Raw genomic sequence first — 115,343 nt, 5'->3', positions numbered from 1 at the left:
GTCGTCCACGAGCGCGTTCGCGAGGACCCGGGCGACGCCCGCCTTCTCGTACATCCTGGCGACCGAACCCCAGGTGACGGCACCGCACAGCGTGGTCGTTCCGTCGATGACGGGCAGCTGGGAGTAGTCCTTGGTGCGCATCAGGTGCGTGGCCTCAGAGAGCTGCGCGGTCGGCGGGAGGGACTCGATCCCGGCCCGGGCCGCCGCGATGTCCCCGATCCGCAGGGGATGCTGCGGAAGCAGACCCGGCGCCGACTCCTCCTCCGGCTCCTCGTCGCCTCCCTCGTCCACCGCCGCGACCGTCTCCAGGGCGACGACGTGGACGGAGCTTCCGTGGCCGCAGGTGGCGAAGGACGGAACGGTGGACAGGCCCACGTCTTTCAGTGCCTGCGAAATGGCCAGGACGGACTGGTCGTCGCGTCGGCGCGCACCGAAGAGCGCCAACAGGTCCCGTACCGGGATCTTCGTGTCCTTGAGTGCCATCAGGTTGTCGTGCGAGGGCATGCCGGCGCTCACCCGCCCAGCTTCTCGGCGAAGCCGCGGTGCACGGTGTGCTTGCGCATAGCGGACCGCACCAGGTCGAGGAGCTGCTTGGAACGGTCCGTGTAGAAGCGCTCGAAGTCCCCCTCGTGCAGCGTGGCCGGATCGATGAGGTGCGTCGCGACGACATCGTCGAACCACTCGGGGCGCATGCCCGATTCCAGCATCAGCGACTTGAGGTAGGCCCCGGGCGGACCGGTCATGCTCCGGCTCGCACGGTACGACAGCGGGGTCTTGTTGACGATCGAGTTGACGCGCGACGCGTAGCCGGGGTGCGACTTGGCCACCCAGGACTTGGGGAAGATCAGCCGTACGTCGACGCCGTGCGCGGCCAGTTGGCCCGGACTCAGCGGCGCCTCGGTGTAGTACCAGTCCACAGCGCCCTGCTTGACGAGCAGGGCGTAGATTCCCTTGTAGGCGGCACTGTTGCGAGTGCTCAGGGTGTCGAGCCTGTCGGAGACGAACACGGCTTCGGCCACCGTGTCCGGCTCTCCGCCCTGCCCACGGATCCACGCGACGAGTTGCTCCACGTCACGGGGGAAACGGCTCTCGATCGACCCGCCGTACATCTCGCCGAGCACGCCGTTCCAGTACCACTGGGCGATGCGCTCCTCTCCGTCCGCGGTGTCCGTCTCGTCGCCCATGACAGCGCGTACGGCGGCCAGCGGCACGAGCTGCGTGCGGTACGGGAGGTCGGCCGCGTTGACGATGCACTGCCGCTCCAGGAACGCCCCGACCCAGGCGAATGCCTCCGCCAGCCGCGGGGCCAGCCGCCTGAAGTCGACCAGCGGAAGCTCCAGCAGATCGCGGCGCTTGCAGGAGAGCGAGTTGCGAAGACCGTCCTGCTTGTGCTCCCACGTGCGGACGAGGGCGATCGCCTGAAGGAAGTCGCTGCTGCTCAGCCCGTCCTCGACTCCGGCCTCCATCCTGCCGAACACGGGATGGGCGGCGGTCAGGTCCGACTTGATCTGCAGCCACGCGTCGGGAAGCCGGTAGTACTCCCCGAACTCCGCCACATGGGTCCGGTCGCCCGCGTAGGTGGCGGTGAGCAGCTCGAAGACGTTCAGCGGGACGCCACCCGCGTTCACCCGCTCGAAGACCGCGCACACCGCGTCCATTTCGGTGGAGGCGGGCAGGTTGATCATGGGCACGTCGAACGACTGAACGTGGTTGAGTACGTGCTCCTCGAACCGCGACCAGACATCCCAGTTCGCTTCGTCCAGTTTCACGAATTCCCGGTGCCAGGCATTCATGCGCTGGGTGTCGAACACAAGATTCAGCGGGAAATAACCTGCGGCGCACTCAAGCTGTGTCGTACTCAGATCGAGGACGACCCGCCGCGCGAAGTCCGTCCTGAGGGTCCGGTCCTCGGGTACCGACACGATCGCGTCGTCCCGGTCCGAGGGCGAGCCGATCGCCTTGGCGATGTCGATGTAGTACCAGCGCTTCAGGTCCTTGTTGCGGGTGTCCACCGTGTCCACCGGCTGGTCGCGCCGCAGAGCCTGGTACAGCGAGGTCATGCGCTGCTGGCCGTCGAGGAGAAGGAGGTCGGGCACCCTGTCCTCGGAGACCTGCGCACCGCTCAGCGGCCGGGGCCTGAAGGGCGTGTTGCCGCCGGTCTGGAGCGACATGACGACGCCGAGCGGGTAGTTGAGCGTGACCGTCGCGATCAGCGCCCGGATGTGCTCGTCGTTCCATTTCCACTCACGCTGGAAATCGGGTAGTTGCAAGGCCCCTGACTCGACCTGCTTGAGCAGATCTCTGAGCTTCGGACTGTCCAGCGACACGCTGCGGTCTCCCCCGCTTTGAACCCCAATGGTGGATACCGTATTGCATCAAGCCATTCTGAGCGCCGTCAAGGAATGCGGGAACCGAGCCACCTGCGCCTCATTGCTATTCAGCCATCACGAACGTATTCGGACACCCGTGATGTCACGGTGGGGCCGGTGCCGCCGTCCCCGGCCGCCGGATGCCTGCTCCCGGCCCCGCCGCACCGTCCTCCACGGGATGGAAGACTGACGAGGTGAGTACAGATCAGCCGCCCCGGACCTCCCCCGTCAGTGCGACGCGTCGACGTGATGTGATCGACGCGCTGCGGCGAGGGGCCGTACCCGAGAGCGGTCTTGACCTGCTGGCGACCGGCCTGGACCGCTTCGAGACCGCACTGGACGCGGAGCTTTCGGCGGTGGCGTCGGGTGCGTCGGTGTTCAAGGCGGTCCGCGGTGAGTACGGCTCCGGCAAGACCTTCTTCACACGGTGGCTCGGCGAGCGGGCCAAGCGCCGGAATTTCGCCGTGGCCGAGATCCAGATCTCGGAGACCGAGACGCCGTTGCACCGGCTGGAAACCGTCTACCGGAGGCTTACGGAACGGCTGGCCACACCCGGGTTCCCACCGAGCGCGCTCCGCCCTGTCGTCGACGCGTGGTTCTACGCCCTGGAAGAGGACGCCCTTGCCGACGGGGCCACCGACGAGGGCCTCGCCGAGTCGGTCGAGAGGCTCATGGCCGCGCGCCTCGCCGAGGTGTCCCGGCATGCCCCGTCCTTCGCCGCCGCACTCCGTGGGTACCGCGTCGCGCTCACCTCCGGTGACGAGACCACCGCGGCGGCTGTCATGGCCTGGCTCGGCGGACAGCCCCACGTGGCCGCCGCCGCGCGCAGAGCCGCCGGGGTTCGGGGGGATCTCGACCACTTCGGCGCGCTGGGCTTCGTCCAGGGACTGCTCACGGTGTTGCGGGACAGCGGACACGCGGGTCTGTTCCTGGTGCTCGACGAGGTGGAAACCCTTCAACGGGTCCGTTCGGACGCCCGCGACAAAGCGCTCAACGCGCTGCGGCAGCTCATCGACGAGGTGCACTCCGGGCGTTTTCCCGGCCTCTATCTCATCATCACGGGCACACCCGCGTTCTACGACGGCCAGCAGGGCGTGCAGCGACTGGCACCCCTGGCTCAGCGACTGGCGACCGACTTCACCACCGAACCGCGCTTCGACAATCCACGCGCCGTGCAGCTGAGGCTTCCGGGCTTCACAGAATCGTCGCTGATCGCTCTCGGGCAGACCATCCGGGACCTGTACGCGGATGGGTCCGCGAGTCCGGAACGCATCGCGGCGATGGCCGACAACGCCTACGTCGCGGACCTGGCCCGTGCCGTCGGCGGCACTCTTGGGGGCAAGGTCGGAGTGGCCCCCAGGCTGTTCCTGAAGAAGCTGGTGGGTGATGTCCTCGACCGCGTCGACCAGTTCGACGACTTCGATCCCCGCACGCACTACTCGTTGACGGTGAAGACCTCCGAACTCACCGAAGTCGAGAGGAACGCCGCGGCAGCCGGGGCGGACGACGTGGAACTGGAGCTTCCGTGACAGGAGACGACCAGGACCCCGACCCGCTGGACCGGCTGCACCCGGGCCTGGTCCATCACATCGTCAACTCGCTCGGCTGGCCTGCTCTTCGGCCTCTCCAGGAGGAATCGATCACACCCCTCCTCGACGGGGCGGACGCGGTGCTGCTGGCGCCCACGGCCGGCGGAAAGACAGAGGCGGCTGCCTTTCCGTTGCTTTCAAAAATGGCTCTGGAGGGCTGGACAGGCACTTCCCTGCTCTACGTCTGCCCCCTCAAGGCTCTGCTCAACAACCTCCTGCCACGCCTGGAGACGTATACCTCGTGGCTGGGGCGCACCGCCGCGCTGTGGCACGGGGACGTGACCCACTCACACCGCAAACGCGTCCTCAGTAACCGGCCCGACGTGCTGCTCACCACCCCCGAGTCCCTCGAAGCCATGCTGGTCAGCACCAACGTCGACCACCGCGCCTTCTTCTCGGGCCTGCGGGCGATCGTGGTCGACGAGGTGCACGCGTTCGCCGGGGACGACCGGGGATGGCATCTGCTCGCCGTACTGGAGCGGCTGGAACGGGTGGCGGGGCATCCCGTGCAGCGTGTCGGGCTCTCGGCGACGGTCGGCAACCCGGAGCAACTGCTGCGCTGGCTTCAGGGTTCAGGGGCCGCAAAACGCGCGGCCCAAGTCGTCGCTCCCCACCTGCGTGACGTCTCCGCGGCGCTCCCCCCACCAGGGGAGGTCGAACTCGATTACGTCGGCTCCCTCGACAATGCGGCCCGGGTGATCGCGGCCCTCCACCACGGCGAGAAGCGGCTCGTGTTCTGCGAGTCCCGCAGGGAGGTGGAGGAACTCGGCGCCAGTCTGCGCGCGAAGGGCATCACCACGTTCCTGTCCCACGCGTCGCTCTCCGTGGACGAGCGGTCCCGAGCCGAGGAGGCGTTCGCCGAGGCCCGCGACTGCGTGATCGTCTCCACCAGCACACTGGAACTCGGCATCGACGTGGGTGACCTGGACCGGGTCCTGCAGATCGGCGCGCCGGGCACCGTGGCCTCGTTCCTCCAGCGCATCGGACGCACAGGTCGGCGGTCGGGATCCGTACGCAACTGCCTCTTCCTCGCCATCGACGAAGACGACCTGTTGTCCGCCGCCGCTCTGCTCCTGCTGTGGTCGCGTGGCTGGGTGGAGCCGATCACGCCGCCTCCCGAGCCCCGGCACATCGCCGCTCAGCAGATCCTCGCGCTGTGCCTTCAGGAACACCGGGTCGGGGACCGGCTGTGGCAGGAGTGGTGGGGCGGCATCGGTCCCTTCGGTCCTGCTGCGGAACCGGTGATGCGCCATCTGGTCGAGCAGGGTTACCTGGACCGGGACGGAGGCATGCTGTTCATCGGTCCCGAAGCCGAAAAACGCTTCGGCTTCCGGCATTTCATGGATCTGACGGCGGTGTTCACCGCGGCCCCCGAGTTCACCGTGCTGTCCGGCCGCACGGAGATCGGCACCACGGATCCGGCGCTGCTCACCGATGAGGTCGTAGGACCGCGCCGGCTGCTCCTCGCCGGACGCAGTTGGCAGGTGACCTACATCGACTGGTCACGGCGGCGCTGCTTCGTGGAGCCGGTCGAAGACGGCGGCAGGGCACGCTGGGGTGGCATGGGGTTCACCCGTTCCGCATCGTTCGAACTCGCCCGCGCCGCACGGGAGATCCTGCTCGGCTCGACGCCTCCGGTCAGGCTGACCCGGCGCGCCGAGTCCGCGCTGGCGCGGACTCGGGAACGGTACGGCGAGATGGTGCACGTTCGCAGCACCATCGTGACCCGCGGTGGACGGAACACCAACGTTCGCTGGTGGACCTGGGCAGGCAGTCGAGCCAACGCCACCCTCGCCGCGACGCTCACCTCGGTTACCGACCCGCTGCAGCGCCCGTCAGACGCGTATGTGCGGCTGCGCCAGGACATCACGGCTCAGGAGTGGAAGAAGGCCGCTGCGGAGGCTGCCGAACACCTCTGTCTGCCCGCTGTGGACCCTCGCGCGGTGGCCGGGCTGAAATTCAGCGCGGCCCTGCCGCCTCGACTGGCGGAAGCAACCGTCGCGGCACGCCTGGCAGATCTGGACGGGGCGACCGCCGTCCTGCGGGAGCCTGTCAGATTCGTACTCCGGACGGCGGTCGACGATGCCTGGGAATGACGTGCCCATTCGCCGAAGGCGCCTCACGGCTGCGAACCGGCAACACGCCCCGGGCGATGGCCATCCGGTGCAACCTCGCCATCGGCGCGCTGCGGCTGGGCCGGCGCGACCGACATCGCCGCCGCTCTGCGGCACGGTGCTCGCGGGAGCAGCCGGCTCCGGGCCGGCCGACCGTGCAGGCAAGCGGGGAGCCGGCCGCGGAGGACGAGTCCGGGCCGCCGGAGTGTTGACGCGCCGGCTGCCGAGGGCAGGGTGCTGGGCACCGAGGTCCGCCGCAGCCAGGTCCGCCGGATCTTGCCGGCCAGCAGGTACGAACCGCGCGAGGCCGGCTGTGCACCGCCACCGGGCAGCTGGGCTGCCGGTACCTCCGAGTGGTCAGAACTGCGGTGCGGAATCAGCCGTCGAAGGGTGCGTCCTTGGACTGACTGCCTGGACGCAGCGATGGGTGTCGGTGAGCATGGTTCAAGCATCCGGTACGGCAGGATGCGGTTGGCGAAAACAGGCGACATCAGCCTTCCGCTGCCAGGGCCGGGCCCTGGTCCTGGGGCGCGGGCAGGGTGCGGATCCAGGCCACGCTGGTGAAGCCCTTCGCCGCTACGTGAATCTCCGCGCGCCGGAATCCGGTGGCCGCCAGACCGCTGTAGCCGCGGGAGACGAGGTCCTGGTGGAGCCCGTCCGAGAACGCCGCGACCAGGCTGGTCGAGGGGTCGTCGGCGAGGGCACGGCGTACGGGATCGGAGTCGAGGACCCGGAAAAGGGCGACCACGGCGGACCCGGCGTATCCGCTGGCCGCCTCGTGGACGATGCCCTGGTGCAGGCCGGCCCGCATCCGGACGCGTCGCGGGGACGCGGCCGCGTCATTGGCGTCGGCCAGCGCGGAGGCCAGGCCCTCCAGAAGGCCCGGCACGACCCGGGTCTCGTCGATGCCCGGCTCGAACACGAGCAGATAGCCGTCTCCCTGCGCCTGTCGGCCGCACCTGTCCCAGACGACGCCGGCCCGCGCGCACGCGGCGTGCAGCGTCCGCAGCAGGACCCGCTGCAGCCAGATCATGTCGGTGTTGTCGCGGGCGCTGTACTTCTCGATGTCGACGGCGAGGCAGAGGCGCCGCAGTCCCGGTGGCAGTTCCTCGCCGTCCGGCTGAGGGCCGGAGTCCTCGTACGCGGCGAGTGCCCGGGCGCCGGGCGCCGCCGGGCGCCCCGGGGCGAGCGGAGCAGCGGCGGGCCAGAGCTCGGCGGCCGCGAGCCGGAAGGGTGTCTCGTGGGGCGTCTCCGCCTCCCTGCGCCGGAACGCCCCGCCGAGCACCGGCTGTACGGTGACGGTGCTCAAGCTCAGACTGCCGGACAGTCCGTCGGCGGCCACCGGGAGCCGGACGACGGCCTGGGCCCAGCGTCCGTCGGGGCGCAGCGCACCGTTGCGCCCCGGCGCCCGGAAGATCCACTTGAGCCGGTCCTTGCCGAGCCCGAATGCGGCGACGTCCGCCCCGTCGGAGGTGGTGCTGCCGGGGGTGGGGTGCAGGGTCACCGCGTGGGGTCCGCCGTCGAGCAGGACGGTGAGGGTCGCCTCTCGGTAGTCACGGCCGCCCGGCAACTCCTCCAGGTCGAAGGGAAAGCAGAGCAGGATGTCGCGTGGCGCTCCGGGTCCAGCCGGGGTGACGCCGCCGGTGACCGGGGGCAGGGCGTAGCCCAGAGGTCGCCCCAGGGAAGCGCCGGCGACCCGGCCGCCCGCGGGCTCTCCCCCTTTGGGCACGACGGTGTCGCGGGCGAACAGGTCGACCGTGGCCAGTACGTCGTCCCGCGCGCCGTCTCGTACGCCGTCATCTCCCATGTTCTGGCTCCCTTCGCCGCTCGTCACGGCAGTCGTCAGTCGTCGTCCGTTCCGATCAGCCGCGCGGCGTCCCGCAGTCCGTCCAGTGAGAGCACGGTCAGCCGGCTGTAGCCGACTCGGATGACACCCTTGTCGGCGAGTTGGCCGAGGACGCCGTGGACACTGCGTTCCCTGGCGCCGACCAGGCCGGCGATCTCCGCCTGGGTCAGCCGTGGCCCGATCAGGACGCCGCCGTCCTGGGGCCGGCCGTAGTCCTCGACGAGGTCGAGCAGAACCCGAGCCACCCGGGTGGCCACCGGGCAGCTGCCGAAGTCGCCCCTGCGCCGCACCGACCAGCGGTTCTTGCGCACCAGCATCCGGCTCACCGCCAGGGCGGCCTCTGGATACAGGTCCAGGCAGCTGAGGAAGTCCTGTTGCCCGATACGCCGGGCGGTGACCGCGCCGGCCGCGGTGACGGTGGCCGACCGCGGCCTGTTGTCGAACGCCGCGAACTCCCCCACGAGTTCTCCGCCGAACCGGACGGCAAGCAGGGCCGTGTCGCCGTTCTCCGAGAGGGCGGTGACCTTGGTGACACCGGTCACCAACAGCACTACGAACGTCTCCTGGCGGCCCTCGGCGAGCAGGATCTCGCTGGGGGCGTATGCGCGCAGAGTTCCCAAGGAAAGCAGGGTCTTGGCGGCCTCCCCGGATCGGGCAAGCTCCGCCAGGAGCGTGCCGTGCGGCCAGCGGCCATGGGGGCCTGGGCCTTTCGTATATCTTTCCGGCATCACGGAACCTTCCCGGCTTTACCGGCGCCTCATGGCAGTTGTGACTTACGGCATCATAATGTCTTGCTGGGTGCCAACGTCCTCTGTTCGCATGGGGGTTGAGGATTCCGCACTGTTGCGGAGAGGAGACCGCCCCGGCGGGCGCATGCTGGTTGCACGGGGGAATGCGGGGCCGCGACCGGGTCGTACCCGGCCGCGGCCCCGCGGCCCCGCACTCGCCGCCGACTGGCGGTCGCGCCCTCGGATCAGCGGATTCGGCCACCGGTCTCCCTGGGCTGTGGCAGGGCGTCGGCCTGCACGGTGTGGACTCGGTAGTGGAACTCCTCGGCGCCTTGCAGGCTTTGGTCCCGGAACGCCTCCCACACTTCTTGCAGCAACGGCACCAGGGCGGGGTCGGTGACGTTCGCGCTCCGACGGCGCATGCCCGACGTGAGGACGTTCAGGTCCATCGTGCGGTCACCGACGAGCAGGTGCACCGTCTCGCGCCGCGGGCCGAGGCGGGGGACGTCCCCGGGCCAGGTGATCCTGATCGGCTTCGTCGTCCGGGCGGTGCGGTGGGGTGTGCCGTGGGGTTCGAGGCGGTAGCCGCTGGGCTGGTCGTTCGTGACGAGAGCGGTCCGGCCGCTCAGTCCCACGCCGAGCACCCAGAAGTGCAGCGGCTCGTCCGAGTGGTTGGCCACGGTTACGCGGTAGCGGTCCCCTTCGTACAGCTGCTCCCCCACCCGGGCCATGGGGCGCCAGACACCGCTGTGCGCCGGTGCCTCGATCTCGAAGTGGAATTCCGCCTCGGCGGCCAGCCGGGCCGAACCCTCCGGGTCGCACAGATCGCGCACCCGGTCGCCCCGCCCGAGTTCCTCCAGCAGCTCGGTGATCCGGGAGACCTGCGACGGCGTGGCCTCCAGTGGCTCCCGGAAGGGCAGGGCGCCGCGGTCAAACACGGTAGCGGTGCCTTTGCGGAGGAGGACGGTGGCGAAGGGCTGCCCGTCGTGGGCCTCGGCGAGCCGGGGGCAGTCGGTGAGTCGCCGGCGCAACGCGTCGGCGAGTGGGCCGTCGCCGTCGACGCGCACGAACCGGCGGTCGTGGACGCGCAACGGCAGCGCGTACGAGCCCGGTGGCAGCTCCGCGGTGAACAGCTCAGCGGGCAGGGGTGCTTCGCGGACGGGCGCCCCGGGGGCCGCATCGGTGCCCGTGGAGGTCATCGGCTCCGTCCGCAACACGACGTCGCCGCCCTCCACGGTGTCCACGGTGGCTTGAACCGTCGTGTCCTCTTGTTCGCCCGGCTCACGGTCCATGGGCTCGCGCCAGGGGTCGTCGTGCGGAAACACCATGCGCACGCTGTCCTTCTGGTGGAGACCGAAGAGGGTTCCACCGGGGACGACGAACCGGCCCTCCCTGCGGACCAATGGCAGCCGTTCCGGCTCCGAGCGCTCCTCCAGCGCGAACGGCAAGCGCCCGGAGGGCCCTCCTGCGTCGGGCCACTGCAGCATGTGCTGCTGCTTGACGCGATCGCGTACGCGGCCGACGAGTGCCGACCAGGGCACCTGCGGGGCCGTGGACATGTCGAGCACGTCGGCGAGCGCAGCCGTGAACACCCCCTGGCGGCCTGCGCCCGGGCGGACCTCGGCCTCGAAGGCCGAGCCGTGCTGCTGGCAGGCCGCGAGCCGGACGACGTGCGGGACGAGCGGGGCGTTGCGGCGCGCGAGGGCGGCGGCCCGGACGAGCCCGTCGTCGTGCGCCACGTCGGCCGGGTCCACCGACTTGAGCCGCCACCGGCCCGACTCGCCCGCGGCTTCGCGTACCGCTCCGCCGGAGTGACAGCAGTCGAGGACACAGGTGACGTTGGGCGTGATGCGGGTGAGCACACGGACCACGTCGGTCAGTTCGGCGGCCAGAAGGCCACGGAAGTCGGCGGGTGTGCTCTGCTCGATGTCGAACGGCACCAGGTACTGCAGATCCCCTCGCAGCGAGCCGTGGCCCGAGAAGTACACGACGACTCCGTCGCCCTGCCTGGTGTCGCGGCACAGCTGTCGCAGCGCCTGTGTGATGCCCGCGTAGGAGGCCTCCTCCTCGACATGGGCACGGATGTCGGTGAAGCCGTGCTTCGCAAGGACCCTGTGCATGACTTCGACATCGGTGTGCACGCCCGTCAGACCGAACGTCTGGGCGCCGATCAGCACCGCGCGCAGCGTCATGTCATACCCCCACGTGGATGAAGGGCGCCCAGTGGTACGGGTGCCGGTCGTCTGCCTCCGCGGAGCGCAGCTGTTCGCTGTCCCGGGTCTCCGGACGGGGCCAGGACCTGGAGCGGGCCGCGGGCCCCGGACGTACCCCGGCCCGGCCGGTGAGCGCGCGGAACTCCTTTTCGCGCTCGGCGCCCGGCAGCTCCCGCACCTCCTGCTGGGCCCTCGCCAGCGCGGTGCCGACGCAGGCCGTCGGATCGTCCGCGAGCCGGCGGTAGGTCCGGGTGATCACCAGGCAGCCGGTGCTGTCACGGACGGGCCAGAGCGAGACCACGGCATGCCGCGCCCCGGTGATCATCGCCGCCCGGGTCAGCCCGAGGACGTCACCGCCGGCCGTGGCGGTCCCGCGTCCGGTGTCGCAGGCGGACAGAGTGAGCAGCTGCGGGGCGTGGGCGGCGGCGAGCAGGTCGGCGAGGCCGAAGTGGTCGTCTCCGGCGAGCTGGAGCCGACTGAGGTGGGGAGCGAGGTCGTCGACAAGCCCGTGGGTGGCGAAGTGGAGCAGTCCGCTGCCGCGCGCCGCCTCCAGCACTGCGCGCCGGGTTGCGGCGGGCCCGGTCAACAGCTGGTGGCTGGGCAGCAGCCGGGCGATCTCCACCGTCTCGGCCGCAGTGCCGGGCAGGGCCGGCAGCCGGTGGCGTGGCGCGTGGGCGGGGTCGCCCACCAAGAGCGCGTCGAGCTGCGACCAGGGCCGCTCCGGCGGCTGGTCGCGGAGCCGGGTGAGGAGGGAGGCGGCGGGAAGGTACGACACCTCCCGAGTGGCGCCGAGGACGTCGCCGTTCCAGGGCAGCGCGTGGAACGGCAGCAGCGCGAGCCCGGCCGGCGGGACCACGATCACCCGCCGCCGGTCGCGGAGCAGTGGGCGGAAGGGCTCCAGCAGCAGGGCGGCCAGCTCCTCGCCGTCGGCCTCGCCGCCGCCTCCCGTGTCCTGTCCGGCGCACCAGGAGTGGAATCGGCGGGCGGTCGCGACCGTGCCGCGCGCCCACCGGGTGTGGTGCCCGGGTTGCAGCGTTTCACGGGTCATGGCCCAGCCGACGAGGTCGTCGTCATGGAGGTGGTAGGTGAGGAGCAGGGCGTCCGGGGGCAGCGCCGCGGCCACGGCGGCGGCGTCCGGCGGTTCGGTGGTGTGCGGCGCGGTGAACGCGGCGGGAGCGAGTCTGCGTACCTCCGACTCGGCCTCGTCCAAGGTGCGTTCCACCTCACCGATCCGCCGTCTCCGCTCGTGGGCCGACGCGGTGACCGTACTGCGGCGGACAGCCATCGCCTCGGTCTCGAACTGGGCGGACCAGCGGATCTCGGCGGCCAGCCAGTTCCTGACCGCGGCGCGCGCGGCGGGATCCTCGCCCGCGGCGTCAAGGGCGCGCACGGCGTCGAGGAAGCCGGAGCGGGTGCGCTCGGCCTGGTCGAAGGAGGCGGCTGCCGCATCGGGTCCGCCGCCTTCCAGGTGCGACAGCACGGCGGCATGGTGGAGGCCCGCCACGACCGGATCGTCGGCGGAGGAGGCGCGCAGCGCGTCGCGCGCCAGCCTGACACGGCGGTCCTCGTACGCCGCGAGCCCCGCCAGGGCGTACCGGGCCGCCTTGCCGTACGCGCGCCGGCCCAACTCCAGGTCCGCACGGATCGCGGGCAGTTCCCAGGGCTGCGCGGGGCCGGGGCCGTCCACACCGATTCGGTGTACATGGACCGCGGCACGCTCGGGCTTCCCCACGTTCAGCCACAGGGCGGCGGCCTGGATCGCGGACAAGTGCTCCTCGATCGTCGCCACTTGTGCCCTGGCCTCGTCCATGTCGCGCAGGTCGAAATGGGCTGAGCAGCGTACGAGTCCGGCGAAGAGCGGGTCCGTGATCCGGTCCGCCTCCCGCAGGGTCCGGCGGGCGTGCAGGTCGGCCTCCGCGTCGAACCCGGCCGAACGGGCGCGCCGGGAGCGAAACGACGTCTCCTGGGCTCGGGTGGAGAGGAGATCGGACTTCAGCATGACGAGTAGGGCTCGCAGGGCGTCCGTGGCGGCTTTGGAGTTGTCGATCGCGCCACTGGCGATCGCTTCCCTGGCGGCCAGGAGGCTCTCCGCGGCCTCGATCGCCAGCTCGGTCGACGAGCGTGTGGCGGCGATCAGATCGGGGTCCTGCAGGGCGGACGCCTGATCGTGGAGGGCCTTGGCGCATCGGATGACGGTCAGGCACTCGGCCTGATCGGCCTGCTCGGTCCGCCGTATGCGGTCGAGGTGCTCCTGCTGCTCCATGCCGGTGAGCACGAAGGCGGCGAGGCGGTGACCGGCCCGCTGGTACGTGCCCGCGGCGGCCCCGGCCGTCAGGCGTCCGTGGGCTCCCGCGCGGTCGGCGGTGAGCCGGTTCGCCAGTACGCCGGCCCGCCTGCTTTTGGGGATCTCGCCCTGAGCGCTCCAGTGTCGCGCACGGTCCTCGACGATATGGCGCAGTCCTCGGAGCCACGACGTGCTCCCGTCGGTGGTCGCCCAGTGCACGATGAGGCCGGCGGCCTCGGACTCGGGCTCCCCCGGCGTCTCCGTCTCGATCAGGTCGAGGCCACGGTGGACCCGCAGAAGCGCCGCGCATGCCCCGTCACCTGCCTGGACGGCCAGTGCGAGGGCCTGGCCGAGGAGTTCGCGGCATTCTTCCTGCCGACCGGCGAGCCGGTGGGTGTGCGCGAGGCGCAGCAGCGCCGCGGCACCGCCGCGTGCGGATCCCGCCGCACGGTACGACGCCGCGGCTCGCCCGTAGTGGCCGGCCGCCGCCGACAGCGCGTCCCGGTCGTGCGGGGTGGGTGGGGTGGCGCAGCGTTCGGCCGCTCCGGGCGTGCCGAGGTCCCAGTCGCCGGTGAGGAGTGCGGCGAAGCCCTCGGCGGGGTGGCTGCCCGTGGCGTAGCGCTGCGCATGCTCCAGCAGAGGTGTCGCCGCCGGCCGGTCACCGGCCCGAACGCGGAGGTCGGCGGCGAGCAGCATGTGGTATGCCACGCAGTCGGCATGACGGAGGTCCATGAGCACCTCGTACAGAGAGTCGAACCACTCCAGCGGCCGCAGCACGTCATCGGTCAGCTCCCGCTCGGTCCAGGGTGCCGGTGCTCCGTACCGGAGGGTGTGGGACCGGGCGGCGAGCGACGTCATGGCGTGCCCGAGCGTCATGCGGGCGGAGAGCAGGACGACGCCGACCTGTCCGGCGAGGTGGGCGCAGAGCCGGAGCGACGGGTTCGCGATGGACGCGACGGCGGCCTCCATCCCCGAGCCCGCGTCGGTCAGGGCTCGGACGGCTTCCTGCCGGAGGGGGACGGGCGCGGCGCCGGGCTGCCAGTTGTGCTCCATCGCGACGGCCGCGGTCCGCAACGCCTTCTCCAGCTGGGCGTGGTCGTGCGTCGCGGGCGTCGAGGTGGGTGAGGAGAGGTGCGCCAGGAGGGCCAGGGCCCGTTTGGGCTCGCCCGCCGCGAGTGCCGCTGCGGGCCCGAGCCAGTCGGCCCACGGGGTGTCCTCCCGTCCCCCGGGGAGGTATGTCGCCGGATCGATGCCCCTCTGCTCGGTCAGCAGCAGTCCGATCAGCCGCTCGTGGTCCTCACCCGTTCCCCCGGCCCCGGTGATGCCCTCGCGCTCGTCGTCGACCACGTCTCTCCCCCTGTCCCCGCGGTATGAGCCGGGACTTTGATACCGCACCACTCCGTTGGCCGATTCCGCAATACGACCGGTTGTCGGTCGCTGGTCGATGGCATGTTGCAGACCTGGTCCGGAGTCGTGTGCATAGAGGGGGACGAGCGCCATCGGACGACTGTCGATGCAAGTCAGCAGAGGTTTTCGGCTCGTGCGGCATGAGGTCGCGCCCCAGCGCGCAACGGCGTTCCCGTGCGCCCCCGCAACGCTTCACACTCCTGCGCGGGGCTTCGAATTGTCCGACAACCGCAGCGGTGGCCGACTCTGTCCTGCCACTCTGTTCCGGTCGGCGCGCAAGGGCGGCAGCGGGCCGTGGGTGACATCGGGGGAACATGTGGGGGGACACATGGTGTGGGCGGTCAAGCGTGCCCTGGCGACGCTCGTGGCGCTGCTTTTCCTGACGGTCCCGTTGATGGGGGCTTCGGCGGGTGACGGCGTTCCGGACTGGCTTGAGCGGACAGCGAGCGAGATCGCATCGGCCAAGAGCGGCGGCACCCTTGTCGTGACGATCGAGCAGCCGCTCGCCGTGGACGGGGGCAATGTGCCGGAGGGCATGAAGCTCGTCGTCGATGCCAAAAAAGATCATGACGTCCATTTGGTGGTCGTTCAGACCGGCCCCGACAGCGGTCCGGGCGGCGCCGTGCTTCTGTTGCTCGCCGACCGGCGCGTGGTCGTCGATCAGGAAGCGGCTATCAGCCGGCCTCCCCACGAGGCCATGCAGAAGGCTGCTGAGCTGAAGCTCTGTGACGGCGACAGGGCAGATCTGTGCCAGCTGCTCGACCGGCTCAAGAACCAGCGGGTTGGGATGAAAGAGGCCGGTCTCCCCGGGGCCGATCCACGCATGGATCGGGACAAGCAGGCGGCGCTCGGGAACACCTCGGGCGTCAAGCAGGTCACCTTCCCCTCAGGCGAAAGCGCGGACGGCCCAGGCTTCGGCGTGGCCGGGACGTTGTTGACAGTGCTCGCCGCCGGTACGGCCGTGTTCGGCTGGGCGGTCCTGCGGACCAGGTACCGGCCCGCGTTCGTCGCCGTACCCGGCCGTGGCACCCGGCGCCGGCCCGCCGCCGAACCCGAATCCGCCTCATGGACCGCCCGTACCTCCGGACCGCCGCCCGTGCTGCCGCAGCGTCCGCCACACCGGACGTGGCCCGACGACCACCCGCAGACACCCACGGCCGGCCCACGCGCCGTGCCGGACGGCCCCGTCCGCCCGGCGACCGTACGCACGAGCCTGCACCCCCAGGGGTACGTCGAACTGGACGGCTGGCTGTACCGCGCGAGCTGGGCCGAGCCGCACCTGGACGCGCCGGCCCCCGACGCGACCGTCGACGTCACCGGCCACCGGCCCGGACCCCTCCTGGCGTACGCGCCCGCGGACTCGCGCGATTCCCACGCCTGACCCGGCCGACGGCTGCGGGCCGAGCCGCGCGGAGTCGCCACGCGCAGGGACACACACGCACCACATCACGGACACGACAGCAAGGGGATCCCTTCCCATGAACCCGACCATCCCGGGCCCGCCGGCCACACCGCCGCAGGATCTGCCCGCCGCGTACGCGGACATCGAGCTCGACAACAACGCGCAGCGGCTGCCGCTGCTGCTGTGCCTGGACATCTCCAGCTCCATGTCGGGCGAGCCGATCCGGCTGCTCAACGAGGCGCTGGCCCTCTGGGGGCGCGAGATCCAGGAGGATGTGGGGCTCAGTTCCAGCGTCGAGATCGCCCTGGTGACCTTCGGCGGCATGGGGATCGGGGTCTGGCAGGGCCCGCATCTCCTCGACCCACGGGCCACCATCAGCCCCTTCGTGTCCGCCCACCAGTTCCGGTCGCCGCAGCTGTCGGCCTCCGGGGTCACGCTGTTGACGGAGGCCGTGGAGACGGGGATGCGCCTGGTGGCGGAGCGGAAGACGGAACTGCGCCGCTCCGGGCTCCAGTACTACCGCCCGCAGATCTGTCTGGTGACCGACGGTCTGCCGACCGACAGCCACGGGATGGCCACGGACGCGTGGCGCCGGCTCGTCCCGACGCTCGCCGCCGAACAGGCCGCGAAGCGCTTCCGCTTCTACGCCTTCGGCATCGGCGGAATCAGCGACCGGGGCCAGCAGGTGCTGCGTGAACTGGCGCCCAAATACCACGCCACGCTCAAGGGTTTCCCGTTCCGCGACCTGCTGCAGACCATGTCGGCGAGCGCGAGCGCCGAACAGCAGGGTGCGGAGGAGGAGACCTTCGAGCAGTTGTTCAACCGGTTCAAGACGCAGCGTTCCGCCTGGGACGCCTGAGCGGCGGGCGACGAGCGGCGAGGGGTGAGGGGTGAGGACGATCGAGGTGCCGGGGGCAACGGAGACCGGGCAGGTCAAAAGCCGGGCGTGGCGCGTGCACGGCGTCAGTGTCCAGGGATATCGGCACGCCCAGCAGGGGATGCCATGCCAGGACGCCTGGGGGCAGTCGCACGCCGGCCCTCCCGGTAGCCGGATCCCGGTCCTGGCGGTGGCGGACGGAGCGGGCAGCAGACCGCGTTCGCAGGAGGGTGCACAGCTGGCGATCCAGCTGGCCACGTCGGTGTTCGGGGCACGGCTGGGCGAGCGGGCGGGCGCGCCGGGGGACGTCGAGGACCTCCGCACCCGGCTGCGGGACGCCTTCCTGGAGGTGCTGGACGCATTCGTCGACGCCACCTGGGCACTGTCCGGCGAGGGCGGCACGGCCGCCCGGGGTCGCAGGAACGGCCCGGCGGATTTCGCCACCACCCTCACCGTGGTGGTGCTGGGTCCCGGCTGGCTGGGCTGCACCTCGCTGGGCGACGGCTTCGTGGTGCTACGGGCCGGTGAGGAGAAAGGCGAACCACAGTTCCATCTCCTGCCGCAGCCCGAAGCGGCGGGCGAGTACAGCAACGAGGCCACCTTCCTCAGCTCGGCGGACGCCGCGCTGCGCGTGCGGATCGACTGTGTACGGGACGACGGCGTCGACGGAGTCATGCTCTCCACCGATGGTCTGGCGCAGGCCGCGCTGTCCCGTGGACGAGGCCCGGTGCAACGGGCCAACCCCTCGTTCGCCGCTTCGGTGCTGCGCTCGCTGGACCGTCCGGGCCCTGATCCCCGTGCCGACGCGCGGGAGTTGGAGGCGCTACTGCTGTCGGACCGACTCACGGCGCTCAACGCCGACGACAAGACACTGGTGAGGGCAGTCCGTACGACGGGCGGCTCGGCGGGAGGGGAACTGCCGTGACGGGACGGAACGTGCTTCTGGACGGACGGCCGGTGGTACTCCTGGACCCGCCGCTGGGCTCGGGCCTTGAGGCGGTGGTCCATCCGGTGCAGGGTGACGGCGACCTGGTGGCGAAGCTCTACCACCAGCCCGACATCGCCCGAGAGCACCGCGTGCGGCGGATGCTGGCGCTGAACCCGCTGGCCGGCCGCCCGGTGGACGGGGGGCAACCCCCCGAGCTGGCGTGGCCGGTAGGGATCGTGCAGGGCACGGACGGCACATTCCTCGGCTACGGCATGGGGCGCTTCGCCGGACCCGAGCACATCCAGCTCATCGCGCTGTTCAGCCGGGAACAGCGCCTCCGCAGATTCCCGGCCGAGGCCGACTGGCGGTTCCTGCTCGGGATCTGCTGGAACCTGGCGTTCATGACCGCCAGGCTGCACCACGAGGGCCTGGTCATCGGCGACTTCTCGGCGAAGAACATCGTCGTCGACCAGCGCGGGTTCGCGACGTTCCTCGACTGCGACTCGATCGGCTTCACCGACGGTGGCAAGCCGTTCCCGGCCACCCTGCACACACCGGACTACGCCGCCCCGGAACGGCTGCTGGGCGCGCCCGGAAGCACGTCGAGCGACGACTTCGCGCTGGCCGTAATCGTCTACCAGGTGCTGACCGCCGGATACCACCCGTTCGGCGGTGTGCCCCGGGACAGCGAGGACGACATACAGATCTCCGACAACATCAAGGCCAGCCGCTCGTTCGTCGTACGACCGGAATCGGTGATCAAACCGCGCGGAGTGCTCGATCCGACAGTGCTGCCGCCGGCCCTTCTGACGCTGGCCCGGCAGGCGTTCGGCCCCGGACTGGAGGACACGGCCCGGCGTCCGACGTCACGACAGTGGCTGACGGCGCTGGAGGAGGCGCGCGAGGAGGGCGCGACCACCGTCTGCCCGCGCCGGCCGAGGCACGCCCACGGCGCCCATCTGACGAGCTGTCCGTGGTGCGACCGGGCCGAGGCGACGGGGCACGACGCCTTCAACCGGCCGGAGCCGACGCACCGGCCGGCGCCACAGCCTCCTCGCCCCGAAGCGGCCGGCGCCCACGCCCCGCCCTCCGTCCCGCCACCCGCCCCGGCGTATCCGGCACCGCCCCATTCGCCGCCGCACCCGCCGACGCCGGCGGAACCGACCGGCTTCACCCTTCCGGACTGGCTGCAGACCTGTCTGGTCTGGGCGGCGATAGCAGTCGTGTACCTGATCGTGCACGACCTGTTCTAGGAGTGGTGACGGCATGACGAACACCTTTGTTCCGGCGAGCGTCGCAGGTCCCCACGGCCAGGTGTTCGCCCGGATCGTCGAGGAGCTCGGTCCCGCGGGCTCGGAGGTCGGCGATCTTCCCGGCATTCTGCGCACCGCACGGGCCCGCATGGCACAGCCCATGCGGGTGGCGGTGGCCGGTCAGATCAAGCGGGGCAAGTCGACGCTGGTCAACGCCCTGCTCGGGGAGGAGGTCTGTGAGACCGGTCAGCTGGAGCTCACCTTCAACGTCTCGGAGTTCCACCACGCGGAGCGGCCACGGCTACTGGTCCATTTCAAGGACGGCCGCCCGGCCGAGGAGTGGCCGCCGGACGCGCTGTCCCGGCTGACCGTGCGTGACGCCGAGTCGCTGCGGCAGTTGCGTGCTGTTCGGAAGGTCGAGGTGGGCCGACCCAGCGCGCTGCTGCGCCGCTTCCGGATCGTGGACACACCGGGGCTGGGAAGTGTGCACGGGACGGATGCGGACAACACGCTGTCGTTCCTGGGTATCGACGATCCGGTGGAGCGGGAGGAAGCCGCCCGGGTGCTCGATGAACTGGGCGGGGACGCCCGGTCGGTGCACGCCCTGAGCGCGGCCGAGATGGACCGGGCCGACGCCGTCGTCTTCGTCTTCAGCCGTGGTCTGGGCCGGGCCGACCAGCAGGCGGTGGACAGTTTCGCCGGGGCGTACGGGGCGGTCGTGAGCCCGCTGAAGGCGTTCGGGGTGCTCTCGCGCAGTGACCAGTACTGGCCCCCCATGGGTGAGACCGGTCCCGATGGGATGCCCGCCGACCCCTTGGACCACGACCCGATGGCGACGGCACGCCGCATCGCCGACTCGTACCTGCGACGGCCCGCCGTGCGGCGGGTCTTCCGCACGGTTGTGCCCGTCGCGGGACTGCTCGGCATCGCTGCGCAGCGCATGCCATCGGAGGCGTTCGGACCGCTGTCGGAGTTGGCGAAGGTACCGCCACGGCAGCTGGCCGACCTCATGGAGGACGTCAGTCTCTTCTGCGTCCGCGAGTATCCGCAGCTGCCCGTACCGGCGGGGGTCCGCGCCGACCTGGTCGATCGGATGGGAGCGTGGGGGGTCTTCCTGGCCTGCGGCTGTCTTCGGGATGGTCTGGGTGAGGAAGCGGTACGCCGGACCCTGCTGGAGCGCAGCGGCGTGCTCGAGCTGCGGGAGCTCGTCCTGCGGCACTTCGGCAACCGGGCCGGGCTGATCAAGCTGGACCACGGCCGACGCGAGATCGCGGACGAGGTGTCCAGGCTGCGGGCCACGGCGCAGCTCACCGGGCGTCCCGTGCCCGCCGCGGCGGACCGGGTCGCGGCTCTGCTGGAGCGGCTCCACGTGACCGACCCGGGGCCGGCGGAACTGGCCGCGCTCGGCGCGTACTACAGCGGCGGGCTCGCCCTCACGGCAGAGCAGGAGACCCAGCTGCTGGCGGTCACCGGCGAGCATGGCACGAGCTGTGCGGCCCGGCTGGGCCTGCCCACCGGCACGCCGGTCGACACGCTGCTGGCGGCGGCCCACCGCCACGCGGCCCAGTGGGCGGGGCTGTGCTCCGACCCGCTGGGCGACCGGCCCACACTCACCGTGGCGCGGGCGGTTCTGCGCTCGTACGAGCGGGTGGCGGACGAGATCGGCCGGGCCCGGGAGTTGTTGTACGGGGACGACGGGGAAGGGACCGGGCAGTGAGCTGGGAGCCGTACGACCCGGGCGCCGATCCCGGATTCGAGCCCGCGGCCGACGTGGACCTCACCGACTACATGGATCCGTCGTCCTCGATCAACCTGACCGACCAGATGCTCCTGAGCGACCCGGTGGACCCGTCGGCGACCGCGACGCCGTACGACGGTACGGACGCGGCGGCACCGTATCCGGATCCGGCCGTCGGCGGCGTGCCGGACCTGCCCAACTTCGATCCGGCACAGAGCGATCCCGCGGCCGTCTCCGGGAATCCCGGCGAGGTGATGGACATGTGGCGGCAGCACACCGGTGAGAACGCCTGTGCCATCGGTGCGCAGGGCATGGTGCTCAACTACCTCACCGGCCAGGAGTACAGCGAGGAGCAGCTCACCCAGGAGGCGGCGAGCATGGGCTGGTTCGACGGTTCGGGGACCGCGCCCGCAGACGTGGGAAACCTGCTGGAGCACCACGGCATCCCGGTCCAGCATGTCGAGGGGGCGTCCCTGGAGCAGCTGGAGCAGGTGGTCGCGAGCGGCGGGGCGGCCATCGTGGGGGTCGACTCCAGTGAGATCTGGACGCCCGGCCACGACACGGCGGACGATGCTGTGGGCACCGCACCGGGCATTCCGGGCCAGGACGCCGATCATGCTGTGTGGGTCACCGGAATCGACCACAGCCACCCGGCCGGCCCGATGGTGATACTCAACGACTCGGGGCATCCGGACGGGCAGGGCCTGGCGGTTCCTCTGGACGAGTTCATGGGCGCCTGGCAGGACTCGGGGAACCTGCTGGTGGCGGCCGGTGCGCCGGGGACGGTCGCGCCATGACCGGTCCCGAGCGCCGTCTGCCGCGCTGCGAAGCCCTGGTCAAAGCCCTGCGCCACTCACGGACCCTCCGAGACCTGGCGCCCATGGAGTGCGGCATCGGCTGGCCCGTTCCGATCGCGGTGATCCAGGACGGCGGGCCGCGGGTTTTCGCCCGGCTGCCGCTGTTCGTACTGCGTCCGGACCCGGCCGGCGGCGCTGACCTCTTCACGCCGTTCGCGACGGCCACCCTCGACTGGTCCAGCGGGCGCCTCGTCGAATACACCGATCTGCGCTTCAAGGAACCGCACCGCTCCCGGCAGGAGTGGGCCCACCCGATCGGCCGCTTTCCCCACCCTGCCGTCGAGGGCCTGTCGAACGCCGGATACTGCGCGCTGCGCACGCGGTTGTTCAGTCTGTACGACGAGTTCTTCGCCGCGTTCTCGCTCGGACGGCAGCCCGACGCGGCGACGGCTTCGGGGTTCCGGGAGCTGCTGGGCCGACTGCTGGAGCCCTGCCTCGTCCCCTCCTACCGGCGGCTCGCGCCCCATTTCTCGCGGCAGTACCTGACCGGCGACCATCTGCCCCACGAAGGGTGAACCACCATGCGGGACAACGTCATCAGCCGTCTGCGCACCGACGTACTGGCCGCCTTCCCCAAAGTCGTCGACGAGCTCGTGGACGAGCTCGGCCCCCACCGACGGGAACTACTCGCGCGGTCGAGGCAGCGCCTGGAGGCCGGCACCTGCCATGTGGTGGTGGTCGGTGAGTACAAACGCGGCAAGTCGTCGCTGCTCAACGCGTTGGTGGAACGGCCCGGCCTGTTCCCGGTGGATGTCGACGTGGCCACCTGCGTGGTCTCCACACTGGCCTGGGGCGCCGAGGAACATGCCGTGGTGCACCTCGCGGAACCTGGTTCCGGGGGCGCCGTCCGGCAGCTGGAGGTGACCCTCGCGGAGCTTCCCGCGTACGCCACCGAGCAGGGCAACCCGGGCAATCACAAGAACGTCCGGCTGGTCGAGATCCACGCGCCGGTGCCCCAACTGGAGGGCGGTCTGGTGGTGGTCGACACCCCCGGTGTCGGCAGCGTCAACGGGGAACACACGGCGGCCACCCGTGCCTTTCTGGAGCGGGCCGACGGGCTGGTCTTCGTCTGCGACGCGATCGAGCCGCCCGCTACGTACGAACTGGACTTCCTGAGCCAGGCCTTGGAAAAGTGCGAGGTGGTCGTCACCGCCGTCACCAAGACCGACAAGGTCCGCGACGCCGGCCCAGTCGTCGAGGGCGCCCGCGAGAAACTTGCCGGTCGCACCGGCAGACAGCCCGAGAACCTGGTGATCGTGCCCGTGTCCTCCTTTCGCAAGCTCAAGTGGCTGCGGGACCGCAGCGACGACCAGTTGCTCGCCGACTCGGGCTTCCCCGAACTGGACCGCGCGTTGTGGGAAGGGCTCGCCGGCACCAGCTCCGCCGTACAGCTGCGCAGAGCGCTGGACAGGCTGGGCGACGCCCTGACGACGGCGGGATCGCCGCTGGTCAACGAGCTGGCCGCGCTGGACTCCGACGCGTCGCATCGGCGCATCCGCGGCCAGGTCGAGGAGACCACCGCCCGTCTCGCGCAACTGAGTTCGGCCGGCGCGAGCTGGCGCACCGAGTTGACCCGGCGCTTCGAGGTGGACACCCGGCAGGCCCGCGCCGCGCTGCAGGACGCCTTCGACGCGCTCCTGCGCCGCTACCAGGAAAAGGTGTCCGCCGGGGGTGACCCTGGCTCCGACGAGCTGATCAGCGAGGTGGCGTCCGGCATGCACCAGGCACTCACCGAGGCCCACGACCGGCTGGCCGGCGTGGCCCTGCAGATCATGGAGGACTTCGCGCGGCTCACCAGTCTCCGCCTCACCTCACCCGAGGCGCCCGCGCCGCCCTTCACGCCCAGCATCACGCCCCCCACCGTGCCGCTCAACGTCCGTCCTGCCCGTACCTTCGACCAGCTCCGGGCCGGCTGGTCCACCGCCGCTGCCGGTGTGGGCGCGGGAGCCGGTGTCGCCCTGTTCGAACCGTTCAGCGGCACGATCATGGCAACCGGGCTGGGCGTCATGGGCTTGATCCAAGGTGTCCGCAACCACCGGATGGACCTGCGCGAACGGGCCGAGCGCGAACGCGATGCGCGCCTGCTCCAGCTCGTCTGCCAGGAGATCGCCGCCAACCGGCGGCACGCCTCCGAATCCTTCCAGCAGGCGTACGGAGACACCGCCCAGTCCATGGTCAAGGAACTGAACGCACAGCTCGCGGCCCAGCAGGAATCGCTGGCGGAGTCGGGCCGCAGGCTGCAGGAGACGAGTCGGCAGACCAAGGAGACCCAGATGCGCAGGCGCGGCGAACTGCTGGCCCGCCAGGAGCGCTACCGTCGTCTGCAGGGGGAGCTCGACCGGCTGCGCTCCCGTGTGGACCGCCTGGCCACCCGGTCGGCGCCGCCGGAGACATCGACCGGAGTGCGGCCTGGTCCGGCGGCCCCGGTACCCCGGCCGGCATCGCCGCACGCCGCACCGCCGTCCGCCACACCGACGCACGGGAGGCGGGGGCATGGCGTGTCCTCCGCAGCCGCCGCGGCCACGGTTGCCGCGGTGGCCGGTGAGGTGGCGGCGGACCTCGCCCTGAACGCCGCGCTGCACGCGTTCGGCCCGGATGCCCCCGCCGCAGCCGCGTTGGCTGTCCCGGTACAGGGGGCGACCGATGTCTCCGGAGTGGACGCGCTGCCCGAGTCGGCCCTCGCCCTGCCCGAGCCCCCCGTCATCGACATCTCCGAGCCCCCGGTGATCGGCGCGTCCTTCGACCCCGACCAGTTCGACACACCATGAGTGACAGCACAGGCCCGGGTGGCACGAGCGGCGGCGTGTTCTACGGCATCGACTTCGGCACCTGGGCCTCCGCCCTGGTGGTACTGCGTCGGGGGCAGCCCCCGCTGGCGGTGCGCGACCCCGTCAGCGCTCATGGAGCGACCTTCGTGCGCAGTGCCGTGTGTCTCCTGCCCGACGGATCGATGCTGGTGGGTCAGGCAGCCCAGAACTCGCGCCTGCGGTACCGCGAGCGTTTCCGGGCCGAGTTCAAGCGGGAGTTCGGCGAGCCGTTCCCGCACCGGCTGGGCGAGCGCCGGTTCAGCAGCGAGGAACTCACCGCACGGGTCCTCGGCTTCCTCGTGGAACAGGCCCGCCGGGCCGTCGGGGCTGAGCCCGACCGGGTGGCGATCACCGTCCCGGCCACTTGGGAGCGGGCCCGCAGAGCGCTCATGCTGGACGCCGCCGAGGCTGCGGGCCTACGGCCGGAAACAGTCGAGGTGCACACCGAGCCGGTGGCCGCCGCCGTGTACGCCCTGCACGACCACGGGGTGGACCGGGAGCGGACCATCCTGGTGTACGACCTCGGCGGCGGCACCTTCGACCTGGCGATCGCCCGGGGAACCAGAGACGGCCTCACAGTGCTCGGCTCCCCTGGCGGGCTGCCCCACGCCGGCGGGCTGGCCATCGATCAGGTGGTGCTCGGTCTGATCCGGGACCGCTGCCCCACCGCACTGGACTGCCTGCGGTCCTCCGGCGAAAGCGAGGGCAACAGCGGCAGCGGCCGCCGGGCGGACGACCGTGCCGCTGAAGTGCTGCGCCGTCGGACCCAGCTCGCCGAGACGTGCACCGCCTTCAAGCAGCAGCTCTCCGTCTCACCGGAGCACACTGATCTGCTCACCATGCTCGATCCGCCGGTGGAGGTCACGCTCACCCAGGACGAGTTGAGGGAGGCGGTCCGTCCCCTGTTGTCGGACACCGTCGCGGAGTGCGAGCGGGTGCTGAAGGGCCATGGTCTCGGCTGGGCGGACCTCGATCTCATCGTCCCGGTGGGTGGCAGCTCCCGGCTTCCCATGGTTGGCGAGTTGCTGGCCACACGGTCGGGGCGGCCGGTGATGGACGTGTCCGAACCTGAACTGGCGGTGGCCACGGGGGCGGCCTGGCTCGCCCGCGGCGCGGTCCCCGCCCATGTGGCCGCGCCCCCGGCCCTCTCCGACGCACCGCCGGAGCCACGCCGGGTGCGTACGTTCCCGGCCGGCGTCAGGGCTTTGCTGGACGCCGGACTGACCGACCGTATGGTGCTGGAGGCGGTACGACGTGCCCGGACCTGATCTTCCATCGCCCGACGGGCTCGCGCTGTTCGGCCATTGGCAGCGGTTGGTGAGCACCTGGGTGGCGCGCCACGACCTGCTCGCGGAAGCCGACGCGGGCTCGGTGACTGTCCGGTTCGACCACCCGGAGGCCCGCCGGGAGATCACGCTGGCCTTCACGACGGCCCGGAAGGAACTGCTGCTGGTGCTGATCACGGACGACCGCTACCTGACGGAAAATCAGATCGCCCTGGCGGCCGCCGCAGCCAACACCTGGAACGTCGAGCGGCTCGCCCCCATGCTCTCGGTCTGCAATCTCGGCGCCGCCAGCGCCGCGTACCTGAGCGGCATTCGTACACTGCCGCTGGCCTGTGCAGTGTCCCGGCCGGTGTTCCACGCGATGGCCGACCAATGGCTGCAAGAGGCACGGGAACTGTTCACCTGGTGCCACCGGGAGTTCCGGCTGTAGCCGCGCACGTACAGCCACCCTCTGAGAGATCACGCCGACACCAACGGGGCAGTAGCCGCCGGCCTGACGGCGCGGCCGAAGTTGTCCGTCGTGCGCAACGCGGCGTGACGGTCCGCCCCTGGTCCTCGCAGCTCACAAGCGAAACGGCGAAGGGCACACTCAGCGGGGCTGACGCAGACAACGGCCTCAGCCCCGCTTTCCGCATTTCTCGGCCTCGCCATCGCGCCAGGCCGCCCGCACTCTCACTCACGGCGGAGTGCTCCTCCACTCAGCAGAGGTATCGGACAGGTACAAGCCAGCAGCGACTGCACCGCACGTTCAGGCATCGCGGCGAGACCACCCGGACGGCCCAGGCCAGAGGGCAATGCCAGCAAAAAGGTCCCCTGCCCAGCGTATTCACTGGCCAGGGGACCTTACGGCAGAACGAGCCCGGCTGTACGCCGGGTTCTGTGCCGAGGGTCCTCGCGGACGTCTCGGCGACGGCCATCCATCTAGGGCCGGCGTTGCCGCCGGCCTCGTGCGGTCTACCCGCGGACTCGGGCGGGCAGCCCTCGAACGTCCGCGCAGAGCGCGCCTGTTACAGCGGCGCTCCTTTTGACCTTGCTCCGGGTGGGGTTTACCTAGCTGCCCAGGTCGCCCTGGGCACTGGTGGTCTCTTACACCACCGTTTCACCCTTACCGGAGATCGAGATCTCCGGCGGTCTGTTTTCTGTGGCACTGTCCCGCGGGTCACCCCGGGTGGCCGTTAGCCATCACCCTGCCCTGTGGAGCCCGGACGTTCCTCGGGGAGCGCCCCCGAAGGGGAGTCCACGCGGCCGTCCGCCCGGCTCGTCTGCCGTGTCGACCATGCTACCGGGCGTCCGCCCTGACGCGGTCCAGTGGCCGTCGCCAGGACCGATCCCGCCAGGATCAGGGCGAAGGCGGCCAGGATCCCGGCCGTGAGGGGCTCGTCCAGGAACAGGGCGCCCGCCGCCACCGCGACCGCAGGGTTGACGTACGTGAACACCGTGGCCCGCGTCGGGCCGACCTCCTTGATCAGCTCCAGGAACGCCACGAAGGCGAGGGCCGTGCAGATCACGCCCAGGACTGCCAGGGCGGCCAGGACGTCGGGGGACGGAAGTGTCGCCGGGCGGGTGACCACCGCCGCCGGGGCGTACACCAGGGCCGCCAGCGCCAGGCACGGCGCCGTGAGGTGGAGCGACGGGACGTCCTTCAAGTGGCGGGCCGCTATCAGCGGGGCCGTGGCGTAGCCGATCACCGTCAGCAGGACCTCCGCCAGCGAGCGGGCGTCGCCGCCCGTCAGGTGCGGGACCGTCAGGACCGCCACGCCCGCCAGGCCCAGGGTCAGGCCCGTGAGCCGCCTGGCCCCCAGCCTCTCCGTACTACCGAAGAAGCGCGCCAGCGCGACCCCCACGATCGGCACCCCGGCGATCAGCAGGCCCGCCGTCGAGCTGGACAGGTGGCGTTCCGCGTCCGTCAGGGTCCACCACGGGCCGATGATCTCGATGACCGCGAAGGCCAGCATCGGGCGCCAGTGCGTGCGGATCGTGCGCGGCAGGCCGCCCTGGCGGATCGCGAAGGGGAGGAGAAGCGCCGCGCCCAGCGTGCAGCGTACGAACACCACCGTGGACGGCGACAGGTCCGCCTCCACCGCCACCTTGATCAGCAGATACGGGATGCCCCAGACCACTCCCATCAGGGAGAACAACAACCAGCCGCGTGCAGTCATGCGGGCAAGTGTCGGCTGCCTCCCCGGCCGCCGTCTTGAACGCTGTTGCGGTACGCCGCCGGGGTCACACCCATGACCCGCCGGAACCAGCGGGTCAGGTGCGCCTGGTCCGCGAAGCCGACCAGCGATGCGACTTCTGCCGGTCGCAGTCCGGCCTCCAGCAAACCCCTGGCCCGAGTCACGCGGTACTGGGCCAGCCAGGCGTACGGGGGTATCCCGACCGTCGTACGGAAGGCCCGGAGGAGCTGGTAGCGGGAGAGGCCCAGGTCGGTGGCGAGGTCGGCGAGGGAGGGCGGGGTGGTCAGCTCGTCGGCGAGGCGGGTTCGTACGGCGTGGGCTATCCGGTCCGCGCCGGGGATCCGGTCGTCCACCGGGCGGGCCGTGGAGTGGCGGCGGGCCAGTGCCGTGAGCAGCCAGGGGAGGCGGGACTCGGCCTCCAGGGGGTCCGGGCAGGCGCTCAGGTCGGTGTGCGCGGCGCGGAAGGCGGCGGCCAGTTCGGGATCGTCGAGCAGCGGCTCACGGAAGTGCGGGAGACCGCCGGTGGTGCCGTCGGTGAGGAGGGAGGGGGCGGCGTACAGGGCCTGGTAGGCGTAGCCGCCGTCGGTGTCAGGGCCACCGGTGTGCATCTCTCCGGGGTCCAGTACGACGATCGAGCCCGGCACGGGGCGCAGCCGCCCGCCTCGGTAGTCGATGACCTCGGTGCCGCCTGTGCACAGGCCGACGGTGAACTCGTCGTGGGCGTGCGGGGCGTAGACGTGGCGGTCGAAGCGGGCGGTGAGGAGATCAAGGGCGGGGCCACAGCGGCCCAGTCTCGCTCTGGTCCACAGTGCCTGCTCGCGTGTGCCCCCGGTTGCCTTCACCGCTCCACGTTACTGCGCGGGCGTCAGAGGAATTCAGTCGTGTCCAAGTCGAAGGCGAAGGGTTCGGGAAGGGTGAGCGGCTTACCGAACGGGAACGTGCAGTGCTGGCGGTAGTCGCCCTTCTCCGGGTCGCTGAACAGCGTGATCGAGGAGGCCTCGCGGTCGACGAGCAGGTAAAGGGGAATTCCGCCGCGGGCATAGCAGCGGCGCTTGGCCTCGCGGCCGGCCTTGGGCTTCGACGAGGTCACTTCAAGCACCATGGCAACGCCGTCGCAGGGCATCCAGGACCCTTTTCCCCGGTAGAGCCGAAGCGCCTTCGGAGCGAAGGTGGCATCCGGAATGACATGGTTTTTCGGACTGTCGCCGCCGCTCGGCATCTTCAGGCCCTTGGTGCCGGAAAACTGCATCTTGGTCCGGGACTTCCCGTACACCTGGTCCAGCACCAGCTCGATGTAGTCCTCGTGGTCCCCGTCCGGCGGCGGCGTCACGACGATCTCCCCCTCGATCAGTTCTGCCCGGAAGCCCTCCGGGGTGTCGAGGGACAGGAAGATCTCCAGCAGGCCCTCAGCCATGGTGGTGGGCTCATGAGTCACGGCAGTCATGTCACGCCCCTCCTTCGGTCGCTCGCCAGACTGGGACATCGGCTGATCACCTGTCCGTGAGATCGGGAACAGTTCCCTCGATCGTGGCACACGATCACCCCTGACGTCAGGGAAGCCCGGCGCCATGAACCGCTCGCTTGACCCTGCCGCAACGTCAGCGTTTCTACTGGTCCCATGCGGATCGGAGAGCTTGCCACCGCCGTCGGCGTCACGACGCGGACCGTGCGGCACTATCACCACCTGGGGCTGTTGCCCGAGCCCGAGCGGCTTGCCAACGGGTACCGGGACTACACGTTGCGGCATGCCGTCGTGCTCGCCCGGATCAGGCGGCTGACCGAGTTGGGGCTCGGGCTCGCCGAGGTGCGGGACGTGCTCGCGGACGAGGCCGGGCGGGATCTTGTCGAGGTGCTCGCCGAGTTGGACGAGGATCTTGCCCGGCAGGAGGTCGCCATTCGTGAGCGGCGGGTGCGGTTGCGTGCGCTGCTGGATGCGGAGGCGCTGCCCGCCGAAGGGCCCGTCTCGCCCGAACTCGCCGCCATGTTCGCCGAGTTGGCGCCTCTCTCCGACTCCCCCATGGCCGCCAAGGACCGCGAGATGCTCGCGCTCATCGAGACCACGGCGGCCCCGGCGGACCGGGAGCGCGTGATGGCCGCGCTGGGCGGTGCCTTCGCGACGCCCGAGGGTGCTGCTCGGGCGCACGAGGTGTACGTGCTGCTCGACGCCCTCGTCGACGCCTCGACCGACGATCCCCGCGTGGCGGAGGCCGCCCGCGCCCTCGCGGACTGTCTTCCCCGCGAGTTGCTCCCGGAGGCCGACATCGACCTCCCCCACTCTCGGCTTCGCTCGAGCGGGGGGACCCCCACCGACAGTTTCCTGCGCGCCTTCTACGCCGACTTCGCCCCCGCGCAGGCCGCCGCCGTGCGCGGGGCGCTGCGGATCGTCACCGGAGGACGGTCATGACAGTCATGAGGACCGCGGGCGTCCTCGTACGGCATGAGGTGCGGCTGCTTGTCAGTCTGGTGCTGTGGGTGACACGGCGCCGACACAGGACAGGCGACGGCGGGCAGGCCTTCGGGTACGCGCACGGCCAGGGCGCGACCATGTTCGCGTTCGCCTTCGTGTGCGTCGTCGAGACGGTCGCCATGTTCGTGCTGTTGCGGAGCTGGCCTGCCGTGCACTGGACCGTGTTCGTCCTGGACGTCTACACGATCGAGTTCGTCATCGGGCTGCACGCGGCCTCCGTCGTCCGCCCGCACGTCCTCGACCTCAACTCGCGGTCGCTGCACGTCCGTTACGCCGCCCACGTCGATCTGCGCATCCCCCTGGAGAAGATCTCGACCGTACGTCGTGAGCTGCGGACCACGCATCAGCGGACCGAGGGCGAACTCGACCTCGCCATCGGCTCCCAGACCACCATCACCCTCCAACTCACCGAGCCGGTCGCCCACTTCACCTTCTTCGGCCGCCGACGGGACATCCGCCTCGTCCGCTTCCACGCCGACGACGCCGACACCCTCGTACGCTCGCTGCGGGCCGTCATGCCGGAGCGAACCGCACCCCCGCCGCACCAAGGTCTGCCCTCGTGAGCCGTACCCGCAGCCGTTCGCCGAGGGGCAGCGGGGTGCCGTCGTCGTCCTCGATGCGCGCGACCACCGCCGGAGACTCCAACTGCACTGTCCCGACCGTGGGTTTGCGTTCCTCCACGTCCACCACGCATCCCTCGAAGACCTCCCCCACCCGGTCCTTGAGCAGCGCTGCCTCGACGATGTCCAGGCATCCGCGTTCCACCGCGCCCGCCCGTCTCCCGCCCTCGGCCATCTCCTTGGGGAGCGCGTCCAGGGCCGCCAACACCCAGTCGGGCGGCGGCTGTTGGTCGACGGCGGCGAGGCAGAGTTCCGAGGCGTAACGGTCGGCGAGGCGGCGCAGTGGGGCCGTGCAGTGGGCGTAGGGGGCGGCCACCGCGGAATGGGTGGTGATCGGAGGGAGGTCGCCGTCGCGGAAGACCGTGTAGCCGGCGCCTCGCAGCAGGGTCGTGCACTCCTGGAGGAAGGCCGCGTGGTGGGGGCGGCGCGGGTCCAGGGAGCGGATCAGGGCCGCGTACGAGACATGGTGCGGCCAGTCGACGCTCAGGGCCTGCGCGGTACGGCGCAGCCGGCCTACCGCGCCGTCCGGAGCGGCGGGGAGGGTACGGAGCACACCCGTGCCGTACGCCAGCATCAGCTCGGCCGCCGCCATCCCCGTCAGGAGGGAGATCTGGGCGTTCCAGCCCTCGGCGGGCAGCGGCGCGCGGTAGGTGAGTGTGTACGCGTGGTCCCGCTCCACCTCCACGATCTCCTGCTCCGGCACGTTGAGGGAGATGCCGCCGCGTTCGACCTCCAGGCGTTCCCTGGCCTCGCCGATGTCCTTCAGCAGGGCCAGTGGCTCCTCCGCCGTACCGGCGTCCAGCTGGCGCTGCACGCCCTCGTAGTCGAGTTTGGCGCGGCTGCGGACGAGGGCGCGATGGACGTCGACTGCGACCGTACGGCCGTCCGCGTCGAGGTCGATCGTCCAGAGCGCTGCCGGGCGGATCCGGCCTGGGAGGAGGCTGGCCGCGTCCTCGCTGAGCGTCGGCGGGTGCAGCGGGGTCTTCCCGTCAGGGAAGTAGAGGGTCGTCACCCGGCGGTGCGTCTCGGTGTCCAGGGGGCCGTTCGGTACGACGAAGGCGGCGACGTCAGCAATCGCGTACCGGACGCGGAAGCCGCCGCCGGGGCGACGGGCGAGGTGCATCGCCTGGTCGAGGTCGGTGGAGGCGGGCGGGTCGATGGTGAGGAACGGGATGTCCGTGGCGTCCGTCGCGGGGAGGACGGGGGCTCTGGCGCCTCGCTCCGCCTCGGCCTGTGCGGCGGGCGGGAAGCTCTCGGGGACGCCGAGTTCGGTGCGCAGGGCGGTGAGGGCGGCCCGGAGGGGGGCTTCGGGGGCGCCGGTCACGCGTATGTGGCGGCGGGGCATGGAACGAGCGTAGGCACAATCCGGCCCACCCGCCTCGCCACGTAATCTGACGCGAGTCGAGCCCGCGTACCCGTTTGGAGAACTCACCGTGCTTGTCCTGCTGCCTCCGTCCGAAGGCAAGGCCTCTTCCGGGCGCGGCGCCCCGCTCAAGCCGGAGTCGCTGTCCCTGCCCGGCCTCGCCGACGCCCGCGAGGCCGTCCTTGGCGAACTCGTCGAGCTGTGCGTCGGTGACGAGGACAAGGCGCGCGAGGTGCTCGGGCTCAGTGAGGGGCTGCGGGGCGAGGTCGCCAAGAACGTGGAGCTGCGGACCGCCGGGGCGCGGCCCGCCGGGGAGATCTACACCGGCGTGCTGTACGACGCCCTCGACCTCGCCTCTCTCGACGCCGCCGCGAAGAAGCGGGCGGCGCGGTCGCTGCTGGTCTTCTCGGGGTTGTGGGGTGCTGTTCGGGTTACCGACCGTATCCCCTCGTACCGCTGCTCGATGGGGGTGAAGCTGCCCGGGCTCGGGGCGTTGGCCGCGCACTGGCGGGCACCGATGGCCGCAGCGCTGCCGGAGGTGGCTGGGGGTGGGCTGGTCCTTGATCTGCGGTCCTCCGCGTATGGCTCCGCCTGGAAGCCGAAGGGGGAGGTTGCTGGGCGGACGGCGACTGTGCGGGTGTTGCATGCGCCGACGCGGAAGGTTGTCAGCCACTTCAACAAGGCGACGAAGGGGCGGATTGTGCGGAGTCTGGTGAGTTCGGGGACGGTGCCCTCCGGGCCGGAGGAGTTGGTGGAGGCGTTGCGGGATCTGGGGTATGTGGTGGAGGTTGCGGTGCCCTCGCGGGCGGGGGTTGCGTGGGCGTTGGATGTGTTGGTGGACGAGGTTCACTGAGCGGGTGGGTTGTGTGTTGTCTGCTGCGCCGTCGTGGCTTGTCGCGCCCACGCGGCGGAGCCGCAAATTGATACAGCCCCGCGCCCCTAAAGGTCGATCACCGCACCCTTATTGCAGCATGTGCAACGTTCTTTGCGCATGCTGCAAAGCGCGGGCAGGATGTTGCGCATGACCGCCTCCCCCTCCCCCTCCCCCTCCGTTCTTGATCTCGCGCCCGTCATTCCTGTGGTCGTCGTCGAGGATCTGGTCGACGCCGTGCCGCTTGCTCGGGCGCTTGCCGCCGGGGGGTTGCCTGCCATTGAGGTGACCCTGCGTACGCCCGTCGCGCTCGATGCCATTCGGGCCATCGCCGACGGGGTGCCGGACGCGGTGGTCGGTGTCGGTACCGTCATTTCGCCCGGGCAGGTGTCCGACGCCTTGGCCGCCGGGGCGCGTTTCCTCGTGAGCCCGGGGTGGACCGACGTACTGCTGGAGTCGATGCGGGCGTCCGGGATGCCGTTCCTGCCGGGGGTGTCGACCACCTCGGAGGTTGTGGCGCTGTTGGAGCGGGGGGTGCGGGAGATGAAGTTCTTCCCGGCCGAGGCTGCGGGCGGGGCCGCCTATCTGAAGGCTCTCGCCGGGCCGCTCCCCCAGGCCCGGTTCTGTCCGACCGGAGGGGTCGGTCCCGTGAACGCCCCCGAGTATCTCGCGCTGCCCAACGTCGCCTGTGTGGGCGGGAGTTGGATGCTTCCCGCCGATGCCATCGCCTCGCACGACTGGGACCGGGTCGAGGCACTCGCCCGGCAGGCCGCAGAGCTGGGCTCAGGGCTGGGCTCAGCGCAGGTGTGACGTGTCGTTGAACAGCCGTACGCTCGCATTGCCGTCCGCGTAGTACGCCACCGCCGACAGTGAGGCCGCCGAGAGTTCCATGCGGAACAGGGACTCCGGCGGGGCGCCCAGCGCGAGGCGGATGAGGGTCTTGATGGGGGTCACGTGGGTGACCAGCAGGACCGTACGGCCCGCGTGGGCCGCGATCAGCTTGTCGCGGGTGATGGCCATCCGGCGTGCGGTCGCCGCGAAGCTCTCGCCGCCGCCCGTCGGTTCGGCCTTCGGGGAGGCCAGCCAGGCGTTTATGTCGTCCGGGTAGCGCTCGCGCACCTCGCCGAAGGTCAGCCCCTCCCATGCGCCGAAGTCCGTCTCGCGCAGGCCTTCGTCGATCGTCACGTCGAGGCCGAGGCGGGCGGCGACAGCTGCGGCTGTCTGACGGGTGCGGGTCAGGGGGGACGCGATGATCGCCTCGATCGTGCCTCGCCTGGCCAGGGACTCCGCCACGCGTTCGGCCTGGTCCCGGCCCACGTCCGAGAGGGACGGGTCCGTGCCGCCGCTGCCCGAGAAGCGTTTCTGGGGGGTGAGGGGGGTTTCGCCGTGGCGGAGGAGGACGAAAGTGGCGGGGGCGCCCATGTCTGCGGGGGCCCAACCTGTGCGGGGGGTGGCTACGTTGCGGGCGGCGCGGGCGTCGGCTTCCGCGTCGGCTTTCGCGTCAGCGGTAGTCGTCACAGTTGCGGCCGGTGGGGGCTGGTCGCGCAGTTCCCCGCGCCCCTTAGGTGGGACTCCTGAGCCTGCGATCCATTGCTCGCCGCGCTTCCCCGCGTCCATCGCCTCGTTCGCCAAGCGGTCCGCGTGTTTGTTCTGCTCTCTCGGGATCCACTCGTACGTCACCTGCCCGGCCGTCGGGAACACCTGGGCCGCCTCCGCCGCCAGGGGCTTCATGTCCGGGTGCTTGATCTTCCAGCGGCCCGACATCTGCTCGACGACCAGCTTGGAGTCCATGCGGACGCGGATCTTGGCGGTCGGGTCCAGTTCGCGGGCCGCGCGCAGGCCGGCCACCAGGCCCCGGTACTCGGCGACGTTGTTCGTGGCGATGCCGATGTACTCGGCCGCCTCCGCCAGCGTCTCGCCCGTGGCCGCGTCGATGACGACGGAACCGTAGCCCGCGGGCCCCGGGTTGCCCCGGGAACCGCCGTCTGCCTCGACGATGAACTCCCGCACGCCACAAGCTCCTTGCCGACTTACAGAGGTGACTTACAGACCGGACTCTGACGTACGCACCAGGATGCGGCGGCAGTTCTCGCAGCGCAGTACCGCGTCCGGAGCCGCCGCCTTCACCTCGTTGACCTCGGTGATGTTCAGCTCCAGGCGGCAGCCCTCGCAGCGGCGCTGGTAGAGACGGGCGGCGCCGACCCCGCCCTGCTGCGCGCGCAGCTTGTCGTACAGCTTGAGGAGGTCGTCGGGCACCGAACCCGCGATGACCTCGCGCTCCTTCTTCGCCGTGCCCACCTCGCCGTCGAGGGTCTCGTACGCCGCCTCGCGCCGGGCGGTCGCGTCGTCGATCTTGCCCTGGACGGCGCCGACGCGCTCGGTCAGCTCGGTGATGCGCTCCTGCGCGGACTCACGGCGCTCCATGATCTCCAGGACAACGTCCTCCAGATCGCCCTGCCGCTTGGCGAGGGAGGCGATCTCGCGCTGGAGGTTCTCCAGGTCCTTGGGCGAGCTGACGGCGCCGGAGTCCAGGCGCTGCTGGTCGCGGGCGGCGCGCTGGCGCACCTGGTCCACGTCCTGCTCGGCCTTGGTCTGCTCGCGGGCGCAGTCGCTCTCCTCGGTCGTCGAGGCCACCAGCAGGTCGCGCAGCTGCGTGAGGTCCTTGGTCAGCGACTCGATCTCGGCGTGCTCGGGCAGCGACTTTCGCTTGTGCGTGAGCTGCTGGAGGCGTACGTCGAGGGCCTGGACGTCGAGAAGTCGGATCTGGTCGGCGGGCGCGGCGTTCAGTTGGGGGCTCCCAGTGCTTCAGAGGTGGTGGTGGACGCCGCGTGGGCGGTCCAGGGGTCGGTGACCGTCGCGGAGACGTGGACGCGAAGGCCCCAGCCGTTCCGGTCGGAGATCTCGTCGAGCTGGGCGGCGGCCAGCTCGCACCAGGGCCACTCGGTGGCCCAGTGCGCGGCGTCGAGCAGCGCGAGGGGCTTGTGGGTGCCGTCTGTGCCGCTGCCATGGGCGCTGTGGGCGCGCGCCTCGGACGCAGGGTGGTGGCGGAGGTCCGCAGTGAGGAAGGCGTCGACACCGGCCGCGCGTACGTCGTCGAAGAGGCTGTCGCCGGAGCCGCCGCTGACGGCGACCGTGCGGACGAGCGCCTCGGGGTCGCCTGCGACCCGGATGCCCTGCGCGGTCGCGGGCAGCCGCTCGGCGGCGCGGGCGGCGAACTCGCGGACGGTCAGCGGGTGGTCCAGCTCGCAGACCCGGCCGAGGCCGCGTCGGCCGGCGGGGTCGGAGGGGTCCGGTACGAGCGGACGTACGACCCGCAGGTCGAGGGCGCCGGCGAGGGCGTCGCTGACTCCCGGGTCGGCGCGGTCGGCGTTGGTGTGGGCGACGTGCAGGGCGATGTCGTGCTTGATGAGGGTGTGCACGACGCGGCCCTTGAAGGTGTCCGCCGCGACCGTGGTCGTACCCCGGAGGTAGAGCGGGTGGTGGGTGACCAGCAGGTCGGCGCCCAGCTTCACGGCCTCGTCGACGATGTCCTGGACGGGGTCCACGGCGAACAGGACCCGGGAGACCTCCTGGTCGGGGTCGCCCGCGACGGTGCCGACCGCGTCCCAGGACTCGGCCCGCTCGGGGGGCCAGAGGGCGTCGAGTGCGGCGATGACTTCAGAAAGACGGGGTACGGACAGACGGGGCACGAACGCAAGGCTACCTGGCTGGTCCGTACGCCTGAACCGGTGCGCTCCCTCCCGTTGTCGCCCCGGTCCCGGCCAGCACACACGCCTCCGTTTCCTCAGGCGAATCGTTACTTTGCCACCCTTATGTGTGAAGTGGACGCTGCCCGGTCCCACGCCCGTGCGTGCGAAAACTAGTTTCGTCGCCGGAGGTGACCGATCGATGACAGCCTGTGCGATCGAACCAAGCACGGAGGACGGGTTGTCCCCGGCGGCGGAGTGCGTGATCACGACGGACGGTGCCTACGCGGCCCGGCTCGCGCGGAGCGGCGACTCCTGGTTCCCGGAGCGCTGGACACTCGACGGACCCGAGCCCTACGCCGTACCGCTGCCCGGCAACCAGCCGGAGGAGCCCGGCACGCAGGTGCTGCCGATGGGCGACGGGCGGGTCCTCATCCACCGCCTCGTCGACGGCCGGCACACCTTCGCGCTGCTCTACCCGACCGGCCCCGGCACCGGCGAACTCCCCCTCGGCGCGGTCGAGTGCCCCGACCCCGGCACCCCGCTGCGGCTACTGCCCCCGGCTCCGGGCGGCGACCGCGCGTACGCCCTCGCCCTGGGCCGGCGTTCGACGACGGTGTGGCTGGTGGCGGGCGGCGCCTTCGGGCCCGAGTACGTCACGGAGGTCCCGGGGCGCTGCTCGGGCGGGGTCTGGCTGGACCGTACGGGCCGGCTGCTCGCCCTGGACCGGGAGGTCGCGGGGCGGACGAAGGCGGTCGTGGTCGATCTGGAGCGCGACGGCGAGGTGTCGCCGCTGCTCCAGATCTCGGCGGAGAGCAACGACCGGCTGCTCCTCGCGGACGCGGACAGCGGGCTGCTGCTGATCGGCTCGGACGCGCCCTCGCCCGGCGGGCCCGAGCGGCTGGGCTGGGGAGTGCTCGGCAGCACCCTGCCGGTGCGGTTCCCGGAGTGCCTGCGCGTCGAGGGGTGCGCGCTGACGCCGTTCGCGATCCAGCCGGGGCAGGTGCTGACGCCGGAGGGGTGCGGGGTGGCGTTGCGGGTCGACGGTTCGGCGGGGAGTTGGGTGGGCGTGTGGCGACCCGCCGGGCGACAGGTGCGGCACTTTCCGGCACCGGAGGGGTGGCTGCGGGGAGTTGGGCTGTGGAGCAGGGACGGGGAGCTTCAACTGCCGTACGCGACGGGGGAGGTGCCGTGCGGGGTGGCTCGGGTGCGGGCCGAGGAGCGGGAGGGGGAGGCGACGGCAGGTCCGGAGGAGCCGGAGGAGCCGGAGGAGCCGGAGGAGCCGGAGGAAAGTGCTCCGGCACCCGTCGTCGTGGCGCGGCCGGTGCCGTTGCAACAGGCGCCGCTGGCACGGGTCGTGGCGAAGTCCGGGAAGCCCGGTAACGAAGTGACGACGCTTGTAACGAAGTAGTTCCGGTCGGCGTGTGCGGCTCGTGTCACCCCGATGCCTGCTGGTTAAGATCGCCTGGCTGTTAGAAAGATCATGTTGACGGGGTGAACCATTCCGATGAACGACGCAAGCATCACGCAGCCGCTGTCCGCCGATGCCCAGGAGGGCACGGGTCACGGTGGTGGCCACGGCAAACACCGGGGTCCGGTCTCGGTCCACAACGACGAGGCGACCCCGCGCGGCCGTCACCGTAAGCCGTCCGAGCAGGCCGAGAACAGGGCCTGACGGTACGCAGGTTTGGCACGGCTCCGCCCTTCTCGTACGGGCGGAGCCGTTGCCGTTTCCCGACTCCCTTTTCGCTAGTGTCGCGTGTTTGAAGTAGGTTTACGTTTGTAGTTTCGGGACAATGGAGCTGTGTATCTGGCCGCTGCGTTGCAGCTCCGTGAGGGTGACCGGTCGCGCCTGGAGGCGTTGACGCGGATGTCGACGGCCCCGGCGGGGTTGGTGCAGCGGGCGCGGATCCTGCTGCTGGCGGCGGAAGGTGTGCCCAACACGGACATTGCCGTCCGGTTGGGGACGTCGCGTCCGACCGTGCTGAAGTGGCGTGGCCGCTACGAGGAGTCGGGCATCGAGTCGCTGGGCGACCTGCCGCGCCCGGGCCGGCCCGGGACGGTGGACGAAGTTGCCGTGCTGGTGTCCACGCTGGCTGAGGACGGCAGGCCGCCGGCGCACCTGGCGGTCACGCACTGGTCGTCGCGGCTGCTTGGGAAGGAGCTGGGGCTGGCCTACTCCACCATCGCCAAGATCTGGCGCAAGTGGGGCATCCAGCCTCATCGGGTGGAGACGTTCAAGTTCTCCACCGACCCCGCGCTGGAGCCGAAGATCCGTGACATCGTCGGTCTCTACCTGGCGCCGCCGGAGAAGGCGGTCGTGGTCTGCGTGGATGAGAAGACGCAGATACAGGCGCTGGACCGCACCGCCCCGATCCTGCCGCTGCGGCCGGGCCTGCCGGAACGGCAGACCCATGACTACAAGCGCAACGGGACCACCTCTCTGTTCGCCGCCCTGGAAGTCGCCACCGGAAGGATCAGCGCCGACGCGTGCTTCGAGCGGCACACCAACGCCGAGTTCCTGGCCTTCCTCAAGCAGGTCGCCAAGGCCCACCCACGCGTGAAACTGCACGTCGTGGTCGACAACTACGCCACCCACAAGCACGCCAACGTAAAAGCGTGGCTGGCGAAGAACCCGCGGGTGACCCTGCACTTCACGCCCACCTCCTGCTCGTGGCTCAACCTCGTCGAGGTCTTCTTCGGGATCATCACCCGCCAGGCCATACGACGCGGCACCTTCGAGTCCGTCCCCGACCTCAAGGCCGCCATCCGCGCCTTCATCGACGGCTACAACACCCGCTGCGAACCCTTCACCTGGACCAAAACCGCCGACCAGATCCTCGACAAGATCAAACGTAAATAGACTTCAAACACGCAACACTAGCCGCGCTTGAGTCCGAGTACCTCCGCCGCCGCGAACGTCTCCCCCGCGGGCCGCTGTGCGTAGTGCGGGGTGAGGAGCGCGTCCAGTTCGTCGTAGGTGAAAGCGTCCTGCTTGCTGTCGAACTTGGCGGCCACACGCGGGCGTTCGACGACGGCGACCATTCCGCCGTGGACGACGAGCAGCTGTCCGTTGACGTGTTCGGCGGCCGGTGAGGCCAAGTAGCCGACGAGCGGGGCGACATGCTCGGGGGCGAGAGGATCGAGACCGTTGTGGGCGTTCTCCGGCCGCTCGAAATCCTGGAAGACGTCCTCGGTCATCCGTGTCCGGGCGCGGGGGCAGATCGCGTTCGCCGTGACGCCGTACTTGGCGAGGGCGAGGGCCGTGGAGGTGGTCAGCCCGACGATTCCGCCTTTCGCGGCGGCGTAGTTGGGCTGTCCCGCCGAACCGACGAGAAACGCCTCCGAGGACGTGTTCACGATCCGCCCGTACACCGGTGCGCCGCTCGCCTTGGACCGCTCGCGCCAATGCGCGGCGGCGAAGTGGGTCGTGTTGAAGTGGCCCTTGAGGTGGACCCGTATGACGGAGTCCCACTCCCCCTCCGTCATGGAGAAGACCATGCGGTCGCGCAGAATGCCCGCGTTGTTGACGAGGACGTCCAGTTTCCCGAACTCGGCGATCGCCAACTCGACGAGTTCACGGGCCTGTTGGTGATCGGCGACGTCTCCGGTGTGCGCGACCGCCGTGCCGCCCGCCGCACGGATCTCGGCGGCGACCTCCTCGGCGGGGGTGGCGGACGCCTCGCCGGAGCCGTCCCGGCCGGGCTGGCCGTAGTCGTTGACGACGACGGCCGCGCCGAGCCGGGCCAGTTCCAGCGCCTCGGCCCGGCCCAGACCGCGCCCAGCGCCCGTGACGATCGCGGCGAGCCCCTCAAGTGGCAGTGACATCAGCGCTCTCAGCCTTTCTGCTCGCTCAGATCTCGATGCACGTACGCAGCGCGGTTCCCGTACGCATCTGGTCGAGGGCCTCGTTGATGCCGGAGAGCGGTACACGGTGGGTGATGAGGTTCTCGAGGTCGACGCGTCCGGCGCGCCAGAGGGCGATCGTGCGCTCGTAGGACCGCAGGACGTCGCCGCCGCCGTACATGGACGGCAGGATGCGCTTCTCGTCGAAGAACAGCTCGAACATGTTGAGTTGGAGGTTGTCGTCCATGGCGCCCGCGCCGACGACGACCATGGTGCCGCCGCGCCGGGTGGTGTCGTAGGCGGTGCGGGCGGTGGCGGAGCGGCCGACGACCTCGAAGACGTAGTCGAACCCCTCGCCGCCGGTGACCTGTTGCTTGGCGTCGGCCAGCTCGTCCGGCGAAACCGCCTTCGTGGCACCGAACTTGAGCGCGGACTCGCGGCGCGAGACGACCGGGTCGACGGCGACGATCTCGGCGGCGCCCTGGAGCCGGGCGCCCTGTATCGCGGAGATGCCGACGCCCCCGCAGCCGATGACGGCGACCGACGAACCGGCTTCCACACCAGCGGTGTTGATGGCGGCGCCGAGTCCGGTGGTCACCCCGCAGCCGATGAGGGCGGCGATGTCGAAGGGCACGTCGTCGGGGATGGGCACGGCACAGCCGGCGTCGACGACGACCTCCTCGGTGAAGGTGCCGGTGCCGGCCATGCCGAAGACATCGCCGCCGGGGCGACGGAAGTTGGGGGTGCCCGCGTTCATGAACCCGGAGAGACACAGTTCGCTCTGCCCGCGCTTGCACGCGGGACACGCCCCGCAGGCGGGCAGCCAGCAGACGACGACCCGGTCACCGACCTTCAAGTGGGTTACCCCGTCCCCGACTTCGAGGATCTCGCCGGCGCCCTCGTGGCCGGGGACGAAGGGCGCGGGCTGCGGCAGTACGCCGTTCATCGCGGAGAGGTCCGAGTGGCACAGCCCGGTGGCCCGTACCCGGATCCTCACCTTGCCGGGGCCGAAGCCCACGGCCTCGACGTCGTCGAGGACGTCGAGCTTGTCCTGCCCGATCTCGTGCAGTACGGCTGCGCGCATGATGCGGCTCCCCTCAGGAATGTGCTCGGCTCAACCCACGGGCGTACGGCTCACGGGCGTGCGACTCATGGGCGTGCGGCTCACGGGCGTGCGGCTCACGGACGTAGGTTGTTCATGCGGAGTGCTCGACGACGGTGTCGGCCAGTACCGGCGCGTCGTCCCGCTCGACGGCGGTGACCGACACCTGGACGCGGTCCGGCTCAGGCGTCCACATCCGGATGCGCAGGGTCTCCCCCGGGAACACCACCCCGGCGAAGCGGGTGCGGTACGCGCGGACCCGGCCGACGTCCCCGCCGAGCACGGTGTCGACGACCGCCTTGAGCGTCATGCCGTACGTGCACAGCCCGTGCAGGATGGGCCGTTCGAATCCGGCGCGAGCGGCGAACTCGGGGTCGGCGTGCAGCGGGTTCCAGTCGCCGGAGAGGCGGTAGAGCAGCGCCTGGTCCTCCCGTACGGTCCGCTCGACGACCTTCGCGGGCTCACCGCCGGGCACCGGAAGCCGGGTCGAGGGCCCCCGGTCGCCGCCCCAGCCGCCCTCCCCCCGTACGAAGATCTGCGCGTCGCTCGTCCACAACGGCCCGTCGGCGTCGGCGACTTCGGTGCGCATGACGAGGATGGCGGCGCTGCCCTTGTCGTACACGGCGGCGATGCTCCCGGTGACGCGCGCCCTGCCCTCGACCGGGATCGGGCGGTGGACCTCGATGCTCTGGCCGCCGTGCAGGACGTGGGCGAGGTCGACGTCGACGCCGGGCATGGAGAGGCCGCTGATCACGTCCGGGGAGCCGTTGCCGGCGACGGTGGCGAAGCTGGGCAGGACGTGCAGCCGGGATTCGAGGGTGTAGCGGAGTTCGCCGGGATCGGTCGCGGGGACGCCGGCGCCGATGCCGAGGTGGTAGAGCTGGACGTCCTTGCGGCCCCAGGCGATCTCTGTGGACCGGGGTTCGGCGGCGACGGCCTTGGCGGCGTCAATGGGCATGGGACTCCTGATCGACTGGCAGACAACTGGCGGCGAGCTCGCGGAACTGAGGCGGAACTGAGACCTCGGTACGGTCGTCCGCACCGTCGGCCGCACCGAGGTCGATACGGGCCGTTCTAGAACGCGTTCCAGTCCGGCGCCCTCTGTTGTATATCCGAGCGGTCCTGAGTTGTGAAGGCTCCTGACGCTCCGTCAGCTGTATGCGTGATTCACGGTATGCATGATTCACGGGCCAGGACATTTGTCCTACCGAAGTCCGTACATCGACATCTGCCCGGTGTGACGATCGCTTCGTACGCTGATGTCCATGTTCTGGATGCGGGAGATCACCCGCCAGGTGAGTGAATGGCAGGCGGAACGGGCGCGGTGGCGGGCGGACGCACAGCGGTGCAAGGCCGCCCGGCGTGCCGCGCGGAAGTCGGGCGGCCGGCTGCCGGAGCCGGAGAACACGGGCCCGCCGCCCACCGGTTTCACCCTGCTGCCCTGGCTGCTGATGGGCCTGGGCTCCTTCTCCAACCTCCTCCAGGGCCGCACCCCACAGCCCTGGATCGGCTCCCTGGGCCTGCTCGCCTTCAACTCCCTCTACATCTACGTCACGTTCCGCGCGTTCGCGAAGGAGAAGCGGGGCGCGAGGTCGACGCGGGTCGCGCTCGCCCTGATGGGCGTGGTGACCTGCGCGCTGGCGATCGCGTACGGCGGCAGCTGGCTGTACTTCTTCCCGCTGCTCGGACTGGCCACGGGCGCGGTGATGCGGGGCCCGTGGCTGGGCCGCGCCGGACTCGCGCTCACCGCCCTCGCGGCGGCGGTCTCCGCGGTGCGGGACGGCTGGGACGCGCTGAACGTCGCGTACGGGACGTTCCTGTCGACCATGGTGACGGCGGCGATCCTGTCCCTGACCGAGGCGGTACGTGAACTGCGGGCGGCGCGCGAAGAGTTGGCGCACCGCGCGGTCGAGGAGGAACGGCTGCGGTTCTCCCGCGACCTGCACGATCTGCTGGGCCACACCCTGTCGGTGATCGTGGTGAAGTCGGAGGCGGCGCGTCGGTTGGCACCGTCGAACATGGACGCGGCCCTCCTCCAGATCACGGACATCGAGTCGGTGGGCCGCCAGGCCCTGACGGAGATCCGCGAGGCGGTGACCGGCTACCGACAGGGCAGCCTGGCCACGGAACTGGACCGCGCGGACTCGGTCCTGACGGCGGCGGACATCACCCCGGCGATCCACCGCTCGGGCCCGCCCCTGCCCGCGTCGGCGGAGGCGCTCCTGGGCTGGGTGGTACGGGAGGCGGTCACGAACGTCGTACGGCACAGTGACGCCGCCCGCTGCGAGATCAGCGTGGAGGGCACGGGGGAACGGGTGCAACTGAGCATCGCGGACAACGGCACCGGCACCGACGTACAGCCCACGCCGTCCGTACGACCGAATGTCGGCGGCACCGGACTGAAGGGCCTCAAGGAACGCCTGACGGCGGCGGGCGGCTCACTCGAGGCGGGCCCGACACCCAGGGGCGGCTTCCTGGTGACGGCCGAGTTGCCCACAGAGGTGGCCGAGCCGCCCACGGAGGTACAGGAGCAGCCGCCTCCCTCCCAGCTCAGCCCCCACCCCCGCCCTACCCTTACCCCGTGAACGAGATGCCCCGGGACCACCGTCCCGCGAAGTCCGTCAGAGTCCTGCTCGCCGAGGACCAGGGAATGATGCGGGGCGCTCTCGCCCTGCTGCTCGGGTTGGAGCCGGACATGGAGGTCGTCGCCCAGGTCGGGACCGGGGACGCGATCGTCGACGCGGCCCTCCTGCACCGCCCGGACGTGGCGCTCCTCGACATCGAACTGCCCGGCATGAGCGGCCTGGACGCCGCCGCCCGGCTCCGCGACGAGGTCCCGGACTGCCGCGTACTGATCCTGACCACCTTCGGCCGCCCCGGCTATCTGCGCCGGGCGATGGAGGCGGGCGCCGCCGGTTTCCTCGTCAAGGACGGCCCGGTGGAGGAGCTGGCGGCGTCGATCCGCCGCGCACTGACCGGCGAGACGGTCATCGACCCCGCCCTCGCGGCCGCCGCGCTCAGCGCCGGCCCGAACCCGCTCACGGCCCGCGAGGGCGACGTACTCAAGGCCGCGGTGGACGGCGCGACGGTCGCCGACATCGCCACGAGACTCCACCTCTCGGAGTCGACGGTCCGCAACTACCTCTCGGCGGCCATCGGCAAGACGGGGACCCGCAATCGGATGGAGGCGGTACGGGAGGCGCGCCAGCAGGGGTGGCTGTAGGGCCTGTCCGAGATACGTCCGTCGGCCCGGACAGACCCCATGACTTGCCTACCGGCGGAACAGGGCCGTCCACAGGAACTCCTCGCCGAAACAGGCCGACTCCGCCGGTTCGTCGCGCATACGACGCAGTTCGACCTCCGTCAGATCCGAGAAGATCCAGCGAAGGGACTCCGGCGTGTAGGCGATACCCCCATGGAGGCGGGAGTCCCGATAGAAGTCGGCGTCGGGCAGCTCGGAACCCATCCCCGCGGGTCCCGTCTCCTCCGCCGCGAAGCACGTGAGTGCGAACAGGCCCCCGGGAGCCAGGACCCTGTCGAGCAGGGCCAGGTAACTGACGCGGCGGTGCGGTGGCAGGTGGTGGAAGCAGCCGGAGTCGTAGACCAGGTCGTACGGACCGTCGAGCGCACCATCGGCCAGGGCGAAGGCGTCCCCGCAGAGGAAGCGGATGTCGGCCCCGGCCTCGGTCGCTCGCTCCTCCGCCCAGGCAATGGCCGTGGGCGAGAGATCGACGGCGTCCACCCGGAAACCCCGCGCGGCCAGGTGCAGCGCGTTGCGGCCCGGACCGCAGCCCAGGTCAAGGACCCGACCGCCGCCTCCCTCGCGGCTCCCGCCTGCCCCGGGGATCAGGCCCCGCTCCAGGTACGAGACCAGGTTCTCGTCCGGCTTCGCGACGAAGAACGGCACCGGCTTGGCCCGGTCGGCATAGAAGCCGTCCCACCATGAGGCCGCCGCGCCCGTCCAGCGATCGGCCTCCGGCGCGAACAGGGTGTCCAGGAGCTGGAGTACGTCCTCGACCGTGCGTATGTTCCGGCCCGACCGGTCCATCCGGTCCCCCTTTCCCGATCCGGCGATCGTAGGGGCGGTCGACGCGAAATCCCAGGTCGGCAGGGATCGGCAAGAGCGGGCGAGAGCCCACCAACGGCCGTGTGGCAGGCCGGGGCAAGCCCCCCTGCGGACGGGTTCCGGGACTTGCACGAGACACCGACGACACGCCTGCCAGAGGCCGTCACAGGCCCTTCCCCAGCCCTGCCGACCGGACTTTCCGGCCCAACCCCTCGTCCGAGCCGTCTTCCGACCGAGAACATGACAGAGGGTCAGACACCCATGGACAGGTCAAGGATTAGTTAGTACGCCAAAACATCGGAATAGTTGCCCAGGCACACAGGTTCATCTCACACATACCCCCGTCCCCACGGCGAAACGCCACGATCACCACCCTGCCTGGAGGCCCCACCCCATGACGCACACGACCACGACCGACCGGCCCGCCGGGGATAGCGGTGGCACCGGCAGAACGGGCGGGGCCATAGTCCCGGTGCTCGCCTTCGCGGGCATTGTTGTCGCGGTCATGCAGACCCTGCTCGTCCCTGTCATCAAGGACCTGCCCCAGCTGCTGAGCACCTCGCCCAGCAACGCCACCTGGGTGCTGACCTCGACGCTCCTCTCCGGAGCCGTGGCCACGCCGATCATGGGCCGGCTCGGTGACCTGTACGGCAAGCGGCGCCTGTTGATCGCCAGCCTCTCCGTGATGGTGGTCGGCGCCCTGGTCAGCGCGCTCACCAGCGACCTGTTGACCATGATCGTGGGCCGGACCCTCCAGGGCTTCGCCATGGGTGCCATCCCCCTCGGCATCGGCCTGATGCGCGACATGCTGCCCCGCGAGAAGCTCCCCTCGGCGATGGCCCTGATGAGTTCCTCCATCGGCGTCGGCGGCGGCCTCGCCCTCCCCCTCGCCGCGCTGATCGCCCAGCACTCCGACTGGCACGCCCTCTTCTACGGCGCCGCCGGCCTCGGTGCCTTCGCCATCGCCCTCACCCTGTTCGTCGTACCGGAGTCCCGGATGCGCGCGGAGGGCACCTTCGACGTGCTCGGCGCGATCGGCCTGTCCGTCGGTCTCGTCCTCTTCCTCCTCCCCATCACCAAGGGCAGCGACTGGGGCTGGACCTCCCCCACCACGCTCGGCCTGTTCGGCGCGTCCGCCCTCGTACTCCTCCTGTGGGGCGTACTGGAGCTGCGCCTGAAGGCCCCGCTGGTGGACCTGCGGACCACCGCCCGGCCCGCTGTCCTCTTCACCAACCTTGCCTCGATCATGGTCGGCGTCTCCTTCTACGTCGTCTCGCTCGTCCTGCCCCAGCTCCTCCAGCTGCCCACCGCCACCGGCTACGGCCTCGGCCAGTCGATGGTCATGGCGGGCCTGATCGTGGCGCCGCTCGGCCTGACGATGATGTTCACGGCCCCTGTCTATGCGCGGTTGTCCGCCAAGTACGGGCCCAAGGTCACCCTGATCCTCGGCCTGCTGATCATCGGCATCGGCTACGGCGCCGGCCTCGGCCTGATGAGCGCGGCCTGGCAGTCGCTCGTCATCGCGGTCGTTCTGGGCGGCGGCATCGGGCTCGCCTACTCCTCCCTCCCCGCCCTGATCGTCGGCGCGGTCCCGGCCTCGGAGACCGGCGCGGCGAACGGGCTCAACACCCTGATGCGTTCCATCGGTACGTCGGTGTCGAGCGCCGTCATCGGCATGGTGCTCGCCAACACGGCGAACCATGTGGGGGGCGTTGCGATCCCGACCATGCACGGTTTCCGGGTGTCGTTCCTGATCGCCACGGGGGCTGTGGCTGTCGGGCTGGTCCTGGCGCTGTTCCTGCCGGGGCGGCGGCCGGACAGTGGGCTCCAGCTGCGGGCGAGCAGTGAGGACAACGCCTCGGTCGGCGCCGGGTTCCGCGGGCGGGTTCTGGGGGCCGATGGGGTTCCGGTCTCGCGGGCCAAGGTCACGTTGATCGATAGGCGGGGGCGGCAGGCGGGAGCCACCTTGTCGGCGGAGGACGGGAGTTACGCGCTCGCTGTTCCTGCCCAGGGGGCGTATGTGCTGGCCGCGCGGGCTTCTGGGTACGGGCCGCATGCTTCGTCTGCGACGCATGCGGGTGGGGAAGGGGCGGTTGACTTGGACCTTTCCTTGCCTGGGGAGACGGTCAGCGCGTAGGCGCTCCGCGCGCGAGCAGGGGGCAGGGTTGTGTGTCGGCCGCCGGCCGGTGGGGGCCGGTCGCGCAGTTCCCCGCGCCCCTGGTGTGGGGATGCGTACCCCCTGTCTTCTGGTGACCCGGGGGTGCGGCAGCATGGGGCCCCCGCCCGTATGTCCGTACGACCGAGAGGACCCCCATGCCCCCCGCGCCCAAGCCCTCGATCCTGGCCGCGTTCGAAGGGGCCAAGGGGTTCATGCCCCTGGATGAGGGGCTCGCGCTGTACGCGGCCGCCGTTGAGGCAGGGGCTCTCGGCCTGCCGTTGCTCGAAGTCGGGACGTACTGCGGGCGTTCCACCATCCTGCTCGCCGATGCGGCCCGTGCCGCCGGTGTCAGCGCTGTCACCGTCGATCATCATCGGGGCAGTGAGGAGCAGCAGCCGGGGTGGCAGTACCACGATCCGGAGACGGTCGACCCGGAACTGAAGGTCATGGACACGCTTCCGCTCTTCCGGCGGGCCCTGTACCGGGCAGATCCGGAGGACAACCTGGAGGAGCACGTAGTCGCGATCGTCGGGCGTTCGCCGCAGGTCGCGCGCGTCTGGAACTCCCCCCTCGGCCTCGTCTTCATCGACGGCGGGCACACCGACGAGCACGCCACCGCCGACTACGAGGGCTGGGCCCCGCATGTCGCCGAGGGCGGGCTGCTCCTCATCCACGACGTCTTCCCCGACCCCGAGGACGAGTTCACCGGCCAGGCCCCCTACCGCGTCTACCTCCGCGCCCTCGCCTCCGGCGCCTTCACGGAGGTCTCCGCGAACCGCTCGCTGCGCGTGCTGCGGCGGACGGGGGGCGGGGTCTGAGGCCGGGCTGAGCGGCCTCGGGGAAGTCGGGCGCGGGGCCATATCGATCTGCGGCTTTGCCTCCTGGGCGCGATCAGCCCCTCCCACCACCGACCCACGGCAAAGAAGCCGCATAACCAGCGGAGCGCTCAGCATCCGGCACCGTCATCGCGAGCCGGGCAAGAATCGCGGCCGGCGTCCCCTTCGTGGGGCGGGGGCCGCTTCGTGGTCTCCGGGTCAGGTCGCTCCCCCAACCTGCCCAGAGCCCTCACCTGAGGAAGGCCCCGCCCCATACCCTGGCAATGCGACCTGTTCAGAGATTGGGGCGAGATCATGCCATCGGATGCGACGCCGGACCCGTACGCAGACCCGCTGAAGTTCGGGCAGCGAGTGCAGATCCTCCGCGAACGCCGCGGCATGACGCAGGCCCAACTCGCCGACTTCGTGGGCATCTCACCGCACACCCTCCGAAAGATCGAGAACGGGCAGCAGAAATCCCCGAGCCTCGACATGGTGATGCGCATCGCCGAGGCCCTCCGGGTGCGTGACCTCGCCGAACTGACAGGCCACCCCGACCTGCACGTCGATCTCTTCATCGGCCCCGGCCACCCTCGCCTGGCCGCAGTCAAGGCCGCCATCGACAGCTTCCCGCTGTCTTCCAGCGTCGAGCCGCCGCCCGTCGCCCACCTCGACGCCCGCCTCCATGCGGCCTGGAAAGCACGACACGCAGCGGAGAATCACCGTGAGGCCATCGGCAAACTGCTGCCCGACCTGATCCGCGACGCCACCGCCCTCGTACGACAGGCCGACACAACTGCCGATCGCAGAGCGGCTCAGGCACTCCTCGCTCAGACGTACAGCCTCAGCCAGTTCTTCCTCGCCTACCAGCCCGATAGCAGCCTCTTGTGGCGCGTCGCCGAGCGCGGCATGATCGCAGCCCAGGAGAGCGAGGATCCCCACGCCATCGGCGTCGCCGCGTGGCTCCTCGCCCAAGCGCATCGCGACTCGGGAGCCCGGCACTTCGACGCCGCGGACGCCATCAACCTTGACGCCGTCCGCTACCTCGAACCGCTCCTGCCCGACGCCGACGACGAACTGCTCGCCATCGCCGGGGCCCTCCAATTCGAACTCGGCTACACCGCGGCCCGGCGGCGGGAGACGGGGACCGCGTGGCGGTACTGGGACACGGCGCGGACCATGTCCGAACGTCTGCCGGTCGACTACTACCACCCGGTGACCAACTTCAGCCGGGCCATCATGGGCGCGCACGCCGTGACCATCGCCGTCGAACTGCACCAGGGCGGCGAGTCCGTCCGGCAGGCGGCGCGCGCGGACGTGGCCACGATCCACTCGAGGCCGCGCCGTGCCCGGCACCGGATCGAGGAGGCACGCGGCTATCACTTGGACAATCAACCGGACGTGGCGATCGCCTCGCTGGAGAAAGCCTTCGAGGCGGCACCGGAGACGATCCGCTACAACGGCTACGCCCGGACGCTGATTTTCGAGCAAGTGGAGTCGACACAGGCTCCGCGGCGACGGCGCGCCTCGGAACTGGCCGTGAAGGTGGGCCTCCTGGCCGCGTAACGATACCGACCGGATTCCGGTCGGCGGTGCCGCACGGCCGCCCCTACGGTCGCTGGTGTGAGACGGATCACCCAGACCGCAGAGGCGCGAGCCATGGCGCACGGAACAACCGAGAAGGCTGCCACGCCCGAGGAAACACTGCCCCCGGACATCGAGACGATGCGTGCCAGCGCCCGCCGCGCGCTCACAGAGAATGCCGAACTGCCCACGCCCGACGAACTGGACACACTCGTCCTCGTGCTGCGTGGGCACATCCACCTGCTTGTCCCCGAGGTGGAAAGGGCGGCGGCACGGCAGCCGGAGGACAGCATTCCGCGGTACTGCGCCCTCGCCTGCTTGGGTGAGGCGCACAACAAGCTGCGTCTGGGCGACGGCGGCGGCCTGCCCATCCGGGTCTCGGTGGTGCGGAAGCTCGCCCGCGTCGTCAACGCTCTGTGCGACCACTACGAGAACCTGGGCGGCGATCACCCGAGGACTGGCCAATGAACACCTCCAGAACCACGGAAGCTCCGACGCTCTCTGCAGAGTGCACCCTCGCGAAGCAGCCCGACTCCACCGCCATACACCTTCAGTGCCGCCAGACCGAGGATGTCCCCCTGCCACACAGCACGGGCATCCTGCTCCAGCCTCGCTGCGGCTGCCCCTGCCACACGCGGACTGCGGGCGCGTTGTGACCCCCGCGCCGCACGGGTACGGCCGCTGCGACAGCCTGATCACCGACGCCGACGACGCGGTACGCCTCGGGCAGGGGTCGGGCATCAGCGGCACCGACCGGGATGTGTGGGCCCACCACGAGCATGCGTACCTCGTCAGCTTCGACCCGACTCCGCTTGCGTTTCTCACGAGGTGCGGACGGATCCAGGCAAACCGCCGCTGCCACGGAGTCACCGGAGTATGGAGGGACGCCGGGGACGACGTAGACGCCCCGTAAGGTGGCAGACGTGTCGTACGCAGGCCCCGGCTTCGAGCCGCCCCAGCCCCCCGGTTCCCCCCGGTCCCTCCTGCGCCGCCCCCTGGCCGTCGCCCTCGCCGTGCTGGTGGTGAGCGGGTCGGGCGGGTGGCTGGTCTGGCAGGCCTTCGCCGACGACGGGGGTGACGGCAAGGGGCGCGTCGAGTTCAGCGGGGAGTACGTGCCCCTGAGCCCGACCATGTATCCCGGCGACCCCGCAACCACCCCTGCCGCACCCCTCACCGGCAAGGTCGTCGTCGTCGACCCCGGACACAATCCCGGGAACTTCAAGCACACCGCCGAGATCAACCGCAAGGTGGACATCGGTACGAACTCGAAGGAGTGCGACACCACCGGTACCGCCACCAACAGCGGTTATACGGAGGCCGAGTTCACCCTCGATGTCGCGCGGCGGCTGCGGACCGTGCTCGAACAGCAGGGCGCCACGGTCAAGTTCACCCAGGACGGCGACCGGACCCCCGACCGGGCCTTCGGGCCCTGTGTGGACGAGCGGGCCCGGATCGGGAACGTCGCGCGCGCCGACGCCGTCGTGTCCATCCACGCGGATGGGAGTTCGGCCGGTAATCGGGGGTTCCATGTGATCCTGCCGGGGGCCGTGCACGAGGGCGACGCCGATACCCGGCCGATCGTCGCCTCCTCCAAGGTTCTCGGGGAGGACATCAAGGACGGGTTCGTCCGCGAGACCGGCTCCGCGCCCTCCAACTACATCGGTGACGGCACCGGTCTGGACACCCGTACGGACCTCGGCGGTCTCAATCTGTCAACGGTTCCGAAGGTGTTCATCGAGTGCGGCAACATGCGCGACAGCGCGGACGTGGCCCTGCTGACCAGCGGGACCTGGCGGGAAAAAGCCGCTCAAGGGATCTCTGAAGGAATCGTGAGTTTCCTGCGCGGTTCGTGATCAACGCGTGCATCCCGGCGGACAGCCCGCTCGGACGGACGATAATGTCGTGCCCCTACGAACGATCGATTGACGACGACACGACCTACGAAGGACCTGAGGACCTGAAGTGAATATCCGCTCCCTCACTCGAGGCGACGGCGTGGTGATCGGAGCAGCGGTGTTGCTGTTGATCGCGTCGTTCCTCGACATCTACTCCGTCGACGGTGCCACGGGCCTCGACATGCCGAGCGCCTGGGCCAGTGGACCGGTCCTGCTGGGCGTCGTCCTCGCGGGTCTCATCGGCGCCGCGCTCGTCGTGGTGTCGCACGGTCTGCCGCAGGTGCCCAAGGTCGCGGGCGTCGACCTCGGCCAGTTCGGTGTCGCCTTCACCGTCTTCGCCGCCTGGAGCGCGCTCGGCAACGTCTTCGACCCGGCGGGCGGCGCCAACAACGTCGGTGACAGCGCCAGTTCGGGCCCGGACGCCGGCACCGGTCTGATCCTCTCCCTCGTCGCCACGGTCGTCATGGCGGCCGCCGCCGTCGCCACCCCGCTGGTCCCGGCCCTGAAGGGCGCCCTGATCGGCGCCCCCAAGCCGCCCGCCCCGCAGCCCTACGGCGGTCAGCCCTACCCCGGTGGCCAGCCCCAGGGCGGCTACGGCTACCCGGGCGCCGGCGCGCCGCAGCAGCCGTACGGCGGCCAGCCGCAGGCCGGTCAGCCCTTCGGCGCCGGAGCCGGTGCGAGCGCCGGTCAGCAGCAGGCGCAGCCCCCGGCCGCCGACTTCTCCCCGTTCTGGTTCGCCGTGCCGGTGCCGCGTCCGCTGTTCGCGGAGGACGGTTCGTCGGCGCCGATCGCCGAACTGGCCCCCGGTACCTGGTACCTGGCCGTCGAGCAGCGCGGCCAGGGCCTCATCGCCCAGACGCAGGACGGCCGCCGTGGCGTCCTCCAGGACACCTCCGGCATCCAGCGCGGATAACTCCTCGCGAGCTTGCCTCGGCCCCTTGCTCTTCCGGGCGAGGGGCCGTTGTCGTACAGTCGCCGCCAGCTCTCCCACATCTGACGTATCGTCAGGAGGCAGGCATGCGGCTCGGTCTCGCGCTCGGCTACTGGGGGCGCGGCCCCTCCCTGGACCATGTTCCGCTCGCCCAGGAGGCCGAACGGCTGGGCTACGACTCCGTGTGGACGGCCGAGTCCTGGGGCTCGGACGCCTTCACCCCGCTGACCTGGATCGCGGCGCAGACGTCAAGGATCAAGCTGGGTACGGCTGTTGCCCAGATGGCGGCCCGGTCGCCAACGACCACCGCCATGCACGCCCTCACCCTCGACCACCTCTCCGGCGGACGTGTCCTCCTCGGGCTGGGGCTGTCCGGTCCGCAGGTCGTCGAGGGCTGGTACGGCCGCCCGTTCCCGAAGTCGCCGCTCACCGCGACCCGGGAGTACGTGGACGTCGTACGCCAAGTCCTCAGGCGCGAGGCACCCGTTGAGGTGTCCGGACGCTTCCACTCCCTGCCTTACGACGGGCCGGACGGGACCGGTATCGGCAAGGCCCTCAAGTCCATCACTCACCCCTTGCGTCCCCAACTCCCCATCCTCCTCGGCGCGGAGGGGCCGAAGAACATCGCCCAGACCGCCCGTATCGCCGACGGCTGGCTGCCCCTGTACTGGTCCCCGCTCCGCGCCGAGGCGTACGAGGAACCGCTGAGCGGGGCTCGGGAGGGGTTCCTGGTCGCTCCCATGGCGCAGGCCCGTGTCTGCTCCGACGTCTCCGAAGGGCTGTTGCCCGTCAAGACCATGCTCGGGTTCTACATCGGCGGGATGGGGCACGCGGCCCGTAACTTCCACGCCGATCTGATGGCGCGCATGGGGTACGAGGAGGAGGCCCGGCGGATCCAGGAGCTGTTCCTCGCCGGGCGGCGCGAGGAGGCCGTGCTCGCCGTGCCGGATGCCTTCGCCGACGAGATCTCGCTCGTCGGGCCGCGTGAACGCATCGCGGAGCGGCTGGAGTTGTGGCGCAAGGGGCCGGTGACCGACCTGCTCGTCCTCTCCCCCGACCCGCACACCCTGCGCGTCCTCGCCGACCTCAACTCCTGAACTCCTGGTCCCCTAGCGGAAGATGGCGATCGGGTCCAGCGTCAGTTCCCCCGTCTCCCGGTCCCACGTGCGCACCTTGCCCAGGCAGCGCGCTTGGAACGCCCCTGTGTAGTAGTCCGCGTTGCGGAACTCACCCCGGCCCTCGGACTCGTCGCAGGTGATCTTCACATGGGCGGCCGGTGAACCCTCGTACCGCGCCCGCAGGACGACGTCGCCGCTCTCCGTACGGCGGGCCGAGAACAGGCCGGTGACGGAGACGAACTCCGTCATGACCGCGCTCAGCGGGACCGTCCCGATGCCACTACTGGAGTCGGTGCGGTCGCGCAGCGCCTCCGTGAGGGTGCCGTTGGGGAGGAGGCGGCCGGTGGTGAGGTCGGCGTCGACGACGACGTCCTCCTTGCGCATCGTGTCCATGAGCACCCGGATCACCATGATGGGCGTGCTCTCCCGGATGAACCGGATGACGCGCTCCTTGGCGACGTCCCGGTGGGCGTTGATGCCGAGGAGGCCGAGGGTTCTGCCCCACAGGCCGAAGCCGCCGTTGACGTTGATCTTGTCGGCGACCTCCTGTTCCAGGGCCTCCGAGAAGCCGCCGGCCTGGTAGATGTCCATCACGCGCTGCTTGTGCAGGTAGAAGCACATGCCGAGGTTGGTGCGGCCGACGCCCCGGCGCCGTCTGCGCAGCCAGCCGCTGTCGACCAGCGCGTACCGGAGCAGGACGGCGCAACTGACCGCCGTCACCGCCCAGACGACCAGCCACGGCCACCACTGGCTCCACCACTGACTCTCAGTGACACCCACGGATCTCCTTGAACGCGTCGGAGAGCGAGGAGAGTCCGGCGTCGACCATACGGCCGCCGGTCGCGTCGGCGGCCTTCTTCAGGGCGGCGGCGTCGGCCTCTCCGAAATGGACGGGGAAGGTGGGCACCTCACGTGCGTCGGGGCCCAGTTGGCGGTGTCGGCGCAGGAACTCCTCGTACCCGATACCGGCGTTGCTCTCACCGTCCGTCATCAGCACGATCGACACCGGCCGTCGGGGTTCCTCGCGCACCGCGTCGGCGGCGATGCGGTAACCCCGGTCGAGGGCCGACCAGACGGCGGTCGCGTCGGCGAAGTCCCCTTCGGCGACAACCTTGTTGAGGGTACGGAGATCGCCGTCGCCCCGGACTGTGACGGTGCGTTCCTCCAGTACGCGGCCCCCGAACCGTACGACGGTCAGGCGCTCGCCCCGGTAGAAGCGGGCGAACTTGCCGGTGGAGGTGGCGTCGGCGCCGCTGAGCCCGGCGAAGGCGGCGCGCAGCCCGGCCATCCGTTCGCCGCGCATCGAGCCCGAGAAGTCGAGCACGAACACGACCTGGTCGGCGGTCGCGCTCGCCGGATCGCCGTAGTCGTCGACGAGTCGCTCGACGATGGACAGCTTGTCGGGGAAGGAGAGGGCGTTGCCGACGTCGGCGCGCAGGCGTGCGGAGGGCTCGACGTCCTGGTTCACCGGGCGTCGGTACGTGCGTCGCATCAGCTTCTTCTGTACGTCGGCGCTCTTGAGCCAGTCGACCACCCTGACGTACGCGGAGTGCTGTTCCGGGTCGAGCAGGAGGAGCGGGAAGTCGGACAGCACCATGCCGTCCTCGGGGTAGACGATCTCCAGGGGCTGGGTGAGCTTGCCGCCGGCGTTCAGGGAGAGCAGTTCGGACTCGTGGGCGATCAGCGCGTTTGCGGCGCCCTGGTCGTCGGCGTAGGCGTCGATCAGCTCGCGTGAGCTGGCGCCGGTGAGGGTCTGGCCCGAGCGGAAGCCGCGCAACCGGTCGCAGGACACGTCCTGTTGGCGCAGGGCCCCGCCCGTCCCGGCCGCTGCCGTGGCCACGCCGACGAGGGCCGCTCGGCCGGTGTCGCTGCGCCGGGGGTCGGCCATCCCGAACCGTACGGTGCCGTCGGCGGCGGCGTCGGCGATGTCCGCCCAGGAGAGCCGTCCGCCGGGGACATCCGCCCGTACCTTCTTCGCGACCTCGGGGGTGAGGCCGACGACGACGGGTGAGCGCATGATGGCGGTCGACTCGGGCCGGGTCTCCTGGCCGCCGGACTCCTGGAGGCGCAGCAGGAACGAGCGGTCCGAGGCGGGCCAGGCCAGGTCGTAGGTGGAGCCCGAGGAGGCCGCGGTCAGGTCGGCCGTCGCCTTGTACCGCATGTCCAGCTCGACGCCGGTGTCCTTCTTCAGCTCGGCCAACAGCGGGGCCAGATCGGCGAGTTCGGGGCTGGCGAGGACGGTCAGGGTGATGTCGTCCTCGCCCTGGGTGCAGGACGAGGTGAGGGTGCCGAGGAGGGCCAGGGCGAGACAGACGGTCGCGGCCCGGGCAACGCGCCTCACGGGGCGGCCTCTTCGGAGGCCTCGCAGTTGCCCACGTAGTTGATGATCTGCTCCAGGACGTTCAGGTCGGGTATGTCGACCTTGGTCTGGTCCCTGTTGCGGGCCGGGACCTGTATCTCGTGTTGGCGGAGGTACGCGTTGAGCTGTTCGCTACTGCCCTCCTCGCCGGAGAAGCGGACGCGGAAGCCCAACTCGGTTGCCCGCTGGCGCAGTTCGGTGTCGGTCTTGATGATCTCCACGAGCCGGTCGCCCTCGTCGGTGAGGCCGATGAGCTGGGGCTCGGTGAGGGCGTAGGGCGTGGGGTAGAGCAGGACGCGTTCGGTGTCCTGCTTCTTGTGCTTCTTGTAGTAGGCGAGTTGGTGGGCCAGGAACTGGTGCTCGTAGATCACCGCGATGGGCGCGATGCTCTCGCCCTCGCCGGAGAAGTAGCTGTCGGCCTGTTCGTCGGCCCACATGCCCTGGAGGTTGATCAGGGGTTTGACCTGCTTGGCGAGGTCGAGCACCTGATCCTCGGCCACCGGCACGCGCTGCTTGTTCTGCACGAAGGAGAGGATGCTCAGATAGGTGCCGGCGGAATTGGACTCGCACACGCTGGAGGTGCGGACGAGGACCCGGCCGCCGTTGCTCTCACCCTTGTTGACGGTGCTGAAGCCTATGGCGTTCCAGGTGTCGGCGGGCCCGGCGCCCTTGTCGGCGCCCTCGCCGTCCAGCAGTTCGGTGAACTTGTCCATGTCGAGGTTGTAGTAGAGCGTGTCCCCACCGGACTTCTGGGGCTTGGCGACGCCCTGAGCCTCCAGCGTCTCGGCGTAGTCCCGGAACGTGGCCAGCACCAGCGGGGTGACGAAGGGGCGCACCGAGTCCAGCGTCCGGTTCTCCTTGTCGAGGATGATCATCGCGGCGGGCTGGCCGGACGGGAAGACCACGTCCATGCCCTTCAGGGACTGCTGGGCGATCCCTCGTGACCCGAGCCGCTGGATCTCGACACGGATGCCGTGCTCGAGCAACAGCCGCTGCACTTCGGGGTCTTTGAAGTAGTCGGACTTGGAGGCCATCTTGGCCTGGATGGTCGTGATGCGTTCGAACGGCCGCAGCGTGTTCCCGGAGACCAGCAGGGAGATCAGTCCGGCCAGGGCGAGTGGCATCGCGACGACGACATGGCGTGGGAGGCGGCGTCTGGCTCTGCGACGGCGGGTCGTGAGTCTCGGTTCCTCGATGACGGTCGGTCTGCTCTCGTCGGACACCGCTGTCCCTGCCTCTCCCCCGGGTGAAGGATCATCAGGTACGGCGTCGAACGCAGCCTCCTGGAATCCTCAACTCCAGCCGAACGGGGGGCAAACGGCGGCTGTCCCCACCGCCTTCTTCCCTTACCGTCCTGGTTTCATCCTGGATTCGAGGGCACCCGAAGGACATGTCCCCTGAAACTCGCCGCAGTGCGAACCGGGCCGGCGCGATCTTCGCCGTCGCCGCTGACATCTTGGCCCTCATTCTTGGGCTCTGGATCCTGATGTACCTGCTGGACGCCGACCGCGCCAACGACTTCGTGGAGTTCGTCCACGACGCGGCCACGTGGCTTGCGGGCTGGTCGTACGACCTCTTCACCTTCGACGAGCAGTGGGCGCGGGTTGTCGCCGGGTACGGACTGGCCGCCGTCGTCTATCTGTTCGTGGGCCACGCCCTCGCCCGAGTCGGCCGTCACTGAGGGAGCCCGTCCGGGCGAGCCGCGCCCCAAAGGGGCGCGGGGAACTGCGCGACCAGCCACGAAGCACCCGCACCCGAAAGCGCACCTTCCCGCCGGGCGGTCACCCGCAGCAGTCGGGGTCCAACCCCGTAGGCAACAACTCGCCGCCGAACACCGCACAAGTCGCCTCATGACCGCCCAGCGCCGCGACAGCGAGCAGCAGTGAACCCGCCGTCCACGTGGTGAGTTCACGCGGCCAGATCTGCCGCGCGTCGAACACGTACCCCGTCCAGTACAGCCCGCTGTCCGCATCGCGCAGATGCTGGATCGACTGCAAAATCTCCAGCGCCCGATCCGACTCGCCCACCGCCCAGAGCGCCAGGGCGAGTTCGGCCGACTCGCCGCCGGTCACCCACGGGTTGGGCACGACACAGCGCACCCCGAGTCGGGGGACGACGAAGCGCTCCCAGCCCTCCTCGATACGGGACTTGGCCTCCGTACCCGTCAACGCGCCACCCAGGACCGGGTAGTACCAGTCCATCGAGTAGCGGTCCTTGTCGAGGAACCGCTCGGGGTGCCGGCGGATCGCGTGCCGCAGCGCGCCCACCGCCAACTCCCAGTCGGGCTGCGGCTCTTCACGTTCCTCGGCGATGGCGAGCGCACAGCGCAACGCGTGGTGGACCGACGAACTCCCGGTCAGCAGCGCGTCCTTGAGGCCGGTGCCGTCGTCCTCGCGCTTCCACCCGATCTCACCGCCGGGCTGCTGGAGTTGGAGCACGAACTCGACGGCGGCGAAGACCGTCGGCCACATCCGGTCCAGGAAGGTGTCGTCGCCGGTGGCGAGGTAGTGGTGCCAGACGCCGACGGCTATGTAGGCGACGAAGTTGGTCTCCCGGCCCCGGTCGGTGACGGCGTCCGCGTCCCCGTCGGCGTACGCCGCGTACCAGGAGCCGTCCTCGGTCTGGTGGGCGGCCAGCCACAGGTAGGCCCGCTCGGCGGCCTCGTGCTCGCCGGCCGCGTCCAGGGCCATCGCGGCCTCGGTGTGGTCCCACGGGTCGAGATGGTGCCCCCGGAACCACGGAATGGCCCCGTCCTCCCGCTGCTCCGCGAGGATCCCGCGGACGGTGACGGCGGCCTGCTCGGCGGTGAGGACCCCGGGCAGGACGAGGTGTTCTGTCCGGGGCGTCGTCACTTTGCTTCCACCAGGGGGAGGTGCGGCTTGGTCGCGTACGCCACGAAGCTCTTGCCGATCACCGGGTTCAGCGCCTGCTCGGCGACCCGGGTGGCCAGCGGCTTCTTCATGATGTCCCAGACCAGCAGCTTGTGGTACGCGCGGACCGGCAGCGCCTTGTCGTTGTCGACGCCGAACGCGCACTTCAGCCACCAGTACGGCGAGTGCAGCGCGTGGGCGTGATGGGTGCCGTACGGCTTGAGCCCGGCTTCCCTGATCTTCGCGAGCAGTTCGTCCGCCTTGTAGATGCGGATGTGGCCGCCCTCGACCTCGTGATAGGCGTCGGAGAGGGACCAGCAGACCTTCTCGGGCCCGTAGCGCGGCACGGTGATCGCGATCCGGCCGCCGGGCTTGAGCACCCGGACCATCTCGGCGAGTACGCCCTTGTCGTCCGGGATGTGCTCCATGACCTCGGAGATGATCACGACGTCGAAGGACTCGTCGGGGAACGGCAGTGCCAGGGCGTCGCCCTCCATGGCCGTCGCGGTGGCCCCGGCGGGTGCCTCGCCCGCTTCCTGCATCGCCGCGAACCACTTGGCGACCTCGCGGAGTTCCTCCGCGTTCTGGTCGAGCGCCACGACCTGGGCGCCACGCCGGTAGCACTCGAACGCGTGCCGGCCGGCTCCGCAGCCGAGGTCCAGGACGCGGTCGCCCGGGGCGAGCGGGAACCGGGTGAAGTCGACGGTCAGCACGGGGTCCTGCTTTCGCGGTCGGGGGTCACGGTGGGGGGTGCCGCGGAGCGGCTGGGTGGCCTGGGCGCGGAGCGGGCCGAAGGGGGGTTCTGGGCCGCGGAGCGGGCCATTGCCTCGCGGTAGTGGGCTGCCGTGCCCTGTGCCGCTCGGGCCCAGGTGAAGCGGGTCAGTACGCGCTCACGGCCCGCCCGGCCGAGGCGCGCGCGCAGTTCGGGGTCGGCGAGGAGCGTGGCCAGGGCGGTGGCCAGGGCTCCGGGGTCGCCCGGGGGTACGGAGAGGCAGGTCTCGCCGTCGGGGCCGGCGACCTCGGGGATCGCTCCGCCCGTCGTGGCGACCAGGGGCGTACCGGTGGCCATCGCCTCCGCCGCCGGGAGCGAGAAACCCTCGTACAGGGACGGTACGCAGGCGATCTCCGCCGAGCGGACCAGGTCGACGAGTTCGGCGTCCGAGATGCCCTTGACGAACTCGACGGCGCCTTCGAGGCCGTACCGCTCGATGACCTGGGCGACGGGTCCGTCCTCGGCACGCTTGCCGACGACCACGAGGTGTGCGGCGGGGTGTTCCGTACGTACCTTTGCCAGCGCCTCGACGAGGAACACCAGCCCCTTGAGGGGAACGTCCGCGCTGGACGTGGTCACGATGCGGCCCGGTACCTGTCGTACCGCCGGGTCGGGTGAGAAGAGGTCGGTGTCGGCGCCGATGTGCACGACGTGGATGCGCTCGTCCCGTACGCCGAGATGGTCGACGATCTCCTGACGGGACGTACCCGAGACGGTGAGCACGGAGGGCAGCCGGCGCGCGACCCGCTTCTGCATACGCGTGAAGCCGTACCAGCGCCGTACGGACATCCGGCGACGCAGACCCTCGGCGGCGTCCAGCTCCAACTGCCGGTCCACGGTGATGGGGTGATGGATCGTCGTGACGAGCGGGGCACCGATGTCGCCCAACAGGCCGTACCCGAGCGTCTGGTTGTCGTGGACGACGTCGAACTCACCACGCCGGGCACGGAGTTGGCGGCGGGCACGGAGGGAGAAGGTGAGCGGCTCGGGGAATCCGCCGGTCCACATCGTGGCGACTTCGAGGGCGTCGATCCAGTCGCGGTACTCGTCACGCCGGGGATTGCGGAAGGGGTCCGGGTGGCGGTAGAGGTCGAGGCTTGGGAGCTCGGTGAGGACGGGGTCGGGGCCGGGATCGGGGTTGGGGCTGGGGCCCGTACCGGCTGTGGATCCGTCGAGTACGTCCAGTACGGGGTACGGCTGGGAGCCGATGACCTCGACGCGGTGACCGAGCCGGGCGAGTTCGCGCGAGAGATGGCGTACGTAGACGCCCTGGCCGCCGCAGAACGGGTTCCCCTTATACGTCAGAAGCGCGATGTTGAGCGGTCGCTCGCCGTCCGCGGCAGGATCCCCCAGAGGGCCCGCCTCGCTGGCCTCAGCGGTCACTCCCGGCCCCCTTCTGCCCGCGTTTTCCCGCGAGACTACGTCGGGACGCTAATCTAGAACAAGTTTCAGACTTGATCGTTCAGGAGGCTCCGAATCTACCGGCAGGCACCTCGGCTGTGAGCGGTGGATCAGGTGATTCGCGCCACGGCGGACGCACGACGCGGACGTGCCATGCTGACTGATCACTGACTTGTCGCTGACTGACCGCTGACTGCTTGCTGACTGCTTGCTGAGAGATGACTGCCCGATCGCCGCGCGATCACCGACTGTCACGGAACGGGACCCATGCCTGCCGACGCGAAGGTGGAAGCACGTACGGCGCGACCGAGTTCGCCGCCGCCCTCCGCTCCGCTCACCGAGCGGCAGGAGGCCCGCAGGCGCCGGATCCTGCACGCGAGCGCGCAGTTGGCCGCGCGGGGCGGGTTCGACGCGGTGCAGATGCGGGAGGTCGCGGAGTCCTCGCAGGTCGCGCTCGGCACGCTGTACCGGTACTTCCCGTCGAAGGTGCATCTGCTGGTCGCCACGATGCAGGACCAGTTGGAGCATATGCACGGCACACTGCGGAAGAAGCCGCCGACGGGGGAGACGGCGGCGGAGCGGGTGGCGGAGACGCTGATGCGCGCGTTCCGCGCACTCCAGCGGGAGCCGCATCTCGCGGACGCGATGGTGCGGGCGCTGACGTTCGCGGACCGCAGTGTCTCCCCGGAGGTCGACCAGGTCTCGCGTCAGACGACGGCGATCATCCTGGACTCGATGGGGCTGGGCGAACCGGGCTCCGGCCACCCGACCCCCGAGCAGCTCTCGGCGGTCCGTGTCATCGAACACACCTGGCACTCGGCACTGATCACGTGGCTGTCGGGGCGGGCGTCGATCGCCCAGGTGAAGATCGACATCGAGACGGTGTGCAGACTGATCGACCTGACGGGCCCCGCCGGGAAGGGCCCCTGAGGCTTCTTCCGCCCCCGCCGCCCCTACCCGTCCCATCCCTGGGGGCTGCGCCCCCAGACCCCCCTTTCGGCCTGAACGGCCTCGTCCTCAAACGCCGGACGGGCTAGGTGGGGGTGCAGGCGGGTGGGTGGGGCGCGCTGAACGGCCTCGTCCTCAAACGCCGGACGGGCTAGGTGGGGGTGCAGGCGGGTGGGTGGGAAAGTCGCGCTGAACGCGCTTGTCCTCAAACGCCGGACGGGCTGGAGGGTGCCGGCCAGTGCTGAAGTGTGGCGGGGGCGGGGAAAAGGGTGGGCTGAGCGCGGTTGTCCTCGAACGCCGGTCGGGGGTTGCTCTTTTAGCCCGTCCGGCGTTTGAGGACAAGGCCCGTTCAGGGCCGGAGCGGGGGTCTGGGGGCGGCAGCCCCCAGAAGGATGGGACGGGTAGGGGCGGCGGGGGCGAGACAAACTACGTCAGCCGACGCGCCCTCACTCCTCCGGCGGAAACACCGCCTCCCCACCCTCCACCAGCGTGATCATGATCGCCTCCACCGGACAGTTCTCCGCCGCCGCCAAGACGCTCTCGTTCGCGTCCGTGTCCGGTTCCACCGGATGGGACTGCATCCCGGTGTCGAGGCGGAAGCCGGCCGGGGCCCGGTGGACGCACTGGGCCGAGCCGATGCAGAGCGAGCGGTCGACCTCCACGTGCCAGCGGTCGCCCATGGCCGCTATCCCTCCCAGCCGGCCGGGAGATGGATCATCTTGTGCTCCAGGTACTCCCCGAACCCCTCGGGCCCGAACTCCCGCCCCAACCCCGAGTTCTTGTAGCCGCCGAACGGGCCGAGCATGTCCAGGCTGAAGGTGTTGACGGAGTACGTTCCCGTACGGACCTGCCGGGCGACCTCGATGCCGTGGGCGACATCCGCCGTCCACACGCTGCCGCTCAGCCCGTAGTCGGAGTCGTTCGCGATCTTCACCGCCTCGGTCTCGTCGCCGTACGGGAGCAGGCAGATGACCGGGCCGAAGATCTCCTCGCGGGCGATGCGCATCGAGTTGTCGACGTCGCCGAAGAGGGTCGGTTCGACGTACCAGCCCCGGTCGAGGCCCGCGGGGCGGCCACCGCCGGTGAGGATCTTCGCGCCCTCCTCCTGGCCGATACGGATGTAGTCGAGGTTGCGCTGCTGCTGGCGCCGCGCGACGAGCGGCCCGACCTGGGTCGCCGGGTCGAGCGGATCGCCGACCACCAGCGCGCTCGCCGCCTGGGTGAAGGCGTCCGCGAACTCGTCGTAGCGGGAACGCGGGAGGAGGATACGGGTCTGGGCCACACACGCCTGGCCGTTGTTCATCCAGGCGGCGGAGACGATGCCGGGGACGGTGGTGTCGAGGTCCGCGTCGGGGAGCACGATCGCCGCCGATTTCCCGCCCAACTCCAGGGTCACCCGGGTGAGTTGACGGGCCGCTACCTCCATCACGCGCTTGCCCGCCGCGACCGAGCCGGTGAAGGCGACCTTGTCGATGCCGGGGTGTCCGACCAGGTACTCGCTCACCTCTCGGTCGGCCGGGAGGATCGACAGCACGCCGGACGGCAGTCCTGCCTCCTTCGTTATCTCCGCGAGGATGTACGCGTCCAGGGGCGACTCGGGCGACGGCTTCAGGACCACCGTGCAGCCGGTGAGCAGCGCGGGCGCGAGCTTGGCCGCCGCGACGAACTGCGGGACGTTCCAAGGGACTACGGCCGCCACGACCCCGACCGGCTCGCGGCGGACGAGAATCTTCCCCAGCACCCCGTCGCGTGACTCCTCGTACGTGAAGTCGCGCGCGACGGTGATCGCCGAGTCCCACACCATCATCGCGCCGAGGGCCTGGGCGAGGACGCTCCAGGAGTACGGGGAGCCGTTCTCGGAGGAGATGACGCGGGCGATCTCCTCGTGCCGTACCAGGATCGCGTCCTTGATGCGGGTGACGACGGCGAGCCGCTCGTCGAGGGTCATGCGCGGCCAGGGTCCCTCGTCGAAGGCGGTGCGCGCGGCGGCGACCGCCCGGTCGACGTCGGCCGTGGAGGCGTGCGGCACACGGCCGATGACCTCCTCGGTGTGCGGGGAGATGACCTCGATGACGTCCTCGCCGAGGGGATCGGTCAACTCCCCGCCGATGAACAGCTGTCCGTGTTCCACGAGTTCGGTCATGGCCGACTGCCTCCCCGGGGACCGTCTCTGACGGTTCGTCAGATAGATACGGAGACAGTTACCAGTTCCCTCCTGAGGAGTCCACAGCGCTCACACCACTACACACCACCACGAGGTAAGTGACTTGGGCTCCCATTGAAACTGGTTCTAGTTATAGTTGCGAGGCAGTCGACCGCAGCCGGCCGCGACACGGCCGGGGGAATCGGGGGAGCCCATGACACAGGTGTCGACGCAGGTGACCGATCACGGCGGGGGCGTACGGTCGATCAGGGTCCCGATCCCGGACAATCCCCTCGGCTACACGCTGGTGTACGTCGTCGACACCGACAGCGGACCGGTGCTCGTCGACACGGGCTGGGACGACCCGCTGTCCTGGGACACCCTCGCCGAGGGCCTGGCCGCCTGCGGCACCTCGACCGCCGAGATCCACGGCATGGTGATCACCCACCACCACCCGGACCACCACGGCCTGTCGGGCCGGGTCCGTGAGGTGTCCGGGGCGTGGATCGCGATGCACGAGGCCGACATCTCCCTGGTCCGGCGGACGCGGGAGAACCGGGCCGAGCGCTGGTACTCGTACATGACGGCGAAGCTGGCGGCGGCCGGAGCCCCCGAGGACCATGTGGCCACCCTGCGCAGGACCCCCCTTGGCATCCTGCCCGGCTTCTCCCCCGCCCTCCCCGACCGCGAGATCGTCCCCGGCGAACTCCTCGACCTCCCCGGCCGCCGGCTGCGCGCGATCTGGACGCCCGGCCACACCCCGGGCCATGTCTGCCTCCACCTGGAGGAGGCCCACCCGGCCCAACTCCCGGGCAACGGGCGCCTGTTCTCCGGCGACCACCTCCTCCCCGGCATCACCCCGCACATCGGCCTGTACGAGGACCCCGACGACACGACGGTCGCCGACCCCCTCGGCGACTACCTCGACTCCCTGGAACGCGTCGGCCGCCTCGCCCCTGCGGAGGTGCTCCCGGCCCACCGCCACGCCTTCCCCGACGCGACGACCCGCGTACGGGAACTCCTCGACCACCACGACGAACGCCTCGTCGGCCTTCGCGCCCTCCTCACCACTCCCCTCACCCCCTGGCAGCTCGCGGAACGCATGGAGTGGAACCGCCCCTGGGCCGAAATCCCCCCGGGGTCAAGGAACATCGCGGTCTCGGAGGCCGAGGCCCACGTCCGCCGCCTGGTCAAACTCGGCCAGGCGGAGGCGGTGACGGGGAGCGAGCCGGTCACGTACGTGGCGGTGTGACCTCGGTGCCGTTTTCACCGGCCGGTACAGTGGCCAGGTCGTCATCACACCCGTACGGGGGGAAGCCGGTGCAATTCCGGCGCTGACCCGCAACCGTGAGCGGCCCGGTCATCGGCTGGGGCTGTGAGCCGGATTGCCTCGTACGGACCGTGACCGGCTCGCGTCACCGGCGGTCCGCCGGTGTACGGCACCGTCGAGGCATACGGAGCCGAGCCGCCCGGGGTGTCCCGTGCTGCCCGTCTCCCCGCAGGGAGAGGCATCCCGCCGATCATGAATGTCCGCCGCAGCGCCGCGGCTTTGGCCGTCATCGCCGTCGTCGTCTCCGCCATCGCCGGGGGCGGGTCGGCGTCCGCCGCCTCTCCGTCCCCCTCGGCCTCCGCCCTCCCCGCCGGGTTGTACGGCACCTCCGATCCCACCTACGACGGTGTCTGGCGCCAGTCCCTCGCCCTGCTCGCCCAGGACACGGTGGGGGTGAAGCCTGCCGCCTCGGCCGTGAAGTGGCTGGCTGGGCAGCAGTGTGCCGACGGTGGGTTCGCGGCCTTCCGGAGCGATGCCGGTTCGGCGTGCGGTGCCAAAACCCTTGTCGACACCAACAGCACCGGCGCCGCCGTCCAGGCGCTCGCCGCCCTCGGCGGGCAGGACGCCGTGGTCGGCAAGGCCGTCACCTGGCTGAAGTCCGTGCAGAACGCGGACGGTGGCTGGGGATACGCGGCCGGTGGCGCCAGCGACGCGAACTCCACCTCCGTGGTCGTCGGGGCCCTCGCCGCCGCCGGTGAGAAACCCGGCGGGGTCGTCAAGGGTGGCAAGTCGCCGTACGACCTGCTCGTGAAGTTCGCTCTGCCGTGCGGCGGCGGGAGCGGCGGGGGTGCCTTCGCCTATCAGCCCGACAAGAAGGGCAAGCTCGTCGCCAACGCCGATGCGACGGCTGCGGCCGTGGTCGGCGTGCTGGGGAAGGGGTTCGGTGGGGCGGCGGCCGGGAAATCGGCCGACACGTCTCTGACCTGTTCGCAGTCCGCCTCCGCCGAGCCTGCGCAGGTCGCTCGCAACGGTGCCGCCTATCTCGTACAAGCCCTCGCCAAGGACAAGCACCTCACCTCCGCGCTGGCCGGTGCCGAGGACCAGCCCGACTACGGGAACACCGCCGACGCCGTCGTCGCCCTGGCGACCGTCGGTCAGGGTCAGCGGGCCGCCGGTGCGTTGGACTGGCTGGAGGGCAACTCCGCGCAGTGGGCGAAGCAGGCGGGGCCTGCGGCGTACGCGCAGTTGATCCTCGCCGCCGGCGCAGGGGCCGCCGATCCGCGTGACTTCGGCGGGCGGGATCTGGTGAGCCTGCTCAACGCGACGGGGCCGACGCCAGTGTCCCCGTCTCCCTCTTCAGCGGCCTCCGCCAAGGACAGCGACAGTGGGTTCGGGACGTGGTGGACCGTCGGTGTGTTTCTCGTCTCCGGTATCGGGATCGGGTTTCTGCTCAGTGGGCAGCGGAAGAGGCAGCAGCCGTGATGCGGCGCCGGGTGCTGCCGCTGACTCTGGTCGTGCTGCTCAGTTGTCTCCTCGCGAGCGTCGGGCCCGCCCAGGCCGCCGGTTACCGCTACTGGTCCTTCTGGGAGCGCAGCGGCGATGCGTGGACGTACGCCACGGTCGGGCCGTCCACCGGCGTTCCCTCCGACGGTGACGTCCAGGGGTTCCGGTTCGCCGTCAGCCAGCAGTCGAAGGACGCCGCCCAGCCTCGCGGCGGTGCCGTGTTCGGGGTCGTCTGTGCGCGGACGCCCGCCCAGGACGGGCGGAAGCGGGTCGCGCTCGTCATCGACTTCGGTACGTCCGCCGACGCGCCGGTCGGTGAGAGTCCGCCCGCGACGCGTACGGCGTGCGCCCGTGTGTCCCCCGACGCGACCACGGCGGATGCCCTCGCGTCCGTGGCCGAGCCGCTGCGGTACAACTCCGGTGCGTTGCTGTGTGCGATCGCCGGGTATCCGCGCGTGGGGTGCGGCGAGGTGGTGTCGGCGGGTGAGTCCGTCGGGGGCACGGATTCGGGCAGTGGCCCGTCCGTGGGTCTCTTCGCCGGTGTTGCCGTTGTCGTGCTGCTTGGTGCGGCGGCGGTCTGGCAGACGCGGCGCCGCAGGCATGTCTGAGCGCTCTGGTGGGTGGGTTGTTCTTTGGCCGCGGGGCGGTGGGGGCTGGTCGCGCAGTTCCCCGCGCCCCTGTCGGGGCGCGAGCGCCTCCTCCATCCATCCCGGTGCCTGGTGGGTCTGGTCGCTCGGGCTCGGTACCGCCGCCACCCGTACCACCAACCCGCTTCTCCTCGGCCTGCTCATCGCCGTGGCCGGGTACGTCGTCGCCACGCATCGCACCGACGCTCCCTGGGCGCGTTCCTACAGCGCCTTCGTCAAGCTCGGGCTGGCCGTGCTTGTCATTCGGCTCGGCTTCGCCGTCGTTCTCGGCTCCCCTATCCCGGGCTCGCACGTCCTCGTCACGCTCCCCGAACTCCCGCTCCCCCACTGGGCGCAGGGGGTGCGCGTCGGGGGGCGGGTGACCGCCGAGGGGCTGGTCTTCGCGCTGTACGACGGTCTGCGGCTGGCCGCGCTCCTCATCTGCGTCGGCGCCGCGAACGCCCTCGCGAACCCGGCCCGGCTCCTCAAGTCCCTCCCGGGCGCGCTGTACGAGATCGGTGTCGCCGTCGTCGTCGCCCTCACCTTCGCGCCGAACCTCATCGCGGACGTCCAGCGGCTGCGCGCCGCCCGTCGGCTGCGTGGCCGTCCGGACCGTGGTGTACGGGGCCTGCTGCAGGTCGGACTCCCGGTCCTGGAGGGCGCGTTGGAGCGGTCGGTCGCGCTGGCGGCGGCGATGGAGGCACGCGGATACGGCCGTACAGCCGAGGTCCCGGCCGCTGTCCGCCGTACGACCGCCGCGCTCACCCTGGGCGGCCTGCTCGGCGTCTGCGCGGGCACGTACGGGCTGTTGACGGCGGCGGGCGGTACGTACGGGCTGCCGGTGCTGCTGGCCGGGCTGGCGGCGGCGCTGGGCGGGCTGTGGCTCGGGGGCCGGCGTTCGCTGCGTACGCGGTACCGGCCGGACGTGTGGGGCGTACGGGCGTGGCTGGTCGCGGGGTCGGGGGTGTCGGTGGCGACGCTTCTCGTCCTCGCCTCCGTCAGCTCCGGCGGCTCGGCGGCGCTGCATCCCGGTGTCGTACCGCTCGTCTCCCCGACCCTGCCGCTGTGGCCTGCGGCGGCGGTGCTGTTGGGCCTGCTCCCGGCCTTCGTCGCCCCAAGTCCGCCTGCCAGTAGGCCAGTCGAGCCCATCGCCGTGAAGGAGCCGTCGTGATCCGCTTCGAGGACGTCTCCGTCACGTATGACGAGGCACCCGAACCCGCCGTCCAGCACGTCGACTTCGAGGTGCCCGAGGGTGAACTCGTCCTGCTCGTCGGGCCGTCGGGGGTCGGCAAGTCGACAGTTCTGGGTGCCGTCAGCGGTCTCGTGCCGCACTTCACCGGGGGCACCCTGCGCGGGCGCGTGACGGTGGCGGGCCGGGACACCCGTACCCACAAACCACGTGAACTCGCCGACGTGGTCGGCACGGTGGGCCAGGATCCGCTCGCCCACTTCGTGACGGACACCGTCGAGGACGAACTCGCCTACGGCATGGAGTCGTTGGGCCTCGCCCCGGACGTGATGCGCCGCCGGGTGGAGGAGACCCTGGATCTGCTGGGCCTGGCCGAGCTGCGCGACCGCCCGATCGGCACGCTCTCCGGAGGCCAGCAGCAGCGGGTGGCGATCGGCTCGGTCCTCACGCCGCACCCGAGGGTCCTGGTCCTCGACGAGCCGACGTCCGCGCTCGATCCGGCGGCTGCGGAGGAGGTGCTGGCGGTCCTGCAGCGCCTGGTCCACGACCTCGGGACGACGGTCCTGATGGCCGAGCACCGGCTGGAACGGGTCGTCCAGTACGCCGACCGCATCGCCCTCCTTCCCTCCCCCGGCGCCGCGCCCGTCGTCGGCACCCCGGCGGAGGTGATGGCGTACTCGCCGGTGTACCCACCCGTGGTCGCCCTCGGCCGCCTGGCGGGCTGGTCCCCGCTGCCCCTGACCGTCCGCGACGCCCGCCGCAGCGCCGGGGAGCTGCGGGAGCGGCTCACGGACCGCCCGTACCCGGCGCATACGCCAACTCCCGTACCGGCGGCGGCAGTCGAGACACCCGCATCAGCGCCTCGCCGCCTCTTCCGCAGAACCACAACTCCCGTACGAGAACCCACACTTGACCCCACCCCCACCCCCACCCCCACCCCCACCACGCCTCGCCGCCTCTTCCGCAAGACCCCGCCGCCCCCAACGGCCCTTTGCCCGGCCGAAGTCGACGCGTTGACCGTCCACCGGGGCCGCGTCGAAGCGCTGCGGCGCGTCACCCTCACCGTCTCCCCGGGCGAGACGGTCGCCCTGATGGGTCGCAACGGCGCCGGGAAGTCCACGCTCCTCGGCGCGCTGGTCGGGCTCGTCGAGCCGGCCGCCGGGTCGGTGCGCGTCGGGGGCGCGGTGCCGCATCGGACGGCGCCCCGGGATCTCGTACGCCGCGTGGGTCTCGTACCGCAGGAGCCACGTGACCTGCTGTACGCGGACACGGTCGCCACCGAGTGCGCGGCGGCCGACGCGGATGCGGGCGCCGGGGCGGGGAGCTGCCGGGCGCTGGTCTCCGAGCTGCTGCCCGGCATCACGGACGACACGCACCCGCGTGACCTGTCCGAGGGCCAGCGGCTCGCGCTCGCGCTGGCCGTCGTACTGACAGCCCGGCCGCCCCTGCTACTCCTCGACGAGCCGACCCGGGGTCTCGACTACGCGGCGAAGGCCCGCCTGATCGGCATCCTGCGCGGACTGGCCGCCGAGGGCCACGCGATCATGCTGGCCACCCACGACGTGGAACTCGCCGCCGAGCTGGCCCACCGGGTCGTGATCCTGGCCGACGGAGAGGTGGTCGCCGACGGCCCGACGGCGGAGGTTGTCGTGGCATCACCGTCCTTCGCACCCCAGGTCACCAAGATCCTGGCCCCACAACGATGGCTCACGGTCGCACAGGTCCGGGAGGCCCTCCAGTGAACGGCACCGGCAAGCCCCGCCCCGTCCGGCTCGGGCCACGCTCGACCGCTGCCCTCGTCCTCGTCGGTGCCGTCGGTGTGGTGGGGTTCGGGTGGCCGTTTCTTGCGCCGCCCGCTTCCGCTGTGAGTGCGCATGCGCAGGACGCGCCCTGGCTGTTCGCCGGGTTGCTTGTGCTGCTCGTCGCGGTGGTCGCGGCGACGATCTCCGAGTCGGGGCTCGGTCCGAAGGCCGTGGCGATGCTCGGTGTGCTGGCGGCGGCCGGGGCGGCGTTGCGTCCGCTGGGCGCCGGTACGGCCGGGCTGGAGCCCATGTTCTTCCTGATGGTGCTCAGCGGGCGGGTGCTGGGACCCGGTTTCGGGTTCGTTCTCGGCTCGGTGACCATGTTCGCGTCCGCGCTGCTCACGGGCGGGGTCGGGCCCTGGATGCCCTTCCAGATGCTCGCGATGGGCTGGTTCACGATGGGCGCGGGGCTACTGCCGGGCGCGGAGCGGCTGCGCGGTCGGGCGGAGCTGGTTCTGCTCGCCGCCTACGGCTTCCTCGCCGCCTTCGCCTACGGCACGGTCATGAACCTGGCAGGCTGGCCCTTCATGGGCGAGCTGGCCTCGAACATCGCCTTCGCGCCGGACGCGCCGGTGCCGACGAACCTGGCCCGCTTCGTCACGTACTGCCTGGCGACCTCCCTCGGCTGGGACCTGGGGCGTGCGGTACTGACCGTCGTACTGACGATCACCCTCGGCACGACCGTCCTCAAGGCACTCCGGAGGGCCACACGGCGGGCCGCCTTCGAGAGCCAGGTCACTTTCGACGCGCCCGGCGCGTGAAGCGGCCCACAGGACGCAGGTCACTTCCGAAGCGGAGTAGTAGATCGATGTTCGTGTCATGGCCACACAGAAACCGGCTCTGACCTGCCCATTGAGAGCCACGTCACAAATGCCGCCTTAAACCCACATACGACCACAACTAGCAAAAGGGGTGATTGCGGACGCCTGTCGAGCCTGTTTCTCTGGAGCAGTCGCACGGCGCCGACGAACCCCCACGGGTCGCGGCGCCGCCGCATGTCACCGCCACCCACGCAGTACGCACCACCCGGCACCGGCTTGCCCGCGACGGCCCTGACCCCGAAGAAAAAGGTTCTCCGTGTTCGTCTCCCGCATCGCCCGCACCATCGCCTCGCCGAAGAAGGCCCTCACCACCGCCGCCGTGGCCGCCGCCACCGCCGGTATGGTCCTGGCCGCGGCCCCCGCCGAGGCGGCGACCTCCGCCTCCGCCTCCGATGCCAAGGCGATCGCGCACAAGATGATCCCGAACAACACCCAGTTCAACGCGTTCAGCAAGATCGTCGAGCACGAGAGCGGCTGGGACGTCGACGCGACCAACGCCTCCTCCGGGGCGTACGGCCTGGTCCAGGCGCTCCCTGCCTCGAAGATGTCCTCCGCCGGCTCCGACTGGAAGACCAACGCGGCCACCCAGATCAAGTGGGGCCTGAACTACATGAACGACCGTTACGGCAGCCCCGTCGCGGCCTGGAACTTCTGGCAGGCCAACGGCTGGTACTGAGCCGGGCCGGCCTGACCTGACCTGACTGGGGCGGCGGCCCCCGACCCTCCTGGGTCGGGGGCCGTCGCCCCGTTGTCGTACTCGGACATTCGCTGTTGCCTGCGGGTGCGTCGTGGCTGGTCGCGCAGTTTCCCGCGCCCCTGAAGACACTCACCGCAGCCCCCGTCAAGAGACCTCCGTGGTGAACTGGCCCGATGAGTGCCGAGGCAACCGAATCGCGCGGGCTGCGTCTCGTCGTCGTGCTGCTGGTGCTGACGGTGGTCAGTGGGCTGATCGATGCCGTGAGTTATCTCGGGCTCGGGCATGTCTTCACGGCGAACATGACCGGCAACGTCGTCGTGCTGGGCTTCGCCGCCGCCGGGGCGCCCGGCTTCTCCGTACCGCACACGCTGGTGTCGCTGACGTCGTTCGTGGTGGGTGCGGTGGCCGGCGGGCGGGTCGCGGGGCGCCTGGGCGGCGGCTCGCGCCGGAGGTGGGCCCGGGTGACCCTCGCCGTCGAGGCGGTGTTCCTGGGCGCGTCCTCGGCGGTCGCCTTCGCGGCGCCGGACGCGACCGCCACCGTCTACACCCTGATCGCGGTCACCGCCTTCGCGATGGGCCTGCGCAACGCGACGGTACGCAGGCTCGGCGTCCCCGACCTCACGACCACCGTCCTGACGATGACCCTCACCGGCCTCGCCGCCGACTCCCGCGCGGCCGGCGGCACGGGCAGGCACTCGCCGCGCCGCTCGGCGTCGGTGGCCGCGATGGCCCTGGGCGCGCTGCTCGGGGCGTGGCTGGTGGTCCACCACGGCCTGGGGATTCCACTGCTCGTCGGGGCTGTGGTGGTGGGGGTACTGGCAGTGAGCGCGTCGGGACGGGAATGAGCGGACCTGCCCGCCTGCCCCCCTTGCCCGCCTGCCATCCCTGCCCCCCTGCCCCCCTGTCGCCGCTCTTCGCCAAGTACCTCTGAGCGCCGGGAACCTGGCCGTGCGACGGCCGGCCGGGGCCGAGTGGAGGTCGGCCGGGGCCGAGTGGCGGGCCCCCGGGTGGCTACCGAACGATAACTCTTCATGATTGCTCTGCCCGGGCCCGTCCCGCCCGACCGGCCTGTGCGGGAACTCGACCCGGCCCGTCGCACCCCATCTGACCTGCGCAAGCCTCGCCGACGGGCGGGATCGCGCGCCGTCCGCGGCCTCGTTCGCGGGGCGGACGGGGGCTCGGCCGGCAAGAGCAGGTAGTGCGCACGCGGCCCACGGCGGTCCGGAGCGGAGCATACTGGCGTCACAATGACTAAAACAGCGGCGACAAAGGCCCATCTGCCCACCAGCCCCTTCAAAGCCCCTGTGGCACCACCTGCCAAGCGGTTCGCGGTAGGAGACCGGGTCACTCACGATGTGTTCGGCCTCGGCCGAGTGACCACCGTCGAGGACGGCATCGCGGTGCTCGTCGACTTCGGCGGAATGCAGCAGCGGATCACCAGCCCCTACGCCAAGCTGACCGTTCTGTGAACTCAGCTGTAGGAACGACCTCACTCTTCTCCGCACCGGAACAGCTCCCGGTCCACGAGAAGACCGACACCCCCACCCCGGTGATCAACCCCTTCCAGGCCCCGGCCTTCGCGGAGGGCACCCCCGAGCCCTCCGCCGCCTGGGCGGAGGACCCGGGCGCCGGAGAGTAGCCGCTGACGATGCCTTTCAGCTGTGAGGCATCGGCAGCGCGTACACCCTGTCGAAGTGCTGGGCGATCAGCGGGTGGTCACTGCCGGCGCCCAGATCGCAGGAGAGCTGCCAGTCGTTGATGCCGGTGTCCCGGCCGTCGGTGAAGTTCCAGAGCAGCTCGCCCCGTCGGGCGTCGATCGCGTAGAACCCGTTCTTGTTGGCCTCGGCCGTGACGAAGACCGCGCTGCCGCCCGCGACGAGGGGGTTCTCCAGGTCGAGCCGGGGCGTCTCCCGGAACCAGCGCCGGGCACCGGTCGCGGCGTCGAACGCCTCGACGCCGTGCGGGTTCCTCGTCGTGCAGTACACCGTGTCCTCCGCGGCGGCGACGGACGCGAAGCCGCCGTTCTCCTCCCGCACCCGCCAGCGCAGCGCACCGGACTCCAGGTCCACCGCGATCAGCTCGCTGTCGGCGGCGAAGACGGTCTTGTCGAGCACCACCGGGGCCGACCGGGTCTCCGAGTCGGACGTCATGCGCTGGCTCCACAGCACGTTGCCGCGCCCGTCGGTGCCCCGGGCCGTGAGGCGGTGCAGGCCGTCGATGTAGACGAAGTGACTGGCGTCGATGACCGGCTTCAGGTCGAGCCCGATGTCCTGCGCGCTGATCGGGATGACACTGGCCAGGCGCGACCCCAGATCCGTACCGAGGACGACGTTCGTCGAGGTGACCGATTCCTGCGCCCCGTCCGGGGTGCCCTCACGGTCGAACCGCAGTCCGATGATGGTGACCGTGTCGCCGACCCCGCCGAGCAGCGTGTCGAACCGGAAGTCCGTCCCGAAGTCCAGCGAGTACCGCTCCACGCCCGTGGCCGGGTCGACGCCGATCACGGTCGCGCCGGTGCCGAGGGCGACGACGGCGTCCGAGACGAGCAGGGGCGGGGTGGGCGACTGGCTGATGCCCCGGTAGGTCCAGCGGGGACTGGTGCCGTCGGTGACGCCGAGGCTGAACAACGCGCCCGACTGTGTCTTCAGCAGGGCCGTCTCGTTGTAGAAGACCGCCGGTGCCTGGACGAGCGGATCGCTCCGGTACGTCCACAGCGGTTCCGGCGCGGTGCCGGACGGCGCCGCCACACCGCCGCCCGACCGGCCGTTCGAGCCGTGGAGCAGTGCGGCGAGGCCGGTGCCCACGGCGAGCGCGCCAGCCGTGAGGATTCGGCGGCGGGAGGGGGCGGGCCGCAGGGAGCGCCGGGCGCGATGGGTGCCCCGCTCGGGCGACTGGGCGGGCGCCGGCGCGGGGGCCTGCTCGCGTGTCGGGCCGGGCTTCGGCCGTGCCGGGGACTCGGGATGTCCTGCGTTCTCGGGATGTCCTGCGTGCTCGGGATGTCCTGCGTGTTCCGGGTGTTCCGGGTGTTCGGGGAAGACCACGGGGTGGGGGCCGCTCGGGCGCCGCTCCGTGATCAGTCGCTGGACGGCCGCCAGGCGCGGGCCCACGCGGACGCCCCCGGGGCCGGATCCGGATCCGGAGCCGGATCCGGGGCCGGGGGCGGCTGTGGCGCCTACGCGGGCTGCCTCCCGCTCACGGACGCCCGTCCTGCCGTCGCCCCCGAGGTCCAGGTCCATCAGGGCGGCGGCCTGCCGTCCGATCGAGTCGAGCACGGCTTCCGGCAGCCAGTCGTACCAGTCCAGCGCGTCGGCGCCGCCGGGCGCGCACGCCGCCGACACCCGGTCCGGGCTGGGCCGGGCCCCCGGGGACTTCTCGAGACAGAACCCGATGATCGTGTCCAGCGGCTCCTGGACCCTCGTCAGGTCGGGCGTGCCGTGCACCACCTGGTAGAGCAGGGTGGCCGCCGACGAGCCGTCGAAGGGCGACTTCCCGGTGGCCGCGTAGGCCAGGACCGAGCCAAGACAGAACACGTCCCCCGCCGGACCCATCGGATCGCCGGTGGCCTGCTCGGGGCACATGTACCGCGGGGAGCCCAACAGCACGCCGGACAGGGTGAGTTCGTAACCGTCGGTGGCCCGGACGATACCGAAGTCGATGACGCGCGGGCCCTCGGCGGAGAGCAGCACGTTGGACGGTTTCAGGTCGCGGTGCACAAGTCCCGCGGAGTGTACGGCGATCAGCGCCTCGGCGAGCCCGGCCCCGAGTGCCAGGACGGATCGCTGCGGCAGCGGTCCGTACGCCTTGACCGCATCGGCGAGCGTCGGGCCGAGGATGTGCGTGGTGGCCAGCCAGGGGACGGGCCCGTCCGGGTCGGCGTCCACGACGGACGCCGTGTAGGTGCCGCTCACCGCGCGCGCCGCGTCGACCTCGCGGCGGAACCGGTTGCGGAAGGCCCTGCCGGAAGCAAGTTCCGGGCGGATGACCTTGACGGCCACGGTCTGTTGCCGGTCGTCCTTGGCGAGGAAGACCTCCCCCATCCCCCCTGCGCCAAGTCGCGCGATAGTACGGTACGGCCCCAACTGCTCCGGATCCGTGGGACGAAGTGGCTTCATTGTCCTCAGCCCGCCTGTTGCCCTGTTTCTCCGTACATGGACTTGTGGGGAGAGTAGGTGCTGAAGGAACAGTTGGAGTACGCATCGAAACAACTCATGGCCATTACTTGAGAGTTAAGGCAGGGATCGTTTGGACGTTACTCGTGACGGCAGGACGAATCCGGCATGTGATATTCCGCATACGGACCTCAGCTCAGCGTCGCGTAGACGATGAGGTTGTTCACCGGATGGCCCTGGGCGTCGAAGTCGCCGTCGCAGGTGATGAGCCGCAGGGCACGGTCCTGAGTCGGGCCGTAGACCTTCTCCGTGGGGAAGGCGTTCTTGCCGACGCTCTCCGTGTCCGTGACGGTGAAGTGGGCCGCGTCGCCGCTCGCGTCGGTGACGGTGATGTCCGCGCCCTTGGTGATCTTCTTGAGGTCGTGGAAGACGGCCTTGCCGAAGCGGGTGTCGTTGTGGCCGATGATGACGGCCGCGCCGACCTCACCGGGCACGACACCGCCCGTGTACCAGCCGGCGGTCATCCCCTTCTCGGCCGGCGGAACCTCGACCGTCCCGTCCGTGTTCAGTCCCAGCTCCATCAGCGAACTGGCGATCCCTAGGGAGGAAACGGCGACCTCGGCCGGGACGGCACGCTCCTCGGGGGCCGTGGAGGTCACGGACTCCTCGGATCGTTCGGGCACCGAGACGCTGGGCCCGACCCGGAGTTCCGGTTCGGGGGCGGACGAACAGCCGGAGAGCAGAGCAACGAACGCGAACAGGGCGACAGCGAGGCGGGGACGGCGTACAGGGGACAACGCGGACTCCAGAGCAAGGGTGCCGAGTGCGGGAACACGCGTGGCGCCGCCCGGTGAAGGGGCGGCGCCACCATGTCGCGCCCCTAAGGGGCGCGGGGCTGTGTTGATTTGCGGCTCCGCCGCGGGGCGCGACCAGCCACGACGGCGCCGCAGACGACCGACGACACACCGCGCAGCGACGCGCTTAGCGACGCGCGCTGGTACGGCGACGCACCACGTACGTACCCGCCCCCGCGAGGAGCACCGCACCCGTGGCCGAACCGATCAGGGCCCCGGTGTTGTCGCCGGCCGGGGCCTCCCCCGCGGCGACACCACCCCGCGGATAGTCCTTGCCGGCCTTCTTGGCCTCCTGGGCCTTCCGGGCCTCGGCCTCCTTGAGCGCCCTCGCGTCCTCGGCCCTCTTCTTCTCCAGTGCCTCCTTGTCGGCCGGGGTCGAGTCGGTCGCGCCCGGCGTCGGGGTCGGGTCGGTGGCGAAGGCCGCGGAGGCCGGGACGAGCAGCGCGCCGGCCGCGACGCCGGTCAGCACGGCGATACGAAGAGTGCTCAGCGGGCGCAGGGTGAGACGGCGGGACATTTAGGACTCCAGTTCCAGCCCGGCCTTGGTCGTACCTGGGTGCTCGATCCGCACCAGGTTCCGGGCATGGCCCCACCCTGACGGCCAGTTGTGAGGAACCTGTCAGATCGCCGTGGTCATCCCATCAGGGTCGGGCGGGCTCCCCTTCGTCCCCGCTGCCGACAGCCGGCAGCCGCAGGGTGAAGGTGGCCCCCTTCCCCTCCTCGCTCACCACGTCGACCGTGCCGCCGTGTGCCTCGGCGAGCTTGAGGACGATGGCCAGGCCGAGACCGCTGCCGCCGGTGCTGCGGTTGCGGGACTTCTCCGCCCGCCAGAACCGGTCGAAGACGTACGGGAGATCGGCCGCCGGGATACCGCTGCCGGTGTCGGACACCTCCACCGCGAGCTCGTCCCCGGAACCGTCGGCTCCTGTGATGTACGAGCGCAGGGTCACCGTGCCGCCGGACGGTGTGTGGCGTACCGCGTTGGAGAGCAGGTTGCTGACGGCCTGGCGCAGCCGTACGGGGTCGGCGTCGAGAAGCGGCATCCGGGGCGCGCCCTCAGGCACCGTCGCGACGGTGAGGGTGACGCCCGCCGTCTCGGCCAACCCCTGGTGTGCGGAGGCGACTTGGCCCAGCAGCTCGTCGACCCGTACCGGCTTGCGGTGCAGCCGGAGGGCGCCCGCGTCGGCCGCGCCCAGGTCCTGGAGGTCGTTGATGAGGTGCTGGAGCTGCACCGCCTCCTCCAGCAGCGAGGAGACGAACGCCGGGTCGGGGTCGGCCAGTCCGTCATGGGCTGCCTCCAGCCAGCCCCGGATATTACTCAGCGGCGTACGCAGCTCATGGGCGACATCGCTGACCATCACCTTCCGCTGCTCCTCCAGGCGGGCCCGGTGCGCGGCCATGTCGTTGAAGGCCGCCGTCAGCCGCCCGATCTCGTTGTCGGAGCCGACGGGCACGGGCACCGGCGTCGAGTCGAGACCGTCCCGCATCCGCTGGGCGGCGCCGGTGAGCGCGTGCAACGGGCGTACGAGCCTGCCTCCCGCGAGTACCGAGGCGCCGACGGTGAGGGCGAGGACCAGGGCGGTGACCCCGGCGATCCGCGCGGTGTTGGCCGGGGAGAGGTCGAGGCCGGGCACGCCCGCGGCGCCGGGGCCGTCGATGAACAGCAGTGCGGGCGCGGCGACATAGGCGGTGAGCTGCTCGCGGCGGGCGCTGACGACACAGGCGGCGATGGCCCGGTCGTATCCGCTGCCACGTACCTCGGCGAGGTAGTCGAGCCCGTCGTCGACAGCCGGCTTCCGCCCGGAGGCCTCAGCCGCCTTGGCGGCTTCTGCGGCTCTGGCGGCCCTGTCGTCCTCCGCGACCTTGGCCGCGAGCCGCTCGGCCTCCTCCGCTTTCGCCGCCGCCTCCCTGTCCGTGCCGTCCTCGGCGACGCGGCTCGCGCCGTCCTGGCCGTATCCCCAGCTCCGGTCCCAGGACAGGTCCAGGTTCAGGCTCACGCCCGTACGGCCCTGGCGTTCCAGGCAGGAGTCGGCGAACTCGTTGAGGCCGCGCAGGGCCTTCTGCTCGGTCGGGGTGGGGGACACGGGGTAGGAGGCCAGGCACTTCGCCTCCAGGGAGCGGGCGATCTCGTCCTCGGCCGCGTTGTCGGTCTCGTTGCTCACGAACTGGACGCGGGGCCGTCCGCCGGGGCTCTCGACGATGTCCGCGGCGATCCCCATCTGGCTGAGGCACGCCACCCTCCCCTCGGAGGCCTTCCGCAGAGCGGAACGTTCCTTCGCGGGCAGCCGGAAGGGCCCCACGGCCCGTGGATCGACCCGGTCCGCACCGGTCTCGGCGGCGTCGGGCACCAGCACGGTGTCGACGGACAGCGGGTCGACGACCGCCGAGGGCTGTGAGGCGAGCGAGGCCGCCGACGAACCGCCGTCCCTGGAGGCCGAGTTCGCGGAGTCGACGAACGGGCGCCGGTCCTGGGTGGTGAGCACGATCCGGCGCCCGGACTGCCGGGCCAGTTCGCGCACGGTCGCGTCGACGCCCTCCCAGCCGGGGTGGGTGGCCGCGTAGCCGAGGAGGGTGTCGTAGATCTTCGCGTCGGACTTGAGGTTCTGCCCCTGTTCCTGGCGGATCGCGACGGAGGTCGTCTGCACGGCGAGCCAGGCGGTGGCGGCGACCGAGCACGAGGCGACCAGCGCGGTCACGGTCAACAGCCGCCCGGCGAGGCTCTTCCGGAGCGGCAGCCGCCCCTTCGTCGTACCCGCCGCGCCCTCCTTCTTCTCAGGACGACGCATGGCGCACGCTCTTCGCGGGGTCCGTCAGTTTGTAGCCGACGCCGAAGACGGTGATGATGCGGGACGGCCGGCGCGGGGCGCGCTCGATCTTCTTGCGCAGGTTCATGATGTGCACGTCGACGGTCCGGCCGCTGATGTACTTGTCGAAGCCGTGCAGTTCCTCCAGGAGCCGCGCCCTGGTGAAGACCCGACCGGGCTCGGCCGCCATCGCCGCGAGGATACGGAACTCACCCGGCGTGCACTCAACTGCCGTACCCCCGACGGACACCTCGTGCCGGGCCGGATCGACCCTGAGCGCGCCGACCGCCAACACCTTCTCGTCCGGGGCTACTTCGGGCTCGGGCGCGAGTACGGGTTCGGCGGCCGGGTCGGTGCCGCGCCGGTTGCGGCGCAGCAACGTCCGTACGCGGGCCGTCAGTTCGCGCGGGCTGAACGGCTTGGTCATGTAGTCGTCGGCGCCGAGGTCGAGGCCGAGCAGCAGATCGTCCTCGGTGCTGCGGGCCGTCAGCATCAGCACCGGCACCTCGTGGCGTTCGGCACGCAGGATCCGTACGACGTCGAGGCCGTCGGCTCTGGGCATCATCACGTCGAGGACGACCAGGTCGGGTTCCTGGTGCCGGACCGTGTCGAGAGCCGTCCGGCCGTCCTCGACGACCGTGACGGTGTGACCCTCGTGCTCCAGATAGCGGCGCACCAGTTCGGCCTGCTTCGCGTCGTCTTCGGCGACCACAATGTTTGCGCACACGCCCGCGATCGTAGGCGAGCGCGGGCGCGGGCAGGGCGTAAGTGGCCTTACCGTGAGGGCCGTTCGGTCACGGACAGCCGGGGATGGAGCCGTGCCGTCGACCGCCCGGTCAGGTCGAGCAGCAGCTCGGCGAAGAGGGCGTCGCCCCAGCCGAACCAGGGGCGGGTGAAGGTCGCGGGGTCGTCGACGTGGAAGCTCTCGTGCATGGAACCGGTGTCCGCGTCGGTGCGCAGCAGCAGCTCGGCGAGGCGGACCCGTTCGGCCTCGTCGTCGCTGGTCAGCGCCTGCATGGTGAGGGAGAGCGGCCAGACGTGGCCGGGCGGGGTGTGCGGGCTGCCGACGCCTGAGGCCGAACTGCCCGTGTAGTGGAAGGGGTTGGCGTCGCTGAGGACGAACTCGCGGGTGCGCAGGTAGAGCTGGTCGCCCGGGTCACACCAGCCGAGGTAGGGCAGCGAAAGCAGGCTCGGGATGTTGGCGTCGTCCATCAGCAACTGCCCGCCGAGACCGTCGACTTCGTACGCGTACACCGAAGGGTCTGCCCCCGCGGTCACCCCGTGCGTACGTACCCCGGTGGCGATCTCGCCCGAGAGGGCCGTGGCGTCGGCGGCGAGGTCGAGGTCTCCGAGCGCGGTCGCCAGTTCGGCGAGGCCGCTCAGCGCGACGGCCGCCATGGCGTTGGACGGGACCAGATAGCCGTACTGGCAGCGGTCGTCGCTGGGGCGGAAGCCGGACCAGGTCATCCCGGTGGGCGCGGTCGGCGCGCCCCGGCCGTCGCGGGCCAGGATGTCGTACTCCCAGTCGCCCTCGCGCCGGAACTCGTAGGGCGAGCTGTTCTCGTGATCCTGCTCGACCCGCCACAGGGCGATGATCCGGCGGGCGGCGCGGGCGAAGCGGTCGTCGGCGGTGAGGTGGCCGAGGCCGCCGGTGGCCCGCCAGATGCCGTACGCCAGGTGGAGCGGGGCGCACAGCGAGTCGATCTCGTACTTCTGCTCCCAGACCAGCGGGTCGGGGACCGGATCGTCGACGTACCCGGCGCCGGAGCCGTCGGGTACGGCGTTGAAGGCGTTGGCGTACGGGTCGGCGAGGACGTATCGCAGCTGGCGGCGCAGGACTCCGGTGAGCGCGGCGGCGACGGCCGGGTCGTCGGCGGCGAGGAGGTAGGGGCGGACCTGGGCGGTGCTGTCGCGCAGCCACATCGCGGGGATGTCGCCGGTGAGGACGAAGACCTCGCCGTCGGACTGCGGGCGCATGGCCCGGCCCCAGGTGCCGGTGAGCAGCCCGGTGAAGCGGTCGGCGGCGCGCGGGTCGAGGGAGCGCAGCTCGCGGTGGACGTCGGCGCGCAGGGCACGGAGGCCTTCCGGCAACTCGTCAGCTGGGTCATGGGCAGGCGGCATGGTCATCCTCCACGTATTTGGTCATGCCGAGGACAACGTTGTCTCGGAACGGGGGAACAGCGTTTTCGGACCCTACCGCCGCGTCCCTGCCCAAGGACGCGGGCCCCGCACGGACGGTACGTCAGAAGGTGAACTCGGTTCACACCGTCGCGCGGAGCACCGGCCAGGTCGCCCGTCTCACGATGCCGTCGGCGACCAGGCCCTTGTCGCTCTGGAAACTGCTCACGGCGGCCTCCAGTCCCTCCCCGAACACGCCGTCCACGCCGCCGGTGCCGCCGATGTCGTACCCGCGCTTCAGCAGGATGCACTGGACCTGCTGGACGCGTTTGCCCGAGTCGCCGAGGGCCGTACGGGCCTTGCCCGCGTAGTACGCGCACTCGGTGACCCAGGGTGCCGTGGCGGGTTCCGTCGAGGAACTGACCGGAGACGGAGTAGTGGTGGGGGTGGCGCCGGTGCCGCTGCCCGTTCCGCCGTCGGTGGCGGAGCCGGTGGCCGTGGCCGTGGGGGCGCCGGGCTCCGTGGGAGCGTCGTCACCGGCGTCGGTGGAGCCGGAGATCTGTGAGGGTACGGCCGGCCCGTCGGCGTTCTCGGTGCCGCTGCTGGACGTGGTCGGGCCCGACGTCCCGTCCGGGCTCTCCCGCGTCGGCGGGGAGGCCCCGGCTTCGACCGCGGTGTCGGCGGACGCCGTCGCAACGGTCCCCGGGGGCGCGGCGGCCGCACGGTCCTCCGGGCGGGCGAGTACGACGACCAGCGCGGTCAGGGCACACAGCGCGAGCGCAACCGCCCCTGCCTGTACGGGCCGTCTGCGAACCCAGCCGACCAGCCCCGCCGGCCACCGCTGCCCCGGGGACGTCTCGGCGGACGCCACGCCGACCGATTCCGCCGGGCTCGCGGGAAGGACGGAGGCAGCGCCCCCTGCCGGAACCGGCAGCGCCGGGTTCGGACGCTGGCCCGGGGACCGCAGCTCCGCCGCCCGTGCGACGGGAACGCGGTACAGCAAGTCGTACGCCCGCTGCCGCTCAAGCACCCTGGCGCGAAGGGGCTCCGGCCAAGTGACCGCGCCCACGGGGGAACCGGCACGCTCACGCGCCCCCGCCGAGGCACCGGCCCGCCGGCTCGAATCCGCCGGCCCACCAGCACGCCCGCTCGGGTCCGCCGACCCACCGGCACGCCCGCCCGAATCCGCCGACCCACCGGCACGCCCGCCCGAGCCCGGCGGCACACCAGCACGTCCGCCCGCCCTCACCGGCCCATCGGTACCCCCGCCCGAGTCCGCCGACCCACCGGCACGCCCACCCGCACCCACCGGCCCACCCGCACACCCGCTCGGATCCGCCGACCCACCGGCACGCCCACCCGCACCCGCCGGCCCACCAGCACGCCCACCCGAGCCCGCCGACCCACCGGCACCGCCGCTCGGGTCCGACGGCACACCCGCACGCCAACTCGGGTCCGCCTGCCCACCAGCACGCCAACTCGGGTCCGCCTGCCCACCAGCACGCCCACCCGAATCCGCCGACCCACCGGCACGCCCACCCGAGCCCGGCGGCACACCAGCACGCCCGCCCGCACCCACCGCCCCACCGGCACGCCCGCCCGAGTCCGCCTCCCCATGTCCACGCCGACCGTCCCCGCCCGCCTGCTCTGCTGCCGGGGTTCCGGCGGTCGTCCTCCGGGCGGACGCCGCCGCCTCGATCAGCGCCGCGGGCGTCGGGCGTCGGCCGGGGTCCTTGGCCAGGCAGGCCGACAGTAGGGTGCCGAGGGCCGGGTCGGCTGCCGTGATCGTGCCGATCACCTCGGCGGCGGGTTCCTCGAAGGCGACCCGGTGCATCACGTCGACGCCGGTGCCGTCGCCGAAGGGGGCCCGGCCCGCCGCCGCGTAGATCAGTGTCCCGGCGAGCGAGAACACGTCGGAGGCCGCGTCGCAGTGGCCGGTGCGCAGATACTCGGGGGACATGTAGGCGGGCGTGCCGACCCGGTTGCCGGTGCCGGTGATCGAACTCGCGTCGGCGGCCTTGGAGATGCCGAAGTCGATGACATGGGCGCCGCCGAGGGACAGCAGCACGTTGGACGGCTTCAGGTCCCGGTGCACGATCCCCGTCGCGGCGAGGTCGGCCAGCGCCTGCCCCAGCTCCGCGACCAGCCGCCAGACGGCACCCGGCTCCAGGGCACCGCCCTCCCGGACGGCGTCCGCCAGATCGAGCGCGGGGAGATACTCCGTGGCCATCCACAGCAGCTCGTCCTGGAACCCCGTACCGCACAGCCTCGGCGCGCGCGGTGTACGGACCCGGCCGTGGACCAGGGCCTCGTGTTCGAACCGGCGTCGGAAGGTGGGGTCCTCGGCGTACTCGGGGCGGATCACCTTGACCGCGAAGAGGCCGGGGCCGTCGTCCGAGGGGCGGGCGAGGTAGACGCGTCCCATGCCACCGCTGCCGAGCAGCGCCAACGGGACGTAGGGGCCGACGCGTTCGGGGTCGGCGGGACGCAGCGGCGCGGCGCCGGTCTGCCGCAGTGCGGCAGCTTCGTCCGTCACGGAACCCCCGAAATGATGTGCTGCGTAAACCAGTTCGCCCAGCTTCCCAGCTGGCAGAACGAGGCTAGCCCAGCCCGTGCGTACGCACAGGGTTTCGATCAGGTTCGAACGGCGGCCACGAAGGAGGCCCAGGCCGGGGCGGGGAATACCAGGGCGGGAATGTCCGGCTTCTTGGAGTCACGGACCGGTACGACGGGCAGGTCGTCGGCGACCTCGAGACACTGGCCGCCCTCGGAGTTGCTGTAGCTGCTCCGGCGCCACGTCGCAACCTTCAGGTCGATGGAACGCACGGTACTTCCTCCAGCAGCTGCCCGATGTACGTGCGCGACCCGGCGGGGGACAGAGCCAGGTCGCGCAGCGCATCGTATGCGTGCTGCAGCCGGTCAACCGGGGCGTGTTCCTGGACGAGTTCGCCCCAGTGGGCGGTCTCCACGTAGGCGAACGTGCGGCCGTCCCGCAGCTTCAGGAACATCACGTCGGTGCTGTCCAGGCTGCACGGTCCCGCACTGAACGGGAGCACCTGGATCGTGACGTAAGGCAGCTCGGAGACCTTCAGCAGATACTCCAACTGCTCACGCCACGCGCCCCGTTCACGCAGCGCCACGCGCAGGACAGCCTCGTACAGGATGGTGCGGAAGTGCGGGCCCCCGCCCTCCCCGGTCAGCAGCTCGGCCCGGCCGAGCCTCGCCTCGACCTGCTGGACGAGCTCCGCACCCCGGATGTCGCCCGCCGCGAGCACTTCGGTCGCGTAGCCACGGGTCTGGAGCATGCCCGGAATCCTGGTGACGCCGAAGTGCCACAGGCTCACCGCCTCGGACTCCAGCTGCATGTACTCGCGGTACTGCTCCTTGAACTCGGACTTGTCGCCGAGCGCCAGCTCCCACAGCGCCACCAGGAACCCGTCGGCGCCGAAGTACTGGTCCAGCGCCAGCACCACGTCCGCGCTGCCCAGCGTGTGCCCGTGCTCCATCTTCCCGAAGAGCGAGAAGTCCCAGCCCACCTTGTCGCCCAGCTGCCGCAGGCTGTCCCCGCGCTTCTCCCGCAGCGCCTTCAGCTCCTCGGCGAACCGGGCCCGTGGCTCCTGACTGCGACTCGTCACCGTACGTCGCTGTGGTCGCTGTGACATCGCGCCCTTCCCTGCGGCACCCATGGAGTCTCACGCACGGTAATCCAATGGATGCGCAGGGCACAGGAAAACGTCAGGACACCCCCCTCTGCGGGTGATCCCTACTTCTTAGGGTGACCTTCTCTCGGAATCTCAGAGTCGCTGTCAGAGCCGCTGGATGATCGTCCCCGTGGCGAGCGCCCCGCCCGCACACATGGTGATCAGGGCGAACTCCTTGTCCGCGCGCTCCAGTTCATGGAGCGCCGTGGCGATCAGCCGGGCGCCGGTCGCCCCGACCGGATGCCCGAGGGCGATGGCCCCGCCGTTCACGTTCACCTTGTCCAGGTCCTGTCCGAAGACCTGCGTCCAGCTCAGCACGACCGAGGCGAACGCCTCGTTGATCTCGATCAGGTCGATGTCCTTCAGGGTCATGCCCGCCTTGCCGAGCACCGCGCGCGTGGCGTCGACGGGACCGTCCAGATGGAAGTGCGGGTCGGCGCCCACCAGCGCCTGGGCCACCACGCGCGCCCTCGGCCGCAGCTTCAGCGCCCGGGCCATCCGCTTCGACGCCCACAGCAGCGCGGCCGAACCGTCGCTGATCTGGGAGGAGTTGCCCGCCGTGTGCACGGCGGTCGGCATGATCGGCTTGAGCCGGGCCAGCGCCTCCGCGGAGGTGTCCCGCAGCCCCTCGTCGCGGTCGACGAGCCGCCACATGCCCTGTCCGGCGCCCTGCTCCTCCTCCGTGGTGGGCACCTGGACGGCGAAGGTCTCCCGCTTGAACCGCTCCTCGGCCCAAGCGACGGCCGCCCGCTCCTGCGACACGAGTCCCAGCGCGTCCACGTTCTCCCGGGTCAGCCCCCGCCGTCGGGCGATCCGCTCGGCCGCCTCGAACTGGTTGGGCAGATCCACGTTCCACTCGTCGGGGAAGGGCTTGCCCGGACCGTGCTTGGAGGCGGACCCCAGCGGCACCCGCGACATGGCCTCGACCCCGCAGCTGATGCCGACGTCGATGACGCCCGCCGAGATCATGTTGGCGACCATGTGCGAGGCCTGCTGGGAGGAGCCGCACTGGGCGTTGACCGTCGTCGCGGCCGTCTCGTACGGCAGGCCCATGGTCAGCCAGGCCGTGCGGGTGGGGTTGGCGGACTGTTCGCCGACCTGGGTGACCGCGCCGCCGACGATCTGTTCGACGCAGTCGGCGGGGATGCCGGTGCGGCCCAGGATCTCGCGGTAGGTCTCGCCCAGCAGATAGGCGGGGTGCAGGTTGGCAAGCGCGCCGCCGCGCCTGCCGATGGGGGTGCGTACGGCTTCGACGATCACGGGTTCCGCGGCCATGGTGGGGAGTTCCTCTCCTCAGGTCACCCGCGCGGCGCGGGCGTCCCGGCCACCCGCCACGCAGAACTAGTACGCGTTCTAGTTCTGCTTGCAGTCTGCTGACGGGCCGTCCGACACCGCAACCCCCTTGCAGCGCCTGATACCACAAGCGGCGCCCGGAATTGGGTTCGTCGTGCCCCTTGCCTCTTGTAGAACCCGTTACTACCTTCACGGCACCATATTCCTGATGGACCGTCAGATGCCGTCAGATACCGTTCGGATGACGGGAGTTTTCCGATGGCGCACTGCCCCGCGATGCCCGCAGGGTTCGACTTCACCGACCCCGATGTGCTCCAACACCGCGTGCCCCTCCCGGAGTTCGCCGAGCTGCGCGCCACCGAACCGGTCCACTGGGTGCCCCAGCACCCCGGTGTCGCGGGCTTCTCCGACGACGGCTACTGGGCGGTGACCCGGCACGCGGACGTCAAGTACGTGTCCACGCACCCGGAGTTGTTCTCGTCCACCACCAACACGGCGATCATCCGCTTCAACGAGCACATCGAGCGCGACGCGATCGACGCCCAGCGCCTGATCCTCCTGAACATGGACCCGCCCGAGCACACCCGCGTCCGCCAGATCGTGCAGCGCGGCTTCACCCCGCGCGCGATCCGCGCCCTGGAGGACAACCTGCGCAACCGTGCGCTCGCGATAGCGGCGAACGCCGCCGCCCGCACGGGCCCCTTCGACTTCGTCACCGAGGTGGCCTGCGAACTGCCCCTCCAGGCCATCGCCGAGCTGATCGGCATCCCGCAGGAGGACCGGCTCAGGATCTTCGAGTGGTCCAACAAGATGATCTCGTACGACGATCCGGAGTACGCGATCACCGAGGAGGTCGGCCAGCAGTCGGCCATGGAACTCATCGCGTACGCCATGAACATGTCCGCCGACCGCAAGCAGTGCCCGGCGAAGGACATCGTCACCACGCTGGTGGCCGCCGAGAACGAGGGCAACCTCGCCTCGGACGAGTTCGGCTTCTTCGTCCTGATGCTGGCAGTGGCGGGCAACGAGACGACCCGGAACGCGATCACCCACGGCATGCACGCCTTCCTCACCCACCCCGACCAGTGGGACCTGTACAAGCGCGAACGCCCGTCCACCACCGCCGAGGAGATCGTCCGCTGGGCGAGCCCCATCGTCTCCTTCCAGCGAACAGCCACCCAGGACACGGAGTTGGGCGGCCAGAAGATCAAGGAGGGCGACCGGGTCGGCCTGTTCTACTCCTCCGCCAACCGCGACCCCGAGGTCTTCGACTCCCCGGACGTGTTCGACATCACCCGCGACCCCAATCCGCACCTCGGCTTCGGCGGCGGAGGCCCGCACTTCTGCCTCGGCAAGTCCCTGGCCGCCCTGGAGATCGACCTGATCTTCAACGCACTCGCCGACGCGATGCCGGGCCTCACCCTGGTAGGAGACCCACGCCGCCTGCGCTCGGCATGGATCAACGGAATCAAGGAACTCCAGGTGAGCGCCGGCTGACCCCCACCCCGCCAGACTCGGGCCGGCGGCCTCCCGGCACCGCCGGCCCGTCCGTACGTGAGGCAGGGGCTGACCCCTACGCCCCGCCCCTGCCTCCGCCCACCACCCGCCGTACACTTCACGTGCAATTGCAACTACGACGGTGAGGCGTGCCGGTGCGATCCTGGCAACGTTGTCTGGACGCGGCGGGAGTGACCAGCGGCAGTGACCGCGCCGCCTACCTGAAGGCCAAGCAGTTCATGCTGAGCCGGGAACCCGCCGGCCACCTGGCGGTACGCCTGCTGATCCCGGACCGCCTCCAGCCCCACATCCTCGCCGGATACGCCTTCGCGTCGTTCACGGACGACCTCTGCGACAAGGGCACGGTGCCGGAGCGCACGCGCCGCTACGAGGGCTGGGCCGAGCAGGTGCGCACGGCCCTGGACACGGGCAGGGCAAGCCACCCTCTCCTCCGGGCCTTCCTCCACACCGCCGAGAAACGCGAACTCCCGCGCTCCTGGGTGGACTCGTACCTGGTCGGCGCCCAGATCGACCTGGACTTCGCGGGGTTCACGACCGAGGACGACTACCAGGCGTACATCGAGACCCTCACCTGGCCGTTCCTGATGATCACCTCGGGCCTGTCGATGCCGGGCGGCGGCAGCGAGGAGTACGCGGACAGCTGCCGCCTCCTGGCAGACGCCTGCCAGCGCACAGACTTCCTCACAGACCTGGCCGAGGACCTCCGCGACGGCCGCCTCTACCTCCCGACGGACGACCTGGAAAAACACGGCGTCACCCGACAGGACCTGGAACAGGGCAGGAACCTCCCAGGCGTCCGCTCCCTCCTCTCGGCCACAGCATCAACGGCCCACGCGACACTCCGCGAGGCGACGAGGATCATCGACGAACTCCCCGAGGAACAACGCCCGTTGACCCGCTTCGTGATCCTCCTGCACGACCACCGCCTACGCAGGGCGAGGGCGATGGGAGCGGCGGTCACGCGCGGCCCGGTCCGGGACAACCCGATCGAGTGCGCGCGCATACTGGCCCGCTCACACCGCCAGTCCCTGGACCTGCCCGCACTTCTATCGAGGGGCGCGGAGGGTCTTTAGGGGGCGCGGAGCGCCTTCAGGGGCGCGGGGAACTGCGCGACCAGCCCCCACCGGCTCGCAGCCAACAACGACTCCCCAGTCTCAATTACGCTCTCGGACAGACCAGTTCAAGCCAGCAAGGCAGACCGGGACCGAGGTGACACACGATGATCGGAACAGTGTTCCGCAGCGACGACGTACCGGCGGAGCACCGCTTCGACTACTGGCGGGAGCTGGTCGGCCGAACCCACGCCCCCAGCGACATGAGCAGCGACTACACCACCGACTTCTGGGCGGAACAGCGCCTGCTGGAGCTGGGCCCGGTAACGGTGTGGCCGGCCTCGTTCCGGCCGACCCGGTTCCACCGCGACGCCCGGATGGTGCGACGGTCCGACCCGGAGCTGTACCACCTCTCCCTGGTGCTCGGCGGCGGCCTGGGAGTGGACCACGCCGGCCGGACCGACACCCACGGCCCGCAGGACCTGTACGTGATCGACACCTCGCAGCCGTACGACGTCCGACCCCCGGCAGACCAGGACCGGCGCATGGTCACAGGCGTAGGGGTCGAGTTCCCGAAAATACTGCTGCCCTCGTCACCGGACCGGGTCCGGGACCTCCTGGGCAGACGGATGTCGGGACGCGACGGAGTGGGCGCCGTACTGACAGGTTTCCTCACCGGCCTGAACCAGCAGGCCGACTCCCTCCGCCCGTCCGACGCCCCACGCCTGGGCACCGCCCTGCTCGACCTGCTGCTGGCCTGGTTCGCCCATGTGCTCGACACCGAGGCGGCCCTGCCCCCGGAGATCCGCGACAGAACCCTGACCGTACGCATACGGGCGTTCATCCGGCAGAACCTCCACGACCCGGAACTCACCCCGCCCGTGATCGCCGCCGCCCATCACATCTCCGTCAGCTACCTGCACCGCCTCTTCCAGGACCAGACGCAGGATCAGACGCAGGACCAGACGCAGAGTGAGACCGTCGCCGCCTGGATCCGCACCCGGCGGCTGGAAGGCGCCCGCCGCGACCTGGCGGACCCCGCCCTGCGCGCCGTGCCCGTGCACACCATCGCCGCCCGCTGGGGCCTGCCCCGCCCCGCCCACTTCAGCCGCGCCTTCCGCACCGCCTACGGCGTACCGCCCACCGAGTACCGGCTCCGGGCGGCGGCGACGCCGCTCCCACCACACGGCACCGTGAACTAAGGTCCCGTCATCGGTATGGATCAAGGGAGCGGCCGAAGATGCTGGCAGAGGCGATGATCGCGGCGGCCGCCGCGGCGGGCACGACGGTTGTGCAGAGCGCGAGTTCGGACCTGTGGACCGCGTTCCGGGACCGGTGCGCCCGGATCATCGGCCGTGGGGATCCGGCGCGGGAGAACGACGCGCTGGAGCGGCTCGACCAGACCGCCGCCGTACTGGACGCCGCCGGCGAGGAGGAGTCCGGGCGGGTCCGGGATCTTCAAGTAGGCCTCTGGCAGGGGCGGTTCGAGTCGCTGCTGGAGAGTCTGGAGCAGCCCGAGCGCGACCGCTTCGTCGCCGAACTCCGGGCGCTGGCCGAGGAGTCGGCGCCGGAGCAGGCCGGCCGGGGTGTGGTGTCCGGCAACACCTTCCACGGCCCCACTGCGGTCCAGGTAGGCGACCACAACCACCAGGACGTCCACTTCGGATCCACCGGACCCACCGGACCCACCGGACCCACCGGACCCACCGGACCCACCGGACCCACCGGATGACCGACACCGACCCGGACAGACCGACCGAAGCACCCGATGAGCCGGCCAACCCAGAAAATCCGAACAACCCGGTCGGATCAACGGAGTTGAAGGGCAACACCTTCCACGGCCCCACCGCCCTCCAGGTCGGCACCGGCAACACCATGAACGTCCGCTACGACGTCACCCCGCCCACTCCCCTCGACGCGGCGGCCGACGAACTGGCCACGGTCGTGCGCCGCCAGTGGGAGCGGGAGGCCGGACTCCGCCGGCTCCTCGAACCCGCCCCGCTGCCCGTCCGCTGGCAGGTGAGCGACCGCAAGGTGGCCGGCCGGGTCACCGGCGCCACCGCCGAGGGCGCCCGCGCCCGCTTCGCCCCGCTGCCGGGCCTCGCCACCGCCACCCGCGACGACCTGCGGGAGGGCGGAGGTCCGGGCGAACTGCACGCCGTCTACGGCGGGTTGGCCTCCGGGCGGCTCCTCCTCGTCGGCCCGCCCGCGGCCGGCAAGACGGCCGCCGCCGTGCTCCTGCTCCTCGACGCGCTCCGGTACCGCGCGAACACCGCCTCGCCGGACCTCCGTCGCCTCGTCCCCGTGCCGGTGCTGCTGTCGCTGCACGGCTGGGACCCGGCCGCCGAGAGCCCGGCCGACTGGGCGGCGGGCCAACTGTCCCGCGAGTACACCCTGTTCCGGGGCCGGGGCGGCCGCGTCCGCGCGCTCGAACTGCTGGAGTCCGGCCGTATCGCGCTGTTCCTGGACGCCCTGGACGAGGTCGGCGGCAAGCTGCGTACAGCCATGGTGAGCGCGCTGGAGTCCGCCGACTTCCGCCTCGTCCTCGTGTCCCGCTCCAAGGAGGCCGTGCTCGCCTCCAGGCGGGCCCGGCTGAGCGGTGCCGTGGCGCTGGAGATCCTTCCCGTGCGCCCCGCCGACGCCGCCGCGTATCTCCTCGGCCCGCTCCCCGACCCGCCCCCGCCCGACTGGAAGGCGCTCACGGACGCACTCCTCGACGCACCTGACAGCGTCGTCGCCCGCGCCCTCTCCAGTCCCCTCGCCATCAGCCTCCTGCGTGACGTCTACGGCGACTCCGACCCGGTCGACGAACTCCTCGACCCTGCCCGCTTCCCCACCCCCCGCGCCGTCGAGGACCATCTCCTCGACCACGCCGTCATCGCCGCGTACACCGCCCGGCCGGGACGGCCGCGCCCCCGGCACTCCCCCGAGGCGGCCGACCGGGCCCTGCGTCATCTGGCCGTCCGCCTCACCGAGCAGGGCACGCGCGATCTGCTCTGGTGGCACATCCCCAGCTGGACGGACCGCCGCCCCCGGGCGATCGCCGTCGGAGCCGTCGTCGGTCTGGTGTACGGCGTGGCCACCTTCTTCCTGTCCCTGCGGCTGTCGGGTCCCGTGTGGGCGGGCGTGATGGGGCCCGTCTCGGCGATCGCGTCCGGGTGCGTGGCCGGGCTGCTCAGCCTCCGCAGCGGCGATCCGCAGCCGTTGCCGAGCGCCGGATGGCGGGACATATTCGGCCGTACGGCCGTCCGGAGGGGCGTCGTCCAGTGGCTCGTGACGGCGGTCGCAATATGGCTGTGCCTCGGGGTCGTGCCACTGATGGACCCCGGCCTGCCCGCCTGGCTCTGCTTCCTCTCCACGATTCCGACCGGCTTCGCCACGACCCTGATCTACGGCCGCGGCATCGAACTCGTCGCCGGGAACTTCCTCGGCCGTGGCGCGAAGCGCTGGTTCGACGATGTCAAGCAGGACCACGACCACACCGCCCCGCCCGTGGTGGACAGCCGGTCCGTCGGCCCCCGGGAGGTGTGGCTGCACCACATCAGGCTGCGGCTCCTGCTCGGTCTGCTGGTCGGCCTCGCGGTCGCCCTGCTCTTCGTGCCCATCTCCACCTGGCAGCACGGTTTCTGGGCCGGCGCCCCGCTCGGCGTCGGCGCGGGTCTGTGGATCGGCCTCGTGTCGGGTCCCGTGACCAACCTGGGAGTCGCCACGGCCATGACCGCGGTACAGCTCTCCGCGGCCGAGGGCACCCCCGTACGCCTGATGGCCTTCCTGGAGGACGCCCGCCGCCGCAACCTCCTGCGGGCGACGGGCCCGGTGTACCAGTTCCGCCACGCCAGGCTCCAGGAGCGGCTGGCGCTGCCCCGCTCCCGGTGACCGACCGACCGGGTACCGGGTACCGGGTCAGTTCCGGCTTGTCGCCGCCGAGGTGAGCTGCGGCTCGTCGTCCTTCTCCGCCGCCGCCACGACCGTACGGGCGCGCGGCCCCATGAACACGTACGACAGCCCGAACCCGGCGAGGACCACCGCCGCGCCGCCCACCGCGTCCAGCACCCAGTGGTTGCCGGTGGCGACGATCGCGGAGACGGTGAAGAACGGATGCAGCAGGCCCAGCGCCTTCATCCACCACTTGGGCGCGACGATGGCGATGACGAGCCCGCACCACAGCGACCACCCGAAGTGCAGCGAGGGCATCGCGGCGTACTGGTTGGTCAGGGCGGTGAGCGTGCCGTAGTCCGGCTTGGAGAAGTCCTGCACGCCGTGCACGGTGTCGATGACGCCGAGGCCCGGCATCAGGCGCGGCGGCGCCAGCGGGTAGAGCCAGAACCCGATCAGGGCGAGCAGCGTGGCGAAACCGAGAGACGCGCGGGCCCAGCGGTAGTCGACAGGCCGCCGCCAGTACAGAACACCCAGCACACTCAGCGGCACCACGAAGTGGAACGACGTGTAGTAGAAGTCGAAGAAGTTCCGCAGCCAGTCGACCTTCACGACCGCGTGGTTGACCCAGTGCTCGATGTCGATGTGCAGGAACTTCTCGATGTCATGGATCTGGTGACCGTTGGCCTCGGCGGTGGACCGCCCGCCGGTGGTCGTCCCGCCGGTCGCGGCGAGCCGGACCTTCTGGTAGGCGGCGTACGTGACCCGGATCAGCAGCAGTTCGAGCAGCAGGTTCGGGCGGGTGAGCACCCGGCGCATGAACGGCAGCAGCGGAACCCGCTTGAAGCGGGCGGGTACCGGCGCCGCGTAGTCCGTGGGGATCGGTCTGCGGTAGTGCTCCGAGGTCCGGGACAGGAACGGTACGACGGTCGCGGCGGCGATCGCGGCCAGCAGCACGATGTTGTCGCGGACCGGGTACAGCGCGCCCATGTTCGGGATGACCATCTTGGCGGGCAGCGTCATCACGATGACGACGGCGACCGGCCACATGTAGCGGTCGGAGGCCCGCTTGCCGACCCGCCCGACGACCGCGAGCAGCAGCCACAGCAACTGGTGCTGCCAGGTGGTCGGCGACACGGCGATGGCCGCGCAGCCGGTGATCGCGACCGCCAGCAGCAACTGCCCGTCCTGGGCGTACCGCACCGCCCGCCGCAGCCCGAGGACGGCGACCCCGGCACCCAGCACCAGGAACAGGGTGATTTCGAGCGGCCCCTCGACGCCCAGCCGCAGCAGCGCGCCGTGCAGGGACTGGTTGGCGAGGTCGTCGGCGGCGCCGCCGAGGCCGACCCCGCCCATGTGGTGCACCCAGTAGGTGTAGGAGTCGTCCGCCATCGTGACCCACGCGAGCGCGGTGCAGGCGGCGAACGTGATCCCGGCGGAGGCGGCGGCCCGGCGCCGGCCCGTGAACCACAGCAGCGGCGCGAAGAGCAGCACGGTCGGCTGGAGGGCCGCCGCGAGGCCGATCAGGGCGCCGGCGGCGCGTTCCTCACGGGCGACGAAGCAGCCGAGCAGGACCAGCAGGACGGGGATGATGCTGGTCTGGCCGAGGTGGAGGGCGTTGCGCACGGGCAGCGACAGCATCAGCAGGCTGATCGCGACGGGCGCGGCGAGCAGCGAGGAGCGGCGGGTCACCGGCTTGGGCAGGGCCCGGGCGGCGACCGCGCCGAGCGCGACGACCAGGAGCAGCGAGCCGAAGGTCCAGCCCCAGCCGAGCGCCTGCTCGGCGGCCCGGGTGAGCGGCTTGAGGACGAGTCCGCCGAAGGGCGTGCCGGTGAACTGCGTCGAGTCGTAGAGCGAGCCGTTCACATGCAGGACGCCGTTGGGCCCGACCCAGGTCTCCAGATCCGTCAGCCGGTCCGCCTTCGGGGTACTGAGGACGGCGGCCACCTGTCGTACCGCGAGGACGGCGACGAAGAGCCAGAGCGCCACGCGGGCCGCCTTCAGCCGTGCCTGCGCGGTCCCGGTGGCGCCCACTCCGAAGGCACCTCCCGCTCTACCACCGTGCTCTGCGTTTGCCACGCGCCGTAGGCCTCCCGCCCCGTTTCGTCCCGTACGCCCCATGGACACCATGGGCACCATGCGTCCCACGCGTCTCATCCTGTATGAATCCCAAGAGAATCGCACTGGCTCCGATGAGAGACGCGAGCAACCCCCTCTTTACCTGAGAGGCCCCTGCTTTTTGTCCGGATGACGATAGCGGGCCCGGGGTTCACTTCCCTCCCCCGATCGCGACCCAGATCACACAGAGACGGGAAACCGCCCGGTTTCAGGCCGGATCGGACACCACCCGCCCGAAGACGACCATGGTCCGTCCCACCGCTCCCCGCCCGGCCTCACCGGAAATTCCCGGCTCCCCGCATGCGGGCGGGAGTAGCGTCGACCGGATGCGGATCCTGCATCTCTCCGACACGCACATCAACCACGCCGGCGCGCCCAACCGGCACAGCGTCGACACCACCGAGTCGCTGGACCGGATGCTGACCGACGCACGGCATCTCACGGGCCTCGGGGCCGTCGTCGTCAGCGGGGATCTCGCGGACAGCGGGGCTCCCGAGGAGTACGCGGTCGTACGGGACCTCGTGGGCGCGTTCGCCCGGGAGCGGGGCATCCCGGTGTTCTGCACCACCGGCAACCACGACGAACGCACGGCCTTCGCGAAGGCGCTGGGCAGCGGGCACCTGGATGCGGCGGGACAGGACCGGGCCGAAGCCCGGTTCTCCTCCCCCGAGGGCGAGTTGGCGGCGGCCAGTACGGTCGACGGCCACCGGATCGTCACGCTCGACTCGCTCGTCCCCGGCAAGGTGTACGGGTATCTTGGCGCCGCCCAACTGGCCTGGCTGCGTGAGCTGTTGCGCACCCCGGCACCGCACGGCACGACGGTCGTGCTGCACCATCCGCCGGTCGTCCTCGACAACGCGCTGCAGAAGGCGCTGGGGCTGGGCAACCCGGCGGACCTGGCCGACGCCGTGCGCGGCAGCGACGTACGGCTGATCCTGTGCGGGCACTTCCACGTCCAGCTCATGGGGTTCCTGGAGGCGGTGCCGGTGTGGGTGACGCCGGGGGTGTACAACCGGATCGACCTGACCGGCCCGCCGGACACGGGACGGGCGGTGCGCGGGGCCTCGGCCACGCTCGTCGACCTGGGCTCGCCGCACGGCCCGCTGCTGCACACGCTGCACGCCCGCGACCCGCGTGCGGGCGAGACGATCAGCGAACTCGACGAGGCGCAGATCACCGACGTGGTCGCCCGTGAGGGCTACAAATGACCCGGCACACACTTTTTGCTCAGCACCCCGTACTTCGCAACCTCGCACCTCGGTCCCGAACGGAAGGTACGACTTCTCATGAGCGAGTCCCAGCGCTGGGATGACGTCGACGACTACTTCACCGCTCTCCTGGCTCCGGCCGACGAAGCCCTGGAGGCGGCACTGCGCGACAGCGACGCGGAGGGGCTGCCGCCCATCAACGTCGCGGCGAACCAGGGCAAGCTGCTCCAGCTGCTCGCCCAGGTCCAGGGCGCCCGCAACATCCTGGAGATCGGCACGCTCGGCGGCTACAGCACCATCTGGCTGGGCCGCGCGCTCCCGGCCGACGGCCGGCTGGTCACCCTGGAGTACGACGGGAAGCACGCCGAGGTGGCCCGCCGCAACCTCGCCCGGGCCGGCCTCGACACCATCGCCGAGGTGCGCACGGGCCCCGCCCTGGAGTCGCTGCCCAAGCTGGCCGACGAGAACCCCGAGCCCTTCGACCTGGTCTTCATCGACGCCGACAAGGTCAACAACCCGCACTACGTGGAGTGGGCGCTGCGGCTCACCACCACGGGCAGCCTGATCATCGTCGACAACGTGGTGCGCGAGGGCGCGGTGACCGACCCGGACTCCACCGACCCGAGCGTGCGCGGCACCCGCGCCGCCCTCCAACTCATCGCCGAGCACCCGAGGTTGAGCGGCACGGCGGTCCAGACGGTGGGCAGCAAGGGGTACGACGGCTTCGCGCTGGCGCGGGTCGTGGCGTAACCGGGAGTCCCCGCCCGGCCTCAACCCTCGTGGTAGAAGCCCACGTTGACGCTGCGCGGCCCGGTGCGGTCCTGGACGATGATCTCTCCGGCACCGCCCCGGGGCAGCGGCACGCTCCCGCCGTACGGCACGGTCTGGGCGTACTCGCCGACCACCAGCCGGACCTCGGAGGACGGGTCGGACTGGGAGCCCTGGAGCCACGAGAGGTGCCAGGTGTTGTCGGGGCCGCACAGGAACTCCAGGTGGACCCGTGAGACGAACAGCCAGTCGTCGGGGGTGACGAGCCGGCACACCGCCTTGTCCCGGCCCACCCGCATGATGGCCCCCGGTTCGCTGGGCGCCTCGGCCATGAGCATGCCGGCCGTGGCGCCGGCTTCCGTCCCTGAGACGGTCGCCATGGTGAGTTCGAGCACGTGCGCTCCTTCTGAACGGTCACAAGAAGTGACCCGACCGGTCCTCGCGGAACAGTCGTTGCTGAACAGTCCCTGTACGGCAGCCATGTTGCCGTACCGCCGCCGCATGATAAATCGCTCCATCGTCCGGTTGTGCGAGGTCCGGCACAATGGACACATGACCGAACGCAAACCACCTGGTGTGAGTTTCGAGTCCTGGGTCGACAGACAGATCCGCGAGGCGGAGGCGCGCGGGGAGTTCGCGGAGCTTCCCGGAGTGGGCAAGCCGCTGTCCGAGGGTCCTGACACCTCGTACGACGAACTGTGGTGGGTCAAGCAGAAGATGGCCCGCGAGGGGCTGTCGGTCCTGCCGCCGACGCTGGCCCTGCGCAAGGAGGCGGAGGACGCGCTGGCGGCGGCGCACAAGGCCCCCTCCGAGGGGGCGGTCCGCCGGATCCTGACGGAGATCAACGCCAAGATCCGCGACATGATGTTCAAGCCGCCGCCCGGCCCCCCGCTGGGCCTCAAGCCGTACGACGTCGACGAGGTCGTACGGCAGTGGCGGGAGGCTCGGGCGAAGTAGCCGGGGGCTCGGCCGTCTCAGCTGTGGAGCAGGCGTTCCGCCAGTTCCCGGTAGTCGCGCAGGGCGAGGCGGAGCTTCTCGGTGTCGCCGGTGTCGCCACCGGACTGCCAGGACCCGCGCACGGTCCGGCGGGTGCGCTCCACGGCCTCCGTGAACCGCTCGGTGACCTCCGCCAGTACGCGGTCGGCCTCCTCGACGGAGTCCTGGGGACCGTCCACGAACCCGGTGACGGCGTGCTGGAGCCGCAGCGTGAGCTTGTCCCGTTCGTCCTGCGCGAGCAGCGCGACCCCGTGGGAGGACCGCTCGGAAGACTGCGCCGACGACGGCCGCGCCTCGTGGGTCCGGGCGGGGGCCGGCGGGGCGGACGGCGGCGGTACGGCGGGGGCGCCGGCCGGCTTCTCCGCGCGCGGGTCGGCCTTGTCGGTGCCCGTACCCATGTCCCTACCCATGTCCCTACCCGTACGCAGGTCCGGCTTCTCCGTCTGCGGGTCCGGCTTCGATGTCTGCGTGTCCGGGCGCTTCACGTCCCGGTTCTCGATGTCCGTCATGTGGGTCAACTCCCCTTTAACTGCAGCTTGTTGAGTCGCGACTTGGACTTCGGCCGGGGGTGCTCCCGCTGGCCGACCAGGTCGTCGAAGAAGGCGCGGGCCTCGATCATGGCCGTGCGCATCTCCTCCGTGTCGGGCTGGTTCTCGTGGGCGGCGTGGTGCACGCGCCGGTAGCCGTGCACATGCTGGGCGTGGTGCACGGAGAGCGCGTCGAGCTGGTCCTCGTACTGGCCGCCGTCGGGGAAGCCACGGGCGCCGGCCAGCTCGGCGAGGAGCAGGTCCGCGTCGGCGACCGCCTGCTGCGGCGACTCGACGAAGTGTTCCTGCGCGGCTGCCCAGCGGGCCGCGAACCGTTCGCGCTCGGCGGGGTCCAGCGGACGTTCCCGCAGGTCGCCGTGGCGTTGGACGCGTTCGGCGAGTTCGTGGTCGGCGGCCTTGGTGTCCCCGTCGTGACGGGAGACGGCCCGCTCGTACTCGGGCCCGAACCGCCGTTTCAGATTCCGTGGGCCGTGGGTACCGGCGGCCCGCCGGTTCAGGGTGACCGCGCCCACGGCGAGGGCCGCGACGACGATCACGATCAGAACGATGAACACTCCTGTGGACATGAATGCCTTCCGGATCTCCTCGACCGATTGCTCGTCTCGACCGACTGCTCGTCAGACGACTTCTCGTCAGAATCCGGGTTGCCCGGAAGGCCCTCCCCAAACTGGACAGCCTCGGCCGGGCGTCAACCGGCCCTGTCCGCCGAGCCGTTGTGCGGCTGTTCCGCGTCCGAGCCGCACAGCTCCTCGTTCAGGAGTTTCACCAGCTGGACCAGGTCGGTGGGCCGGTCCGGTCCCCACCAGTCGCCCAGCAGCTCGGCCAGGGACTCCTCGCGGGCCTGTGCGAGCCGTTCGGCGACCTCGCGGCCCTCGTCGGTGAGGACCATGTCGAGGCCCTCGCGCACGCCGAGCCGCCGTTCCTCGACCTGCCGGGCGGCCTCGATGATCACGGTCAGCGGTACGGAGCTGCGCTCGGCCAGCACCGAGGGCTCGGCCCAGCCGTACCGCCGGATGCGCAGCAGCAGCCAGCTGGCCGCCGGGTACAGGTCGTAGCCGGCCCTCGCGGTGATGGTCCGGTAGATCTCGCGGCGCCCCTCGCGGGTGCCGAGCACTGACAGCGCACGGCACACCTCGTCGTACGACGACCGCTGGACGGGGTTGCTGGCGAGGGTCTCGGTGACGTCGGGCGCGGTCACCGAGCCGCGCAGCCGGTCCTCGCGCAGGAACCAGGCGAGGACGAAGCCGAGAACGGCGACCGGGGCGGCGTACAGGAAGACGTCGGTGATCGCGGACGCGTACGCCTCCAGGGCGGCCGGGCGCACGGCCGAGGGGAGGGCGGCGATGCCGCGCGGGTCGGCCTCCAGGGCGTCCACCGAGACCCCGGTGGGCAGTTGTACGCCCCGGAAGGCGTCCGTGAGCTTGTCGCCGAGCCGACTGGAGAAGACCGTACCGAAGACGGCCACGCCGAAGGAGGCGCCGATGGAGCGGAAGAAGGTGGCGCCGGAGGTGGCGACGCCCAGATCCTCGTACGAGACCGCGTTCTGCACGATCAGCACCAGGACCTGCATGACCAGGCCGAGACCCAGGCCGAAGACGAGGAAGTAGGCGCTCATCTCGCCGGTGGAGCTGTGCTCGTCGAGCCGGTGGAGCAGGAGGAGGCCGAGGGCGGTGACGCCGGTGCCCGCGATGGGGAACACCTTCCAGCGGCCCGTACGGCTGACGATCTGCCCGGAGAGGGTGGAGGCGACGAGCAGCCCGAGCACCATCGGGAGCATGTGCACGCCGGACATGGTCGGGGAGACGCCCTGGACGACCTGGAGAAAGGTCGGCAGATAGGTCATGGCGCCGAACATGGCGAAGCCGACGATGAAGCTGATGACGGCGGTGAGGGTGAAGGTGCGCAGCCGGAACAGCTTGAGCGGGAGGACGGGTTCGGCGGCCCGCCGCTCGGCGAGAACGAAGGCGAAGGTGAGGACGACCCCGAGCACCGCGAGGCCCACGATCCGCGCCGAACCCCACCCCCAGGAGGCGCCGAGCGAGGTGACGAGGATCAGACAGGTGGCGACGGAGGCGATGAGAAGAGTACCGAGGTAGTCGATCACGTGCCGTTCGGACCGGCGCGGGATGCGCAGGACGGTCGCGATGACGGCGAGGGCGACGGCGCCGACGGGCAGATTGACGTAGAACACCCAACGCCAGCTGAGATGTTCGGTGAAGAGCCCGCCGAGCAGCGGCCCCAGCACGCTGGTCGCCCCGAAGACGGCACCGAACAACCCCTGATAGCGCCCGCGTTCACGCGGCGGGACCAGATCCCCCACGATCGCCATCGACAGCACCATCAGCCCGCCGCCACCGAGCCCCTGAAGCGCCCGGAACCCGATCAACTGGGGCATGTTCTGCGCCATACCGCAGAGCGCGGAGCCGATGAGAAAGATCACGATCGCGGCCTGGAACAACCGTTTCCGGCCGTACTGGTCGCCGAGCTTGCCCCAGAGGGGGGTCGCGGCGGTGGAGGCGAGCAGATAGGCGGTGACCACCCACGACAGGTGGTCCATGCCGCCCAGGTCGCTGACGATGGTCGGCAGCGCGGTCGACACGATGGTCTGGTCGAGGGCCGCGAGCAGCATGCCGAGCAGCAGGGCACCGATGGAGACGAGAACGTTCCCGGGCACGTGTTCGGACCCGGGTGCCGTCCGCTTTTCGTCCGCCACATCTCCCGTCCTACCGCGCGCTTCCCCGGCCATGAAGTCCTCCAGTGACTCTCGTTACACCCCCATCGTGGGCGGTGTGACCGGTTATGGCCTGTCGAATCCCCACGAGATTCGGCGGAACCCCGGATTCCGGGGGCTTACGGGAGATGGTGTGAAGGAGCGCCGGATAATCTCTGGGATTCGTACGGGGGTTCGTACGGGGAAGGAACAGACGCGCAGTGAACGATCCGAAGGGGCATGTGTGTCCGGAGTGCGGCGCGCCCCGGGGAGCCGACAGCACGCCCTCCTGCGCCTGCGCCGAACGCGCGGCCGACGCCCACATAGAGAACCGCACGGCGGAGGCAGCGGCGGCGGAGGATTTCGATCCCCTGCGCATACGCCCGTACGTGGAGCTGACCCCGGAGACCCCCGCGTCACCGCCCGACCCGGCGGCCGACGCGACGATGCCGATGCCGGCGGTGCCCCCGGACCCCGGCTGGGCGGACGAGCCGCCGACGGCGGCGATACCGGCGGTACCGGCGCTACCGCTCCCCCCGGACACCCCCACCGAGGACGACGAGCAGGCGGAGAGCCCGGGAAACCGGCCCCGGATCCTCCTCCTCGGCGCCGCCGGAGCGGTCGTCGTGATCCTGGCGGCGGGCGGACTGGCCGGCGGGATGTTCACGTACGACAAGCCGTCCCGGAACAACACGGCCGCCCAGGACGTACGGGAGAGCGTGCCGGTAGCGCCGACGACCAGCGCGGCATCTCCCACCCCCTCGAGCAGCCCCACAGCATCGAGGTCGGCGTCCCCCTCCCCGACCCCGACCCCCAGCAAGACCTCGACACCCACCCCCACCCGCACATCCGCCGCCCCGACCCCGACCAGGTCGGCCACCCCGAGCCAGGCCCCCACAACGGCCCAGGCCACCGGCACGATCACCCCGGACCCCGGCGACGACGACAAGGAAACCGCCCCCGTCCTACGCCCCGGCGACCACGGCGACGAGGTCCTCGAACTCCAACTGCGACTCCGCCAGTTGGCGCTCTACGTCAACGACCTGGACGGCGTCTACGACGACAACGTCGAAAACGCGGTGACCGCCTACCAGACGACCCGCAACATCGACACAGACGAACCGGGCGTGTACGACAGAACGACCCGAGAGCGGCTCGAATCCGAAACGACGGAACCGTGAGGCTGCGCGGGCGACGCGGGGCGCCAAACACACGAGAGCGGTAAACGGGCCCGGCTGCCAGGGGCGACGCGGGGCGCCAAAACGCGAGAACCGCAGACGGACACCCGCTTCCAGGGGCGGCGCGGGCAAGTCAATACGCCAGAGCCGCAGACCCGCCTGGCTTTCAGGGCGACGCGGGGCCTCAAAACGCCAGAGCCACAGACGACCCCGCTTTCAGGGGCGCGAGGAACTGCGCGACCAGCCCCCACCACCCGCAGCCGAACCACAACCCTCCCCCGCAGAGCACTCAGCAGACGAACCCGCTTCCAGGAACAGGACGGCACGTCAAAACACCAGATCCACAGACGACCCCGCATTCAGGGGCGCGAGGAACTGCGCAACCAGCCCCCACCAACCCGCAGCCGAACCACAACCCTCCCCCGCGGAGCACAGAGCACTCAGCCGACGTACACCCGCAACTCCCCGCCCCCCACACTCTCAACCCGCACCCCACTCAGATCCGCCACCACCACATCAGGCCGGTGAAAGTGGGCCCGAGGCCCAACCCCCACCACCCGCATCCCCGCGGAGCGCCCCGCCGAGATCCCGGCCCCAGAGTCCTCGAACACCAAACAATCCGCAGGATCAACCCCCAGCTCGGCCGCCCCCTTCAAAAACCCCTCAGGATCCGGCTTGCTCGCCCCGACGGACTCGGCGGTCACCCGCACATCCGGCAGCGCCAACCCCGCCGCAGCCATCCGCGCGGTCGACAGAGCCACATCGGCAGAGGTCACCAGGGCATGCGGAAGCCCCCGCAGGGACTCCAGGAACGCACCGGCGCCCGGTATCGCCACGACACCGTCCAGATCCGCGGTCTCCTCCGCGAGCATGCGCGCGTTGTCCGCGTAGTTCTGCTCCATGGGCCGGTCGGGCAGCAGCACGGCCATGGAGGCGTAGCCCTGCCGCCCATGCACCACCTTCATGACCTCGCCACCGTCCAGCCCGTGCCGATCGGCCCAGCGCCGCCAGATGCGTTCGACGACGGCGTCCGAGTTGACGAGCGTGCCGTCCATGTCGAGGAGAAGGGCACGGGCGGTGAGCACGGCAGGGACCGTCATCAGCAGACTCCAAGGCACGGCACGGCACAGGACGGCACAGATACGGGACCAAGGCGGCCCCGCCCGCCGGTCAGGGAAAACGGGCGGGAGCCACTTTGTTCCCTCACGGTACAAAAGAAAGGACGCCGCCCGCTACCGCCTTCGGCAACAGTTCACCAACCGGCCACCTACAAAGCGCCCCCACCCACCACCCGCACCCCCTCCCTACCCAGCCACCGCTTCCCAAAGACTCCACACCCCGAGCGCCAGCATCAGCACGGCCGCGATCTTGGTGATCAGCTCCAGCGGCACCCGCTTCATCAGGGCCCGCCCACCCACGATCCCGAGCCCGGCCACCGCCCACAGCGCGAGCACCGCACCGAGCCCGACGGAGAGCGGGTCGTCGTACCGGGCGGCGAGGTTGGCCGTCATGATCTGCGTGAGATCTCCGAACTCGGCGACGAGGATGAGCATGAAGCCGGCCCCGGACACCTTCCAGAAGGACTGGTCCTCGGGCCGCCGCACCTCGGCCTCGTCCTCCCCCTTCTTCATGAGCAGCACGGCCGCCCCGCCCAGAAAGAGCACGCCGGTCAGCGCGTGGACGAGCTGCTGCGGCAGCAGGGTGAGCACGCTGCCCGCCGCGACGGCGAGCACGACATGCAGCGCGAACGCGGCGGCGACGCCGGCGAAGACGTACGAGGCGCGATAACGGGTGCCGAGGACGAGCCCGGCGAGGGCGGTCTTGTCCGGCAGTTCGGCGAGGAAGACGACGCCGAAGACAAGCGCCGTCACGGTGAAGCTGATCAAGGTTCCTCAATCGGTCGGGGCCGCCCCACCGAGAGTGTTACCGCTGAACGACACCTCGGCACGGCAGCACACAGTCAGTGCACTACTGGCCGAAGGTCTCGCTGGCGGGCCACACATGGCCTGCCTCCGGGCGCCGGCTCAGACGAGCTGAGCAGTATGTCGACGGTCCGGCGAAGAGCTACTCCCCTTCTGCGCCGTCCATCGTACGCGACGGGTCGGACACAGGGACCAGCGTCCGAAACAGCGCCACTTTCCGTACCGCCCGAGGAATCAGCACCCGACACCTTGCCTTGACATGTTCACGTCACTAACTTCTTACCTAACGCTCATTCTCCGGCAACACCGCGACGCGACGATTCACTCGCTCGCGTTCAACACCCCACCCCCCCGAGGGAGTTCGTATGCCGAAGTTCTACGCGCGTCGACGGCTCAGCATACTCGCCGCTCTTACCGGACTCATAGCCTCGGTCGGACTTTTCAACGGTCCGACCGCCTCCGCCGCGCTCCCCACCCCGGTCAGCGCCGCCACCGCCCGCACCTACCTCGCCTCGCTCACCGTGGCGACCGAGGACCGCACCGGCTACGACCGCGACCTGTTCAACCACTGGATCACCATCTCCGGCACCTGCAACACCCGTGAGACGGTCCTGAAGCGGGACGGTACGAACGTCGTCACCAGCTCCGCCTGCGCCGCCACCAGCGGCACCTGGTACTCCGTGTACGACGGCGCCACCTGGACCGCCGCCTCCGACCTCGACATCGACCACCTGGTCCCGCTGGCCGAGGCCTGGGACTCCGGCGCCGACTCCTGGAGCAGCGCCACCCGCCAGGCGTTCGCCAACGACCTGACCCGTCCGCAGCTCATCGCCGTCACGGACAACGTGAACCAGTCGAAGAGCGACCAGGACCCGGCCGAGTGGATGCCGTCGGTCACCTCGTACCGCTGCACGTACGTCCGCGCCTGGGTCCAGGTGAAGTACTACTACGACCTCTCGGTCGACTCGGCCGAGAAGAGCGCGCTCACGAGCTACCTCGCCAGCTGCTGATCAACTCCTGAGCGGCGGTCGGCCGTTCGGCCACTGAACAGGCCACCGGTCGACCCGCCAATCAAATGCACCATGCACGGAACCTCCCCGCCCTCCCCCGTCGTCCGTACCGTACGGTGCGACGGAGGAGGGTGATCAACGTGGCGACACTTCGCCTGGGGCCGCTGCTGAGGTACGCCGACGAGTCGGCTGCGACCATCTGGGTCGAGGCAAGCCGCCCGTGCGTCGCCGAGGCGCGCTGTACAGAGGGCGCCGGCGGCGGCACCGCCCGCACCTTCCAGGTCGCGGGCCACCACTACGCGCTGATCCCGGTGACCGGCCTCGCGCCGGGCACGACGACACCGTACGAGGTGTTCCTGGACGGCGTCCGCGTGTGGCCGCTGCCCGACTCGCCCTTCCCGCCCTCCGTCATCCGCACCGCCGATGACGGAACGGGCGAGGAGGAGGGCGACGGGTTCCGGGTCGCCTTCGGCTCCTGCCGCTGGGCCGCACCGGCCGCGAACGCCAAGGACCCGGTCGGCGCGGACGCCCTGGACACCCTGGCCGCGCGCATGGCCGCCGACCCCACGGGCGAACGCCCGGACGTACTCCTCCTGTTGGGCGACCAGGTGTACGCCGACGAGGTGTCCGACGCCACCCGCCGCTGGCTGGCCGCCCGCCGCGACCTGTCCGAACCGCCGGGCGCGCAGGTCGCGGACTACGAGGAGTACACCCACCTCTACTACGAGTCCTGGCTCGACCCCGAGGTCCGCTGGCTCCTCTCCACCGTCCCCACCTGCATGATCTTCGACGATCACGACGTCATCGACGACTGGAACACCAGCGCGGCCTGGCTGGCCGACATGCGGGAGACCCCCTGGTGGCGCGAGCGGCTGCTGAGCGGCCTGATGTCGTACTGGGTGCATCAGCACCTGGGCAACCTCACCCCGGCCGAACTCGCCACCGACCCGCTGTACGCGGCCGTACGCGAGAGTCCCGACGGTACGGACGTCCTGCGCGCCTTCGCCGCCAAGGCGGACGCCGACGCCGCCTCGGTCCGCTGGAGCTACCGGCGCGACCTCGGCCGCGTACGCCTGCTGATGGTGGACAGCAGGGCGGCCCGGGTGCTCGACGAGGACAGCCGCGCGATGCTGGACCCGGGCGAGGCGGAATGGGTGCGGGAGCAGGCGCTGGACGCCGCCGGCTCGTACGACCACCTCCTCATCGGCACCTCGCTGCCCTGGCTCCTTCCCCACCTCGTGCACGACGCCGAGGCCTGGGACGAGGCCCTGTGCCGGGGCGAACGGGGCGAACGCTGGGCCCGGTTCGGGGAGAAGCTGCGCCGCGCGGCCGACCTCGAACACTGGGCGGCGTTCACCACCTCGTTCACCGACCTGGCCGCTCTGATCGCGGAGGCCGGCTCGGGCCCCGACGCCCCGGCGACGGTCCTGGTCCTGTCGGGAGACGTCCACCACGCCTACGCGGCCGAGCCCACCTGGTCCGAGGCCGACCGTCCGGACGCCCGCGTCCTGCAGCTGACCTGCTCCCCCGTCCACAACGCCATCCCCCTCCACATAAGGGTCGGCTTCCGCCTGGGCTGGAGCGGTCTGGGCCGCGCCCTGGGCCGCCGTTTCGCCCGGCACGGCCGGGTCCCGCACCCACCGGTCAAGTGGCGCCGGACGGGCGGCCCCTGGTTCGGCAACATGCTGATGACCCTGACCCTGCACGGCCGTTCGGCCCGACTGCGGCTGGACCGGGTCCGCGAGCAGAAGGGCGGCCGCGCACAGCTGGAGACGGTCACGGAGTCGCAGCTGAGCGAGTGAGGCTTCCGCAGTGAGGCATCCCACACCGGCGGCGATCCCCGTCCCCGGTGCTCGGCTCTCTCAGCTCCCGGCGGCATGATGAGGCGGACCGTCCGCTTCCAGTGGACGGTCTGCTGCCATCGCGCCCCACACGCCCCGGGAGTAACCGCCTTGTCTCCAGCGCCCGTCGAGCCGCCGTCCAGGACCGTCCCGGAGGCCACGCCCCGGCCCCCCGCCGTGTCCGTCGCCCTGGTCGGTGCCGGGCCGCGCGGCACCAGCGTGCTGGAGCGTCTCTGCGCCTCCGCGCCGGAACTCCTGGCGCCCGGGGCCCGGTTGACCGTCCATGTCGTCGACCCGGCACCGCCGGGCGCGGGCCAGGTCTGGCGCACCTCGCAGTCGCCCCGGCTGCTGATGAACACGGTGGCCTGCCAGGTGACCCTCTTCACCGACGACAGCGTGGACTGCTCGGGCCCGGTCCGCCCGGGCCCCAGCCTGTACGAGTGGGCGCGCGAAGAGGGCGACGGAACAGGCGAGTTGGGGCCGGACGACTACCCGACCCGCGCCCACTACGGGCGTTACCTGGAGTGGGTGTTCGCGAAGACCGTGCGCGAGGCGCCGCCCGCCGTACACGTCGAGACCCACGCGACCCGCGCGACCCGCCTCGACGACGCCCCCGACGGCAGCCAGACCCTCACCCTCGCCAACGGCCGTACCCTGTCCGCCCTTTCGGCCGTCGTCCTCACCCAGGGACACCTCCCCCTCCTCCCGGACGAGGAACAGCAGCACCTCACCGCGTACGCCACCGGGCACGGCCTCTGCCACGTCCCGCCCGCCAACCCGGCCGACGTCGACCTCTCCCCGCTCGCCCCCGGCGAACCGGTCCTGCTGCGCGGCCTGGGCCTCAACTTCTTCGACCACCTCACCCTCCTGACGACGGGCCGAGGCGGCCGTTTCACGCACGGCCCGGAGGGTCCCGAGGGCGGGCTGCGCTACGTTCCCTCCGGACGCGAACCACGCCTCTACGCCGGTTCGCGGCGAGGCATCCCGTACCAGGCGCGCGGCGACAACGCGAAGGGCCCGTACGGCAGGCACACCCCGCTCGTCCTCACCGACGAGGCGATAGCAGGCTTCCGCAAACGCGCCGACTCCGGCGAGGCACCCGACTTCCGCACGGAGATATGGCCGCTGGTGGCGAAGGAGGTCGAGACGGTCTACTACGAAACCCTGTTGCGTACGCGCGAGTTCACGAGCCGCCCGCTCCACGCCTTCCGGGACCGCTTCCTCGCCGCCCCGCACGGCACCGCCCAAGAGGCGGCCGTCCTCGACGAGTTCGGCGTCACGGAGGCCAACCGCTGGTCCTGGGAGCGGATTTCGCGGCCGTACGCCGGACAGGTCTTCCCCGATGCCACCGCCTGGCGGAGCTGGCTGCTGGCCCATCTGCGCGAGGACGCCGCCCAGGCCGCGCTGGGCAATGTCGACGGGCCCGTGAAGGCCGCCCAGGACGTACTGCGCGACCTGCGCAACGAGTTGCGGCTGATCGTCGACCACGGCGGACTGCCGGGCGACTCGCGCCGGGACGACCTGGACCGTTGGTACACCCCGCTCAACGCCTTCCTGTCCATCGGACCGCCCCGGCGACGCGTCGAGGAGCTGACGGCGCTGGTGACGGCGGGCGTGGTGGAGATCCTCGGACCCCGCCTCGACGTACGGGCCGAGGACGGGGCCTGGGTGGCGCACTCCCCCGACGTGCCGGGCTCGGCCGTACGCGTGACCTCGCTCATAGAGGCACGACTCCCGGAGCCCGACCTGCGCCGCACGGCCGACCCTCTCCTCGCCCAACTCCTGAGAACGGGCGGAGCGAGGCCTCATGTCATAGACGGCTACGAAACGGGCGGACTGGACGTGACACCGCGCCCGTACCTCCTGATGGACCGTCAAGGTCGGCCCCAGGCACGGAGGTTGGCCTTCGGGGTGCCCACGGAGGGCGTGCACTGGGTGACCGCGGCCGGGGCCCGCCCAGGCGTGGATTCGGTCACACTCTCGGACGCGGACGCGGTGGCACGGGCGGTACTGCGCATGACCTCGCGGGCAGCCCCACCTGCAGAAACAGGCACACCGGAAGGGCAAGCGGAGGCCCATCCGAAGGTAAAGCGGTGGCCAAATGTTGAACTTGCAAGCATCGATTAGGCCCCCCTACGGTGGACTACCCGCTCGGTTCATCCCCCAGGAACGCCCCGTCCCCCGGACGGAGCGCTTCAGACCGAAGGAGACATCCCCCACATGTCCGCTCGCCTCAACAACGCTCAGCCCTACGCCATCGGCCTCTTCCGGATCGTGGTCGGCCTGCTCTTCGCCTGCCACGGCGCCCGTTCGCTCTTCGGCGTCCTCGGCGGCGAGGAGACCGTCGCGGCCGGCGCCTGGCCCGGCTGGTACGCGGCCGTGATCGAACTGGTCGGCGGCAGCCTGGTCCTGCTGGGCCTCGGCACCCGCGTCGCCGCGTTCATCGCCTCGGGCGCGATGGCGTACGCGTACTTCGACGTCCACCAGCCCAACGCCCTCATGCCGATCCAGAACCAGGGCGAACTGGCCGCCGCCTTCTGCTGGGCGTTCTTCCTGCTGGTCTTCACCGGCTCCGGCGCCTTCGGCGTGGACCGGCTGTTCGCGAAGCGCTCTTCGTCCGCGACAAAGACGTCGCGTGACAAGACGCCGGTAGCGGCCTGACACAACCCGATCCGTACACCGGTGCCCATCCCCGCATCCAGGGGGTGGGCACCGCGTGCGTCGGAGTGAACATGGTGTGGCGAACACATGAGCCCCCGGTGGATCTCCTGTCGGACCCCAGGCGTACGCTGTATGGCTGTCACACGCCGCCCGCCGCTCCCCCGCGAGGTAGCGGCACGAGATCGGGCGAACGGGGGAGTCACGGGGAGTCTGCGGTGCTTGAGAGTGTGGGGTCACTGACCGGGACCCCGTGGATCTACGCCCTGGTGGGCGCGTCCGTCCTGTTCGACGTCCTCGTACCGGTTTTGCCGAGCGGCGTCCTGGTCATCACGGCCGCCACGGCTGCCGCCGCCGGTTCGGGCGCGGCCACCGGACAGGTGCCGCAGGAGGTCCCCGACATCCTGGCGCTCACCCTGTGCGCGGCCACGGCATCGGTCCTCGGCGACCTCGTGGCGTACCGGCTGGCCTGGCACGGCGGGGCCCGACTGGACCGCGCGATCGCCCGCTCCCGACGCCTGACCAGCGCGCAGGAACGTCTCGGCCAGGCCCTCGCCCAAAGCGGCGGCATCCTGGTCGTCGTCGCCCGCTTCGCCCCGGCAGGCCGCTCGGTCGTCTCCCTGGGCGCCGGCGCGGCCCACCGCCGCGTAGGCGAGTTCCTCCCCTGGTCCATCGTGGCCGGCCTCGCCTGGGCGGCGTACAGCGTCGCCCTCGGCTACTTCGGCGGCCAATGGCTGGGCGCGACGTGGCTGGCAACGGGCGTATCGGTGGCGGCCCTGTTCGGCGCGGGCGCGGGGGCAGCATTCCTGATGCGCCGCCCACGGGTAACGGGCGCGCACGGGTAAGCGGGCGCGCACGGGCAACGGGCGCGCACAGGAACAGGCGCGCACGGGCAACAGGCGCGCACAGGTAAATCGGCGCCAGGGACAATCGGCGCCCCGATCAAGGGCGCCTGATCGACGGGCGCCGAGGAGACGCGCCCCATAGGGGCGCGGGGAACTGCGCGACAAGCCCCCACCGGACCCGCACCCGCCCCACAACAGAACCCCCACCCCCTCAGGCGCCCCAACCCCCGCCCCAATTCCCCCGGTTGGACAACCCACTTCTGCCACAACCGTTGACTTCACCCTCCCCCCGCTCTAATTTCAGCGCGCCCCCTCGTTCGGTTCGCCGATCACAGTTCGAAATACCGACCAAACCCCTCGGGAGCCGCATGTACCCCCCGCCACGCTCATCCCTCTTCAGACGCACAGCAATCCGCGCCCTGGCCCTGGCAACAGCCGCAGCCGCAGCCCTCGTCTTCGCCCAACCCCACGCCGAAGATGCCCCCACCCTCGACAACACCACCCCCGTCGCCGCCTCCACCCGCCAGATCCCGGTCCCCACCGCCCCCATGGGCTGGGCCTCCTGGAACAGCTTCGCGTCGGTCATCGACCACAACGTGATCAAGGGCCAGGTCGACGCGTTCGTCGCCGCCGGCCTGCCCGAGGCCGGCTACGACTACATCAACATCGACGAGGGCTGGTGGCAGGGCACCCGGGACAGTGCCGGCAACATCACCGTCGACGAGTCCGAGTGGCCCGGCGGCATGAGCGCCATCGCCGACTACATCCACAGCAAGGGCCTCAAGGCCGGTATCTACACGGACGCAGGCAAGGACGGCTGCGGCTACTACTACCCGACGGGCCGCCCCGCCGCCCCGGGCAGCGGCAGCGAGGGCCACTACGCCCAGGACATGCTCCAGTTCTCCCAGTGGGGCTTCGACTTCGTGAAGGTCGACTGGTGCGGCGGTAACGCCGAGGGCCTCGACGCGGCGACGACGTACAAGGCGATCAGCGACGCGGTGGCCACCGCCTCCGCCACGACCGGGCGCCCGCTCACCCTCTCCATCTGCAACTGGGGCTACCAGAACACCTGGAACTGGGCCCCGGGCCTCGCCCCCATGTACCGGACCAGCACCGACATCATCTTCTGGGGCAACAGCCCCTCGATGTCGAACATGCTGTCCAACTACGACCAGGGCCTGCACCCCACCGCCCAGCACACCGGCTACTACAACGACCCGGACATGCTGATGGTCGGCATGACGGGCCTCACCGCCGCCCAGAACCGCACCCACATGGCGCTGTGGGCCATCTCAGGCGCCCCGCTGCTGGCCGGCAACAACCTCTCGACGATGACCGCCGAGTCCGCCGCGATCCTCAAGAACCCCGAGGTCATCGCCGTGGACCAGGACCCGCGCGGCCTCCAGGGCGTCAAGGTCGCCGAGGACGTCTCGGGCGCGCAGGTGTACGGGAAGGTGCTGTCCGGCACCGGCAAGCGTGCCACCGTGCTCCTCAACCGCACCTCCTCCACCCAGAACATCACCGTCCGCTGGGCCGACCTGGGCCTGACGAGCGCGTCCGCGACCGTCCGTGACCTGTGGAGCCGTACGAACATCGGCTCGTACGCCACCAGCTACACCGCCAGTGTCCCGGCCGGCGGCTCGGTCATGCTCTCGATCACCGGCGGCACGGAGGCGGCGACCACCGCGTACGAGCCCAACTCCGCCGGCAGTTACACGGCCGTGAACGCGGCGAACACCGGTCTCGCGGTCGCCGACTTCACGTACACGAACAACACGAGCACCGCCCGCACGGCGACCCTCAAGGTCAACGGCCAGACCTCGACCACGGTGTCCTTCCCGCCGACCGGCTCGACCCCGGGCACGATCTCCGTCCAGGTCTCCCTCTCCAAGGGCGCCGCCAACACGCTCGCCGTCACGAACGGCCCGACCCTGGGCACGCTGACCGTCCAGCCGGTGCCCGGTACGAACGGCAACCTGGTCGTCGGCACCCAGTCGAGCCGCTGCCTGGACATCCACAACAACACGATCACCAACGGCACCCAGGCCGCGCTGTGGGACTGCAACGGCGGCCGCAACCAGGCCTGGACGTACACCTCACGCAAGGAACTCGTGGTGTACGGCAACAAGTGCCTGGACGCCTACGACAACGGCACGGCCAACGGCACCAAGGTCATCATCTGGGACTGCCACGGCGGCAACAACCAGAAGTGGAACGTCAACAGCGACGGCACGATCACCAACGTCAACGCGGGCCTGTGCCTGGATGCGTATGGCGCGGGCACGGCCAACGGTACGCAGATGGTGCTGTGGGCCTGTGGCACTGGGGACAACCAGAAGTGGACCTTGAGCTGATGGCTCCGCCGGTTGGGCAGTCTTTTGGCTGCCGGCCGGTGGGGGCTTGTCGCGCGGTTCCCCGCGCCCCTTAAAGACGGCCCGTCGCCGCGTCCTCAGGACGCGCGGCGGGCTGCCGTCGCACCACCCCCACCCCGGACCTCGATCCCGGCAAGGAGTTCGGCCGTGGCCGCCGCGATCGTGTCGACGGCGTGTTCGAAGACCTCGCGGTTGTGGGCGGCCGGGGTGCGGAAGCCGGAGACCTTGCGGACGTACTGGAGGGCGGCGGCCCTGATCTCGTCCTCGGTGGCTTCCTCGGGGATGACGGGCGGGCGAAGGGTCTTGATACTGCGGCACATGCCTCCAGTCTCGCGCGTACCGCGACGAACGACCGCCCTGATCGAGGAGACGGCGGCAGTGAGCCTGGCCTCCGGCGGGCCCTCGGACCCCGCCCAGGCCCTGGCCCGCTACGACGACTTCGCCCCGGCCACCAGGTCGTCGATGCAGCGCGACGCCGAGGCGGGCCGCCCGCTGGAGCTGGACGCGATCGGCGGAGCCCTGCTCCGCGCGGCCGAACGGTACGGCGTGGACGTACCGGTGGCGACGCGGGTGGTGCGGGAGCTGGGGGCCGGGACCCTCTGACCGACCGCCGTTCGCAGGAGACCAACCGCCTCCTCGTGAAACCGACCCGTCCGAGTGAAGGAGCGAAGGAAGTCCCCGAAGGAACTCGCATCCCAAAATCGAACAGGCGTACCATTGCCGCGTGGCGACGACCTATGACTTCCCGAGTGACCTCCTGGCGGGCCAGGAGGAGCTGCATCAGGTCCGGGCCGAGCTGTCGACCCTGCTGAAGCGGCTCCCCTGGTCGGTCGAGCCGCTGGACGGTTTCAGTGACACCGGCGGCTGGCGCAAGGTGGAGCGCCCCGCGTCACCGGGCTGGACGGCCGACGAACAGGCCGAGGTGGAGAAACTGCGGCGCCGGGAGCACGAGCTGGCGGTGTTCGTGAGCGGCCACCGTTTCTGGGCCGAGGTCACGGGACCGGACCGGGTGGACGCACGCACGCGGCTCAAGCACGCGCACGAGG

At 70.8% G+C, this 115,343-nt stretch carries 99 protein-coding genes, 1 other RNA gene and 3 pseudogenes (2 of these 103 running past the window's edge); 58 read left to right on the top strand and 45 right to left on the bottom strand.

Features of this window, described 5'->3' with window-relative positions:
* Window positions 1-516, bottom strand: the start of a protein-coding gene (locus tag LUX31_RS36375) for a CBS domain-containing protein (protein WP_235479557.1). Its footprint begins 522 nt before the window's first position; the window shows 516 of its 1,038 coding nt (coding positions 1-516); the start codon lies at window positions 514-516; its stop codon lies off the left edge, out of view.
* Window positions 513-2,327, bottom strand: coding sequence for a GmrSD restriction endonuclease domain-containing protein (locus LUX31_RS36370; protein WP_235479556.1), 1,815 nt, complete (start codon window positions 2,325-2,327; stop codon window positions 513-515). Before LUX31_RS36370 ends, LUX31_RS36375 begins: the two co-directional genes overlap by 4 nt.
* Window positions 2,328-2,563: 236 nt before the next feature.
* On the opposite strand from LUX31_RS36370, the gene brxD reads away from it, so the two are divergent.
* Entirely contained in the window at window positions 2,564-3,898 is a 1,335-nt protein-coding gene (gene brxD, locus LUX31_RS36365; protein ID WP_235479555.1) for a BREX system ATP-binding protein BrxD, read from the top strand.
* Window positions 3,895-6,054, top strand: coding sequence for a DEAD/DEAH box helicase (locus LUX31_RS36360; protein WP_235479554.1), 2,160 nt, complete (start codon window positions 3,895-3,897; stop codon window positions 6,052-6,054). Before brxD ends, LUX31_RS36360 begins: the two co-directional genes overlap by 4 nt.
* 508 nt (window positions 6,055-6,562) lie before the next feature.
* Here the strand turns inward: LUX31_RS36360 and LUX31_RS36355 are convergent.
* The 4 genes from LUX31_RS36355 to LUX31_RS36340 all read right to left on the bottom strand — a co-directional run bounded on the left by LUX31_RS36355 (window position 6,563) and on the right by LUX31_RS36340 (window position 14,490).
* Window positions 6,563-7,879, bottom strand: a complete 1,317-nt coding sequence (locus tag LUX31_RS36355) for a hypothetical protein (RefSeq protein WP_235479553.1) — start codon at window positions 7,877-7,879, stop codon at window positions 6,563-6,565.
* A 35-nt stretch (window positions 7,880-7,914) separates the two neighbouring features.
* Entirely contained in the window at window positions 7,915-8,538 is a 624-nt protein-coding gene (locus LUX31_RS36350; protein ID WP_235479552.1) for a Crp/Fnr family transcriptional regulator, read from the bottom strand.
* A gap of 353 nt (window positions 8,539-8,891) precedes the next feature.
* Window positions 8,892-10,838 (bottom strand): caspase family protein, encoded by a 1,947-nt coding sequence (locus LUX31_RS36345; RefSeq protein WP_235479551.1) that lies wholly within the window; start codon window positions 10,836-10,838, stop codon window positions 8,892-8,894.
* A gap of 1 nt (window position 10,839) precedes the next feature.
* Complete coding sequence (locus LUX31_RS36340) at window positions 10,840-14,490, bottom strand: CHAT domain-containing protein (RefSeq protein WP_235479550.1); 3,651 nt, start codon at window positions 14,488-14,490, stop codon at window positions 10,840-10,842.
* 388 nt (window positions 14,491-14,878) lie between these two features.
* Between LUX31_RS36340 and LUX31_RS36335 the strand changes: the two genes are divergently transcribed.
* The 10 genes from LUX31_RS36335 to LUX31_RS36290 all read left to right on the top strand — a co-directional run bounded on the left by LUX31_RS36335 (window position 14,879) and on the right by LUX31_RS36290 (window position 26,128).
* Window positions 14,879-15,931: a hypothetical protein gene (locus LUX31_RS36335; RefSeq protein WP_235479549.1), complete on the top strand. Its 1,053-nt coding sequence runs from the start codon at window positions 14,879-14,881 to the stop codon at window positions 15,929-15,931.
* 97 nt (window positions 15,932-16,028) lie between these two features.
* Window positions 16,029-16,811: a vWA domain-containing protein gene (locus LUX31_RS36330; protein WP_073494360.1), complete on the top strand. Its 783-nt coding sequence runs from the start codon at window positions 16,029-16,031 to the stop codon at window positions 16,809-16,811.
* 31 nt (window positions 16,812-16,842) lie between these two features.
* Entirely contained in the window at window positions 16,843-17,754 is a 912-nt protein-coding gene (locus LUX31_RS36325) for a PP2C family serine/threonine-protein phosphatase (protein WP_235479548.1), read from the top strand.
* On the top strand, window positions 17,751-19,010 hold the full coding sequence (locus LUX31_RS36320) for a protein kinase domain-containing protein (protein WP_235479547.1): 1,260 nt from the start codon (window positions 17,751-17,753) through the stop codon (window positions 19,008-19,010). The genes LUX31_RS36325 and LUX31_RS36320 overlap by 4 nt, the downstream gene beginning before the upstream one ends.
* Window positions 19,011-19,023: 13 nt before the next feature.
* Window positions 19,024-20,727 carry a dynamin family protein gene (locus tag LUX31_RS36315; RefSeq protein WP_235479546.1) on the top strand — a complete coding sequence of 568 codons (1,704 nt, stop codon included), beginning with the start codon at window positions 19,024-19,026 and terminating at the stop codon, window positions 20,725-20,727.
* Entirely contained in the window at window positions 20,724-21,545 is an 822-nt protein-coding gene (locus tag LUX31_RS36310; RefSeq protein ID WP_235479545.1) for a C39 family peptidase, read from the top strand. The genes LUX31_RS36315 and LUX31_RS36310 overlap by 4 nt, the downstream gene beginning before the upstream one ends.
* Entirely contained in the window at window positions 21,542-22,120 is a 579-nt protein-coding gene (locus LUX31_RS36305) for a hypothetical protein (RefSeq protein WP_235479544.1), read from the top strand. The genes LUX31_RS36310 and LUX31_RS36305 overlap by 4 nt, the downstream gene beginning before the upstream one ends.
* Window positions 22,121-22,126: 6 nt before the next feature.
* Window positions 22,127-24,373: a dynamin family protein gene (locus tag LUX31_RS36300; RefSeq protein WP_235479543.1), complete on the top strand. Its 2,247-nt coding sequence runs from the start codon at window positions 22,127-22,129 to the stop codon at window positions 24,371-24,373.
* Entirely contained in the window at window positions 24,370-25,680 is a 1,311-nt protein-coding gene (locus LUX31_RS36295) for an Hsp70 family protein (protein ID WP_235479542.1), read from the top strand. The genes LUX31_RS36300 and LUX31_RS36295 overlap by 4 nt, the downstream gene beginning before the upstream one ends.
* Entirely contained in the window at window positions 25,667-26,128 is a 462-nt protein-coding gene (locus LUX31_RS36290; RefSeq protein ID WP_235479541.1) for a hypothetical protein, read from the top strand. The genes LUX31_RS36295 and LUX31_RS36290 overlap by 14 nt, the downstream gene beginning before the upstream one ends.
* 420 nt (window positions 26,129-26,548) lie before the next feature.
* Here the strand turns inward: LUX31_RS36290 and rnpB are convergent.
* The 4 genes and pseudogenes from rnpB to LUX31_RS36270 all read right to left on the bottom strand — a co-directional run bounded on the left by rnpB (window position 26,549) and on the right by LUX31_RS36270 (window position 29,319).
* Window positions 26,549-26,959, bottom strand: an RNA gene (gene rnpB, locus LUX31_RS36285) — RNase P RNA component class A.
* 115 nt (window positions 26,960-27,074) lie between these two features.
* Window positions 27,075-27,857: pseudogene (locus tag LUX31_RS38050) on the bottom strand (DMT family transporter); the annotation flags it as partial.
* A complete protein-coding gene (locus LUX31_RS36275; protein WP_235479539.1) occupies window positions 27,854-28,717 on the bottom strand; it encodes an AraC family transcriptional regulator in 864 nt (287 codons plus the stop codon). The pseudogene LUX31_RS38050 and the gene LUX31_RS36275, both read right to left, overlap by 4 nt.
* 23 nt (window positions 28,718-28,740) lie before the next feature.
* Window positions 28,741-29,319 (bottom strand): Uma2 family endonuclease, encoded by a 579-nt coding sequence (locus tag LUX31_RS36270; RefSeq protein WP_235479538.1) that lies wholly within the window; start codon window positions 29,317-29,319, stop codon window positions 28,741-28,743.
* A 174-nt stretch (window positions 29,320-29,493) separates the two neighbouring features.
* Here LUX31_RS36270 and LUX31_RS36265 point away from each other — a divergent pair, with 174 nt between their 5' ends.
* Together LUX31_RS36265 and LUX31_RS36260 are read left to right on the top strand one after the other, a co-directional pair.
* Entirely contained in the window at window positions 29,494-30,279 is a 786-nt protein-coding gene (locus tag LUX31_RS36265; RefSeq protein ID WP_235479537.1) for a MerR family transcriptional regulator, read from the top strand.
* A gap of 5 nt (window positions 30,280-30,284) precedes the next feature.
* Window positions 30,285-30,905: a hypothetical protein gene (locus tag LUX31_RS36260; protein ID WP_235480183.1), complete on the top strand. Its 621-nt coding sequence runs from the start codon at window positions 30,285-30,287 to the stop codon at window positions 30,903-30,905.
* Here LUX31_RS36260 and LUX31_RS36255 read toward each other — a convergent pair.
* Window positions 30,856-32,307 carry an RNB domain-containing ribonuclease gene (locus LUX31_RS36255; RefSeq protein ID WP_235479536.1) on the bottom strand — a complete coding sequence of 484 codons (1,452 nt, stop codon included), beginning with the start codon at window positions 32,305-32,307 and terminating at the stop codon, window positions 30,856-30,858. The genes LUX31_RS36260 and LUX31_RS36255 overlap by 50 nt on opposite strands.
* 88 nt (window positions 32,308-32,395) lie before the next feature.
* Here LUX31_RS36255 and yaaA point away from each other — a divergent pair, with 88 nt between their 5' ends.
* Together yaaA and LUX31_RS36245 are read left to right on the top strand one after the other, a co-directional pair.
* Complete coding sequence (gene yaaA, locus LUX31_RS36250; protein WP_235479535.1) at window positions 32,396-33,178, top strand: peroxide stress protein YaaA; 783 nt, start codon at window positions 32,396-32,398, stop codon at window positions 33,176-33,178.
* A gap of 168 nt (window positions 33,179-33,346) precedes the next feature.
* On the top strand, window positions 33,347-34,006 hold the full coding sequence (locus LUX31_RS36245) for a bifunctional 4-hydroxy-2-oxoglutarate aldolase/2-dehydro-3-deoxy-phosphogluconate aldolase (protein WP_235479534.1): 660 nt from the start codon (window positions 33,347-33,349) through the stop codon (window positions 34,004-34,006).
* Here the strand turns inward: LUX31_RS36245 and LUX31_RS36240 are convergent.
* Genes LUX31_RS36240 through LUX31_RS36230 form a run of 3 tightly spaced genes read right to left on the bottom strand, consistent with a single transcriptional unit; the run spans window position 33,992 to window position 36,885 of the window.
* Window positions 33,992-35,206 carry a bifunctional RNase H/acid phosphatase gene (locus tag LUX31_RS36240; protein WP_235479533.1) on the bottom strand — a complete coding sequence of 405 codons (1,215 nt, stop codon included), beginning with the start codon at window positions 35,204-35,206 and terminating at the stop codon, window positions 33,992-33,994. The two genes, LUX31_RS36245 and LUX31_RS36240, sit on opposite strands and share 15 nt — an antisense overlap.
* Window positions 35,207-35,239: 33 nt before the next feature.
* On the bottom strand, window positions 35,240-35,983 hold the full coding sequence (locus LUX31_RS36235) for a zinc ribbon domain-containing protein (RefSeq protein ID WP_328285741.1): 744 nt from the start codon (window positions 35,981-35,983) through the stop codon (window positions 35,240-35,242).
* Window positions 35,980-36,885 (bottom strand): Nif3-like dinuclear metal center hexameric protein, encoded by a 906-nt coding sequence (locus LUX31_RS36230; protein ID WP_235479531.1) that lies wholly within the window; start codon window positions 36,883-36,885, stop codon window positions 35,980-35,982. Before LUX31_RS36230 ends, LUX31_RS36235 begins: the two co-directional genes overlap by 4 nt.
* A 199-nt stretch (window positions 36,886-37,084) precedes the next feature.
* On the opposite strand from LUX31_RS36230, the gene LUX31_RS36225 reads away from it, so the two are divergent.
* From LUX31_RS36225 to LUX31_RS36215, 3 genes are all read left to right on the top strand, one after another.
* Window positions 37,085-38,293: a hypothetical protein gene (locus tag LUX31_RS36225; protein WP_235479530.1), complete on the top strand. Its 1,209-nt coding sequence runs from the start codon at window positions 37,085-37,087 to the stop codon at window positions 38,291-38,293.
* A 96-nt stretch (window positions 38,294-38,389) separates the two neighbouring features.
* Entirely contained in the window at window positions 38,390-38,557 is a 168-nt protein-coding gene (locus tag LUX31_RS36220) for a hypothetical protein (RefSeq protein ID WP_235479529.1), read from the top strand.
* Window positions 38,558-38,752: 195 nt separating this feature from the next.
* A complete protein-coding gene (locus LUX31_RS36215; protein WP_443046040.1) occupies window positions 38,753-39,745 on the top strand; it encodes an IS630 family transposase in 993 nt (330 codons plus the stop codon).
* Window positions 39,746-39,762: 17 nt separating this feature from the next.
* Here the strand turns inward: LUX31_RS36215 and LUX31_RS36210 are convergent, their stop codons facing one another.
* The 3 genes from LUX31_RS36210 to LUX31_RS36200 all read right to left on the bottom strand — a co-directional run bounded on the left by LUX31_RS36210 (window position 39,763) and on the right by LUX31_RS36200 (window position 42,788).
* Window positions 39,763-40,710 carry a 3-oxoacyl-ACP reductase gene (locus LUX31_RS36210; protein ID WP_235479528.1) on the bottom strand — a complete coding sequence of 316 codons (948 nt, stop codon included), beginning with the start codon at window positions 40,708-40,710 and terminating at the stop codon, window positions 39,763-39,765.
* A 25-nt stretch (window positions 40,711-40,735) separates the two neighbouring features.
* Window positions 40,736-41,812, bottom strand: coding sequence for a Zn-dependent alcohol dehydrogenase (locus LUX31_RS36205; protein ID WP_235479527.1), 1,077 nt, complete (start codon window positions 41,810-41,812; stop codon window positions 40,736-40,738).
* A gap of 112 nt (window positions 41,813-41,924) precedes the next feature.
* Window positions 41,925-42,788 carry a MaoC/PaaZ C-terminal domain-containing protein gene (locus LUX31_RS36200; protein WP_235479526.1) on the bottom strand — a complete coding sequence of 288 codons (864 nt, stop codon included), beginning with the start codon at window positions 42,786-42,788 and terminating at the stop codon, window positions 41,925-41,927.
* Between the two features lie 307 nt (window positions 42,789-43,095).
* On the opposite strand from LUX31_RS36200, the gene LUX31_RS36195 reads away from it, so the two are divergent.
* Window positions 43,096-44,415 carry a sensor histidine kinase gene (locus LUX31_RS36195; protein WP_235479525.1) on the top strand — a complete coding sequence of 440 codons (1,320 nt, stop codon included), beginning with the start codon at window positions 43,096-43,098 and terminating at the stop codon, window positions 44,413-44,415.
* 5 nt (window positions 44,416-44,420) lie between these two features.
* Window positions 44,421-45,053: a response regulator transcription factor gene (locus LUX31_RS36190; RefSeq protein WP_235480182.1), complete on the top strand. Its 633-nt coding sequence runs from the start codon at window positions 44,421-44,423 to the stop codon at window positions 45,051-45,053.
* A 48-nt stretch (window positions 45,054-45,101) separates the two neighbouring features.
* Here LUX31_RS36190 and LUX31_RS36185 read toward each other — a convergent pair whose 3' ends face one another.
* A complete protein-coding gene (locus LUX31_RS36185; RefSeq protein WP_235479524.1) occupies window positions 45,102-45,878 on the bottom strand; it encodes a class I SAM-dependent methyltransferase in 777 nt (258 codons plus the stop codon).
* A 412-nt stretch (window positions 45,879-46,290) separates the two neighbouring features.
* Here LUX31_RS36185 and LUX31_RS36180 point away from each other — a divergent pair, with 412 nt between their 5' ends.
* The 8 genes from LUX31_RS36180 (at window position 46,291) to LUX31_RS36145 (ending at window position 54,376) form a co-directional block, all read left to right on the top strand.
* A complete protein-coding gene (locus LUX31_RS36180) occupies window positions 46,291-48,033 on the top strand; it encodes an MFS transporter (RefSeq protein ID WP_235479523.1) in 1,743 nt (580 codons plus the stop codon).
* A gap of 176 nt (window positions 48,034-48,209) precedes the next feature.
* Window positions 48,210-48,872 carry a class I SAM-dependent methyltransferase gene (locus tag LUX31_RS36175; protein WP_235479522.1) on the top strand — a complete coding sequence of 221 codons (663 nt, stop codon included), beginning with the start codon at window positions 48,210-48,212 and terminating at the stop codon, window positions 48,870-48,872.
* A gap of 312 nt (window positions 48,873-49,184) precedes the next feature.
* Window positions 49,185-50,435 (top strand): helix-turn-helix transcriptional regulator, encoded by a 1,251-nt coding sequence (locus LUX31_RS36170; RefSeq protein ID WP_235479521.1) that lies wholly within the window; start codon window positions 49,185-49,187, stop codon window positions 50,433-50,435.
* A 57-nt stretch (window positions 50,436-50,492) separates the two neighbouring features.
* Window positions 50,493-50,921 carry a DUF6415 family natural product biosynthesis protein gene (locus LUX31_RS36165; RefSeq protein ID WP_235479520.1) on the top strand — a complete coding sequence of 143 codons (429 nt, stop codon included), beginning with the start codon at window positions 50,493-50,495 and terminating at the stop codon, window positions 50,919-50,921.
* A 184-nt stretch (window positions 50,922-51,105) separates the two neighbouring features.
* Window positions 51,106-51,366: a hypothetical protein gene (locus LUX31_RS36160; RefSeq protein WP_235479519.1), complete on the top strand. Its 261-nt coding sequence runs from the start codon at window positions 51,106-51,108 to the stop codon at window positions 51,364-51,366.
* 10 nt (window positions 51,367-51,376) lie between these two features.
* Window positions 51,377-52,306, top strand: coding sequence for an N-acetylmuramoyl-L-alanine amidase (locus LUX31_RS36155; RefSeq protein WP_235479518.1), 930 nt, complete (start codon window positions 51,377-51,379; stop codon window positions 52,304-52,306).
* A gap of 109 nt (window positions 52,307-52,415) precedes the next feature.
* Window positions 52,416-53,261, top strand: coding sequence for a DUF5336 domain-containing protein (locus LUX31_RS36150; RefSeq protein ID WP_235479517.1), 846 nt, complete (start codon window positions 52,416-52,418; stop codon window positions 53,259-53,261).
* A gap of 104 nt (window positions 53,262-53,365) precedes the next feature.
* Window positions 53,366-54,376 (top strand): LLM class F420-dependent oxidoreductase, encoded by a 1,011-nt coding sequence (locus LUX31_RS36145; protein ID WP_235479516.1) that lies wholly within the window; start codon window positions 53,366-53,368, stop codon window positions 54,374-54,376.
* Window positions 54,377-54,388: 12 nt separating this feature from the next.
* Here LUX31_RS36145 and LUX31_RS36140 read toward each other — a convergent pair whose 3' ends face one another.
* The 3 genes from LUX31_RS36140 to LUX31_RS36130 are packed head-to-tail and all read right to left on the bottom strand — an operon-like array spanning window position 54,389 to window position 57,979.
* Window positions 54,389-55,177 carry a hypothetical protein gene (locus LUX31_RS36140; RefSeq protein WP_235479515.1) on the bottom strand — a complete coding sequence of 263 codons (789 nt, stop codon included), beginning with the start codon at window positions 55,175-55,177 and terminating at the stop codon, window positions 54,389-54,391.
* Entirely contained in the window at window positions 55,164-56,738 is a 1,575-nt protein-coding gene (locus LUX31_RS36135) for a vWA domain-containing protein (RefSeq protein WP_235479514.1), read from the bottom strand. The genes LUX31_RS36140 and LUX31_RS36135 overlap by 14 nt, the downstream gene beginning before the upstream one ends.
* On the bottom strand, window positions 56,735-57,979 hold the full coding sequence (locus tag LUX31_RS36130) for a substrate-binding domain-containing protein (RefSeq protein WP_235479513.1): 1,245 nt from the start codon (window positions 57,977-57,979) through the stop codon (window positions 56,735-56,737). The genes LUX31_RS36135 and LUX31_RS36130 overlap by 4 nt, the downstream gene beginning before the upstream one ends.
* Window positions 57,980-58,146: 167 nt before the next feature.
* Between LUX31_RS36130 and LUX31_RS36125 the strand changes: the two genes are divergently transcribed.
* Window positions 58,147-58,437: a hypothetical protein gene (locus LUX31_RS36125; RefSeq protein ID WP_235479512.1), complete on the top strand. Its 291-nt coding sequence runs from the start codon at window positions 58,147-58,149 to the stop codon at window positions 58,435-58,437.
* Window positions 58,438-58,537: 100 nt separating this feature from the next.
* On the opposite strand, the gene LUX31_RS36120 is transcribed toward LUX31_RS36125, so the two are convergent.
* From LUX31_RS36120 to LUX31_RS36110, 3 genes are read right to left on the bottom strand one after another with little or no spacing between them, the layout of a single operon-like run.
* Window positions 58,538-59,608, bottom strand: coding sequence for a prenyltransferase (locus LUX31_RS36120; protein WP_235479511.1), 1,071 nt, complete (start codon window positions 59,606-59,608; stop codon window positions 58,538-58,540).
* Window positions 59,605-60,339, bottom strand: a complete 735-nt coding sequence (locus LUX31_RS36115; RefSeq protein ID WP_235479510.1) for a class I SAM-dependent methyltransferase — start codon at window positions 60,337-60,339, stop codon at window positions 59,605-59,607. The genes LUX31_RS36120 and LUX31_RS36115 overlap by 4 nt, the downstream gene beginning before the upstream one ends.
* Window positions 60,333-61,781, bottom strand: coding sequence for a glycosyltransferase family 4 protein (locus LUX31_RS36110; protein ID WP_235479509.1), 1,449 nt, complete (start codon window positions 61,779-61,781; stop codon window positions 60,333-60,335). The genes LUX31_RS36115 and LUX31_RS36110 overlap by 7 nt, the downstream gene beginning before the upstream one ends.
* A 285-nt stretch (window positions 61,782-62,066) precedes the next feature.
* On the opposite strand from LUX31_RS36110, the gene LUX31_RS36105 reads away from it, so the two are divergent.
* The gene (locus LUX31_RS36105) at window positions 62,067-62,729 is read left to right on the top strand and encodes a TetR family transcriptional regulator (protein WP_235479508.1); all 663 of its coding nucleotides are present in this window, start codon (window positions 62,067-62,069) and stop codon (window positions 62,727-62,729) included.
* A 464-nt stretch (window positions 62,730-63,193) separates the two neighbouring features.
* Here the strand turns inward: LUX31_RS36105 and LUX31_RS36100 are convergent, their stop codons facing one another.
* Both LUX31_RS36100 and LUX31_RS36095 read right to left on the bottom strand, forming a co-directional pair.
* Window positions 63,194-63,427 carry a ferredoxin gene (locus tag LUX31_RS36100; protein WP_235479507.1) on the bottom strand — a complete coding sequence of 78 codons (234 nt, stop codon included), beginning with the start codon at window positions 63,425-63,427 and terminating at the stop codon, window positions 63,194-63,196.
* Between the two features lie 5 nt (window positions 63,428-63,432).
* On the bottom strand, window positions 63,433-64,890 hold the full coding sequence (locus LUX31_RS36095) for an aldehyde dehydrogenase (RefSeq protein ID WP_235479506.1): 1,458 nt from the start codon (window positions 64,888-64,890) through the stop codon (window positions 63,433-63,435).
* A gap of 214 nt (window positions 64,891-65,104) precedes the next feature.
* Between LUX31_RS36095 and LUX31_RS36090 the strand changes: the two genes are divergently transcribed.
* From LUX31_RS36090 to LUX31_RS36045, 10 genes are all read left to right on the top strand, one after another.
* Window positions 65,105-66,142 carry an MBL fold metallo-hydrolase gene (locus tag LUX31_RS36090; RefSeq protein ID WP_235479505.1) on the top strand — a complete coding sequence of 346 codons (1,038 nt, stop codon included), beginning with the start codon at window positions 65,105-65,107 and terminating at the stop codon, window positions 66,140-66,142.
* 270 nt (window positions 66,143-66,412) lie between these two features.
* The gene (locus tag LUX31_RS36085) at window positions 66,413-67,642 is read left to right on the top strand and encodes a prenyltransferase/squalene oxidase repeat-containing protein (RefSeq protein ID WP_235479504.1); all 1,230 of its coding nucleotides are present in this window, start codon (window positions 66,413-66,415) and stop codon (window positions 67,640-67,642) included.
* Complete coding sequence (locus LUX31_RS36080; protein WP_235480181.1) at window positions 67,642-68,271, top strand: SCO2322 family protein; 630 nt, start codon at window positions 67,642-67,644, stop codon at window positions 68,269-68,271. Before LUX31_RS36085 ends, LUX31_RS36080 begins: the two co-directional genes overlap by 1 nt.
* Window positions 68,264-69,460: an energy-coupling factor transporter transmembrane component T gene (locus LUX31_RS36075; RefSeq protein WP_235479503.1), complete on the top strand. Its 1,197-nt coding sequence runs from the start codon at window positions 68,264-68,266 to the stop codon at window positions 69,458-69,460. Before LUX31_RS36080 ends, LUX31_RS36075 begins: the two co-directional genes overlap by 8 nt.
* Entirely contained in the window at window positions 69,457-71,220 is a 1,764-nt protein-coding gene (locus LUX31_RS36070) for an ABC transporter ATP-binding protein (protein WP_235479502.1), read from the top strand. Before LUX31_RS36075 ends, LUX31_RS36070 begins: the two co-directional genes overlap by 4 nt.
* A complete protein-coding gene (locus tag LUX31_RS36065; protein ID WP_235479501.1) occupies window positions 71,181-72,041 on the top strand; it encodes an ECF transporter S component in 861 nt (286 codons plus the stop codon). Before LUX31_RS36070 ends, LUX31_RS36065 begins: the two co-directional genes overlap by 40 nt.
* A 316-nt stretch (window positions 72,042-72,357) precedes the next feature.
* Window positions 72,358-72,777, top strand: coding sequence for a transglycosylase SLT domain-containing protein (locus tag LUX31_RS36060; RefSeq protein WP_235479500.1), 420 nt, complete (start codon window positions 72,358-72,360; stop codon window positions 72,775-72,777).
* 194 nt (window positions 72,778-72,971) lie between these two features.
* Entirely contained in the window at window positions 72,972-73,643 is a 672-nt protein-coding gene (locus tag LUX31_RS36055; RefSeq protein WP_235479499.1) for a YoaK family protein, read from the top strand.
* Between the two features lie 402 nt (window positions 73,644-74,045).
* A complete protein-coding gene (locus LUX31_RS36050; RefSeq protein WP_235479498.1) occupies window positions 74,046-74,267 on the top strand; it encodes a hypothetical protein in 222 nt (73 codons plus the stop codon).
* Window positions 74,264-74,437 carry a hypothetical protein gene (locus LUX31_RS36045; protein WP_235479497.1) on the top strand — a complete coding sequence of 58 codons (174 nt, stop codon included), beginning with the start codon at window positions 74,264-74,266 and terminating at the stop codon, window positions 74,435-74,437. The genes LUX31_RS36050 and LUX31_RS36045 overlap by 4 nt, the downstream gene beginning before the upstream one ends.
* Window positions 74,438-74,453: 16 nt before the next feature.
* Here the strand turns inward: LUX31_RS36045 and LUX31_RS36040 are convergent, their stop codons facing one another.
* From LUX31_RS36040 to LUX31_RS35990, 11 genes and pseudogenes are all read right to left on the bottom strand, one after another.
* Window positions 74,454-76,910, bottom strand: a complete 2,457-nt coding sequence (locus LUX31_RS36040) for a protein kinase domain-containing protein (protein WP_268828245.1) — start codon at window positions 76,908-76,910, stop codon at window positions 74,454-74,456.
* Window positions 76,911-77,098: 188 nt separating this feature from the next.
* Window positions 77,099-77,704: a class F sortase gene (locus LUX31_RS36035; protein WP_235479495.1), complete on the bottom strand. Its 606-nt coding sequence runs from the start codon at window positions 77,702-77,704 to the stop codon at window positions 77,099-77,101.
* Between the two features lie 184 nt (window positions 77,705-77,888).
* Window positions 77,889-78,278, bottom strand: coding sequence for a hypothetical protein (locus LUX31_RS36030; protein WP_235479494.1), 390 nt, complete (start codon window positions 78,276-78,278; stop codon window positions 77,889-77,891).
* A gap of 124 nt (window positions 78,279-78,402) precedes the next feature.
* Window positions 78,403-80,547, bottom strand: coding sequence for a sensor histidine kinase (locus LUX31_RS36025; RefSeq protein WP_235479493.1), 2,145 nt, complete (start codon window positions 80,545-80,547; stop codon window positions 78,403-78,405).
* Entirely contained in the window at window positions 80,534-81,292 is a 759-nt protein-coding gene (locus LUX31_RS36020; protein WP_235479492.1) for a response regulator transcription factor, read from the bottom strand. The genes LUX31_RS36025 and LUX31_RS36020 overlap by 14 nt, the downstream gene beginning before the upstream one ends.
* Before the next feature lie 47 nt (window positions 81,293-81,339).
* On the bottom strand, window positions 81,340-82,686 hold the full coding sequence (locus LUX31_RS36015) for a glycoside hydrolase family 125 protein (RefSeq protein WP_235479491.1): 1,347 nt from the start codon (window positions 82,684-82,686) through the stop codon (window positions 81,340-81,342).
* Between the two features lie 139 nt (window positions 82,687-82,825).
* On the bottom strand, window positions 82,826-83,554 hold the full coding sequence (locus LUX31_RS36010) for a peptidoglycan-binding domain-containing protein (RefSeq protein WP_235480180.1): 729 nt from the start codon (window positions 83,552-83,554) through the stop codon (window positions 82,826-82,828).
* A gap of 798 nt (window positions 83,555-84,352) precedes the next feature.
* A pseudogene (locus tag LUX31_RS36005) lies at window positions 84,353-85,198 on the bottom strand (serine/threonine-protein kinase); the annotation flags it as partial.
* Between the two features lie 119 nt (window positions 85,199-85,317).
* A complete protein-coding gene (locus LUX31_RS36000; protein WP_235479490.1) occupies window positions 85,318-85,509 on the bottom strand; it encodes a DUF397 domain-containing protein in 192 nt (63 codons plus the stop codon).
* Window positions 85,491-86,345, bottom strand: coding sequence for a helix-turn-helix domain-containing protein (locus LUX31_RS35995; protein ID WP_235479489.1), 855 nt, complete (start codon window positions 86,343-86,345; stop codon window positions 85,491-85,493). Before LUX31_RS35995 ends, LUX31_RS36000 begins: the two co-directional genes overlap by 19 nt.
* Before the next feature lie 144 nt (window positions 86,346-86,489).
* Window positions 86,490-87,659, bottom strand: coding sequence for a steroid 3-ketoacyl-CoA thiolase (locus tag LUX31_RS35990; protein ID WP_235479488.1), 1,170 nt, complete (start codon window positions 87,657-87,659; stop codon window positions 86,490-86,492).
* Window positions 87,660-87,935: 276 nt separating this feature from the next.
* Here LUX31_RS35990 and LUX31_RS35985 point away from each other — a divergent pair, with 276 nt between their 5' ends.
* From LUX31_RS35985 to LUX31_RS35965, 5 genes are all read left to right on the top strand, one after another.
* The gene (locus LUX31_RS35985; RefSeq protein WP_235479487.1) at window positions 87,936-89,174 is read left to right on the top strand and encodes a cytochrome P450; all 1,239 of its coding nucleotides are present in this window, start codon (window positions 87,936-87,938) and stop codon (window positions 89,172-89,174) included.
* A 191-nt stretch (window positions 89,175-89,365) separates the two neighbouring features.
* Complete coding sequence (locus tag LUX31_RS35980) at window positions 89,366-90,268, top strand: phytoene/squalene synthase family protein (protein ID WP_235479486.1); 903 nt, start codon at window positions 89,366-89,368, stop codon at window positions 90,266-90,268.
* 146 nt (window positions 90,269-90,414) lie between these two features.
* A complete protein-coding gene (locus LUX31_RS35975; RefSeq protein WP_235479485.1) occupies window positions 90,415-91,449 on the top strand; it encodes a helix-turn-helix transcriptional regulator in 1,035 nt (344 codons plus the stop codon).
* 38 nt (window positions 91,450-91,487) lie between these two features.
* On the top strand, window positions 91,488-91,979 hold the full coding sequence (locus tag LUX31_RS35970) for a hypothetical protein (protein WP_235480214.1): 492 nt from the start codon (window positions 91,488-91,490) through the stop codon (window positions 91,977-91,979).
* On the top strand, window positions 91,976-94,123 hold the full coding sequence (locus LUX31_RS35965) for a hypothetical protein (protein WP_235479484.1): 2,148 nt from the start codon (window positions 91,976-91,978) through the stop codon (window positions 94,121-94,123). The genes LUX31_RS35970 and LUX31_RS35965 overlap by 4 nt, the downstream gene beginning before the upstream one ends.
* 27 nt (window positions 94,124-94,150) lie before the next feature.
* Here LUX31_RS35965 and LUX31_RS35960 read toward each other — a convergent pair whose 3' ends face one another.
* Window positions 94,151-96,202, bottom strand: a complete 2,052-nt coding sequence (locus LUX31_RS35960) for a bifunctional glycosyltransferase 87/phosphatase PAP2 family protein (protein ID WP_235479483.1) — start codon at window positions 96,200-96,202, stop codon at window positions 94,151-94,153.
* A 365-nt stretch (window positions 96,203-96,567) separates the two neighbouring features.
* On the opposite strand from LUX31_RS35960, the gene LUX31_RS35955 reads away from it, so the two are divergent.
* On the top strand, window positions 96,568-97,449 hold the full coding sequence (locus LUX31_RS35955; protein WP_235479482.1) for a metallophosphoesterase family protein: 882 nt from the start codon (window positions 96,568-96,570) through the stop codon (window positions 97,447-97,449).
* A gap of 78 nt (window positions 97,450-97,527) precedes the next feature.
* Window positions 97,528-98,199 carry an O-methyltransferase gene (locus LUX31_RS35950; RefSeq protein ID WP_235479481.1) on the top strand — a complete coding sequence of 224 codons (672 nt, stop codon included), beginning with the start codon at window positions 97,528-97,530 and terminating at the stop codon, window positions 98,197-98,199.
* 20 nt (window positions 98,200-98,219) lie between these two features.
* Here LUX31_RS35950 and LUX31_RS35945 read toward each other — a convergent pair whose 3' ends face one another.
* Window positions 98,220-98,612 carry a hypothetical protein gene (locus tag LUX31_RS35945; protein ID WP_235479480.1) on the bottom strand — a complete coding sequence of 131 codons (393 nt, stop codon included), beginning with the start codon at window positions 98,610-98,612 and terminating at the stop codon, window positions 98,220-98,222.
* A 157-nt stretch (window positions 98,613-98,769) separates the two neighbouring features.
* Here LUX31_RS35945 and LUX31_RS35940 point away from each other — a divergent pair, with 157 nt between their 5' ends.
* Window positions 98,770-99,174: a J-domain-containing protein gene (locus LUX31_RS35940; protein ID WP_235479479.1), complete on the top strand. Its 405-nt coding sequence runs from the start codon at window positions 98,770-98,772 to the stop codon at window positions 99,172-99,174.
* A gap of 17 nt (window positions 99,175-99,191) precedes the next feature.
* Here the strand turns inward: LUX31_RS35940 and LUX31_RS35935 are convergent, their stop codons facing one another.
* From LUX31_RS35935 to LUX31_RS35925, 3 genes are all read right to left on the bottom strand, one after another.
* Complete coding sequence (locus LUX31_RS35935; RefSeq protein WP_235479478.1) at window positions 99,192-99,722, bottom strand: hypothetical protein; 531 nt, start codon at window positions 99,720-99,722, stop codon at window positions 99,192-99,194.
* A 5-nt stretch (window positions 99,723-99,727) separates the two neighbouring features.
* Entirely contained in the window at window positions 99,728-100,327 is a 600-nt protein-coding gene (locus tag LUX31_RS35930; RefSeq protein ID WP_235479477.1) for a hypothetical protein, read from the bottom strand.
* A 122-nt stretch (window positions 100,328-100,449) separates the two neighbouring features.
* Entirely contained in the window at window positions 100,450-102,507 is a 2,058-nt protein-coding gene (locus tag LUX31_RS35925) for an MDR family MFS transporter (RefSeq protein ID WP_235479476.1), read from the bottom strand.
* Window positions 102,508-102,692: 185 nt separating this feature from the next.
* Here LUX31_RS35925 and LUX31_RS35920 point away from each other — a divergent pair, with 185 nt between their 5' ends.
* Window positions 102,693-103,652 carry a peptidoglycan-binding domain-containing protein gene (locus tag LUX31_RS35920; RefSeq protein ID WP_235479475.1) on the top strand — a complete coding sequence of 320 codons (960 nt, stop codon included), beginning with the start codon at window positions 102,693-102,695 and terminating at the stop codon, window positions 103,650-103,652.
* Between the two features lie 437 nt (window positions 103,653-104,089).
* Here the strand turns inward: LUX31_RS35920 and LUX31_RS35915 are convergent, their stop codons facing one another.
* Both LUX31_RS35915 and LUX31_RS35910 read right to left on the bottom strand, forming a co-directional pair.
* Window positions 104,090-104,749, bottom strand: a complete 660-nt coding sequence (locus LUX31_RS35915; protein ID WP_235479474.1) for an HAD family hydrolase — start codon at window positions 104,747-104,749, stop codon at window positions 104,090-104,092.
* A 204-nt stretch (window positions 104,750-104,953) separates the two neighbouring features.
* Entirely contained in the window at window positions 104,954-105,535 is a 582-nt protein-coding gene (locus LUX31_RS35910) for a TMEM165/GDT1 family protein (RefSeq protein WP_235479473.1), read from the bottom strand.
* A 401-nt stretch (window positions 105,536-105,936) separates the two neighbouring features.
* On the opposite strand from LUX31_RS35910, the gene LUX31_RS35905 reads away from it, so the two are divergent.
* The 6 genes from LUX31_RS35905 (at window position 105,937) to LUX31_RS35880 (ending at window position 114,279) form a co-directional block, all read left to right on the top strand.
* Window positions 105,937-106,581 (top strand): HNH endonuclease family protein, encoded by a 645-nt coding sequence (locus LUX31_RS35905; RefSeq protein WP_235479472.1) that lies wholly within the window; start codon window positions 105,937-105,939, stop codon window positions 106,579-106,581.
* A gap of 140 nt (window positions 106,582-106,721) precedes the next feature.
* Window positions 106,722-108,383 carry an alkaline phosphatase D family protein gene (locus LUX31_RS35900; protein ID WP_235479471.1) on the top strand — a complete coding sequence of 554 codons (1,662 nt, stop codon included), beginning with the start codon at window positions 106,722-106,724 and terminating at the stop codon, window positions 108,381-108,383.
* A 216-nt stretch (window positions 108,384-108,599) separates the two neighbouring features.
* Window positions 108,600-110,549 (top strand): FAD/NAD(P)-binding protein, encoded by a 1,950-nt coding sequence (locus tag LUX31_RS35895; RefSeq protein ID WP_235480179.1) that lies wholly within the window; start codon window positions 108,600-108,602, stop codon window positions 110,547-110,549.
* Window positions 110,550-110,642: 93 nt separating this feature from the next.
* Window positions 110,643-111,083: a DoxX family protein gene (locus LUX31_RS35890; RefSeq protein WP_235479470.1), complete on the top strand. Its 441-nt coding sequence runs from the start codon at window positions 110,643-110,645 to the stop codon at window positions 111,081-111,083.
* Window positions 111,084-111,298: 215 nt separating this feature from the next.
* Entirely contained in the window at window positions 111,299-111,925 is a 627-nt protein-coding gene (locus tag LUX31_RS35885) for a DedA family protein (RefSeq protein WP_235479469.1), read from the top strand.
* 368 nt (window positions 111,926-112,293) lie between these two features.
* Window positions 112,294-114,279 carry a ricin-type beta-trefoil lectin domain protein gene (locus LUX31_RS35880; protein ID WP_235479468.1) on the top strand — a complete coding sequence of 662 codons (1,986 nt, stop codon included), beginning with the start codon at window positions 112,294-112,296 and terminating at the stop codon, window positions 114,277-114,279.
* Between the two features lie 95 nt (window positions 114,280-114,374).
* Here LUX31_RS35880 and LUX31_RS35875 read toward each other — a convergent pair whose 3' ends face one another.
* On the bottom strand, window positions 114,375-114,617 hold the full coding sequence (locus LUX31_RS35875; protein WP_235479467.1) for a DUF2277 domain-containing protein: 243 nt from the start codon (window positions 114,615-114,617) through the stop codon (window positions 114,375-114,377).
* Between the two features lie 28 nt (window positions 114,618-114,645).
* On the opposite strand from LUX31_RS35875, the pseudogene LUX31_RS35870 reads away from it, so the two are divergent.
* Window positions 114,646-114,900, top strand: a pseudogene (locus LUX31_RS35870) (ketopantoate reductase family protein); the annotation flags it as partial.
* A gap of 121 nt (window positions 114,901-115,021) precedes the next feature.
* Window positions 115,022-115,343: the 5' portion of a hypothetical protein gene (locus LUX31_RS35865; RefSeq protein WP_235479466.1), read on the top strand. It continues 32 nt past the right edge of the window; only the first 322 of its 354 coding nucleotides appear in the window; it begins with the start codon at window positions 115,022-115,024; the stop codon falls past the right edge of the window.

Origin of the sequence: Streptomyces sp. GQFP, from assembly GCF_021545335.1 — a bacterium.
GTDB lineage: Bacteria > Actinomycetota > Actinomycetes > Streptomycetales > Streptomycetaceae > Streptomyces.
This window is presented reverse-complemented; position numbering and strand designations above follow the sequence as displayed.

Excerpts from the sequence above, each read along its gene's own strand:
- LUX31_RS36355 (WP_235479553.1), bottom strand. The coding sequence starts at position 7,879 with ATGGGAGATGACGGCGTACGAGACGGCGCGCGGGACGACGTACTGGCC.
- LUX31_RS36345 (WP_235479551.1), bottom strand. The coding sequence starts at position 10,838 with ATGACGCTGCGCGCGGTGCTGATCGGCGCCCAGACGTTCGGTCTGACG.
- LUX31_RS36335 (WP_235479549.1), top strand. The coding sequence starts at position 14,879 with ATGGTGTGGGCGGTCAAGCGTGCCCTGGCGACGCTCGTGGCGCTGCTT.
- LUX31_RS36330 (WP_073494360.1), top strand. The coding sequence starts at position 16,029 with ATGAACCCGACCATCCCGGGCCCGCCGGCCACACCGCCGCAGGATCTG.
- LUX31_RS36315 (WP_235479546.1), top strand. The coding sequence starts at position 19,024 with ATGACGAACACCTTTGTTCCGGCGAGCGTCGCAGGTCCCCACGGCCAG.
- LUX31_RS36305 (WP_235479544.1), top strand. The coding sequence starts at position 21,542 with ATGACCGGTCCCGAGCGCCGTCTGCCGCGCTGCGAAGCCCTGGTCAAA.
- LUX31_RS36300 (WP_235479543.1), top strand. The coding sequence starts at position 22,127 with ATGCGGGACAACGTCATCAGCCGTCTGCGCACCGACGTACTGGCCGCC.
- LUX31_RS36295 (WP_235479542.1), top strand. The coding sequence starts at position 24,370 with ATGAGTGACAGCACAGGCCCGGGTGGCACGAGCGGCGGCGTGTTCTAC.
- LUX31_RS36270 (WP_235479538.1), bottom strand. The coding sequence starts at position 29,319 with ATGACTGCCGTGACTCATGAGCCCACCACCATGGCTGAGGGCCTGCTG.
- LUX31_RS36265 (WP_235479537.1), top strand. The coding sequence starts at position 29,494 with ATGCGGATCGGAGAGCTTGCCACCGCCGTCGGCGTCACGACGCGGACC.
- LUX31_RS36260 (WP_235480183.1), top strand. The coding sequence starts at position 30,285 with ATGAGGACCGCGGGCGTCCTCGTACGGCATGAGGTGCGGCTGCTTGTC.
- LUX31_RS36255 (WP_235479536.1), bottom strand. The coding sequence starts at position 32,307 with ATGCCCCGCCGCCACATACGCGTGACCGGCGCCCCCGAAGCCCCCCTC.
- LUX31_RS36245 (WP_235479534.1), top strand. The coding sequence starts at position 33,347 with ATGACCGCCTCCCCCTCCCCCTCCCCCTCCGTTCTTGATCTCGCGCCC.
- LUX31_RS36225 (WP_235479530.1), top strand. The coding sequence starts at position 37,085 with ATGACAGCCTGTGCGATCGAACCAAGCACGGAGGACGGGTTGTCCCCG.
- LUX31_RS36220 (WP_235479529.1), top strand. The coding sequence starts at position 38,390 with ATGAACGACGCAAGCATCACGCAGCCGCTGTCCGCCGATGCCCAGGAG.
- LUX31_RS36215 (WP_443046040.1), top strand. The coding sequence starts at position 38,753 with ATGTCGACGGCCCCGGCGGGGTTGGTGCAGCGGGCGCGGATCCTGCTG.
- LUX31_RS36210 (WP_235479528.1), bottom strand. The coding sequence starts at position 40,710 with ATGTCACTGCCACTTGAGGGGCTCGCCGCGATCGTCACGGGCGCTGGG.
- LUX31_RS36205 (WP_235479527.1), bottom strand. The coding sequence starts at position 41,812 with ATGCGCGCAGCCGTACTGCACGAGATCGGGCAGGACAAGCTCGACGTC.
- LUX31_RS36200 (WP_235479526.1), bottom strand. The coding sequence starts at position 42,788 with ATGCCCATTGACGCCGCCAAGGCCGTCGCCGCCGAACCCCGGTCCACA.
- LUX31_RS36195 (WP_235479525.1), top strand. The coding sequence starts at position 43,096 with ATGTTCTGGATGCGGGAGATCACCCGCCAGGTGAGTGAATGGCAGGCG.
- LUX31_RS36190 (WP_235480182.1), top strand. The coding sequence starts at position 44,421 with ATGCCCCGGGACCACCGTCCCGCGAAGTCCGTCAGAGTCCTGCTCGCC.
- LUX31_RS36185 (WP_235479524.1), bottom strand. The coding sequence starts at position 45,878 with ATGGACCGGTCGGGCCGGAACATACGCACGGTCGAGGACGTACTCCAG.
- LUX31_RS36180 (WP_235479523.1), top strand. The coding sequence starts at position 46,291 with ATGACGCACACGACCACGACCGACCGGCCCGCCGGGGATAGCGGTGGC.
- LUX31_RS36175 (WP_235479522.1), top strand. The coding sequence starts at position 48,210 with ATGCCCCCCGCGCCCAAGCCCTCGATCCTGGCCGCGTTCGAAGGGGCC.
- LUX31_RS36170 (WP_235479521.1), top strand. The coding sequence starts at position 49,185 with ATGCCATCGGATGCGACGCCGGACCCGTACGCAGACCCGCTGAAGTTC.
- LUX31_RS36145 (WP_235479516.1), top strand. The coding sequence starts at position 53,366 with ATGCGGCTCGGTCTCGCGCTCGGCTACTGGGGGCGCGGCCCCTCCCTG.
- LUX31_RS36125 (WP_235479512.1), top strand. The coding sequence starts at position 58,147 with ATGTCCCCTGAAACTCGCCGCAGTGCGAACCGGGCCGGCGCGATCTTC.
- LUX31_RS36105 (WP_235479508.1), top strand. The coding sequence starts at position 62,067 with ATGCCTGCCGACGCGAAGGTGGAAGCACGTACGGCGCGACCGAGTTCG.
- LUX31_RS36100 (WP_235479507.1), bottom strand. The coding sequence starts at position 63,427 with ATGGGCGACCGCTGGCACGTGGAGGTCGACCGCTCGCTCTGCATCGGC.
- LUX31_RS36095 (WP_235479506.1), bottom strand. The coding sequence starts at position 64,890 with ATGACCGAACTCGTGGAACACGGACAGCTGTTCATCGGCGGGGAGTTG.
- LUX31_RS36090 (WP_235479505.1), top strand. The coding sequence starts at position 65,105 with ATGACACAGGTGTCGACGCAGGTGACCGATCACGGCGGGGGCGTACGG.
- LUX31_RS36085 (WP_235479504.1), top strand. The coding sequence starts at position 66,413 with ATGAATGTCCGCCGCAGCGCCGCGGCTTTGGCCGTCATCGCCGTCGTC.
- LUX31_RS36080 (WP_235480181.1), top strand. The coding sequence starts at position 67,642 with ATGCGGCGCCGGGTGCTGCCGCTGACTCTGGTCGTGCTGCTCAGTTGT.
- LUX31_RS36075 (WP_235479503.1), top strand. The coding sequence starts at position 68,264 with ATGTCTGAGCGCTCTGGTGGGTGGGTTGTTCTTTGGCCGCGGGGCGGT.
- LUX31_RS36065 (WP_235479501.1), top strand. The coding sequence starts at position 71,181 with ATGGCTCACGGTCGCACAGGTCCGGGAGGCCCTCCAGTGAACGGCACC.
- LUX31_RS36055 (WP_235479499.1), top strand. The coding sequence starts at position 72,972 with ATGAGTGCCGAGGCAACCGAATCGCGCGGGCTGCGTCTCGTCGTCGTG.
- LUX31_RS36050 (WP_235479498.1), top strand. The coding sequence starts at position 74,046 with ATGACTAAAACAGCGGCGACAAAGGCCCATCTGCCCACCAGCCCCTTC.
- LUX31_RS36040 (WP_268828245.1), bottom strand. The coding sequence starts at position 76,910 with ATGAAGCCACTTCGTCCCACGGATCCGGAGCAGTTGGGGCCGTACCGT.
- LUX31_RS36030 (WP_235479494.1), bottom strand. The coding sequence starts at position 78,278 with ATGTCCCGCCGTCTCACCCTGCGCCCGCTGAGCACTCTTCGTATCGCC.
- LUX31_RS36025 (WP_235479493.1), bottom strand. The coding sequence starts at position 80,547 with ATGCGTCGTCCTGAGAAGAAGGAGGGCGCGGCGGGTACGACGAAGGGG.
- LUX31_RS36015 (WP_235479491.1), bottom strand. The coding sequence starts at position 82,686 with ATGCCGCCTGCCCATGACCCAGCTGACGAGTTGCCGGAAGGCCTCCGT.
- LUX31_RS35995 (WP_235479489.1), bottom strand. The coding sequence starts at position 86,345 with ATGTCACAGCGACCACAGCGACGTACGGTGACGAGTCGCAGTCAGGAG.
- LUX31_RS35990 (WP_235479488.1), bottom strand. The coding sequence starts at position 87,659 with ATGGCCGCGGAACCCGTGATCGTCGAAGCCGTACGCACCCCCATCGGC.
- LUX31_RS35985 (WP_235479487.1), top strand. The coding sequence starts at position 87,936 with ATGGCGCACTGCCCCGCGATGCCCGCAGGGTTCGACTTCACCGACCCC.
- LUX31_RS35975 (WP_235479485.1), top strand. The coding sequence starts at position 90,415 with ATGATCGGAACAGTGTTCCGCAGCGACGACGTACCGGCGGAGCACCGC.
- LUX31_RS35970 (WP_235480214.1), top strand. The coding sequence starts at position 91,488 with ATGCTGGCAGAGGCGATGATCGCGGCGGCCGCCGCGGCGGGCACGACG.
- LUX31_RS35965 (WP_235479484.1), top strand. The coding sequence starts at position 91,976 with ATGACCGACACCGACCCGGACAGACCGACCGAAGCACCCGATGAGCCG.
- LUX31_RS35955 (WP_235479482.1), top strand. The coding sequence starts at position 96,568 with ATGCGGATCCTGCATCTCTCCGACACGCACATCAACCACGCCGGCGCG.
- LUX31_RS35950 (WP_235479481.1), top strand. The coding sequence starts at position 97,528 with ATGAGCGAGTCCCAGCGCTGGGATGACGTCGACGACTACTTCACCGCT.
- LUX31_RS35940 (WP_235479479.1), top strand. The coding sequence starts at position 98,770 with ATGACCGAACGCAAACCACCTGGTGTGAGTTTCGAGTCCTGGGTCGAC.
- LUX31_RS35935 (WP_235479478.1), bottom strand. The coding sequence starts at position 99,722 with ATGACGGACATCGAGAACCGGGACGTGAAGCGCCCGGACACGCAGACA.
- LUX31_RS35930 (WP_235479477.1), bottom strand. The coding sequence starts at position 100,327 with ATGTCCACAGGAGTGTTCATCGTTCTGATCGTGATCGTCGTCGCGGCC.
- LUX31_RS35925 (WP_235479476.1), bottom strand. The coding sequence starts at position 102,507 with ATGGCCGGGGAAGCGCGCGGTAGGACGGGAGATGTGGCGGACGAAAAG.
- LUX31_RS35915 (WP_235479474.1), bottom strand. The coding sequence starts at position 104,749 with ATGACGGTCCCTGCCGTGCTCACCGCCCGTGCCCTTCTCCTCGACATG.
- LUX31_RS35905 (WP_235479472.1), top strand. The coding sequence starts at position 105,937 with ATGCCGAAGTTCTACGCGCGTCGACGGCTCAGCATACTCGCCGCTCTT.
- LUX31_RS35890 (WP_235479470.1), top strand. The coding sequence starts at position 110,643 with ATGTCCGCTCGCCTCAACAACGCTCAGCCCTACGCCATCGGCCTCTTC.
- LUX31_RS35880 (WP_235479468.1), top strand. The coding sequence starts at position 112,294 with ATGTACCCCCCGCCACGCTCATCCCTCTTCAGACGCACAGCAATCCGC.
- LUX31_RS35875 (WP_235479467.1), bottom strand. The coding sequence starts at position 114,617 with ATGTGCCGCAGTATCAAGACCCTTCGCCCGCCCGTCATCCCCGAGGAA.